The sequence below is a fragment of the Deinococcus humi genome (genome assembly GCF_014201875.1).
GTDB classification, from domain to species: Bacteria; Deinococcota; Deinococci; order Deinococcales; family Deinococcaceae; genus Deinococcus; species Deinococcus humi.
Map to the genome: position 1 here is coordinate 283,788 of NZ_JACHFL010000005.1, position 96,564 is coordinate 380,351.

The 96,564-nt window shown below is 64.8% G+C and carries 69 protein-coding genes; 24 read left to right on the forward strand and 45 right to left on the reverse strand.

Annotated elements, in window-relative coordinates; genetic code table 11:
* Positions 1–436 precede the first annotated feature (436 nt).
* Positions 437–1,141 carry an HD domain-containing protein gene (locus HNQ08_RS12230; protein ID WP_184132205.1) on the forward strand — a complete coding sequence of 235 codons (705 nt, stop codon included), beginning with the start codon at positions 437–439 and terminating at the stop codon, positions 1,139–1,141.
* A gap of 1,039 nt (positions 1,142–2,180) precedes the next feature.
* Here HNQ08_RS12230 and HNQ08_RS12235 read toward each other — a convergent pair.
* On the reverse strand, positions 2,181–3,128 hold the full coding sequence (locus HNQ08_RS12235; protein ID WP_184132208.1) for a GNAT family N-acetyltransferase: 948 nt from the start codon (positions 3,126–3,128) through the stop codon (positions 2,181–2,183).
* 1,201 nt (positions 3,129–4,329) lie between these two features.
* Here HNQ08_RS12235 and HNQ08_RS12240 point away from each other — a divergent pair.
* Together HNQ08_RS12240 and HNQ08_RS12245 are read left to right on the forward strand one after the other, a co-directional pair.
* Complete coding sequence (locus HNQ08_RS12240) at positions 4,330–5,724, forward strand: DEAD/DEAH box helicase family protein (RefSeq protein ID WP_184132211.1); 1,395 nt, start codon at positions 4,330–4,332, stop codon at positions 5,722–5,724.
* Entirely contained in the window at positions 5,711–6,940 is a 1,230-nt protein-coding gene (locus HNQ08_RS12245; protein ID WP_184132214.1) for a DUF790 family protein, read from the forward strand. Before HNQ08_RS12240 ends, HNQ08_RS12245 begins: the two co-directional genes overlap by 14 nt.
* 1,361 nt (positions 6,941–8,301) lie before the next feature.
* On the opposite strand, the gene HNQ08_RS12250 is transcribed toward HNQ08_RS12245, so the two are convergent.
* Genes HNQ08_RS12250 through HNQ08_RS12260 form a run of 3 tightly spaced genes read right to left on the reverse strand, consistent with a single transcriptional unit; the run spans position 8,302 to position 14,613 of the window.
* Positions 8,302–9,240, reverse strand: a complete 939-nt coding sequence (locus tag HNQ08_RS12250) for a hypothetical protein (RefSeq protein WP_184132217.1) — start codon at positions 9,238–9,240, stop codon at positions 8,302–8,304.
* A 59-nt stretch (positions 9,241–9,299) separates the two neighbouring features.
* Entirely contained in the window at positions 9,300–12,545 is a 3,246-nt protein-coding gene (locus tag HNQ08_RS12255) for an ATP-binding protein (RefSeq protein ID WP_184132220.1), read from the reverse strand.
* Positions 12,546–12,585: 40 nt separating this feature from the next.
* The gene (locus tag HNQ08_RS12260) at positions 12,586–14,613 is read right to left on the reverse strand and encodes a BTAD domain-containing putative transcriptional regulator (protein ID WP_184132222.1); all 2,028 of its coding nucleotides are present in this window, start codon (positions 14,611–14,613) and stop codon (positions 12,586–12,588) included.
* Positions 14,614–14,746: 133 nt separating this feature from the next.
* Between HNQ08_RS12260 and HNQ08_RS12265 the strand changes: the two genes are divergently transcribed.
* From HNQ08_RS12265 to HNQ08_RS12285, 5 genes are all read left to right on the forward strand, one after another.
* A complete protein-coding gene (locus HNQ08_RS12265) occupies positions 14,747–14,941 on the forward strand; it encodes a hypothetical protein (protein WP_184132227.1) in 195 nt (64 codons plus the stop codon).
* A gap of 117 nt (positions 14,942–15,058) precedes the next feature.
* Positions 15,059–17,581, forward strand: a complete 2,523-nt coding sequence (locus HNQ08_RS12270) for an Ig-like domain-containing protein (RefSeq protein WP_184132230.1) — start codon at positions 15,059–15,061, stop codon at positions 17,579–17,581.
* Positions 17,582–17,784: 203 nt separating this feature from the next.
* Positions 17,785–19,041, forward strand: coding sequence for a YbfB/YjiJ family MFS transporter (locus HNQ08_RS12275; protein ID WP_184132233.1), 1,257 nt, complete (start codon positions 17,785–17,787; stop codon positions 19,039–19,041).
* 697 nt (positions 19,042–19,738) lie between these two features.
* A complete protein-coding gene (locus HNQ08_RS12280; protein ID WP_184132236.1) occupies positions 19,739–20,101 on the forward strand; it encodes a PadR family transcriptional regulator in 363 nt (120 codons plus the stop codon).
* Complete coding sequence (locus HNQ08_RS12285) at positions 20,098–21,204, forward strand: permease prefix domain 1-containing protein (protein ID WP_184132239.1); 1,107 nt, start codon at positions 20,098–20,100, stop codon at positions 21,202–21,204. Before HNQ08_RS12280 ends, HNQ08_RS12285 begins: the two co-directional genes overlap by 4 nt.
* A gap of 202 nt (positions 21,205–21,406) precedes the next feature.
* Here the strand turns inward: HNQ08_RS12285 and HNQ08_RS12290 are convergent, their stop codons facing one another.
* Positions 21,407–22,606, reverse strand: a complete 1,200-nt coding sequence (locus HNQ08_RS12290) for a sigma-70 family RNA polymerase sigma factor (RefSeq protein ID WP_184132242.1) — start codon at positions 22,604–22,606, stop codon at positions 21,407–21,409.
* Positions 22,607–23,693: 1,087 nt separating this feature from the next.
* Positions 23,694–24,074, reverse strand: a complete 381-nt coding sequence (locus HNQ08_RS12295; protein WP_184132245.1) for a RidA family protein — start codon at positions 24,072–24,074, stop codon at positions 23,694–23,696.
* A gap of 329 nt (positions 24,075–24,403) precedes the next feature.
* Between HNQ08_RS12295 and HNQ08_RS12300 the strand changes: the two genes are divergently transcribed.
* The gene (locus tag HNQ08_RS12300; protein WP_221284147.1) at positions 24,404–24,778 is read left to right on the forward strand and encodes an SET domain-containing protein-lysine N-methyltransferase; all 375 of its coding nucleotides are present in this window, start codon (positions 24,404–24,406) and stop codon (positions 24,776–24,778) included.
* A 623-nt stretch (positions 24,779–25,401) separates the two neighbouring features.
* On the forward strand, positions 25,402–25,752 hold the full coding sequence (locus HNQ08_RS12305; RefSeq protein WP_184132248.1) for a hypothetical protein: 351 nt from the start codon (positions 25,402–25,404) through the stop codon (positions 25,750–25,752).
* Positions 25,753–25,952: 200 nt separating this feature from the next.
* Here the strand turns inward: HNQ08_RS12305 and HNQ08_RS12310 are convergent, their stop codons facing one another.
* The 6 genes from HNQ08_RS12310 to HNQ08_RS12335 all read right to left on the reverse strand — a co-directional run bounded on the left by HNQ08_RS12310 (position 25,953) and on the right by HNQ08_RS12335 (position 31,772).
* Positions 25,953–26,195, reverse strand: coding sequence for a hypothetical protein (locus HNQ08_RS12310; protein WP_184132251.1), 243 nt, complete (start codon positions 26,193–26,195; stop codon positions 25,953–25,955).
* Between the two features lies 1 nt (position 26,196).
* Complete coding sequence (locus HNQ08_RS12315) at positions 26,197–27,063, reverse strand: phytanoyl-CoA dioxygenase family protein (protein WP_184132254.1); 867 nt, start codon at positions 27,061–27,063, stop codon at positions 26,197–26,199.
* Between the two features lie 54 nt (positions 27,064–27,117).
* A complete protein-coding gene (locus tag HNQ08_RS12320) occupies positions 27,118–28,107 on the reverse strand; it encodes an ABC transporter permease (RefSeq protein WP_184132257.1) in 990 nt (329 codons plus the stop codon).
* 61 nt (positions 28,108–28,168) lie between these two features.
* The gene (locus HNQ08_RS12325; RefSeq protein WP_184132260.1) at positions 28,169–29,161 is read right to left on the reverse strand and encodes an ABC transporter permease; all 993 of its coding nucleotides are present in this window, start codon (positions 29,159–29,161) and stop codon (positions 28,169–28,171) included.
* Entirely contained in the window at positions 29,158–30,711 is a 1,554-nt protein-coding gene (locus tag HNQ08_RS12330; RefSeq protein ID WP_184132263.1) for a sugar ABC transporter ATP-binding protein, read from the reverse strand. The genes HNQ08_RS12325 and HNQ08_RS12330 overlap by 4 nt, the downstream gene beginning before the upstream one ends.
* Before the next feature lie 83 nt (positions 30,712–30,794).
* Positions 30,795–31,772 (reverse strand): ABC transporter substrate-binding protein, encoded by a 978-nt coding sequence (locus HNQ08_RS12335; RefSeq protein WP_184132266.1) that lies wholly within the window; start codon positions 31,770–31,772, stop codon positions 30,795–30,797.
* 496 nt (positions 31,773–32,268) lie between these two features.
* Here HNQ08_RS12335 and HNQ08_RS12340 point away from each other — a divergent pair, with 496 nt between their 5' ends.
* Entirely contained in the window at positions 32,269–35,421 is a 3,153-nt protein-coding gene (locus HNQ08_RS12340) for a GAF domain-containing protein (RefSeq protein ID WP_184132269.1), read from the forward strand.
* Positions 35,422–35,885: 464 nt separating this feature from the next.
* On the opposite strand, the gene HNQ08_RS12345 is transcribed toward HNQ08_RS12340, so the two are convergent.
* A complete protein-coding gene (locus tag HNQ08_RS12345; RefSeq protein WP_184132272.1) occupies positions 35,886–36,050 on the reverse strand; it encodes a hypothetical protein in 165 nt (54 codons plus the stop codon).
* 17 nt (positions 36,051–36,067) lie between these two features.
* On the reverse strand, positions 36,068–37,528 hold the full coding sequence (locus HNQ08_RS12350; protein ID WP_184132275.1) for a mercuric reductase: 1,461 nt from the start codon (positions 37,526–37,528) through the stop codon (positions 36,068–36,070).
* Between the two features lie 862 nt (positions 37,529–38,390).
* Between HNQ08_RS12350 and HNQ08_RS12355 the strand changes: the two genes are divergently transcribed.
* The 3 genes from HNQ08_RS12355 to HNQ08_RS12365 all read left to right on the forward strand — a co-directional run bounded on the left by HNQ08_RS12355 (position 38,391) and on the right by HNQ08_RS12365 (position 42,126).
* Positions 38,391–40,358 carry an APC family permease gene (locus HNQ08_RS12355; RefSeq protein ID WP_184132278.1) on the forward strand — a complete coding sequence of 656 codons (1,968 nt, stop codon included), beginning with the start codon at positions 38,391–38,393 and terminating at the stop codon, positions 40,356–40,358.
* A 179-nt stretch (positions 40,359–40,537) separates the two neighbouring features.
* Positions 40,538–40,846, forward strand: a complete 309-nt coding sequence (locus HNQ08_RS12360) for a hypothetical protein (RefSeq protein ID WP_184132281.1) — start codon at positions 40,538–40,540, stop codon at positions 40,844–40,846.
* A 473-nt stretch (positions 40,847–41,319) separates the two neighbouring features.
* Positions 41,320–42,126, forward strand: coding sequence for a MerR family transcriptional regulator (locus tag HNQ08_RS12365; protein ID WP_184132284.1), 807 nt, complete (start codon positions 41,320–41,322; stop codon positions 42,124–42,126).
* Between the two features lie 334 nt (positions 42,127–42,460).
* Here HNQ08_RS12365 and queF read toward each other — a convergent pair whose 3' ends face one another.
* Together queF and HNQ08_RS12375 are read right to left on the reverse strand one after the other, a co-directional pair.
* Positions 42,461–42,931, reverse strand: coding sequence for a preQ(1) synthase (queF, locus tag HNQ08_RS12370; RefSeq protein ID WP_184132287.1), 471 nt, complete (start codon positions 42,929–42,931; stop codon positions 42,461–42,463).
* A 175-nt stretch (positions 42,932–43,106) separates the two neighbouring features.
* Positions 43,107–43,715 carry a queuosine precursor transporter gene (locus tag HNQ08_RS12375; protein WP_184132289.1) on the reverse strand — a complete coding sequence of 203 codons (609 nt, stop codon included), beginning with the start codon at positions 43,713–43,715 and terminating at the stop codon, positions 43,107–43,109.
* Positions 43,716–44,387: 672 nt separating this feature from the next.
* On the opposite strand from HNQ08_RS12375, the gene HNQ08_RS12380 reads away from it, so the two are divergent.
* On the forward strand, positions 44,388–45,107 hold the full coding sequence (locus HNQ08_RS12380; RefSeq protein WP_184132292.1) for an MBL fold metallo-hydrolase: 720 nt from the start codon (positions 44,388–44,390) through the stop codon (positions 45,105–45,107).
* Positions 45,108–45,214: 107 nt separating this feature from the next.
* Here the strand turns inward: HNQ08_RS12380 and HNQ08_RS12385 are convergent, their stop codons facing one another.
* The 10 genes from HNQ08_RS12385 to coxB all read right to left on the reverse strand — a co-directional run bounded on the left by HNQ08_RS12385 (position 45,215) and on the right by coxB (position 56,848).
* A complete protein-coding gene (locus HNQ08_RS12385; protein WP_184132295.1) occupies positions 45,215–45,850 on the reverse strand; it encodes a hypothetical protein in 636 nt (211 codons plus the stop codon).
* Positions 45,847–47,871, reverse strand: coding sequence for an outer membrane protein assembly factor BamB family protein (locus HNQ08_RS12390; RefSeq protein ID WP_184132298.1), 2,025 nt, complete (start codon positions 47,869–47,871; stop codon positions 45,847–45,849). Before HNQ08_RS12390 ends, HNQ08_RS12385 begins: the two co-directional genes overlap by 4 nt.
* Positions 47,872–47,947: 76 nt before the next feature.
* Complete coding sequence (locus HNQ08_RS12395; RefSeq protein WP_184132301.1) at positions 47,948–48,508, reverse strand: cupredoxin domain-containing protein; 561 nt, start codon at positions 48,506–48,508, stop codon at positions 47,948–47,950.
* Positions 48,505–50,355, reverse strand: coding sequence for a GMC family oxidoreductase (locus HNQ08_RS12400; protein WP_184132304.1), 1,851 nt, complete (start codon positions 50,353–50,355; stop codon positions 48,505–48,507). Before HNQ08_RS12400 ends, HNQ08_RS12395 begins: the two co-directional genes overlap by 4 nt.
* Positions 50,356–50,414: 59 nt before the next feature.
* On the reverse strand, positions 50,415–51,344 hold the full coding sequence (locus HNQ08_RS12405) for a gluconate 2-dehydrogenase subunit 3 family protein (RefSeq protein ID WP_184132306.1): 930 nt from the start codon (positions 51,342–51,344) through the stop codon (positions 50,415–50,417).
* A gap of 36 nt (positions 51,345–51,380) precedes the next feature.
* Positions 51,381–52,097, reverse strand: a complete 717-nt coding sequence (locus HNQ08_RS12410) for a c-type cytochrome (RefSeq protein ID WP_221284148.1) — start codon at positions 52,095–52,097, stop codon at positions 51,381–51,383.
* The gene (locus tag HNQ08_RS12415; protein ID WP_184132310.1) at positions 52,094–53,026 is read right to left on the reverse strand and encodes a cytochrome c oxidase assembly protein; all 933 of its coding nucleotides are present in this window, start codon (positions 53,024–53,026) and stop codon (positions 52,094–52,096) included. The genes HNQ08_RS12410 and HNQ08_RS12415 overlap by 4 nt, the downstream gene beginning before the upstream one ends.
* Positions 53,027–53,030: 4 nt before the next feature.
* Complete coding sequence (locus HNQ08_RS12420; RefSeq protein WP_184132313.1) at positions 53,031–53,396, reverse strand: hypothetical protein; 366 nt, start codon at positions 53,394–53,396, stop codon at positions 53,031–53,033.
* A gap of 1 nt (position 53,397) precedes the next feature.
* On the reverse strand, positions 53,398–55,857 hold the full coding sequence (ctaD, locus tag HNQ08_RS12425) for a cytochrome c oxidase subunit I (protein WP_184132316.1): 2,460 nt from the start codon (positions 55,855–55,857) through the stop codon (positions 53,398–53,400).
* 58 nt (positions 55,858–55,915) lie between these two features.
* Entirely contained in the window at positions 55,916–56,848 is a 933-nt protein-coding gene (coxB, locus tag HNQ08_RS12430) for a cytochrome c oxidase subunit II (RefSeq protein WP_184132318.1), read from the reverse strand.
* A gap of 371 nt (positions 56,849–57,219) precedes the next feature.
* On the opposite strand from coxB, the gene HNQ08_RS12435 reads away from it, so the two are divergent.
* The 3 genes from HNQ08_RS12435 to HNQ08_RS12445 all read left to right on the forward strand — a co-directional run bounded on the left by HNQ08_RS12435 (position 57,220) and on the right by HNQ08_RS12445 (position 61,185).
* Positions 57,220–58,179: a GNAT family N-acetyltransferase gene (locus tag HNQ08_RS12435; RefSeq protein ID WP_184132321.1), complete on the forward strand. Its 960-nt coding sequence runs from the start codon at positions 57,220–57,222 to the stop codon at positions 58,177–58,179.
* Positions 58,180–58,971: 792 nt separating this feature from the next.
* Positions 58,972–60,225 carry a lipopolysaccharide biosynthesis protein gene (locus tag HNQ08_RS12440; protein WP_184132324.1) on the forward strand — a complete coding sequence of 418 codons (1,254 nt, stop codon included), beginning with the start codon at positions 58,972–58,974 and terminating at the stop codon, positions 60,223–60,225.
* A 66-nt stretch (positions 60,226–60,291) separates the two neighbouring features.
* Positions 60,292–61,185, forward strand: a complete 894-nt coding sequence (locus tag HNQ08_RS12445; protein WP_184132327.1) for a glycosyltransferase family 2 protein — start codon at positions 60,292–60,294, stop codon at positions 61,183–61,185.
* Between the two features lie 354 nt (positions 61,186–61,539).
* On the opposite strand, the gene HNQ08_RS12450 is transcribed toward HNQ08_RS12445, so the two are convergent.
* The 11 genes from HNQ08_RS12450 to HNQ08_RS12500 all read right to left on the reverse strand — a co-directional run bounded on the left by HNQ08_RS12450 (position 61,540) and on the right by HNQ08_RS12500 (position 78,827).
* Positions 61,540–62,706 (reverse strand): glycosyltransferase family 4 protein, encoded by a 1,167-nt coding sequence (locus HNQ08_RS12450; protein ID WP_221284149.1) that lies wholly within the window; start codon positions 62,704–62,706, stop codon positions 61,540–61,542.
* A 1,599-nt stretch (positions 62,707–64,305) separates the two neighbouring features.
* Positions 64,306–64,578 carry a DUF4242 domain-containing protein gene (locus HNQ08_RS12455; RefSeq protein WP_184132330.1) on the reverse strand — a complete coding sequence of 91 codons (273 nt, stop codon included), beginning with the start codon at positions 64,576–64,578 and terminating at the stop codon, positions 64,306–64,308.
* An 83-nt stretch (positions 64,579–64,661) separates the two neighbouring features.
* The gene (locus HNQ08_RS12460) at positions 64,662–67,277 is read right to left on the reverse strand and encodes an ATP-binding protein (protein WP_184132333.1); all 2,616 of its coding nucleotides are present in this window, start codon (positions 67,275–67,277) and stop codon (positions 64,662–64,664) included.
* 41 nt (positions 67,278–67,318) lie between these two features.
* A complete protein-coding gene (locus tag HNQ08_RS12465) occupies positions 67,319–67,762 on the reverse strand; it encodes a GreA/GreB family elongation factor (protein WP_229789894.1) in 444 nt (147 codons plus the stop codon).
* A 179-nt stretch (positions 67,763–67,941) separates the two neighbouring features.
* Positions 67,942–69,174, reverse strand: a complete 1,233-nt coding sequence (locus tag HNQ08_RS12470; protein ID WP_184132340.1) for an MFS transporter — start codon at positions 69,172–69,174, stop codon at positions 67,942–67,944.
* Between the two features lie 106 nt (positions 69,175–69,280).
* Positions 69,281–69,628 (reverse strand): DUF705 domain-containing protein, encoded by a 348-nt coding sequence (locus tag HNQ08_RS12475; RefSeq protein ID WP_184132343.1) that lies wholly within the window; start codon positions 69,626–69,628, stop codon positions 69,281–69,283.
* Between the two features lie 236 nt (positions 69,629–69,864).
* Positions 69,865–70,893: a homocysteine S-methyltransferase family protein gene (locus HNQ08_RS12480; protein ID WP_229789887.1), complete on the reverse strand. Its 1,029-nt coding sequence runs from the start codon at positions 70,891–70,893 to the stop codon at positions 69,865–69,867.
* A gap of 306 nt (positions 70,894–71,199) precedes the next feature.
* Positions 71,200–72,060 (reverse strand): SDR family NAD(P)-dependent oxidoreductase, encoded by an 861-nt coding sequence (locus HNQ08_RS12485; protein WP_184132346.1) that lies wholly within the window; start codon positions 72,058–72,060, stop codon positions 71,200–71,202.
* Between the two features lie 192 nt (positions 72,061–72,252).
* Positions 72,253–74,316 carry an ATP-binding protein gene (locus HNQ08_RS12490; protein ID WP_184132349.1) on the reverse strand — a complete coding sequence of 688 codons (2,064 nt, stop codon included), beginning with the start codon at positions 74,314–74,316 and terminating at the stop codon, positions 72,253–72,255.
* 35 nt (positions 74,317–74,351) lie between these two features.
* On the reverse strand, positions 74,352–77,756 hold the full coding sequence (locus tag HNQ08_RS12495; protein WP_184132352.1) for an ATP-binding protein: 3,405 nt from the start codon (positions 77,754–77,756) through the stop codon (positions 74,352–74,354).
* 72 nt (positions 77,757–77,828) lie between these two features.
* Positions 77,829–78,827 carry a DUF4352 domain-containing protein gene (locus HNQ08_RS12500; protein ID WP_184132355.1) on the reverse strand — a complete coding sequence of 333 codons (999 nt, stop codon included), beginning with the start codon at positions 78,825–78,827 and terminating at the stop codon, positions 77,829–77,831.
* 521 nt (positions 78,828–79,348) lie between these two features.
* Between HNQ08_RS12500 and HNQ08_RS12505 the strand changes: the two genes are divergently transcribed.
* Positions 79,349–79,609 (forward strand): hypothetical protein, encoded by a 261-nt coding sequence (locus tag HNQ08_RS12505; RefSeq protein WP_184132358.1) that lies wholly within the window; start codon positions 79,349–79,351, stop codon positions 79,607–79,609.
* Between the two features lie 240 nt (positions 79,610–79,849).
* Here HNQ08_RS12505 and HNQ08_RS12510 read toward each other — a convergent pair whose 3' ends face one another.
* The 3 genes from HNQ08_RS12510 to HNQ08_RS12520 form a co-directional block, all read right to left on the reverse strand.
* Complete coding sequence (locus HNQ08_RS12510; protein WP_184132361.1) at positions 79,850–80,854, reverse strand: WD40 repeat domain-containing protein; 1,005 nt, start codon at positions 80,852–80,854, stop codon at positions 79,850–79,852.
* A gap of 43 nt (positions 80,855–80,897) precedes the next feature.
* On the reverse strand, positions 80,898–81,989 hold the full coding sequence (locus HNQ08_RS12515) for a TolB family protein (RefSeq protein WP_184132363.1): 1,092 nt from the start codon (positions 81,987–81,989) through the stop codon (positions 80,898–80,900).
* A gap of 65 nt (positions 81,990–82,054) precedes the next feature.
* On the reverse strand, positions 82,055–83,137 hold the full coding sequence (locus tag HNQ08_RS12520; RefSeq protein ID WP_184132366.1) for a hypothetical protein: 1,083 nt from the start codon (positions 83,135–83,137) through the stop codon (positions 82,055–82,057).
* A gap of 193 nt (positions 83,138–83,330) precedes the next feature.
* On the opposite strand from HNQ08_RS12520, the gene HNQ08_RS12525 reads away from it, so the two are divergent.
* Complete coding sequence (locus tag HNQ08_RS12525) at positions 83,331–83,528, forward strand: hypothetical protein (protein WP_184132369.1); 198 nt, start codon at positions 83,331–83,333, stop codon at positions 83,526–83,528.
* Positions 83,529–83,771: 243 nt separating this feature from the next.
* Here HNQ08_RS12525 and HNQ08_RS12530 read toward each other — a convergent pair whose 3' ends face one another.
* Complete coding sequence (locus HNQ08_RS12530; protein ID WP_184132372.1) at positions 83,772–84,716, reverse strand: hypothetical protein; 945 nt, start codon at positions 84,714–84,716, stop codon at positions 83,772–83,774.
* A 271-nt stretch (positions 84,717–84,987) separates the two neighbouring features.
* Here HNQ08_RS12530 and HNQ08_RS12535 point away from each other — a divergent pair, with 271 nt between their 5' ends.
* A complete protein-coding gene (locus tag HNQ08_RS12535; protein ID WP_184132375.1) occupies positions 84,988–86,409 on the forward strand; it encodes a hypothetical protein in 1,422 nt (473 codons plus the stop codon).
* A 114-nt stretch (positions 86,410–86,523) separates the two neighbouring features.
* Here the strand turns inward: HNQ08_RS12535 and HNQ08_RS27905 are convergent, their stop codons facing one another.
* The 4 genes from HNQ08_RS27905 to HNQ08_RS12550 form a co-directional block, all read right to left on the reverse strand.
* Positions 86,524–86,646: a hypothetical protein gene (locus HNQ08_RS27905; RefSeq protein WP_268240003.1), complete on the reverse strand. Its 123-nt coding sequence runs from the start codon at positions 86,644–86,646 to the stop codon at positions 86,524–86,526.
* A 334-nt stretch (positions 86,647–86,980) separates the two neighbouring features.
* On the reverse strand, positions 86,981–87,361 hold the full coding sequence (locus tag HNQ08_RS12540) for a response regulator (protein WP_184132378.1): 381 nt from the start codon (positions 87,359–87,361) through the stop codon (positions 86,981–86,983).
* Complete coding sequence (locus HNQ08_RS12545) at positions 87,358–89,649, reverse strand: ATP-binding protein (RefSeq protein ID WP_184132381.1); 2,292 nt, start codon at positions 89,647–89,649, stop codon at positions 87,358–87,360. The genes HNQ08_RS12540 and HNQ08_RS12545 overlap by 4 nt, the downstream gene beginning before the upstream one ends.
* A 296-nt stretch (positions 89,650–89,945) precedes the next feature.
* A complete protein-coding gene (locus HNQ08_RS12550) occupies positions 89,946–90,743 on the reverse strand; it encodes a DeoR/GlpR family DNA-binding transcription regulator (RefSeq protein ID WP_184132384.1) in 798 nt (265 codons plus the stop codon).
* Between the two features lie 305 nt (positions 90,744–91,048).
* Here HNQ08_RS12550 and ptsP point away from each other — a divergent pair, with 305 nt between their 5' ends.
* From ptsP to HNQ08_RS12565, 3 genes are all read left to right on the forward strand, one after another.
* A complete protein-coding gene (gene ptsP, locus HNQ08_RS12555) occupies positions 91,049–93,544 on the forward strand; it encodes a phosphoenolpyruvate--protein phosphotransferase (RefSeq protein WP_184132386.1) in 2,496 nt (831 codons plus the stop codon).
* Positions 93,541–94,512: a 1-phosphofructokinase gene (gene pfkB / locus HNQ08_RS12560; RefSeq protein ID WP_184132389.1), complete on the forward strand. Its 972-nt coding sequence runs from the start codon at positions 93,541–93,543 to the stop codon at positions 94,510–94,512. The genes ptsP and pfkB overlap by 4 nt, the downstream gene beginning before the upstream one ends.
* 64 nt (positions 94,513–94,576) lie before the next feature.
* Positions 94,577–96,370: a PTS fructose-like transporter subunit IIB gene (locus HNQ08_RS12565; protein WP_184132392.1), complete on the forward strand. Its 1,794-nt coding sequence runs from the start codon at positions 94,577–94,579 to the stop codon at positions 96,368–96,370.
* Positions 96,371–96,564 lie beyond the last annotated feature (194 nt).

Below are 96,564 nucleotides of genomic sequence, written 5' to 3' on the forward strand. Positions count from 1 at the left end.
CGACATCAGAGCAGGTTGCCGGGAGCCACACATACGCTGGAATTAAGCTGTCCGTCCCCTCTCAAGTGCAAAGCAGAGAATGAATGTTGAGATCAACTGTAGCACTTTCGCCATTTATCATTCTCCCTTTCCTTCCCCGCTGGGCGATGGCAGCGGGAAGATGCCTATGCCTCGCGGGTGCCCGATCTGGGCCGGCTTCGTCAGCGGCTGAAGACGGTCAAGGGGGTCTGGAGAAGCCCTTGAAGATAGAGTTACGGACATCTTGGGCCCTCGAAGGCCAGGGGTTCGAATTCTTCGATCACACCAAAAATCTCGTCCAGAGGGGATTTTTCTTTATAGTCGTGATGCACAAAGAGCCGCGTGCCCTGTTCGTGCCTTACAGGTCAGGAAGTCCACGGTGCAGGGTTTACTCCAATCACCCACCTCAGGAGTCGACATGAGTGAACACAGACAGGCCATTCCCCTCACCAACCGCTTCGCGGAAGCCATGACCGTCGCACACCGCTGGCACGCGGGTCACTTCCGCAAAGGGACTCCCACCCCCTACATCTCCCATCTGCTCGGCGTGGCCTCCATTGCCCTCGAGTACGGAGCCAACGAGGATGAAGCCATTGCCGCCCTCCTGCACGATGCGTTGGAGGATGGGCCGGAGAATACGGGCATTGACGCGACAGAGCTGCGTAAGGACATCGTGCGCCAGTTCGGGGCGAACGTGGCCAGGCTGGTCGATGGTGCGACGGACGCCACTCCTCAGGCAGGTGAGCCCAAGGCGCCGTGGGCCGAGCGGAAGACAGCCTACCTGGGCAAGCTCCTCCAGGAGAAGAACGCCTCCTCCCTCCTGATCAGTGCGTCGGACAAGGTGCATAACGCCCAGACCATCCTCAACGCGATCAAGCCATTGAGCGGTGCAGAACGGGTCGAGTTCTTCAAACGGTTCAATCAGGGCCTGGAGGGCACGCTGCAGTACTACCGCTTCCTGGTGGATGCGTATCGCCGTGCGCCAGGAGCCCAGGGGCGAGTCCAGCTTCAGGCCCTGTTTGACCTGTTGGACGGTACGGTCACGGCGATTGAGGAGGCGTGCGGGACGACAGCAGAAGACGTCCGCCGTCATCCCATGCTGCGGGGTGTCCTTCCAGCCTAGTGCAGACCGGAACGATATTCTCGTCAACTTGAGGTTGTCGGGCTGACTGCAGATAGGGTATAGGCCAGATCCGGGCAGGCCGGGCACTTTCGATCAGGCGCAGCTCCCCGTACATGGCCAGCGCGATTCTGGAGAAGGCTTCAGGATGCCCTTCTCCCAGGTCGGGTTCCGGGCTCATCAAGTCCGCCACCAATCAGCAAGGGGTGGTTACACAAACCCGTCCTCAGCTCCCTTCCATAGCGACGGGGTTGTACAGGTGAAATTTGCCGCACCAGTCAGGTTAGCGCTGACTGGTGCGGCAAATTTCGTTTTCGCAGCCCTTTTGCTGGACATGATTCCCTGCGGTCAGATCTACCAGGGGGAGCCTATGCCTGGCGCGTGGTGGAGATCACGTTGAACACCAGGCGAATTCGTTCGCTAGACGGGTTCCTCTAGGAAAGCGCTCGGGCTTTCGCCTTCCCCGATTTTTACGGTGCAGCCTCAGCGCCTGAATTGGCTGCCTGATGGACCTCGACGAAAACGATGTACCAGGAAGCTTCGTGCTCAGCCCAGACGAGGTGGCACATCTGCCCCTTTCTGACTTTGAGGTGCACCTTTTCTGTGAAGCCGGAATCGGTCAGGACCATCGTCCAACCTGATCTGACGCCGGAGGGTAGGACGGAGGCCATCTTGGCTTGGGGCGGACAGTCCTGACATGTGCTTCACATCTGGAAGATCGGCGAGGATGATTCCTTCGGCTGCCCGCATCCCAGCAATGGTGGGCGGACATCGTACAGATCATGCAACCTCACAGCAGGTGGGGATTCGGGGGCACCGGGTGCTGTCGCCCGCATCCAGCTCCGCTCTCCCATCGTTGCAGGGGCGCCAGAAGGCGGCAACCTCACCTGTTCACAGATGGGGACCACAACCGCCTGTCGCGGGTCACGCTCGACGGGCACATCTCCGAATGAATCGCGTTCGGCTGCATCATGCCCACGGGACTGCCGATAATGGATCACCCCCTTTTCAGGCCTGAGGCCGGGCGGCCGAAAATCGCTCCCTACAGTCTTTGCACCAGCGTCCGGCGCAACTTCACCACACCCGGCTGAAGTTGATAGCCCAGGCGCCGGTTCAGGGTGATGATTGGCGTATTCGATGCGTCATTGCCCGTTCGGACCTCCTGTGCGCCCCAGGCCCTGGCCTTTTGCAGACTCCACGCCTTCAGTGCCAGCGCGACACCCCGTCCCTGATAGGCTGGGTCCACCGCCGTGAACTCGTGCTGGAGGCGACGCCCCTCCTCATATGAACCCAGACCGACCAGACCAATCCAGCGATCTCCGTGCGCGGCGATCAGCTGAGCCTTCGGACTGAACCATTCGGCGTCGATAATCTCGCGCTCGTATTCCTCAAATGAGGGGAATTCCTCCCCATTTCCTGGGAGCAAGGGGGCCAGGCGGCGATTGAGTTCGTACAGCTTGTACCGCATTTCAGCCGTCTCCGGGGTTTCCTCAAATGTAAACAGCGAAATGCCGCGCTGCTGGGCCCTGGCCACGAGTTGCTCAAGAAGGGCCTGATCGGCGTCGCCCACGTTCATCGTCATCGTCACGAAGCGCTGCACTTCCTCGAAGCCATGGTGTACAGCGAACTGCTCATGCTCAGGAAACGCCCCGTTCACCCAGGTGGTCAGGGACGTCGCGCCTCCTTCCTCGGCCCGGGTCACCATCCACCGCACCAGCTCAGAGCCAACCCCTCTACCCCGCGAGGAGAGGTCAACGAAGACTTCACCCTGAAACCACCCCTCCGGATGCCAGGCTGAACGGGCCAGATAACCGTACCCCAGCAGGGCGCCGCCTTCCTCGGCGATGACGCGGTGCAAGACCTCCTGGCCGGCGGCGTCCTCCAGCTGTGTCGCAGCACGGTCCACGCTCGGCTCTGTCCCACTGCTGTCGTGCAGGGCATGGATGGCGACGAGATCACCTGTGGTGAACGCTCGAGTATTGAAATTCATAGAACTCCCAATCGGCTGAACAGCCGAGAACCCACGTGCTGAACCTTTTAAGCAGCAGAACAACCACCCGGACCGCAGATTGGTCCAGGTAATACCTGTTGGCTGGGTCAGTAGAACACGAGGAAATGCATCATGGTTTTTCCAGCCTATGGGTAGGAGGCATGCTCATCATCGGTCAAATGGCGTAGCAGTTTTTCTGGTTGTGTTGCCTCCTTCAGTGAACTGGTCTCCCCTGCCACGTCGTGACCTGCCTCAGGCCCTCCGGCAACCGTTTCTCAATCAGCATTGTCCAGCACGCACTCTGGCTCCCCCACCAGTTTCCTGTCAGATCCCGAGAAGTGCAGGCATTGTTCCCAACGCGGCAGCGAAGTCGGCCCTGTGACGCCAAGTGGGTAGAGGCCCAACTTCAGCCTGCTCTTCGCGTAAGGACAACGTCAGCGGGAACAGGGGCGGGGGTCCCGCTGGCCCCTGGATGAGATCTGGACGTGCAGTGGTCGCGCGCTGATTCGTGCCTTACGGGAATGACACAGGCTGTTGCCCTGAGATTGTGTCATTTATGGGGCCAGCTAACCGCCTGACAATGAGAGTGGTCGGAAAACGAAGTGCCAGCCGACTTCAAAAGTGGTTGAGTCTTGGTGAGAGCGCGCTTCCGCTACCTTCGTCGCTCAGGGTCAGGCCCCCAGGGTGGCAGGCGCTCGCGAAAACCGCCTGTTTACGGCTCGGCGCGTGATAGACCGCCCGCAAAATCAGTTTGAGATAGCTCAGCGCCCGCTGCCAGTGGGGATCGACGACACGTCAATCCCCACGCTCCACCACCTCAAAGCCCTCAGACACGAGTAACAGAGTTGCCACCGTCGGCACCAGGATCAGGCCCTCTAGACTGGGGCGTCGCGCAGCCAGGAACCTTCCAATCCAGATAGACCATAGTTCTCGTCCAGGAAGCCTTCCTTAATCTGGCAGCGTTCACCTTACTCGGCAAACATCTGCACGCTTGTCACCACCCGTGCTGTCGACCGCGCACGCCGAGGACGGCAGCGTCCACGACTCTTTGCCCCTGTACTCGCCGTACCTGACCGGCTGCCCATCGCTGTACGGCAGCCAGAGTCCAATCGCAGACTGGACCGAGACGGCGACGAGCGATTCTGTGAGTAATTGGCGCCCAGAGCAGCATGAGGACCACTCCCCACACCTAACATGGGGCATGACGTCACCACTGCGCCTCGATCGGGGCACCCTGGTCATGTCCGCAGCGCCGCCGTGTGTGGCTGATCTGTTTACCTGGGATGCCCGCAGCCAGAATTACCGGGCCAGGGGCCAGGACTACCGGGAAATCGTGCAGCGGCTGAGGGCAGCGAACCTAATCTTCAAAGACGAGGCGGCTGCCTTTCAAAAACTGGAGCTGGGTTTTGCCCGCGAGATCAGTCCCTATGCCCACCAGATAAGCACCCTGAAAGCCTGGAAAGCCGCGGGGCGACGGGGTGTGGCTGAACTTCCCACGGGTTCAGGGAAAACGCTCGTGGCCCAGCTCGCCCTGAGAGACACCCCCCGAAGTGCCCTGATCTGCGTGCCGACATTGGATCTCTTGCAGCAATGGTACTCGGGCCTTCTTGCAGCTTTCCCCGACGCGAACGTCGGCCTACTGGGGGGCGGCAGTCACGACGACACGCCGATTCTGGTCAGTACTTACGATTCCGCCGCCATCCACGCCGAGGATCTTGCTGGCAAATACGCCCTGCTGATCTGCGACGAATGCCATCACCTTCCTTCCGATTTTACCCGCGTAATTGCAGAGATGAGTCTGGCCCCGTATCGCCTGGGACTCAGCGCCACCCTGAAGCGCAGCGATGGCCGCGAACGTGACCTGGAAACCCTGCTGGGCCCGGTCGTGTACTCGTGTTCACCGGAAGACCTTGCCGGCGCCACGCTGGCCGACTACCGCGAGGTGGTGATCAAGGTCAAACTCAGCCATGGGGAACAGGCCCGTTACGATGACCTCATCCGGCAACGCAACGACTTCCTGCGCCTGAACAGTATTCGGCTAGGTTCTTTGGAGGGCTGGAAAAAATTTATCATGAGCAGCGGCTCGCCCCAGGGACGGGCGGCCATGCTGGCCCACCGGGAGGCCAAATCTCTGGCTTACGGCACAGAAGGCAAACTGCGTGTCTTGGAAGAGATCCTGGTCAACCATCCTGACGAGCGGACTCTGATCTTCACGGACGACAACGCCACGGTGTATCGGATCAGCCGTGAATTCCTGATTCCCAGCATCACACACCAGACCCCCACCAAAGAGCGGCATAGCGTGTTGGAGCGGTTCCGCGATGGGACGTACCGCATCCTGGTCACTAGCCGGGTGTTGAACGAGGGCGTCGATGTGCCGGAAGCATCGGTGGGCGTGATGCTCTCCGGCACGGCCACCGAGCGCGAGTACATCCAGCGCCTCGGACGAATCCTGCGGCAAGCAAAGGGCAAGAAGGCCACGCTGTACGAGGTGATCACGGAAGGCACCTCCGAAGAACGCGTCAGCCAGCAGAGAAAGGGGCAATGGCAACCACAGGCGGCCCCGTCCTGGGAGAGCATCAATGCTTCCGACTGAATTGTTGATGTTCACGGTGAAAGCTGGCCTGGCGAATCCCAGGCGGCTCAAACCCACCACCAACAACCTGATCCTGGCCGAAACGCTGATTGAGGTCTTCCAAGCCTACGTCGGCAAAAGGCGCTCAGAACTGAACGAGGAGTTGCGGGATATGGAGGCGGGCCGCTCCGACTATCGCGTGGTGCGCGGTCTAGCCCACCTTTTAAGCCAGCGGGGGGAATTCAAAGCCGGGGGCGGGCTGGCCCCAGCGGCAGTGCGCGAGAAGGTCTTTGCGCTGGCCCAGGACGGGCCACCCAGCCGTCACCGGACGCAGGCCATCCTGGAACAGACTGCCAGAGCGCTGTCCACCGAGTCATCGCTCAACGCACACGACGTAGCCGCCGCACTGTATGCCGATCTGCCAGACCAACAGACCCTGATCATGTTTGAGCCCCTGGAACCGCTGGAGCTCATTCAGCGCTGGGATCTGGCCCAGGCCCAGGGGATGCTGTACCGCGCCTATCAGCTCGTGATCACCGCCCGGCGCAATGAACCCGCCCGCTACAAGCAGCTGCTGAAGTACCTGAAGCTTTTCGGCCTGATGGTCACCGTGGAGGGGGACGCCACATATGGTTTTACCCTGACCCTGGATGGTCCCACCTCGCTTTTCTCCAGCAACACGCGCTACGGCCTGGCGATGGCGAAATTCCTCCCCGCCCTGCTTCATGTCACGAAGTGGGACCTGAGCGCGGCGTTAAAGCCCAGACGCGATCTGGCCTGGGTAGACCCTAAGGACGACGAGTGGTCCTTCCAGCTCACCAGTGAGGACGGCTACGTTAGCCACTACAAGGCTCCTGAAGAACACGACAGCGCGCTGGAGTCAGGCTTTGCCGAGCGCTTCGCCAAACTGGACACACCCTGGATTCTGGAACGCGAGGTGGATCTTGTCCCCGTGCCGGGAGGCGTTATCCTACCCGATTTCCGACTAGTGCAGGGCGAACGGAGCGTGCTCGTCGAAATCGTGGGGTACTGGCGCCCCGAGTACCTGAGGAAAAAATTTGCCCTGCTCAAAAAATCAGGGCGTACTGACCTGATCGTGTGCGTCTCCGAGCGATTAAACCTCGATCAGGCAGGAGTGGACCCCAGCGAGTTTGGGGACCGATTGGTGTGGTTCAAGGGCGTGTTGAATCCGAAAGAGGTGCTGACCATCGCGGATCGGATCGCCGTCAGCACCTAACTCCCAGATCGCGTTTTCGCGTCAATCCAGATTAAAAAAGGCCATCTTGATCAGTGGGGGCAGCATCCGGATCATCTCGACCGTTAGATCCTGCCCAGTCGTCCAGCAGCATCGGAGATTCAGCTCGCAGGAATGCTGCGGCCACGAGGACCACGTCAGCGCCATAGCTCGCCCTGACGCAAACTCCCAGGGTTGCTCAGAGCTATGGATCCATTTCGGGGCCCGCGGGCACCCTAAGGATCAGCAGGGGGCAAGATTTAGAGATGTAGCAATCCCGTCGCGAGACTTTGTCCTTAATATGGATAAGGGTATACGGTTGCCCTGTAGTTGCCACTGTGATCTTCACCAGCGACAAGACTATGAAACTGTAGAAGAAGATTCCGGAACTGCGCTCCACTAATGAACTGCCTGTACGCGTCAGCGCTGGTCATGACCATTATTGGCGCAGTGGAAGTTGTGAACGTCGTGTCGCAATCACCCAGCCCAGCCGATTGTGGAAGCCAGTGAGAGCGAAAGCCAGTGTCCAGCGGGCGTTTTACGATGCACATGACGAAAGACAAGACACGGCCTTTGAAATCTTCCTCGAACGAACATAACTGCCAGATGAGCTAGCGCAGCTAAGTACTCTCCAGGAGGCATGGTTCCAGTTCGTATCCCATCAGAACTACTGGTACTTCCAAGGCTGGGAAGAGACGGAACGTCCGCTGATCGAGGCGGGCAGGGTCATCCCCGTGAGTCTTACCGGCGCCTTGGACATCCAGATTCAGGCGTAGCCCCACTCCTTTGTGCGGGGAGGTTAACCGCGCATCTGCCTATGGGGCGACTCAGCGAGTACTCAATTTTTCACCACTCCAGCCGTTCCCTCGGAACAGTGGGCCGTCCAAATAGGTTGCGAAAGGAATCGGGCTGAATCAGCGTTATATCTGTGGGTGCGGGTTCTGTGACGCGCGCCCCAGAGGTTTGCCAGCTGACAGCGCTCGTTGTGGGATGACTGGTGATCAAGTCAGCCAGCCGCTCCAGACTCGCCGGTACGTTCCTGACCATGGAAGAGCCCGCAGCACTTTGGCAGGGCCAGCAGGGCGGCTCGCAATGTGGAGTCGGTCAACTACTCGGCGAGGGCCTTCAACGCGCCGAGCGCCTGCCCGCGCAGCGCTTCACCCTTCTCCCCAAATCCAGCCGCCACGAGCGCGCACCACATCACACGAAAAAAGGAAGCCCCTTGCGCACGCCCTGAGCAGGCTCGAACAGTCTGGTCGCGTCGTGTACGGCACCTTCCATCTCACCCAGGGCGAGGAGCGCCTCATTCCGCCCCGTCAGTATGAAAATCTAGTCTGTGGTCGCGTGGGCACCCCTGGGCTCCGTTATCGCCGCTCAAGGGTCACGGTGCCCGTCGCCATGGGCTGTTCCTCCACAAAGGCCTGGAACCGTCCGGTGTAGCGGTCTCCATCAAAGCGGCCTTCTGCACGCAATTCAGCGGTCGTGTCGTCCGGGAGATTCAGCGTGATGGTCAGTTGCCCTGCTCCCGTGTTCCCGTGCGCCGTGCCGATGTAGCGTTCGTCGGGCGAGTACACCATGCCGGCGATGCCGTTGCGGGCGTCGTCAAGAGTCAGCACCACATCGAGCGGCGCGCCGCCCTGCGTGACAAAGCGTCCCGTCCAGGTGCCAGCCGCTCCAACCCGTGCAGGAACTGGTGGGCGGGACGGCTGCGCAGCGGGAGCCGGAGAAGGAGCAGGGACGGCGGGCGCCGGGGTGTTGGCGTGGGCGAGCTCAGCGGTGGTGGCGCGGCGATAGTCCTGTGCCGCGTCCCGGGTGCTCAGGCTAAGGGTCTTGCTGGACGCCTTCCACAGGTACGGCTGGGGCTTGAGATTCTTATCGGTGTACGGAAGGCCGTTGAAGCGGATGCAGCCGCTGTTCACACCATTCGGGGTGGCACCGTTGACCCCCTGGGAAGTAGAGGGCTTGAGCGTGAGGGTGCCGCCTGCCACGGTGAAGGTGCCCGCCTCCCAGTGCACGCTGATCTGCTCGCAGGAGATCATGCGGGCGCCGAAGTACCCCACGGTGGCACTGCGGTCCAGCCGGGTGAGTTCGTAGGTGCCGTCCGTTCGCAGATTGAGGCGCCGGGCGGTGCTGGCGGCCTGCCTGAACCCGTCCGAACCCCGGCTGTAGGTGGAGCGGGGGTACACGGTCCCGGCATACCACTCGCCGGCCAGACTGGACGGCACGGTGGAGGCTGCGGCAGCGGTGGGAATAAGGAGGCCCAGGGCCAGGACGACGGACATGGTGCAGGCAGAGGCGTTCATGCGCGGCACTGTAGTCGGCGCAGGGTGATGGCTGGATGACCGGCCAGCCGGGCGCCCCGTCAAGCCCCGTCCGGGCGTTGGGAGAAGGCGGCGCGCCGCTGGAGCGCCGCCGCACGCGCCTGGGGTGCCCCTGGATCGTTCTGGCGCTCCAGGACATCCGCGTAAACCACCAGAACCTGGCCAGGCGACACCAGCAGGGAGAAGGCCTTGCATAGCCCCAGCGCTGCCTCAGCATCGCCCCGGGCCTGCGCCAGCTCCCCGAGTGTCAGATGAGCCCGCGCACGGTGCGTGAGCGCGGCGCGGCGCAGGCCCTGAAACCCATGCCGGACGGCGAGGTCCAGGGCCTGATTGGCGGCGACGATCGCCTCCCTGGCGGGCAGGAAGGCGGCGTCCAGCACCCGCGCGCCGGCGGTGACCAGGGGCAGGTTCAGATGCTGGGCGTGCCGGGCCAGGGCCCGCAGATACCCCTGCACGTCGTCCCCGCGGGCAGCATGAACCACCACGCGCGCGGCGAGCAGAACGTGCCGCTTGTTCTCCGGCACGTTCTCGTGCGCAAGGGCGGCCTCCAGCGCCTCGGCCGCCTCGGCTGGGGCGCCCATGGTGGCGCTGAGCAGGGCGAGGTCCGCGTGAAGCACACCCCCCCACCCGGCGGTCGCAGCGCCGCCCAGCGCGAGACCCTCTCGCACCGCCTGGCCAGCCAGTGCGTCTTCCTCCTGGGCGAAGGCGGCGCAGAACCGTTCGTGGGCGTTGATGAGTTTCAGGTTGTCGGCTCCGTCCACCCCGCGGAGCAGGTCATGCGCTTCAGCGGCTGCGCGCGCGGCCCCCACGGCATCGCCCAGCGCGAAAAGCAGCGGCGCACGCTTGTTGAGCACCGAAGCCGCCCCGATCCGGTCGCCGGACCCCGCGTGCAGGGCGGCGGCCCGGTCGTAGTGTTCTGCAGCCTGTTCGGGGTCACGGACAACCCAGGCGAGCCCCAGGCCCTCATGCGCGGTGGCCTCTACGGTGGGATCGGCCAGCACGCTGCCCAGGTGACGCAACGCGTCCAGGGGCGCCAGGGCCGCGTCAGTCTCGCCGCGCAGCAGCAGCGCGCCGGCCAGCGCCTCCTGGAAGGTGGCCGCGAGCCGGGTGTCGGGCGCGGTCTCCAGGCTCGCCAGACCTTCGCGGGCAACCCTTTCCAGGCCCTCCACATCGCTGTTCTCCACCAGGGACTGCAGCCGGGCCGCCTGCGCCCGGGCCCGCTGGTGCGGTGAGGCGGCCAGCCGGATGAGGTGGGCGGTCACTTCCTGCGCGTGCCCGTCCAATGTCAGGTCCCGCAGGGTCTCGGCCACCTGTGCCCACGCCTCAAAGGCTCCTGCGGCGTCGCCCATCTCTTCGAGCAGGGCCGCGGCCCGTTCGCCCCACACGGCCGCCGCCCGGAACTGCCACGTGGCCCGGGCCGCCGAGGCGGCCCGCAGGTACAGGGCCGCGGCCTGATGGCGGTCACCTCCCTGTGCCCAGTGGTGCGCCACCTCGGCCTCGGGTGCGCCGTGGCGGGCGAGCACCCGTGCCGCGCTGCGGTGCAGGAGGCCGCGCACTGCCCCTGGCATGCCCCCAGCCACAGTCTCACGCAGGAGGTCATACACGAACCGCTCGCCCTGCAGGATCTGGGCTGCTTCCAGTTCCTCCCAGGCGCCGGCGATGTCCAGCAGGGGCAGGCCCAGAACCTCGGCGGCGAGGTCCGGGCGCACGTCACCGCCCAGAACCGCGGCGCCCCGCGCGGCCTGCAGGGCGGTGAGCGAGAGCCGGGCGAGGCGCTGCCCCAGCAGGTCCGCCAGCGCGCCAGGTGGGCGCAGCGGGCTTTCGGAGTCAGCGGGCTGTCCGGTCTCGATGAGATGTCTCACCGTCTCCAGCAGCAGGTACGGGTGACCGCCAGTGAGCTGGTAGAGCGCCGCGGCACGCGGGTTCAGTTGCGGGACATCGAGGGAGACCAGCAGGGTCTGCGCAGCGTCCGGTGGGAGCGGCCCCAGGTGCACGACCTCAATGGCACGCGTGCTGGCCGGGCCGCCCAGTGCCCGGCCCTGTTCCACCGGCGGTGTGGCCCACACCAGCCGGAGCGCGGCCGCGGGCGATCCCCAGCCCAGTGCCGTCCACACCGCCGGCCACGCCTCAGCGCTCAGCGGATCGAGGAACTGCACGTTGTCCACGGCGAGCAGCGTCAGGCCCTGGGCGGCGGCCAGACGCAGAACGGAAGCCTGGGCCTGATAGAAGCGCGCCTGCTCCTCCTCGCCCTGCGGGGGTGGGAGAGCCTCACCCAGCTCCGGCAGCAGCCGCGCCAGTTCACGCCGCGCCCAGTTAGGCAGACTGACACCCATCCGCGCCAGCAACTCGCGCAACAGCCGCGAGTGGGCGGCGTAGGGGGTGCGGGTGTCGTCCGGGCGCACCTCGAACAACCATGCGCCCGGGGTGGCGAGCACGATCTCCTGCAGAAGCCGGGATTTGCCTAGACCCTGCTCCCCCTGAAGTTCCACGGCCCGCCCCGTGTCCAGGGCCGCGTGGACGCGCTCCCACTCGCGCTCCCGTCCCACCAGCCTGGGGGGCCGCAGCACGCTCAGGGGCACGCTGGGCGGGCGAAGCAGGGGGGTGTCCAGAGTGCCCTGCTCAACGGCCCGCATCAGGGCCCGGGTTTCCTGGGCTGGCCCCGAACCGAGTTCGTCGCGCAGCACGTCCACGCAGCGGTGGTAGGCCGTCAGGGCTGCCGAACGGTGCCCCTGCCGGGCGTGCAGGGTGATGAGTTGCCGCCACGTCACCTCGTCGAGGGGGTCGAGGGCAAGCAGGTGCTCGGTGAACTGCACAGCCTCCGTGAGGTTGCCTGTCGCCTCGGCCTGTGCCGCGCGCCGACCTGCCTCCTGCCGCTGGGCCTCGGCCAGACGCTCTCGCCAGGCCAGCACCCAGTCCTCCAGTTCCGGCAGGTCGCTGTAATCGAAGTTTCCTAGGAATTCGGCCGGCGCGGCGGGCCACGGCTCCTGACCGTCCAGCGCGCGACGGGCGTCGGCCTCGATCTGCGGTGCCAGCCTGAGGTCACTTCCCACGATCACCAGGGGACCGCCAGGCGGGTGGTTCAGGCGGCGCAGCAGGTGCACCAGGTTGTTGCGTGCCGTCTGTGCGTTGTCGTAGAGCAGCGCGGCCAGCGCCGCACGTGGCCCTGGCCCCTCCAGCGCAAGCCTGGCGAGCAGCGCGGCGCCGCGGCGCTCCAGGACCAGCGGCGCCGTGCCGGGGCGATGGAGCGTCGCTCCCGCTCCACCCAGGAGGTTCAGGCGGACGGACATACCGCCTGAACCGGCTCAAGAGCTCGGCACGGCCTCCACATCAGGGCGTGACCCCCATCAGGGCCGCCCGTGCCCGGCGCATCTCTGAGATCCCCTGCGGGTCACTCAGGGCTGCGTAAGCCAGTTCGGCCGCCGCATACCACTCGTCCGCCTCGACGGGGCGCCGGGTGCCCTGGGCCTCCTCGGCGGCGCGCCGGAGCCACGGCGCGGCGCGGCCGGGCTCCTTGCCCCTCTGCCAGTGCCCCGCCACCCGCGCGGGTGGGATGTGGCGGCCCTCCAGCGCCCGCGCGGCGCTCCGGTGCATCATGGCGCGCACCGCGTCCGGGATGCCCGAGAGCACCGCCTCATACACCAAGTCGTGCGTGAAGCGGTTCCCTGCGAGAACCTGCGCGGCCTCCAGTTCTTCCCAGGCTGCCGCCACCGTCATGAGCGGGGCGCCCAGCACCTCAGCCACCAGTTCCGGACCGAAATCACTCTGCAGCACACTGGCGGCCCGCGCCACATGCAGGGCACCCGGCGACAACCGCCCCAGGCGACCGGTGATGGTCGCGCCGACGGTCTGCGGCAGCAGCTGTTCGGGGAGCGCCTCCGCCAGACTGCCCGTCTGCACGAGGTGCTTGAGGGTTTCGAGCACGTACAGGGGATTGCCGCCTGTCGCGCGTGTCAGGTCGTCGAGGTGCGCCGCGGCGCCCGGCAGATCGAGTGACCGGACCAGGGCATGCACGTCCACTTCAGGCAGCGGCTGCAGCTCGATGTGGATGGCCTCACCCTGACGGACGACACTCTGGACCATGTGCAGGAGTTCAGGGGGCACTTCCCCCGTCCGGAAGGTGGCGATCAGCCGGGGGGGCCGCCCGGCACTGCGGTGGGTCTGGTCCGGCCTGAAGATGACGGCCCCCAGCTCGAAACTGGCCCGGTCGTAGTACTGCGTGTCGTCGTCCAGGGTGCACGCCACCCGCTGGGCCTCGTGCCCGAGCATGCGGGCAACGGCCGTCACGAACCGCTGCCAGTCCTCCTCCACGCGCATCGGTTCCGGCGGCCCTTCGCTGGTCAGGAATTCAGGCAGGATGCGCGAGAGTTCGCGCTTTTCCCACGGTTCCGGCGTCAGGTCCGGGTAGGCGGCGAGGATGCGCCGCACGTTGCGCGCTGCGGCGCCGTAGGGCAGCGCAGCGTCTCCGGGGCGCGTCTCCTGGTGCGCGTACACCCCGCAGCTGGCCGCGAATTCCTGCGCCAGTCGGGTCTTCCCCACGCCGGGCAGGCCGCTGATCAGAATGTTCTGCCCACGTGCCCAGGCCTCCTCCATCGTGGCCCATTCGCGCTCGCGCCCGATCAGGACAGGCGGGCGAAGGGTAGCGGCCGGCATGATCACCGGCGGGGGAAGGGGCAGGTCTGGCCCCGGACTGCCCCGCCGCAGCTCCTCGGCCAGCTGCTGCGTTGCCGCCAGGGGTTCGGCGCCCAGCTGCGTGGCGAGCGCCTCCCGGCACGCCTCGTACGCCGCGAGCGCGCCAGTGCGGTCGCCCGCAAGATACAGCAGGCGCATCTGGCGGTTCCACAGCTCCTCTGCCAGTGGATCGAGGCGCAGGGCTTCGCCCAGTACGGCCGCCGCCTCACGAGGGCGCCCGCCGGCCGCCAGCTGGTCCGCCTGTCCGCTCAGGTGCCGCCGCCTCTCGTCGGTCAGCCGGGTGCGCAGGGTCAGCAGCCAGGTCTCGAATTCAGGCAGGTCGGCAAACTGGAAGGCCCCCAGCAGCGCCCCGGGAGCCTGGGGGTCCTCGGCCACGCTGACTTTCACGTCCGCCTGGAGGGCCAGCACGGTGTCCCCCGCCACCAGCGCCGCGCCTGCCACCCGCTTCAGGCGGCGCAACAGTTGCACGAGGTTGTTCCGCGCGGTCCCCTCCCCCGCTTCGGGGTACAGGAGACCCGAGAGGCGTGACCGCGACACGGCGCCCTCAGACGCCAGGTACAGGAGCAGAGCGGCGGTTCGGCGCTCCAGGATGATCGGGGCCGAGCCCGTTTCCACGAGGCGAGCGTCCTCCCGGATCGTCACTGTCCAGCGCGTCGCGTTCTCCACGATAAAGACAGTTTAACAACAAGCAAGTCCGCCTGACCTCTCCGTTCGGCACGGCTTTCCTGGTCACGCGGCCATCACACAGCCCGGCCTGACGTGGCCCGGTGGGCTTCGCCCGCGCAAAAGAGGAGGATTCATGACTGAGCGGCCGTCTCCACACCGCGCCCAGCAAGGCCAATCGCACGTCTATGTGCTGCGTTTCCGGAAGGAGGGGGAACACCCTGAGGTCTGGCATGCCTCCGTCCATGACGGCGTCAACCACACGCGCCGGTACTTTGACACCTTTGACGCCCTGATCGAACACCTGTTCGCCGTGATGGCCAGTCAGTAGCGCCTGTCACCGCCGACCTGTTCTCCTGCGGTCATCCAGCCATCACCGTGGGGTTCTTACAGTCACCGCACATCAAAGCGCCCGCCAGGCTCAGCCCAGGCGCCCATGGAGGATGTCATGCCCCGGAAGCTCATCTACCCTGCCCTCGCCCTGATCTCTCTTGCGCTCGCCAGTTGCGGCGCCCCTCAGACACCGCCCCCAGCAGCCGAGGCACCTGAGACCTCCATGGAAGCGGCTGCCCGCGTCACCGTCGCCCGCATTGAGGTCACGCCTGCCTCCGCCCTGCTGACCGGTGCCGGGCAGACCACCACCCTGAAAGCCACCCTGTACGACGCCCAGAACCGTGTGGTCACTGGCACAGTCAAATGGGTGTCCTCCAACCCGTCCGCTGTAGAAATCAGCACCAAGGGCGTGGCGAAGGCACGCGTGCCGGTCGGCTCGAGCCAGATCACCGCCGAAGTGAACGGCGTGCGGTCCAGACCAGTCCTGGTGACGGTCGCCCGGCTGAACGCCAGCACCGTGGTCGTCACCGATGCCCAGATTGCCTCCGGAGCGACAGTGCTGACGCCCGGCCCCGGCGGATCGCCGGTCGGCGCGCAGTTTCAGGTCACGCTGAGCGGCGTGACCCCGAAGGCCGGACAGGTGCTGCTCTCGAGCGGCCTGTCGCCGGTCAGCGGGCGTGTCCTGTCCAGCGTCCCCAGCGGCCATCAGACCGTCGTGACGCTCGAAACCGTGCCGCTCGGCGCGTTGTACCAGGACCTGAATGTCTCCCAGCGCACCCAGCTCAGCGCCAGCGACCTCGTGCCGCTCACGGGCACGCAGGCTCCGGAACGGGTGGAGCGCCACGCCGATGGCAGCATGACGCTCAGTTACCGCCTGCCAGAAGGCGGGCCCGTCCGCGCGGGACGCCTGAGCACACAGACGCTGCCCGGTGACGCGACCCTGCCCGGCCCCTTCGCCACAACGACGTTCAGGGTTGGGCTGTTCGAGTGCACCACCACCCTGGACGTGCTGTACTCCGGGGATCTCCTGAATCTGAAAATCGAGTCGAAGCTGGATGTGGACGTTGCTGCGAGCATCGAGGGCGGCCACCTGAAATGGCTCGACATGAGGGCTGCCGGAGACATCTCTGGCACCATCACCGGCGGCCTTGACCTCGATCTGGGCGCGCAGGGCGACCTGAAGTGCAAAGCCGTGTTCGCCCGGCTGCCTGTCCCCGTCACCGGACCGCTCGCGTCCTTCATCGCGCCCACCGTCCCCATCGGGCTGGGCTTTGCGCTGGAGGGCAAACTCAAGCTCGGCAAGGTGCAGTTTGCCCTGGAGGGCAAGGTGGGCGCGAAGATCAATACCGGCTTTGCGTACAGCGACCTGACCGGGGAGGTGACCTCCACTGGCGACGTGAACGTGTCCAGCACGCTTACCCCCAAGGTGAAGATGCCCAGCGTGTCAGAGGACTTCCGAATGGAGAGCGGGCTGGCCGTCCAGGTGGTGTCGGGTCTGGATGTCACCGCCTTTCCCTGGCTTGGTGCGTCGGCCCCGACCTTCGAGGCGCTCGAAGTGACCTTCGGCCCGAAGGTGGAGAGCAGCTTCGCGCCCGCCTCGACACAGGCGAAAGTCAACGATTATTCGTCGAGCTACGCCCTGAAGTACGCGGGCGGCGTGGGGCCGGGAGCAAGCCTGCAGAACATGTTTGGGCTGCTGAGCACCCGGGGTCAGACCAAACTGTTTAATTTCGCCCAACTGGTGGACTTCACTGTGACCCGTTCGCCCAACGGCAGCATCACTGGCGAGACGGGGCTCCGGGTGGGTCAGGAGGGCACCATCCGCGTGGGGCTCAACGCCACCAACGTGAATTTCCTGCCCAACGTCTACAACGTCTCCGAGGTGCACCTCTACCGTGACCGGAACGGTGTGCTGGAGTTCGTCCGCAAACAGACGGCGGTGGAGGGACAGACGCTCTTCGACTTCCCCTGGACGCCTGCCCCCGCCGACGTGAATCAGACCGCCGTCTTCCGCGCCTTCGTCATCAGCCGCATGACGCCGTTCCCACTGGAGCTGGACGACGACGCCAAACTCTCGGTCGTGGTCAGCCCGGACGCGAGTGACCCCGCTCCAACTCCGCCTCCTTCAACGCCCCCTGGTGACGGCAGCGGTCGCTGGGTGGGCTCGACCCTCACCCAGTGGAGCGGGAATGAAGCTTCCGGCGCGTCGGGCGGCACGGTCAGCTCCACCCACGTGGCCGACGGTGAGGCGACCTGCACGCTGGGAGAGGTGGGCACCGACGGCCAGCAGAGCGCCTCGTGGAGCTACAGGGTGGACGAGCGCAAAGAGGTCGTCGACACGAACAACTACCTGCATGTGACCACCCGGACCGCTCAGCTGTCCCGCACCGGTCTCCTTGAAGACAGCGCGCACCCGGACGACTACATCCTGACCGTTACGAAGATCTACCATCTCTCCAACGGTGTGTTGTACAGCCTGAAAACGGAGACTCAACCTGTGAGCGCCAGATCGGCCTGTACCCTGTACGAGGTGGACGATGAAAACACTGATCCTCTGGTCATCCAGGGCCACCGCATCACCCACGAGCCCAACCCCAACTGGACGCAGCTGTATCAGGTGGACGCGACGTTGAAATGACGAACTGTTCCAGCGGGAGTGCCTGGTGATGGTCAGGCACTCCCGCTGGCTTTTTGGATCCCGCAACGGATGCCCTGCAAAAAGCGCGAGCCGTTCCCATCCCCCAATCCCCTGCCGGTGGTCTGTCATGACGCCGCTGTCGCAATCCCCGGGGTCATGGACCCAGGCAGTCTCGTAGACGATGAGAGGGCTATGCTGGCCGGGTGACTCCCCTGACTCAATCCAGGTACGCCGAGCCGGCGGAGTATGACGTGACCCCAGCTTCAAACCAACGCTTTCACCTTTCCCCGCAGGCTCCGCTCCTGATCGCCGCTGGACTGGCCACTGGCCCCGTGGTGGCGCTGGGCTTTGGACGCTTCGCCTACGCGCTGCTGCTGCCCCCCATGCAAACCGCCCTGAACTGGAGCTACGTCCAGGCCGGAGCGATGAATACCGCCAACGGGCTGGGCTACCTGCTCGGAGCCGTCCTGGCCCCCGTCCTGATGCGGTGGTCCGGGGTGCGTGCCGCCTTCATGGTGTCGCTCCTCGGTATTGCCCTGACGCTGGCCCTGACAGCGCTCAGCGGCGAACTGCGCTGGCTGGCCGCGATGAGGTTCCTCACTGGTTTGGGCGGGGCCGTGACCTTCACTTCGGGCGGCCTCCTGGTGGCCCAGGTGGCGTCCGCCGCGCCGCCCCAGCGGGCAGGAGCAGTCCTGAGCCTGTTCTACGCCGGAGCAGGGCTGGGGATCTTGCTGACCGGGCTGGGGCTGCCGCCCCTTCTGGCCCACCTCGGTGCGGACGGATGGCGAGCCGGCTGGCTTGGCCTGGGGCTGGTGTCGTTTCTGGGGTTGGGCGTGGCCTGGACCGCCGCCCGGCACACAGCCGCCCAGTTGCACGGCAGCGCCGCCATCCGGATGGCCCAACTGTGGCCCCTGCGCAGCTCGCTGATCGCCTACGCCTGTGCGGGGCTCGGTTACGTGGCCTACACCACCTTCTCGATCAGCTACCTGCGCAGTCAGGGAGCCAGCACCCCGCTGATCACACTGTTCTGGGCCCTGCTGGGCCTGGCCGGGGTGCTGGCCCCCCTGGTGTGGAGCCGCCTGCTGTCCAGACGCTGGGGAGGGCGCAGCATGGGGATCCTGATGCTGCTGATGGGCACCGGCGCAGCCCTGCCCGTCCTGTCCACGCTCCCCTGGGTGGCCGCCCTCTCGGCCGTGCTGTTCGGACTGACGGCCCTCTCGGTGGTGGCCTCGACCACCACGCTCGTGCGGCAGAGCCTGCCCGCAGCGGTGTGGGGAGCGGGGGTGGCCACCTATACCGTCACCTTCGCGGCGTTCCAGAGTCTAGGACCGCTACTGACAGGGGCACTGGCCGACACCGGAACGGGGGGCCTGAGGTGGGGTCTGGGCGCATCGGCCGTCCTCCTGATGGTAGGGGCGGGCGTGGCCTTCAGCCAGCGGGTTGTCGGCGACCACGGCTGAGCTCGTCAGCGGGGTTGCGTTGCACTGTCACCACATCTGCGCCTGTAGGACGGTGGCAAACCGCTCTCAAGCGGAAGAAGGGGTCAACGTCGCAGATTCCGGGCGGTCCCCGCTCTCAATCGACCTTTGGGGAACCGGGTCACCCCCCTTAGTGGAAGCTAGGGTGTGACCAACGCCTGTTGGCATCAGGATTGTCTGGCGGTTGATGCATGTTGACCGTGTAGTCTTGCCGGCCCAGGACCTTACCAGCTAAACCCACTGAGAACGGACAGTCACATGTCCCTTAACACCTAACCTCAGCACAGATGGCAATCGGGCAGGTCAAAGTGTCCGGAGGGCCTGGCCATAAGTCGACAGTGGCTGTAAGGGAAGGGTGGGCTAAAGGCCGTTCGAAGTGAAAAGGCATCGAGGCGCAAATCTGGACCAAAGAATGAGCTTGCGTCATGATCTGCCCTAGCTGTTCAACGCCCACCCCATCTCAGGAAGCAAGGTGGCTCCGAGCATGCAGACCAAAGCTGATGGTCCAGTAGCTTCAGATTGACAAGTGTCACCGAGATGTCTTCTTTGTCTAACAAGCACAAGTCAAAGAGACAGGTTTGCTCCGGGCAAAATGGTGGGCGGGCCTTGACATTCCTATCGGTGTCGGCGCAGTGTATAGGAATACGATATAGAGATCCGACATACAGGAGATCCAACCATGCCCAGTTCCGCCCCCACCCCACCTGATGCCAACCTCTTGCGCGGTCACCTTGACCTGATCCTGCTAAGCATCATCCAGGGAACGCCCAAATACGGCCTGGAGATCAGCAAGCTGGCCCAGGACGCCACGAACGGCTACTTTGACCTGAAGGTGGGCAGCCTGTATCCGGCGCTGCACCGACTGGAAAAGGCCGGCTTTGTCCGTAGTGAATTCAAAAGTGGCCCCCGCAGCGGGAATCAGGTCAAGGCGTACACCCTGACCGAGAGTGGTGGGCGTGAGTTGGCCACTCGCCGGGCCGACTTCGAGACCTTCACGCAGCAGCTGAGCAAGCTGTGGACCCTGGCCGGAGGCATAGGATGAACCCCACGGAACGGTATGTCCGGCAGGCCACACGCGGACTGTGGGGCAAGGCACGGCGCGAGTTGAGGATGGAACTCGAGGGCCATATTGCCGAGCGCTGCCAGGAATTCCGGCTCTCGGGCCTGAGTCCACAGGAAGCCGAGCGTCAGACACTGCGGGAACTGGGCGCACCCGTGCAGGTCAGTGGGGGCATGCTGGACGTGTATACCGCCCCGGCGCTGGGGAAGGTGGGCGTGTTGAGCGCGCTGCTGGCCACTGTCCTCTTCTCAGCGCTGCCACAGGGGCTGGCACAGGTACAGAGCATTTACGGGAGCCTCCCGAACACGGGGCCAACGAGTTACCTGGACTTCGGGCAATTGAAAGCTGCCATTGAGAAGGCCGGTGGGAAAGTGAGCGGGTCAGCGGAAAAGGCAACCTTCACCCTGCCGGGCGCAGCTCCTGTAGATGGGATCACCGATGACCAGTGGCCAGGCGTGAGTTTGATTCAGGGCGGCAAGTCGTATTACCGAACGGACGCTCTTTTCTATAGTCTGGCAAACAACGGGCTGGATTTGCGTCTCAGTGGATGGACCAATCCAATCTTGAAAGCGGGCGGCACGAACATTCATCTTGAGACCGATGATTGGCAAGTTATCAACAATATGTACACCAGCGCCCTTGCTTCCGCTGGTCTCGGCTTTGATTTAGAGATGCCCTATGCCCTCATTGAGCGGGACAGCCTAAGGGGTCAGCTCAACTTCGAGGGTGAATTTCAAAAAGATACCGTTTACGCCCTGGTGATCCCCAAACTGGTGAGCTGGACAGGGACAGACGCGAAGGGCAAGCCTGTGGGAGGCTTCCTCAATCTCTTGAACACGGCCAGCCAGGCCCAGGCCGGTAGAGTTCAGTTTCAGGTGCCTGCGGATTTTATAGATTACAAACTGTATTCGAGCTTCAGTGAGTTTCAAAAAGCCCTAGAGCCTTACCAACAACTCATTACAGCCCCTGTGGCCCAGTGGAACGCTCAACACCCCGCGCCCGTGCTGCTCCTCAAGCTCAGCGGACGTTTCGGGCCGGACGCTTACACTGTCGTTTCACCCGCATCGGTCCAGCGTCAGCCCTGAGAGGACTGATCTTCCCAGCGGAACGGGGAGAGCCTGGTTCTCGTCGTCCCACCGTCAGGCTGCATCAACTTGGACGCGCTCCCATTTTCCCTGTCCTGCTGCCCTACCTGCCCCATGCTGGCGCTACCGGCTCCCGCCCTCCAGGTCAAAAGAACAGCCCCCACATGGGAGGGCTGTTTCAGGCCAGGGTTGGCCAGGCACTCTAGTCCAGATAGTCGCGCAAACCGGCGTTCATGCTCTCGGCGTACTTGAGTTTACGCAAAGCTTTGCTTTCAATCTGGCGCACGCGCTCACGTGTGACACTCAGAAGCTGGCCCACTTCTTCCAGCGTATGTTCGCGACCGTCCACGAAACCGTTGCGCAGCTTCAGGACAAGCGCCTCACGTTCACCCAGCGAGCTCAGTGCGCGTTCCAGCGCCTCGCTCAGTAACGTCTGGTTGGCGTTCTGCACGGGCGAGCCAAAGCGCTCGTCTGGAAGGAAATCACCATAGAAGCTGTCGCCCTCTTCCCCAATAGGTGTTTCCAGAGAGATCGGCTCATGCCCCACCTTCTGCGTATCCGTCACCTTCTCGGCGTCCCAACCCGGCCCCATCGCTTCGGCCGTCTCCTCCGCGAGAGGTTCACGCGACAGTTCCATCTCCAGCTGCCTGCTGATGCGGCTGAGCTTATTGATGGTCTCCACCATGTGAACGGGAACGCGGATGGTCCGCGACTTGTCCGCAATGGCGCGCGTCAGGGCCTGACGAATCCACCACGTGGCGTAGGTTGAGAACTTGTAGCCCCGGCGGTATTCGAACTTCTCGACCGCACGAATCAGGCCCTGGTTGCCTTCCTGAATCAGGTCCAGAAGATTCAGTCCACGGTTCGCATATTTCTTGGCAATACTGACCACCAGACGAAGGTTCGCCTCAATTAGGGCTTTCTTGGCCGCTTCGCTGTCCTCGACCAGACGCTGCAGGTGGCGGCGGTGGCGGTCGTCGAGGTCGGGGTCACTCTCCAGTTCATTGCGGGCCGTCTCACCCTCCTCGTACCGACGCGCGAGATCCATTTCTTCCACTGCGCTGAGCAGTTCGATCTGTCCAATCTCGTGCAGGTACTGCCGGAGCGAATCACCCTGGTAGGCGTCCGCGCTGATCTGAATTTCGAGTTCCTCAGCTTCCTTACTGGTGTCCACTGGAGCCTGATCCAGGTCCGCTTCCAGACTCAGGTCATCGTCCAGCACGTTCGGATCAACGGGAGCAGCCAGTTGGTCCAGTGCGGTGAGCTCCGCAGGCTGATCGAGTTCTCCTTCGGTAGCGGGGTCGTGGGCAGCAGACCTGAGAGTTGCCGTCCGGGTCTGCCGGGGGGCGCGTGCGCGCTTGGGGATGGGCGTGGAGGAATTCAGAGTGGATTTTGCTGGCATGGTGGTTATCTCCGTGGTGCCCAGGTGGCGCTGGCCGCCTGAACAGGGCGAGAGGTTGGTGTCAGAGGGAGAAGCTGGAAAGCACACGGGTGGTGCGGCCGTTTTCGGGGGTCAGTTCGGAATCCGGGCGACGTGACCGAGGGCGTCAATCACACTTTTTACGGCTTTCACCAGAACGCTTGCAGCCTGATTGTCTGTGCAGTTTGCGCAGCGCTGTGAAAGTCAACGAGGGCTTAGAGAAATGGGGCGAAGGGTTCGGTCTGCTGGGGTTCTGAAATCTGGATTGGAATGGCTTACCTGGAACAGCTCGCGCTCAGCGCATTCGTGCGGCTGAACACCCTTGATGGGCTGCCCGTTTTGCAAGAACTATTCGCAGCGCGGAGTTCCTGGGCGGCTGTCACCACGACATATTCAGCAGCAGCCATCTCTGGCGGATATTGCATATGGATCATCGGTGGTCCTTTTAAAACCGACTGAAGTGTTGCCCTCAGGCAGGTGAACAGACAGTGTTCTCAAAGAACAGCTGAGTGCCGCTCTGTCTCGTGGTCTTGGTCCGGGGTCTGCCTGTATTTCGCCCAACGGAGGATGTCAACCTGACGGGCCGGAGGTAGCAAGGCCAAAGCGCGATGGAATGGGCAAGGCGGCCAGGAGAGCCGCAACAGTTCTGAGGTCTTCGAAAGCAAAGCGTGCGATCTCGGGGTGCAGTCGCCATAAACCGGAGCAGGCTGGCTGGCCCGTCAGGCCACGATCTACGGTCAATTCCTGCAGAGCCAGGAGGAGAAGGGCGGACATTCGAGCTTGCGAACACGTGCGTCGCAAGAAAAAATCGTTGACTTGTGCAGCGGAGCCGAACCGCGCAAGACTCCAATAATATGCGATTGACACTGCTTATGTCAACGTTTCTGCCGCTGAATTGGTCCATTTCTGAGTAAGACGGGCGTCCAATGACGCATGAACGGTCTCCAGTGGCTTTAGGGACTTCGTGCCGTTTCCGGGCTCTATAAGGGCGGGCGCCTGTGGTGCACTCATATCCTCAAGAGGACAGCACGTTACCTGGGAAACCCTGACCGAGCCAAGTTGAGCGACGTCAGGGCTCCATAACGGCCAGCGCGTCGATCTCGACGAGCAGACCTGGGTTGAGACCCACATACACGGTGCTGCGGGCCGGGTAGGGCGCCTCGAAGAACTGGCGGTACACGGCGTTCATGGCCGCGAAATCCTCCACACGGGTCAGGTAGACACCCACCCGCAGCACGTCACCCATGCTCGCCCCAGCGGCCATGAGGGCGGCACGCACATTTTCCAGCGCCTGGCGCGTCTGCGCTTCCACACCCTCGTGGGGCTGACGGGTTTCCGGGTCAACGCCCACCTGACCCGCCGTGTGGATAAACGGACCAATCCGGACCGCATGCGAGTAGGGTCCGGCGGCGGCCGGAGCACGCTCCGGGGTGAAGCTCTGGCGTGACATGGGGAGGTTGTACCACGCCCTATGCGTTGGGGCAGCCAATTACCACCACACAAAGGGCTCCAGGTGAGGCGACAGTTCGCTGTCCTCCAACAGCGTCGCAAGAGTCCGTCCAGCTGTGGGTTCCAGGATCTGCTTGGGGTTCTCCGCATCATCAGGCGCTGCAAATCCAAGGGGCTTTCCTCAGGCACGGCGAGCACTTCGTCCACATCTTGATGCTCGTCCGGAAAGGTCGGCGCACCTTTGGAGTCGGCGACTTCCTTCGTCAAAGGGCTGAGGGCTGAGCCATCCGGCCGATTCGGCGGGCCATGTCCGGCGTCTACAGTCTCTCCATGCTTTCTCCAAGTCAGCCCACCACAATGTGGTTCGATTACCGCCTTGTCATGCAGCCCTCGCCCATCCATGGCGTCGGCACCTTCGCCACCCTGGACATCACTGCGGGCGAGTTGCTGATCCTCGTGACGGGTGGGCTCGTCTACACGCGCGAGGACCGGGACCTCGGACGGGTCAGACTCGCAGGCGAGCTGTACAACGAAGAGGAGTTGCCGGGCGGCCAGCTCATTGTTACGCCAAAGGTCTTCCACTACTACATCAACCATGCGGACGAGCCGAACATCGTGGACGTGACGCGCCATCCCGCCTCGACTCAGTACGTCGCTCTGCGCGACATTCACGCGGGGGAGGAACTCACTGCCCGTTACCTGTGAGTGAGGGCACGGCACAGCGGGCTGGGCATACGCAACTTAAGGTCCAGAACACCTTCAACGTGCTTCCTCAACGCTGGGTGGACCAGCGGACCTTTGCTTGGCTCGGGAATAACAGACACCTGTCAAAGGACAACTAAGCCTTCCACAAGACCACCAGAATACTGGTGTACCTCGCCATGATTCGCTTGATGCTGCGCCGCCGGCAGCCGCTCAGAAGAAGTTCAAGAGGCGTCTCGCACTCCGTGCTACGGCTGCGTCCACGCGGTGAACACAGGCGTGGATATAGTAAACAGCAATCAGCAGCCGGGTGGCATTAGGAAGCCGTCACTACGCCTAAGGGCCGGGCGGTCCTCGACTAATCCTTCGATGAAGATCAGCATCAGCGCCTTGGGACAGCTCCCGCCGGACTCGCCCGTGAGTTAATCGACCAGCTACGGCGCGGTCCCGCCAATGCGCCCCTCCCTACAGCACCGGTTCCCGAAATTTTGGTGCCAAGTTTGATATTCACAACGTCAAAGACGCACAGGGTCAACGGGCTACGAATAAGTTTCTCGATAGGCTTTTTCAAGAGCGTCTGAACAGTTTGCCACCGTACTTGAATCGAGACGCTGCACGCTGAATCCATGAAACCCCTGACCCCTACCCGCCACGGAATTGTTGATTACTGCGCCTGCGCCTTGATGCTCGGTGCGCCCCGACTGCTCAAGCTCTCTTCAGAAACGCAGGCGGTGTCCGCAGGCCTGGCTGCTTCGTATCTGGGTGTGACGGTGTTCACCGACTTTCCGCCTGCGTTGCGCCGTGTGCTGCCCTTTCCCTTACATGGGAAGATTGAGCTGGGCACGCTTCCGCTCCTGCTGGGCCTGGCGGCCTGGCGGCGAAGTGCAAACGAGCGGCTGTACTTCCTGGGGTTGGCAGGGATGGTGGCAGGGGCCTACGCCCTGACGGACTGGCAGGCCAACCCGGACGAGACCTGATCACGACTTCCGTCCGGATAACTTGGTCTTGAAACCGTGCTAGACGGGGAAATTCTCATGGTGTAATGGTTTGCGAAGCGGGACGATGGATGAAATTGCTGTGGAGTTATAACGCCTTCAGCACCCTTCGGAGTCCTGTTTACCGAGCCTCACTCACCGTCGCATTCTTTTCCCCCGCTCATCGCTCTGGCTAGCCTGGATTAGGCCCGGCCCACGAGTTTCATGCGGAATTCAGTGCCCTCATCCCCCAGAGCTTCGGTGACTGTCACACGGAAGTGAGCGCCGTCGTGCATCTCCAGCAGGCATTCGCTACCGGCGCTCAGGCCCGGAGCCGCCTCGGTCAGGGTGACCCGCAACATGCCGCGCCCACCTTCGAGCGCGGCCAGTTCTCCAGGTACAGCGTGGTCCCCAAAATGGGCCACGATCTGGTTGAACTCGCGCACTTCAGGCGTCGCCCATCATCAGGCCTTCAATGGTGTGGCCCTGGACGATGGGCTCCAGCTCGTCGACCACGCGGCAGATCAGGTGGTTCTTGACCTCCTGTGGCAGCCGCTCGTAGTAGCCACGGGTGAACTGCAGGTCATGGAATTCGTCATGTCCGGCACCGGGCGCGTCGACCCCCAACACCAGCACCGGGCGCGGCTTGTTGCTGACGTTGGCAGTACCGCGGTGAATAGTCAGCGCGCTGCGCACCGAGATGTCGCCCATTTTTGGCAACTTGCGCTGGGCCAGGGCGTGATACCGGGGGAACAGCGAGACTGGGGGAAACATGCCGTGGTCGTATTCGCTGGGATCGTCCCACTGGGTGCCGGGGGCAATCTCGAACGGCCCCATGTCTGCCTCGACATCAACTGTGGTCAGGTTGAAAGCCAGGGAATTGAGGCGGCGGTCCACCAGCGTCTCGTCGCCAGCCCGGAAATCACGGTGCCACGGCTGATCCTTGGCTCCAGGGTTGGGCACATCAAAACCGATCTCGACGATCTTGTAGTTCGGACCAAGCACGCTGGCACACACCGTCTGCACCCAGGGGTGCGTCACGAGGTCATAAAAACCGCTGATGTCCTCGGGGTGAATCTCGACGTAGTGACGGTTGGTGCCGCGCCCGACAGCGCCACCGGGCCGGGCCAGGGCCTGCTGGTACAGCACGGCAAGTTCCTCACCGAGCCGGGCGGCCCACTCGCGGGGGAAGGCTCCTTTGAGCCCGATGATGCCGTCGCCGTACAGCGCCCCCATGATGGTGGGAACGTCGTATTCGGGGGCAGCGTAGGGCGTGGCGTTGATCTGGGGGGGCGTGGGGTTATGCACGGTCATGGGGTCCTCCTGAGGGACGAGGGAAACGTCAGGGGAGATTCGGGCCTCTTTATGCTACCCCTGCCGGTTGCGCGTGAGCCTGTTTTGAAGAATCACCACAATCAGCAAAAAGGCGCCGCGAATCACGGACTGCCAGTACGCACTGAGGCTGATGGTGCCCCGGCCATTTTCAAAGTTAAGGATGTTGAAGATGATGCCCAGCAGCAGCACGCCGACCAGCGTGGACCCGACCGAGCCGCTGCCGCCGGTCAGCAGGGTGCCGCCCACCACCACGGCGGCAATCGCCGTCAGTTCCCAGCCCAGGCCTTCGGTCGGTTGTCCCGCCCCAAACTGCGATGCAAGGATCACGCCAGCCAGGCCGGCCAGCGCCCCAGACAGCACATACACCCACACCAGCGTCCGCCGGACCGGCAACCCCATCAGCTGTGAGGCTTCCTCGTTGCCCCCGATCGCCAGCACATGGCGCCCGAAACGGGTCAGGCGCAAGACCACCATGCCTAGCGCAAAGGCCACAAACAGCACGATGGCAGTGAACGGAAGCCCGCCGAGAGTGCCCTGCCCAAAGGCGGTGAAGCCGTGGTCAAAATCGGCCGAGACCGACTCGTTGTTGGCCAGCATCAGGGCCAGACCGCGTGCGGCGAGCAACATCGCCAGGGTGGCAATGAACGGCAGAATGTTGAGGTAAGCGATGACCAGACCGTTGATCAGGCCCAGCAGTGTGGCGGCCGCGACGGCCCCCAGCAGGGCCGGCCACAGGCCGTAGGGACTGAGCAGCGCCGCCACCACACTGGCGAACGCGGCGACGCTGCCCACGCTGAGGTCGATGCCGCCCGTCATGATCACAAAGGTCATGCCCAGCGCGATCAGTCCGAACATGGAGTTGTAGCCCAGTACGGTAAAGACGTTGTAAGACGTCAGAAAGCCCTCGTAGCGCAGGGCGCCGAATAGGATCAGCAGCGCAAGGGCGACGAGAACGCCGTACTGCTGGAGCAACTGGACGGTGCGAAAGTAGGGGGTCACGCGGGCGGTGGGGGTGGTGGTCACAGGTCAGGGGTCTCCTTGCACAGGACGGGGCTGGACTGGCCCGGCGTCGGCGGATTCGGGGTCAGCGGCGCTGACGCTGGATGTACACGGCGACCAGGATGATCACGGCCTTGACCACCAGCGCCACCGCCTCCGGCACCCCCCGCGCCAGGAGGGTGTAACGGATCAGCTGGATGATCAGCGCGCCCAGCAGCGTACCGACGATGGTCGCGCGGCCACCGGTCAGGGCGGTGCCGCCCACTGCCGCCGCTGCGATGGCGTCCAGCTCCATGTTCAGGCCAACCTGATTGGCGTCCGAGGAAGCGTTGATGGCGATGACGATCAGGCCCGCTACGCCGGCAAGCAGCCCGGAAAGGCCATATACCGCCAGCTTCACCCGGCCCACCGGAACACCGGCCAGCCGCGCGGCGGCCTCGTTTCCACCCACAGCCAGCACCTGCCGGCCGAACACGGTTCGGCGCATGATCCAGGCGAACAGGGCAACCACCAGGACCATCAGAATGACCTGGAAGGGAATGCCCAGCGGCCGGCCCAAGCCGATGTACTGAAACGCGGGCTCGCTGAAGGTCTGCAACTGCCCATTGGTGACAACCTGCGCGATGCCGCGCCCGGCGATAAACAGGACCAGGGTCGCGATAAAGGGCTGCAGGTTGAAGCGGGTCACGAGCATGCCATTGAACAGCCCGAACGCTCCAGCGGCCAGCACTGGCAGCACAAAGGCCAGCGTCAGCCCCAGCCCCGGGCTTCCCAGTGGGGGATGCAGAAAGAGCATGGGCGCCAGAGCCCCACTGATGGCCATAAGGGCGCCCACCGACAGGTCAATGCCGCCGGTGGCCATCACCAGGGTCATGCCCACCGCAACGATGACGATGGTGGCCACCTGCGTGAGATTGACGTTCAGCGTCTGGGCACTGAGAAAGTTGGGCGTAAACAGCGCGTTGAACAGAAACAGGGCCGCCAGGGCCAGCAGCGGCCCCAGCAGTGCGGAGCTCTGCCGCCTGGGTCTGCGACTGCGGGCCATCACCGGGGGGGTGAGGGTCTCGGGCCCGCTCATGCCGGCGCTCCAGGCAGGGCGGCGCTGGGCCCACCAGGAGCGCCGTGGGCCATGGCGTCCATGATGGCGTCCTGGCTCAGCGCCTCGCGGGGCAGTTCGCGGATGCTGCGCCCATCGCGCATTACCACCACCAGGTCCGCCCCTTCGGCCAGTTCCTCCAGCTCACTGCTGATCATCAGGACCCCCAGGCCTTCGCGGGCCAGTTCGCTCAGCAGGGCCTGAATTTCGCCTTTGGCCCCCACATCGATGCCCCGGGTGGGCTCATCCAGAATCAGCAGTTTGGGGTTCATGCACAGCCAGCGCGCCAGCAGCACCTTCTGCTGGTTGCCCCCGGACAGTTCACGAATTTTCTGGTCCGGGCCGGCTGTCTTGATGCCCAGACGCGCGATGAACCGGTCCACAATCTCGGCCTGACGTCGCGAATCCACGATGCCGCCCCTCGACAGAGCGGGCAGCAGGGCCAGCGTCAGGTTCTCGCGCACCGAAAGGTCGGGAATGATGCCCTCGATCTTGCGATCTTCCGAACAGAAACCCAACCCGGCCCGGATGGCGTCGCGCGGCGAGCCGAACTTCACGGGCTGCTGCTCCATGTGGACCTCGCCGCCCAGCAGCGGATCGGCCCCGAAGACCGCCCGCGCCGCCTCCGTCCGCCCTGAGCCCAGCAGGCCGGCGAGGCCGACGATCTCTCCGGCCCGCACCTGAAAGTCGGCCTCCTGAAGCACCGTGCCGGTGTGCAGTCCCCGCGCTTCCAGCAGTGTTTCGCCCGAGGTCGCGCGGCCCCGCACAAAGGCGGTTTCGCCCTCCTGACGCAGCTCGCTGGTGTCCTTGCCCAGCATCCTGGCCACCAGTTGCAGCTTGCTGACCTCGGCCATGGGCTGCTCGGCCACCGTCCGGCCGTCACGCATGATCGTGACGCGGTCACATACTGCGTACAGTTCGTCCAGCCGGTGCGAGACAAACACCACCGAGACGCCTTGCGCCTTGAGCTGCCGGATGACTCCGAACAGCGTTTCGACCTCACGGTCATCCAGGGAGGAGGTCGGCTCGTCCATGATGACCAGCTGGCTTTTGAACGACACGGCGCGGGCGATCGCGACCATCTGCTGCACGGCGACGCTGTGGGACATCAGCGGGCTGGTCACGTCCACGCGGACCTTGAACCGGGCCAAAACTTCCTGCGCCTGCGCGTTCATGCGGCGCCAGTCGAGAAAAGGACCCCAGCCAAGTTCGCGCCCCAGAAAGATGTTCTCGGTGACGCTGCGATAGCCCACCAGATTGACTTCCTGATAGATGGTGCTGATGCCGCCAGCCTGAGCCGCCTGCGGAGAGGCGAACGCCACCTCCTTTCCCCTGAACATGACGCTGCCCGCGTCGCGGCGGTAGGCCCCGGTGAGAAGTTTGATCAGGGTGGATTTTCCAGCGCCGTTCTGGCCGATCAGGGCGTGGACCTCGCCGGGCTCAACGCTCAGGCGGGCGTCCTGCAAGGCAGGGACGCCCGAGAAACTTTTCTGAATGCCCTGCATCAGCAGCAGGGGTTGACGGTGTTCCACGTGCAGCCACCTCGGCGTGGGGTGAAAGCCAGGGCCGGGGAGGGCTCTTGCTGAGCGAGGCCCAAGCCCCCTCCCCGGCGGCGTCAGTACGCGCTGTCGAGCAGCGATTTGGCGTTCGCGCTGGTGAACTCGCGGTCCGGGTTGATGATCTTGGCGGGGATGGTCTTGCCCGCCGCGTAGTCCTTGAGAGTCTCAAAGGCTTTGGGCCCGAACTTGGGATTGCACTCCACGACGTAGTTCACCTTGCCGTCGACCAGCAGCTTCACAATCTCGCGGCCGCCGTCAATGGAGAGCACCATGACGTCCTTGCCGGGTTTCTTGCCGGCTGCCTCCAGCGCAGCGATGGCGCCAATGGCCATTTCGTCGTTGTGGGCATAGACCACGTTGACTGTGGGGTTGGCCTGCAGCAGGGTTTCCATTACCTGCCGGCCCTTGTCCCGGGCAAAGTCACCGGTCTGCGATGCCAGGATCCGCATGTCCGCCTTGCCCTTGATGGCGTCCTCGAAGCCTTTGCGGCGGTCATTGGCCGGCGAGGAGCCGGTGGTGCCCAGCAGCTGGATAATGCGCGCCTCGCCCTTCTTGTTCTTGGCCAGCCAGTTGCCGACGCGCCGGCCTTCCTCGATGAAATCGCTGCCGATAAACGTCACGTAGTCACTGCCGGCCTTGGCCAGCTTCTGGTCCACGTTACGGTCCAACAGAATGACCGGAATGCCGGCCGCGCGTGCTTTCTTGACCGCGGCGGCCAGGGGCTTTTCCTCACGCGGCGCCAGGAAGATGGCGTCGACGCGCTGGGCGATCATGCTGTCGACATCGGACACCTGTTTGGCCGCCGAACCAGCTGCGTCGGTATACACCAGCTGATGCCCCAAGCGCTTTGCCTCATCCTGCATGCTCTTGGTCTGCGCAATGCGCCAGGGGTTGTTGCTCTCGGTCTGGGCAAAGCCCACCTTGTAGACCGTCTTCTGGGCCAGTTTCGGCAGGCTCTGGGCCACGGCGAACACCGTGACGCCCGTCAAGGCGAGGGCCAGGGTCAACGTGATTGCAGGACGGCTTCTGTTCATGACTTCTCCTTTAAACCTCGTCCGGGGACAAGCTTGGGAAATGACGACCAACCGCAGCGCGGACTGTGCCTGCATGAGAAGAACATCAAGCAATTCTTTGGGATTTGTGTTTCGCACATTAGGCGACTGGGCCCTGGGGCTTGTCAAGAGTGTGGCAAGGCGCTGCATTTGTTGGTTAAACAAGCATGCTTTTGGCACGGTCAACTTCTCAAAGCGCTGCAGGCAGCTGGGATCTGGCGATGGGCAGAAACGGGGGTGCCCTGTGCAGGCTGAACAACCCGTACAGACGTGGCTGTGCAGGGAAACAGATGGGTCAAGGTTCTACGATGCCCGTGAACTGGATGGCCGTTCTGGCTGGACTTTGCGCCAGTCCGAGGAAACGAACGAAATGGGTCGATGCCTCTCTGGGCTGACCATTTCTGCTTCCTGCCATGCCCTACACTGAGAGTCTCTTGCCGGACTCTGACTGTTCTTACCCTCCCAGCCGCGCTGGCCTATGACCTCTTCCGATGACCGACTTCCCGCAGCTCTGGAACGGCTGCTGGGTGTCAGCGACGACGCGGTGTTTGCGTTGGATGCGCAGGGCCTCTTTAATTTTGCCAACGACAGTGCCGGTGCCATGGTTGGTCTTCAGGGTGCTGCCCTGCTGGGCCGGTCTCTGGAAAAAGATTTTGGGTACGCCTTCAGCTCCCGCTGGCTGACCGAGAGCTGCCGGGCTCTTGCCGAAGACTGTCCGGTGGAGTACGACGCCTTCAATCCTTCGCTCGGAGGGTGGGTCCGCGTTCGGGTCGTGCCGGGCAATGGAGGGCTGGCGGTGCAGATCCGGGACATCAGCGCGCAGCGGCGGGCGGTGGCCCTTCAGGGGGTCACGGCAGCGCTGGCGCAGGCCGACACGCCCGATCAGGTCACCGAGGTCATGCTTCAGCATGTCGTGTCGGCGGCCGGGGCGTATATGTGTGTCCTGGTCAGACCCTCCGCGGATCAGGCGCACCTGGAACTGCACGGTGAGGTGGGCTACTCGGCCGAATTGCGCGAGCGTTTTGCCCGGTTCCCCCTCGATCTGGGGATTCCGCCCTGTGACGCAGCGCGCACCGGACAGCCCGTCTATGTGGCCGGCGCGGTGTTTGACCGCCAGTATCCGGGGGCGGTGGCCGTGCGTGCGGAGCAGACCCGCAGCCTGGCTTCCCTACCCCTGACGGTCGATGGCCAGCTGTGGGGAGTTCTGGCGCTGAGTTTTACTGAGGTGCGGCGCTTCCACGCCGAGGAGCGGGAGTTCCTTCAGGCCATGGTGCAGCAGTGCGCCCAGGCGCTGAGCCGGACGAGCGCAGAAGTCCGGTTGCAGGAACAGGCCGACACCCTGGGGCTCCTGAACCGGGTGGTGCAGACCGTTTCGGCCGAACTGGACCTGAGCCGCATGGTTCAGGGCGTGACCGACGCCGGCGTGGAACTCACCGGTGCGCAGTTCGGAGCCTTTTTCTACAACGTCGTCAATGCGCAGCAGGAAAGCTACACGCTCTACACCATCTCCGGCGTTCCGCGCGAGGCCTTCTCCTCGTTTCCCATGCCGCGCAACACCCAGGTGTTCAGCCCGACCTTCAACGCCGAGGGGGTGGTGCGCGCTCACGACATCACTCAGGACCCACGGTACGGGCACAACGACCCCCACAGGGGCATGCCGGCAGGCCATCTGCCCGTGAGAAGTTATCTGGCGGTGCCCGTCGTGTCGCGTTCCGGCGAGGTGCTCGGCGGGCTGTTCTTCGGGCATCCTGAACCAGGGGTCTTTACGGAACGCGCCGAGCAGCTCATCGTCGGGCTGGCGGCGCAGGCTGCGGTGGCCATGGACAATGCCCGGCTGTACCAGCAGCTGCAGGACAGCCACGCGCTGCTGGAGCGTCGGGTAGAGGAGCGCACCCGCGAACTGGGAGAGCAGGCTGCGGCCCATGAGGCGTTTGTCCGTTTCACAGAGGCGGCAGGCACGAGCACGGACGTGCACACCCTGGCCCGGGAGGCCCTGCTGGTCTTCCGCAGCTTCTTTGCGGAGTGCAGCGCGGCCTATTACGAGCGGGACGGCGACATCTGGCGGGCGCAGGTCTGGACGGAAGACATTGCTCCGGCAGTGGTGCAGAGCATCACGGCTGGAATTTCAGCCGACGCGCCGACCTTCAGCGACGCGGTGCGGACCCAGGCGCCGGTGTTTGTCGATGCCTGGAATCCGGAGCGTGAACAGGTGGCGGCCACCGACGAGTACGGCACCGTCGCACTTTTTCCCATGCTGGTGGGTGACCAGATCGCTGGCCTGATGGCCGTGGGCCTTAAGGGAACGCAGCAGTGGTCAGAGCACGGCAAGGCCATCATCCGTTCGATCGGGCGCAGCCTCAATCTGTCTCTGGAACGCGCCTACGTGTCCTTGCAGCTCAGCGAGCAGCGTGACGCTCTTCAGGCCCGGACCCAGGCGCTGGAAGCCTTTGAAGGCCTCACCCGCAACCTCACCCTGGAAGCTGACCCGTACACCCTGATTGTCCGGGCACAGGAAATCGTGCTGTCCCTGCTGCCGGAAGGGTACTCGCTGTACTGGGAGCGGGAGGGCAACAGCTGGCAGGTCAAAACCCAGATCGGCGACCTGCGCAACGATGAATTACAACGACAGGTGGACGGCGGACTGCCCTATGAGTCCACCCGCACGGTGCGTATTCCCTTTGAGACCGGCGAGCCGCTCTATCAGGATGAGTACGACAAGGGCCATGACAACCTGGAGCGCACTGTGGGCCATATCAGTGCCACAGCTTCGTTGCCCGTGACGGTGGGCGGGAAGGTGCAGGGCGTGATCGTCGTGGGGCTGTTCGGCACCCGGCCCTGGACCGCCACGGACCGCGCCCTGCTGGCCACCGTGATGCGCAGCGTGGGCCTGACGCTGGAAGGTGCCGAAAAAGCCCGGGCCCTGCAGGAGCGTACCCGCGAGTTGGAGCGCAGCAATGCCGAGCTGGAACGCTTTGCCTATGTGGCCAGCCATGACCTGCAGGAGCCGCTGCGGACCATTGCCAGCTTTGCCGAGCTGATCAATCGCCGTTACGGAGACAGCCTGGACGACAAGGGTCGCCGGTACCTGGAATTCGTGACGCTGGGCGCCCAGCGGATGAAAGTCCTGATCGACGACCTGCTGGTGTTCTCGCGCCTGAACGTGATCCGGGAGGAACCGGCACGGCTGGCGCTGGGCCAGGCCCTCCAGGACGCGCTGGACAGCCTGCACGGCGCCCTAGAGGACAGCGGCGCGCAGGTGATCTGGGGCGAGCTTCCGGCGGTCCTGGGCGTGCGGTCGGAACTGGCACAGCTGTTCCAAAATCTGCTGGGCAACGCCATGAAGTTCTCTCGTCCTGGCCTCGCCCCGCAGGTGCGCATCACGGCCCAGCGGGAAGACGGGTGCTGGCATCTCCAGGTCAGTGACAACGGCATCGGCTTCGAGCCGCAGTACGCCGAGCGGATCTTTCAGATCTTCCAGCGCCTGCACGGACGCGACGAGTACCAGGGCACCGGGATGGGCCTGGCCATCGTGCAGAAGATTATGGAACATCATGGCGGGCGTGTCTGGGCCGAGGGGCAGCCGGGACAGGGCAGCACCTTTCATTTCACGCTCAGGGCCGCCGAGGAATAGGAAGAAGCGTCCTCTGAAGACGGCAGGCGTGGCCCAGAAGCCGCTTCAACCTCTGGGTGTATCAGGAGACTCTTGGACTTTGACCTCAGGTCCTGAACGACGGCGTGTCGTGAGCTTCCGGCGGGCTGATTTAGAATGTCTGGGGACGAAACGCTGAGACCGGAGGCCCACGGCTTCAGCGGTGAGACTTGAGGTTGCTGCACGAGCGCGTCCCTGAGGGCTCGGAGCCTGAGACTCAAGGACGGCCAAGGCATCTTCACTCAGCTCACTGCCTGGGCAGAGGTAGAAGCCGGGGTCTTCCCGGCCACGGCAGCGAGCGACGGGGCATCCCAGCAGAATAGACGCATAAAACCCGTCCAAGCCTTTGCAGGCATGAACCGCCAGGGCCTGAAAGCCGTGCCTCCCACCAAAGCGAAGGATGATGAGTAGGCCTTTCTCGAGACCTGTTCAAGGAAGGCCAGCTCTTACTCCAGAACCATGCGTACGTCTTCGACCCGCCGAAAGAGACCATAGGCCACAAGGCCTGCCAAGCCGAGCGCGAGGGCCATAGGGTACACACTGTCCAGCCGCACCTCCACCAGCGCCACGGCGAAGGCCAGGCCTGCCGTCAACGCAGTGAGCCACGTCATGACAGCCCAGCTCCTGTTTATCCTGTCCCTGGGCGTTCGTCAGCGGCGGACTTGGGCGTGTGCAGGACGGGCGTTCCCATGAACAGATTATTGAGTGATTCGGTCCAGGTGGGATGCGAGAACACTCCGTCCCGCAGGTCGCTCGCGGTCAGATTCCCTTGCATGGCGACCTGAAGGACGCTGAGGGTTTCACCTCCCTCGGCCCCCAGGACCGTGGCGCCAAGAATCTGGTCTGTCTCGTCGTCCACGACGGCTTTCATCAGTCCGCTCGTCTCCCCCGTCTCGATGGCACGTGCCACCTTTGACATGGGCAGGGTGTACACCCGCACCCGCAGCCCCTGCTCGCGCGCCTGCATCTCATCCAGGCCGACGCGGGCGAGTTGCGGGTCCGTGAACACCGTGTAGGGGATCAGCCGGTTGTGCCACGAGCGCCGCTGCCCGTGCAGGAGAGCGTCGCGTACGATCCGAAAGTCATCGTAGGCGACGTGGGTGAAGGCCGGGCCACCCTTGACGTCTCCCAAGGCGTATACCCCCTCGACATTGGTGCGCAGATCGTCGTCCACCCGCACGTGTCCGCGCTCGTCCACGTCGACGCCCGCCACGTCCAGCCCCAGATCGTCCGTGTTCGGGGTACGGCCCGTGGCCACGAGGAGGTGCGATCCGGACAGGATCTGCTCGCCCTGTGGATCACGCACGAGGACATCGACTCCCGAATCCGAGCGGCGTGTCCACACGACTTCGCGCCCGCACAGGACAGCCACGCCCTCATCACACAGCACGTCCGTGAGCGCTGCCGCCACATCCGGGTCCTCGTGGCTCGCGAGCCGCTCGCCCCGCTCGATAACCGTCACCCGGCTTCCGAAACGGGCGAAGGCCTGGCCGAACTCCAGTCCGATGTACCCGCCGCCGAGAATCAACAGATGTTCGGGAAGTTCCCGGAGCGCAAGCAGCCCCGTCGAATCCACGGCACCCACATCGCGTAATCCGGGAAGGTTCGGCCAGGTGGGGCGGGCACCCGTGTTGATGAAGACCAGCGGCGCCTCGAAGGCCCGCCGGCTCCCATCTGGCAGCGTCGCCTGCACGGTGTGAGGGCCGATAAACCGGGCACGGCCCATCACCAGCTCAACCCCCGCCTGTTCCAAACCGTCCCGGCTGCCTGAGCGGAACTGCTCGACTACGCTATCCTTGCGTGCCTGGACAGCCGCAAAATCGACCTGAACCTGACCGTCCTGAACGCCGTATTCGTCGCTGCGGCGGGCGAGGTGAGCGACACGCGCGCTGGCGATCATGGTTTTGGTGGGGGTGCAGCCCTCGTTCACGCAGGTACCACCCACGTGCTCGGCCTCGATCAGGACGACCTGACGCCCACTGTCTGTCAGTGCCTGGGCAAGTGGGACACCTGCCTGTCCAGCACCGATGATGACGGCATCACAGCGATCAGGGGCAGGACGTTCCGTATCTGGCTTGTTTTGCGACATAGATTCCTCCAACAGCCCTCATCAGACACCATCGCTAGTGTGAGTGATGTCACGCAGCCAACAGAGGGGCAATGTTGTCGCCGCTCAGACAAAGGACAGGTGTTTCCTGGATGATCCCGTGAAGGCCAATGTCGCGAACACGATATAGCCGCTTTTTCACCACTGGCAAGTCCGGAGCGGCCCGCTGGCCGCCTGTGCCCGGTCCCGAGAAGACTGCCGTCCGGTCTGGCCTTCCCGCTCGCGTGCACAGGTGAAGGGAGGGGGCCATCAACCTGACTGAGAAGACGCTCGCCAAACTTGCGCCCTAGGGCCTTACGCTTGTGGATTTCTGGGCCTCCTAGTGTCGCCCTGTCAGACAGTAGCCCCGGTTATTGACGATCAGGCGCAACACCTCCGGGTTCAGCTACGTGCTGCCCATGATCTGGGCCAGGAAGTGGACTCGTACTGGCGCAGGTCGTGGGCAGTGCGCATCACAACTCGCACGCCCAAGCACCCGCCCCGAATCTCAGCTGCGGTCTGAATGCCGGGCAGGCCAATGTCGACCACGGTCACATCCTGGCCTTGCACACCAAGCACAGATCGGCAGCCCCTGATTGCATTGTCTCCCCATCAGTTCTCCTGACTAGAGGTTCGAATCTCACTCGAGTTCAACTCACGCGGGAACGTCCGTTCTCACGGCGCATCAGCTGCATAGCGTTGCGTTCAACACTCCGGACACAAGTTAGTTTCCCTTCTTGCGTCAGTCTCCCTCACGTGCCCAGAATCTCCGGTTGCCTGCTCAGGTGATCAGGGAAGAGGAGCCTGACATTGTGCTTCCCGGCTGACCTGACGGCTCCTGAGACGGAGCATACTGCCCGCAGAAATGACGCCGCCCGATTCTGTCCCGGCCCCTTCCATCGCGCCCTCCCCTATCAAGCGCTGGCTCCTGGAAGGCAGCAGTCCAGAGCCGGATCAACCGGGCTATTACGAGGGCGAACACAGCGTGCAGACCAAACACCAGACCCACCCCTGGTGGAAGGTGATGTGCCTGACCGGGGTCGATTACTTTTCTACCCTTGGCTATCAACCTGGCATTGCAGCGCTGGCTGCGGGGGTACTGTCGCCGCTGGCAACGCTGGTACTGGTGCTGGTCACGCTGTTCGGGGCCTTGCCGATGTACCGCCGGGTGGCACAGGAAAGTCCGCATGGCGACGGCTCAATCAGCATGCTCGAACGGCTGCTGGGCTTCTGGCCGGGCAAATTTCTGGTGCTCGCCCTGATCGGCTTCGTGGCGACGGGATTCGTCATCACCATCACGCTTTCAGCCGCCGACGCCGCCGCTCACCTGACTGAGAATCCCCTGCTCAGGCCGATGATCGGCGGCACGCAGGTACCTGTGACCCTCCTGCTGATCACCCTGCTGGGGGCGGTGTTTCTGAGAGGCTTCAATGAAGCGATCGGCATTGCCGTGGGCATCGTGATCGTGTATCTGGGCCTCAGCGCCGTTGTGGTGGTTGACGGCCTGCGGCTGGTGGCCAGTGAACCTCAGATCATCCCCGATTGGTGGGCCATGGTTCAGCAGAGTTACGCCTCGCCGCTGGCGATCATCGGCGCCTCACTGCTGGTGTTTCCCAGACTGGCGCTGGGATTGTCAGGCTTCGAGACGGGCGTGGTGGTCATGCCGCTGATCAAGGGCGATGCAGGCGACACCGAGGCCGCTCCGGCAGGCCGCATCCGCAACGGCCAGAACCTGCTGACCACCGCCGCGCTGATCATGAGCGTGTTTCTGTTGACCAGCAGCTTGGTCACCACCCTTCTGATCCCCACCGCTGCCTTCCAGGCTGGTGGCGCGGCCAACGGGCGGGCGCTGGCGTATCTGGCCCACCAGCGGCTCGGCGAGACGTTCGGCACGCTGTACGACGTCAGCACCATCGCCATTCTGTGGTTTGCGGGCGCTTCTGCCATGGCGGGGCTGCTGAACATCGTGCCTCGTTACCTGCCGCGCTACGGCATGGCCCCTGACTGGATGCGCGCCAACCGCCCACTGGTGCTGGTTTTCGTGACGGTGGCTTTTGTGGTCACGCTGGCCTTCAAAGCCAACGTGGACGCTCAGGCAGGCGCATACGCGACAGGGGTGCTGGCCTTGATGACCTCGGCAGCGGTGGCCGTTACTTTGTCGTCGGTTCGGCGCAGGCAACGCACGCAGAGCTGGGCGTTCGGCCTCATCAGCCTGATTTTTATCTACACCATCTCGGTGACGGTGATCGGCAATCCAGGCGGGCTGCTGATTGCGCTGCTGTTTATCGCCGCGGTGCTGGTGGTCAGCTTTGCCTCACGGGTGCAGCGTTCCTTCGAACTGCGGGTCAGCCGCGTGGTCCTAGACGACTCAGCAGTGCAGCTCCTCAAGAGCTTCCCGATTCGCCCACTGCGCCTGGTGGCCCACCGCCCCGGATGCTACACGCTAGCGGAATACTGCAAACAGGAACTCCGTGCCCGGCAGATGGCCCATCTCCCCGACGACGTGCCCTTCCTCTTCCTAGAAGCCGAGGTGGACGATGCCTCGGACTTCAGCGACGTGGTGGAGGTCAGCAGCGTGAGGGTGGGCCCGTACGGTGTCCTGAAGGCCAGGGGCTCCAGCGTGCCCAACACTATTGCTGCAGTGATGCTGCATCTGCGGGGGAAGGGTGCGCCGCCGCAGGTGTACATGCGCTGGAGTGAGGATACGCCGCTTCACCTGGCCCTCAAGTTCCTGGTGGAAGGCCAGGGCGACGTCCCGCCCCTGACCCACGAAATCCTGCGCCGGGCCGAACCGAACCGGGATCGCCGCCCGATTGTGCATGTGGGGGGCTAGCAGGGCAACAGCGGCAGAACTGGACCGCTGTAGAGGTAGGAGCCTCCTGATGGCCAACTGAATGGACCCAGGCCTCCATCTGTCGAAGTATCAGGGCTGCCGACGATGATCCGCCCGGCTCTTACGTGCGGAAGAAGCATCAAAACTGCGTGACGGCTCAAACGCGGCACACTGGAACCATGGACATCACCAACCGCTTACTGGTCACCATTCCCGCCGCCGCCACACCTGAGGAGCGTTTGAACCATCTCCGACAGGCCATTTTCGCCGCGTTGGAGGACGGCACGCTCACGGTGGCTGAGTTGCAGGCGTTGCGGGAAGCACGGGTGGCGTTGGGCATCAGCGCCCTCCAGGCGCGGACGTTGCGGGCGGAGGTCTATCACGCAGCACTTTTGCGGGCGCAGGAGGATGACCGGCTCTCGTCCGAGGAACTGGAGACGTTGAATCAGATTCTGCTTTTCTTCAACACCCTCAGGGATGAGCGCTGAGCTCAGATCGCATTCCCGCACCAGCGTTTCCAGGGAGACGTGGTCAACGGCTGCAGTAGGGGTGAGTCGACTAAAGGCAACACAAGCATGCGACTGTCCTTACGTGTCTTGCCTATGCCTTACTGGCCAGAGCTCTCAAGGCTGTTGGAGGAGAACAACCGACGCGACAGTGAAGCAGAAATGCTGTTGAACCCATACCTTAGGTCATGTCGGGCACGAATTGGCAGCAGATCATCGGCATGACCCAACTCTCAGCACCCGACACTTCGGTCCAGCTCCAGCCCACGGGCTCGCTGAGCAGCATCTACGCTGTCCTCCCCTGACGTTGTTCCAGACGCCATCGGCTGTCCCGCAATAGAGGGTCCAGACACGACGCTGCATTGCCCGCCTGGATAATCCTGGTGAGCAGCTGCCGTCTGGTACCCAGTACGAGCTTGACCTTCCTGTGGCTGGAACGCTTAGCGTGGCTGAATATGCGAGGTCGCCTGATCATTTCCCGATTTGCCGTCCTGACCGGTCTGTCCCCAAAGACACTGAGGTACTACGACGAGATCGGCCTGCTGTGTCCCGCAGCCGTCGACGACGTCAACAGCTACCGCTATTACAGCGTCGCGCAGATTGAGCTGGCCGTCCGCATCCGCCGTTGGCGCGAGCTGGGACTGCCGCTGCACGAGATCCGGGACATGATCGACCACCCCGCCCATGCGCAGGAGGTGCTTGTCCGGCACGAGAAACGGCTGAGCGCTGAGATTGAAGATCGTCAGCACTCTCTGCTGACCCTGCGCACCTACCTCCTGGAGGAGCCTATGAACTACCGCACCGAACAGCTTCAGGCCCGACAGACCCTGAGCATCCGCACGCGTCTTCAGCCTCCACATTACGAGGTGATCCCCGAAGCCTTGCGCGAGTTGATGATGTACGCAAAGGCCCAGGGATATCAGATTGAGAGACCGAGCTTCTTCATGCACGACAACGACGACACCGGCGAGGGGAGTTTGGTAGAGGTCTGTCTGCCTGTTGAGGGGGCCGTCAAAGGCGACGGACGCATTGAAGTGAGGACGTTCAAGGGGGGCAACGCCTTCATCGGGCGGTTCGTTGGTCCCTACGATAAAACAGGGGCGGCATACTCGGCGGTGGTCGAGGAAGCCCTGCGACGTGAACTCAGAATCACGGGGGTGACGGCCGAATTCTACGTCAAGAGCGTCCCTGACACCCCAAACCCTGAGGCGTACGAGACAGACATTGTCTTCTTTCTGGAAGAACTGAGGGGAGAGCGGTAACGGCGTGAAGGTGTCCCAGGCAAGGGTTAGCGGGTCAGGAGCGCTACATTCCTGGCGATGGATGGCAGCAGTACCACCTCAACACTTTGTCGCTAGAACCAACGAAGTGTTGAGGTGGGCCCAGTCAAGACCGCTCCTGATGGATGGCTTTCCTGATGAAAGTCTTGAAGTCGGGCATCAGGAGATGCCGCCTCACAGGGACATTGCGCCACAGTCTTTCGGGGTTCAGTTCCCTGCGGAGCCATGGAGTGTGGCGGTGGAGTCACCCATTGGATGCGTCGCTGCGGATCAAAGCATGCATGGAGCCGCAACCCAATTTCAGGCTTTCAGAGATTCAGGACTTGCCCTGATCTGGTGCCTTGTACTGCACGGTACACACCGTCTTGATGCCGCCGCGCATCCCGTAATCGCAGCGGATCTCCATACTGAGGGGGTCAAGGAGTTTCACCAGATCGGCCAGAACACGGCGGGTGGCGTGCTCGTGGTAGATCCCTACGAAACGGTAACTGGTCAGGTAGTACTTGAGGCTTTTAAGTTCCACGCAAACATCACGTGGCTGATAGCGAATCTCCAGCGTACCGAAATCCGGCAGGCCGCTCCACGGACACACCGGACTGAACTCGTCGGTAGTGATCTCGATCTGCATGGGTTCGCCGGGATAATGGACCGGATCGTCGAGGCGCACATGCTCGAACGTGCCTAGCACGTCCGTGTCGATGGCGTCCAGGCCCTGCACGTCATAGCGGCGGTCAAAACCTGGTTGCTGGGGCGCGCTCACGGCGGCCCGTTCTTCTGTCTTCGTCATGGTTTCTCCTGAAGCGGACGCCACCAGTGGCGTCCGGGATGACAGCACAGGTCATCCATGGTGGAGTGGGTTGCCCTCACCCCGGTGTCGGGGAAGGGTCACCTCACCCGGATAGTATCGGGGGCCATCGAGGGCAGCACAAGGATCTCGGTGTCGATTGATCGGATAAGGATGTTCAGGCGGGAACAGGGTCTGGCGCGACTTGTGTGCGGACCCAGCGCACCAGCGGAATCAACAACAGGCTGATCAGCATCTTGATTGCGATCTGCCCCAGCATCAGGTTCAGCAGGGGCGCGCCTGTTCCCGCAAAGGCAATCGTGATGAACACGACCGTATCCAGGGTGGTGCTCACGGCGTTCGAGGCGATCACCTGTGTGGCGACGCCACGCGCTTTCAGGCGTTCGAAAATAAGAGCGTCGAGGGCAGTGCTGATCAGATAGGCCACAAGACTGGCCGCCACAACCCTGAGCGTGGAGCCGAACACCACCTGATACGCACTGTCCTGAAAGAAGTCCGGTTTGGGCAGGGCGTTGACCAGCACGCCGTACCCGGCCAGCAGGGCATTCGCGAACAGGCCGCCCCACAGGGCCGCCTTGGCGACCGTCCAGCCGCCCGCCGCGTGAATGGCGTCACGGAGCGTGAAGGTCAGGGAATACAGGAAAATCGCGCCGGGGAAGATCAACGCGCCGATCTGGACCAGACGGCCTGCGGTGACGTTACTGACAAGTTCGGCACCGATGTAGACGGCGACGAGAATCACCAGGAGGGTATTGCGTGAGGTCATATGATCCTTGAGCGGGGCAGACGGCAAGGCGCGTCTCAGCCCGGAGGGGTCTGGCCCCCGTCAAACGCCATCTCGGACGTTTGGCCCAGTGGCAGGGCATCCAGAGCCATGGATGATCCTGCGCTGTGGCGGGGAACCTGGCTGGAGAGGGACTGGGTGGTGAACTTTACTTCAACGTGTCACGAGGCGACTGGGGCGCGCTGCTGGAACGTAGCGGCCTCGCCAATCGCGGCCCCTGGATGTCGGCGGGGCGAGGATCGCCTCCAGCCGGACAGGGGGGATGTCCGATTCCTGCCGTAGTACTGGTTCATAGGTCTCCTTGACGCATGTGCGGCCTTACATGCGAAAGATGGGGCGCGTTCTGCGCCCACGGGAGTTTTGCATACCTGTCGCGCCCATAGGCAGGGCCTTTTGGCCGCGGTCTCCAGAACCATGGAGCGGGTGGCTCCCAGGCTGCGCTATCGACAGGACGGGGTGGGGATGATCAAGAACCCATCTGCAAGAATGCGAATGCAATCCCCCGAAATCTGTGGGGGCGACATTCGCAGATTTCTTCGACTGGGAGCGCTGTGCCCTGCCCACTCGCCACTGGTTTTCCCGCGTTCACACTTGCACGATCCGCTCTCTTGCTCTGTTGTCCGCCTGGCCGCACACGAACGACAGGAGGAACGAATGAATGAATCTCCTTTCAATCCGCTTGCCGATGACGTGTTCGCGCTGGCCGTCTGGGATGAGGGCTGGGGTTCGTACAACAACTGCTACCTGCTGGTCCGTGGTGACCGGGTGCTCCTGATCGACACCGGCAAAGCGGAACACTTTCCGCACCTGCAGGCCGCGCTGGCCACCCTCGGGAAAACCGCTGCCGACGTGACGGCCCTGATCGCAACCCACGGCCACCCGGACCACATCGGCAGTGCCCACAGGTTCACCAACGCCCGCAAGTACATTCACCCAAACGACGTGCCGATGCTGACCGCTGAAGCCCGCGAGTTGTTCACGGACAGCTTGCCCGATCACGGTGACGTCCAGGGACTGACCTGCTGGCTGTGGGGGGATCACACACCCGGATCGTGCGTTCTATACGACGGCGTCTCCCACGTCACCTTTGCGGGCGATCCCATCTGTTTCTTCGGCCAGGCTCTACCGCAAGGCGAGCTCGTGGAGAGGGCGCCAGCTCTCCGGGAAACCCTGACGGCGCTGATCGCTCAGGGGGAGCTGTGGCGCGACCCCCGCGTTCAGCCCGAGCGCTTTCAGCGCGGCGTGGCGTATCTCAGTGGCCTCGACACGTCACACTTCGCGACGGGGCATGGGGTTGTCCTCCACGGCGACTTGAAAGGGTTCTTCTCCAATCTGATCGAGGCCAGCAACACCCACACCCAGGGGGAGTCCTGAGCGGTTCCGCAACGGTTAATGGTGCCGCACTCAGCCGCACGCCCGAGGGAGCCGCTCTCCGGCCCTCTGAGATCCCGAGGGCCGGACGATGCGTCTTTGTTCCACCCTCACTGGACCTTGCCCAAATTCACGGGCAGATCAAACGCCTTGCCGGTGGCGTCCGTGAACCTCAACAGACCCTGCGCGGTTGTGGTCTCACCCAGCGACGAGAGATCAAAGGTGGCGCTCAGCGCGTCCGTCCAGCGGAACACCACCTGCCCGCCCCCGTCTTTGTAGTTGTTCAGCGATGCTCCGGAGCGCGTGATCCCGGTGGGTGTCAGCGTCCGGCCCCCCAGGATCAGGTGCATCGGGCCAAGGTCCTTCAGAAAGTCCTGATCTTTTGCTCCGCCGTCCTGGCTGTGGGCGTACACGATCACTGCCAGATGCCCCGCCGCCAGGCCCGCCTGCTGCCGCACTGCCTCGGCTGTCAGTGGCTTGCCCTGAATCGTCAGAAAGTAGCTGCCCCAGCGCGTGCGCTCAAGCGGGGTGGCGAGTTGTACGGCCTCCACAGAGCCCTCGTCCGGCGTCAGGGTGTAGGCATCGGCCACGCTGTACAGCAGATAGTCCTTGACCGGATAACCGTTGTGCTTCCGAGCCAGCGCCTGCCCCTCGCTGATGGCCTGCTGCCGCTGCACCTCTGATGGCGTGGCCGTGAAGGCCAGGGCCGGGCCGCACAGCATGAGGAGAACCGCAAGGCTCCTCACTGCCCCCCCTGTGGCAATGCGTAGACCGTCACGTTTTCCCGGCCCTCGGTGTTCCAGATGGTGCGCGAGGTGTTGCCGCTGGCGACGGCCACGTACTGCCGCCCGCCCAGACGGTAGGTGATGACGCCGCCGGCCACCGCACCGCCGGTATCGTCCTTGTACAGTTCCTTGCCGTCTGCAGCGTTCAGCACCAGGAAGTTGCCATTCTGATCGCCCGTGAAGACCACCCCGCCCGCCGTGGGCGTGATGGCGGCCACCAGCGGAGAGCCCGCCTCACGCTTCCACTTGATGTCGCCTGTCGCGGCGTCGATGGCGTGGGTCCAGCCGTTCGCCCTGGCCTTGTCGTCAAACTCGCCGAAGCCGTTGACGGTGCCGGTGAACACGTTGCCCGCGTTGTAGCGCACCGGCCCGATTTTGAGGGTGGCGCACCAGTCCACCGAGTTCACGAACAGGGTGCCAGTCTTGGGATCAAACGCCGGGCTGTTCCACTCCACTCCGCCCAGCGTACCGGGACAGAAGCGGGTGCCCTCGGTGGTCAGCGGGGCGTCGGTGTTGGCAATGGTCGTGACGGGGACCTTGTTCAGGCGGTCGTGGGTGACCCGGTCGTACAGGTACAGGTGGCCGCCCTTGTTGGCGACGGCCATGAATTTCCGGCCACCAGTGTCGTAGACCACTGGCGGCGCAGCGGTGTCGTAATCGTGAAAATCGTTCTCGATCTGCTGGGCGTACCACGCCAGTTTGCCAGTCCGGGCACTCAGGACCACCACACTGTCGGTGTACAGGTTCTTGCCGGGGCGGTAATCGCCCGCAAAATCCGGCGCGGGGTTGCCCACCGGCACGTACAGCAGCCCCGAGGACGGATCGAGGGTGTAACTGGTCCACATGCTGCCGCCCCCGTGCGCGGCGGTGCTGGCCTTGTCCCAGGTCTCCGCCCCGGCCTGATCCCCGGTGGGAATTACGTCGAAGGTCCAGACCAGCTGGCCGCTGTCGGCCTTGAAGGCGTAGACGTGTCCGTTGGCGCCCCAGTCGGCCCCGGCCTCGCCAGTAAACACCAGGCCGTTCCAGGCAATCGGGGCGCTGCTCAAAAAATAGCCCTGGGTGCTGTCGGCCACCCACACGTCCCACAGCACGTTGCCGTTGTTCTTGTCCAGGGCCAGCAGGTGACCGTCCGTGGTCCCCCGGAACAGCTTGCCGTCATACGCGGCCACCCCCCGGTTCACCGGCTGCGGCTCGGCGGTCCTGGGCGTGTACGTGGAACTCCATTCCTTGTTGCAGTTGGCGGCGTTGACCGCATAGGTGCTGTGGGCGTTGGTGAAATACAGGAAGCCGTTCAGTTCCAGGATGCCCGGCTGAAATGAGCCCTGTTGTCCGGTGCTGAACGAGCAGATTTTCTGAAGCCTGGCGGCGTTGCCTGTATTGATCTGACTCAGTCCAGAGTAGCGCTGGCCCCGGTAGTCCTTGTTGTACATCAGCCAGTCGTCGCTGCTGGCCGCCTCCAGCAGCGTGGCCTGTGTCGGCACCCTGCTGATGACCCGCCCGTTGCCCTGAGGCGGCGCGGGCAATTGCGAGGGCACTTTCACCTGCTGGCCGCTGCCCTTGGGAATGTTGGTCTTTAGGCCATTGCTGTCCAGCGCCTTCTCCCCTGCCCCGAAGCCGTTCTGGGACAGGATGTAGGCGGTCACGTCCAGATATTGCTGCTTGGACAGTTTGCCGGCCTGTCCCAGCGGCATGTTCTGGGAGATATAGCTGTGCAGCCTGCTGATCGGCTGGCCGCCCCACTTGCCCAGGAAACCGCCGCCCTTGAGGGCTGGCCCGGAGCCGCCGCCCAGATTCTGACCGTGACAGCCCTGGCAGTTGGAGGCGTAGACCTTGCCTCCACTCTTGGCCTGTGACTCCGAGAACGGCAGCTTGGTTTGAGATGAGTCAGACGCGGAATTGGACGATTCGGCAGCGGCCAGGGCCAGCGTCAGGGCGGTCAGGCCACCCAGAACGAGCGTGGCGGTAACGGGTGGGAACTTCATGATCAACCTCCTGTTGGGGCGAGAAGATGGGCCGGTCTGGAACGGGAGTTGGGCTGCTTGCTCAAATCGGGCACCGTCAATCGTCTCCGCCCGGCGGCGCGGCGGGCGTGCGGATCGGGGCACTGTCGGCGGGGGCGCTGGCCTCCCCGGAGACCACGGTGATCACGCCCGCCGCCACCTGCCGGGGGTTGTCGTTGGTGTAGCGGGTCTGCTGGCCCTGCTGGTTGCCGTAGCGGTCCGACTGCGTGGATGGGTTGCCGGCGAAGCCCGCCGCGTAGGGACTTTCGAAGACGTACGCCCCCGGCTCGGTGAAGGCGTGCGTCCAGCTCTCACCGGGGTAGAGCGTGCCCGAACGCCACGGCGCGGCGTTGGCAGGCTGCGCGGTGTCCGGCGTCAGGTTCGGGGCGCCGGGGGGGCGGCTCTGGCGGGTCACGACATCACCGGCGTGGTAGTACACCTCGCGCGGCTGGACGCCGGCGTTGTGGAAGGTCACGCTGGCACCCGGCGCGATCCGCAGGGTGGCCGGGGCAAATAGACCGGTGTCGGTCAGGTCGATGGCGTAAGCGTTGCGCTCGCGGTAGCCCGCCGAGCAGCCGCTCAGCAGCGCCCCCAGCAGCAGCACGGCAGTTCCCCTCATGTCAGCAGCTCCCCGGGACGCCTGAAGTAACGGTCACGAATGGCGTCGGCGCTGCGGTAGGTCAGCGCCAGCAGGGTGCCGGTGGGATTGGCGCCTGGATTCTGCGGGTACAGCGCCGCGCCGGTCACGAAGACGTTGGGGGCGTCCCACACCTGCCCGTACGAGTTGGTCACGGAGTTGCTCGGATCGCTGCCCATGATCGCGCCGCCAGTGCAGTGGGTGCTCTGGTACTGGTGGACGTTGTATCCCCCCAGTTCGCTGGTGGTCTTGAGCCGCGTCGGCTTCATGCGGCGGGCGATCTGGTCGGTCTTGGTCGCCAGAAACCGATACATGTTCTTCTCGTTGTCGTAGAAGTCGTAGGTCAGCCGCAGCACCGGATCGCCAAAGACGTCCTTGTAAACAGGGTCCAAGTCCAGGAAGTTGTGGGTGTACGCCTGGATCTCGCCCTGCACGCTCACGCCGACCACGCCGTCCCAGTTGCGCCTCAGGTTGTTCTTCCAGCTCTGGCCCCACTCCTTGCCGCGTCCGGCCAGGCTGCCCACATCGGCGGTGGTGGGAATCTGCCCGTCCTCCGGGGGGCCGCTGTTGCCCCCCTTGTCCTGTGGCAGCGGCGGCATGGACAGCACCGAGGTCAGCGGATCGCGCTGCCCCGCCCCGGCATAGATGGATGCCCCCCCGATGAAATTCACGTTCGAATGGTCGAAGTTATCGGCATTGAAGTCGTAGATCAGGCTCAGGGTGACGCCGTTGGCGGCGAACTGGTTGAAGCGCCGGCCCTCGAAGACCGTGGTGGTGGGTGTTTGCAACAGCTGGTAGGTGTAGTTCTTGCCAACCATGCCCCGGTTGTTGCCCACGCCGTTCTTGTGGGTGGCGCTTTTCGAGAGCAGCAGCAGGCGCACGTTGGTCAGGGTGTAGCCGCTGACCACCACCACGTCGGCGGGCTGCACGTGTTCCTGGCCGGTCAGCAGGTCCACGTAGGTCAGTCCGGTGGCCAGCCCGTCCGGGCCGATGTTGATGCGCCGCACCTTGCAGTACGTCCGCACCTCGTAATTGCCGGTCTGCAGCGCTGCTGGAATGTGGCTGGTTACGGCACTGGTCTTGGCGTCCACCTCGCAGCCGTAGCGGGTGCAGTAGCCGCAGTAGATACAGCCGGAACGGACCCGGCCCGACACGTCGCGGTACGCCTGCGACAGGATTCCGGCGGGCTGCGGAAACGGCGTGTAGCCCAGGCTGCGCGCGGCGTCCTGAAAAATCTGTCCGTGGATGGTCAACGGGTGCGGCGGCAGCGGGTAGGGACGTGAGCGGGGGGCCTCGAAGGGATTGCCGCCCGGCAGAATCTGTCCGCCCAGGTTTCCTGCCGCCCCGGCCACGCCCAGGTCGTAGTCCACCGCGTCGTAGTACGGCTCCAGCTCGTCGTAGCTGAGCGGCCAGTCCTGGATGGTCATGTCGGCGGGAATCTTGTTCTTGCCGTAGCGCGCGATGTTGTGGCTGCGGTGCTGGAAGTCGGCAGGTAAAAAGCGCCAGAACTGCGCGGTCCAGTGGACGCTGGCGCCGCCGATGCCGCGCCCCGGATGAAACGAGCCGTACTGCCGGATGGGCAGCGAGGGTGCGTTCCGGTTGGGCCTCCACGACCAGGTTTCCTGGCTGATGTCGTACATCAGCGCCTTGCGGACCTCGTGGCGCAGGGGGTCGTGGTTGTGGGCGAAGTCGGGATTGGTCCATCTGGCCTCGCCGAATTCCAGCGCCACCACACTATGCCCCGCCGCTCCCAGCTTCCAGCCCATGATCGAGGAGGTCCATCCCGCCCCCACCGTCACCACGTCTACTTTCTTATGAACTTTCGGCATCTGAACCTCTCACGTCTGACGTCGCTCGCCTGGAAGAAACCTGAACCTGCTGCCTTGCTTCAACGCCTGTGCTGCATGTCCTCCCCGGTCACGGGCAACACCACCTCATCGCTGGAGCGCTGGCCCGGATTGAAGGTGTGCAGCGCCACGAAGGCCTGCGGCTTGCGGCGCAGGCCCTCACCCTCGGTCTGAAACTGGGCGGGCGTGTAGGCCCGCTGTGCGCCGGGGTGGCCGATCAGTTTCCAGCCCACCAGCCCGCGGTTGCCGCCGTACTGCGGATCGCTGAACATGCCCTCGGCGGTGTGGCGGCGCAGATTATGGAAAAAGCTCTCGGCGCTGAGGTTGCGGTCAAACCTCCCGGCCTTCCCGTCGGCCATGTCGCCGATCAGGGCGTCCTGCTGCCCCTCGCTGAGGTCCTTGAAGTCCTTGCCGAAGCGCGACTCCGAAAGACGGTCCAGACCCGCCACGCCGATGCGGTAGACCTCGCGCGGCGTGAGGACGTTCTGGTAGCCGTAACGGTAGATCTGATCGGCGGCCACCCACACCACGCCGCTCCGCTCGGCGGGCCTGGCTCCCTGGTACGTCTGGGCAAAGGGAGCCTGACGGAAGGTGGGCTCGTTAAAGCCCTCCTGATACGCCAGCATGTGGTCGATGTAGTACACCACGCCGGCTTCCCGCGCGCCCGGATCCTCCTGATCGCCGGGAAAGATACGGGCGGTGGCGGCCTCCACCGTCTCGGCCTCGTGCGGCGTGAAGACCTGAAAGGAGGTCGGGACCTGATCGGGCGGAAAGGGTGTGGGCGTGTCGCGGGCCGGCAGCGGGCTGGCCGGGTTTTCCGGCCCCACACGGCCCGGCAGCGGGCGCGCCGCTTGTGCCGGATGGGGGCGACAGGCGCTCAGGATCAGCGCGAGGGCCCCTGCGGCCTTCAAGAAGCCGCGCCGACTGCCGGTGGTGGCGTCCTGGGGATGTTCGGGATCGTGGTTGGTCATAGGGCTCCTCGTGAAACTGGACCTTGCGGGCACAGGTCAGGGCAGGGTCTGGAGATAAGCCGCGAGATCGCGGGCGTCCTGTGCGGTCACGCCCAGGTTGGGCATACCGGTCCGGGGGTCCACGTTCTGGGGCACCCGGATCCAGATCAGCAGGTTTTCTGGCGTGTTGGGCAGTACCCCGGCGATCAGCGCGTGGTCGTACAGGTGCGCCAGATTCGGCCCGACCCGGCCCGACGCACCGCTGACGCCGGGAATGACATGGCACGACACGCAGCCGTAGGAGTGAAACAGCGCTGGCGCGCGGGACGGGTCCGCCCCGGCCAGCGCGGTCAGGGTCGAGGGACCGTCCGCCGCAATCCCGAGCTGGGTCTGGCCGCGCGGATCAGGGGTGACCGGAATGCGGTTGTAGGCCGCCGAGAGCAGGATGACGCCCAGCGCCACGGCCAGCAGTCCGCTCCCGGCCCAGATCCAGTTCTGCCGCCCGCGCAGGTGCGCCTTGCCCGGTTCAGAATCAGCCAGATCACTGTCTTCGGAGGCCTCCGCAGCGCGAGGAGAAGCTGGCGCAGCCTTAACAATGGTGATGTGGGGAGGCGAGGTGGGCGGGACGGTAAAAACAGGCGGCGCGGTTTCGGTCACAGCCGCGGTTTCCGGCCGCGAGGCCGGTGGGGGGCTCTGGTGAGGCGACCCGGCCCGGCCCCTGCGCCACCACATCAGCGCAAAGACGGCGGTCAGCAGCCAGGGAACGACATTCATGGTTGACCTCCCTGCGGTGTGGGGCGGGGGGCAGCGTCACGCCCACGCTGAAAGCGCTCCTCCTCGCGCCACCACTGCACGAAGAAGACGGCGGCCAGGGTCACGTACACCACGCCGCTGGGCACCCACATGATCAATCCGGCCAGTTGCTGATCGGTCAGCGGATCATGTCCCCTGGCCAGCGCCCCGGCGGCGTACTGCGGATACAGCGGCGTGCGGGCAAAGGTGATCAGGGCGCCCAGCAGGCTGCCCTGAAGGGCCGTGACAAACAGGTACACCACCGAGGCTCCCCGGCCCAGCCGCCGCCGCCCCTGCGGCTGCAGCACCGCCCACCAGAAAGCAGCGCTCGTGGCCAGAAAGCAGAAGTGTTCCAGCGCGTGCAGCCGCTCGTCGGCCACCGCCGCCTCGTAGAGCCGGGGCACATGCCACAGCCAGAAAACGGCGGTGGCGACGATCCAGACCGTGACCGGGTGGGTCAGGGCCAGGCCCGCCGCCCGCAGGCCGCCCCGCGCATTCCAGCCGTGCGCCACCGCCCGTCGCCACACCAGTGGAAAGGCCCAGCCCAGCACGAACAGCGGGCTGCCCAGCACCAGCAGCGGCGCCGAAACCATGATCAGCATCAGATGCTGGAGCATGTGCCACGCGAAGGAGGCGTCGGCCAGGGGGTCCAGCGCCATCAGGGCCACAGTCAGCACTGCAAGTCCTATGGCAAAGGAGGCGGCGTGGCCCACCGACACGCCGTGGCCAAGGCCCGCCCGCCCCCACAGCCGCCACAGGCCCAGCGCGTACAGGCCGCCGAACAGGGCCAGATCGAGGGGAAGCCACAGGACTGCGCCGCCCCCGTGTTCAGCCCCACCGTGGGCCAGGGCCAGACCGCCGAGCAGGGTCAGCAGAGAGAAGATTTTGGGCCGCTGCCTTGAGAACCTCATGCTGTCACCTCAGCCGACACGCGGGAATAAAAAAGCCGACGACAGCCGTCATCAGGGTCAGCAGCACGAACACGCCCGCATGCCACGCCCCGAAGCGGCCCAGGAAGTGGGTCACGTGTTCCACGACGCCCCCCGGCTGGCCCTGCAGATTCTTGAGACGCAGCGACACGCCCAGCGAGGACAGCGACACCAGCACCGCTGCCGCGTTCAGCAGGTACAGCGGCCAGGGGTTGCCGCCGCAGGCCAGCGGTGTAAAGGCCAGCCCCAAGTTGAGTTGCATGAACCACACCAGCGGCGCGGCCAGCAGCCCGTACCACACGGTGGGGCGCGACACCTGCCCCAGCTTGCCGATCAGGTCAGAGTGGGTCATCCTAATGCCTCCCCAGGAACGGCGACAGGTAGATGGCGGGCAAGATCAGGATCACCCACACCGCGTCCACGAAGTGCCAGTACAGACTGACCGTGTGCACGGTGGTATGGCGCTCGGGCGTGAAATAGCCGCGCGCCATCCAGACCAGCACCGCGATCAGCAGCAGCAGCCCGACGATCACGTGCAGCCCGTGCAGACCCAGCAGCGTAAACCACAGTGAGGCGTAGGCATGGTCGGTGGGCGCGAACTCGGCGTGCGTGAATTCGTAGATCTGCAGCCCCAGGAAGGCCGCGCCCAGCAGGACGGTGGCCAGCGCGCCGAGCATCGCCCGGCCCCGGTGGCCCTTGCGCAGCCCCCGTCCCGCAAAAACCACCGTGACCGAACTGAGCAGCAGCAGCGCGGTGTTGATCAGCGGCAGGGTCAGTTCGGGCAGCCTGACGCCGTTCGGTGGCCACACGCTGGCATTGACCTGCAGGTAGTACCACGAGGCCACCAGCGCGCCGAACAGCGCCGTCTCGGTCAGCACCAGCAGGATCAGCCCCCAGCGCGGCAGGGCGTGTGGATCGCTACGCCGCTGCCCGGCGCCGTGTTCCACCCGTTCCAGGCTGGGCCGCATCCACAGGAACAGGGCAGAAATCACGCCCAGCCCACCCAGCACCATCAGCCAGCCCTGCATGAGCAGCGCGCCGGTAAAAACCACCGCAATGCTCAGGGCCAGCCCCAGCGGCTCCAGCGAGTGGCCGGGCAGCGGCACCGGATCCTCCGGGTTGGCGGTCAACAGATCGGTGGACAGGGTCTGGTGGTCCCAGGCGCTCGTCGGGTCCTGGGCGTCCCACAGCCCCACGCCCAGCCGCTCGGCGTCCCAGATGGGATAGGCCCCGCGCACCAGCGGCAGGGTGCGGAAGTTGTAGGGCGGGGGCGGCGACGATGTGGCCCACTCCAGCGTTCCCGCCCCCCAGGGATTGTTCCCGGCGCGCTCGCCAGACCTGAGGCTCAGGAAAAAGTTGACGATGAACAGCAAGACGCCCAGGCCCAGCACAAAGGCCCCAATGGTTTCCACCAGGTTGAAGCTGCCCCAGCCCAGCCCGTCCTGATAGGTGTAGATGCGCCGGGGCATGCCCAGCAATCCCTGAAGATGCATGGGGAAGAAGGTGACGTTGAAGGAGAGGAAGATGATCCAGAAATTCCAGCGTCCCAGGCCCTCGCCCAGTATTCGCCCGGTGATCTTGGGCAGCCAGTAGTACAGCGCGGCGAACAGCGGAAAGACCATGCCACCGATCAGCACGTAGTGGAAGTGCGCCACCACGAAGTAGCTGTCGGTGACCTGCCGGTCAAAGGCGATCAGGGGGAACATCACCCCGGTCAGCCCACCGATCAGAAAAACGATCAGCGCGCCCACCGCAAACAGCAGCGGCGTCTTGACGTTGACCCGTCCGGTGATCAGGGTGGACACCCACGCGAACATCTGCAACCCCGCCGGAACACCAATGACAAAGGAGGCGGCGCTGAAAAATGAGGTTGCCAGTGGTGACAGGCCCACCGCGAACATGTGGTGGACCCACACGCCGAAGCCGATGATGCCGGTCGCCACCGACGCCATCGCCACCAGCACGAAAGCCACCACGGGACGGCGCGAAAAGGCCGCGATGACCTCGCTGATCAGACCGAAAGCGGGCAGCGCGATGATGTACACGTCAGGATGACCAAACAACCAGAACAGGTGCTGCCACAACAGCGGCTGGCCGCCGTAGGCCGGATCGAAGAAATGCCAGCCCAGTTGCCGCTCCAGCGCCAGCAGCAGGTTGGCCGCGTTCAGAATCGGCAGCGCGAAGATCGCCGTGAATGACGTGACCAGGATGGTCCAGCAGAACAGCGGGATGCGCGAGACGCTCATGCCCGGCGCACGCAGCTTGAAGATGGTCACGATGAAGTTGGCCGCTCCCACCGTGGTGGCGATGCCCAAAAACAGCAGCGAGAGCGTCCAGAAGTCCAGCCCCGGCCCCGGCGAATACTCACGGGTGCTGAGCGGCGCGTACGAGAACCAGCCCGCGTCGGGCGGACGGCCTACCAGAAAGCTGGCGTACAGGAACAGGCCACCAAGTAAAAAGATCCAGTAGCTCAGCGCATTAGCACGCGGATAGGCCATGTCGCGCGCGCCGATCAGCAGTGGCACAAAGTAATTTCCAAGCCCGAAGAGGATCGGTGTGGCGAACAGAAAGATCATGGTGGTGCCGTGCATGGTCAGGGTCTGGTTGTAGGCCTCGGCACTCAGGACATGCAGTTCGGGCGCGGCCAGTTGCAGCCGCATAAGCAGGGCTTCCAGACCGCCGATCAGAAAGAACAGAAAGGCCGTGAAGATGTAGCGCACGCCCACGACCTTGTGGTCTACCGTGCCGAACCACGCCGAGATCCCCTCGGGAGCCTCCCAGCGCGCGCTGAGCCGTCCACTTGCTTGTGCCATATCAACCTCTGGGGCGAAGAGTCGGGAGAGGAAAAGTGAGCGGGCGATGGAAGGGCGGCTAGCGCAGCGTTTCCAGATACGCCACCAGCGATTCCAGTTCGCCCGACGACAGGTACATCGGCGGCATCTTGTTGCCCGGCTTGACCGCCTGGGCGTTGACAATCCAGCCCGACAGGTTGCCCCGGTTGTTGACCAACGTTCCCGCTCCCAGCGCCATGCGCGAGGCGATGTGTGTCAGGTCTGGCCCCAGCCGGCTGCTGGCGGTGGTGCCGCGAACGGCGTGGCAGTACACGCAGGCCGAGCCCTGGAAGAGCTGTTGACCCTCGAAGGCAGCGGTATTGGCCGTGGGGTTGGGCGCAGGCTGCCTTTGCCGGGCGGTCCACGCGGCGTAGTCCTGCGCCGAGTCCACCACCACCAAGAACGCCATGTGCGCGTGCTGCGTGCCGCACAGTTCGGCACACTGGCCCCGGTAGATCCCCACGTGGTCCGCCGTGAAGGTGAGCGTGTTGGTCTGGCCCGGAATCAGGTCGTACTTGGGCGAGAGTTGCGGCACCCAGAACGAGTGGATCACGTCCGCCGAGGTCAGCTTGAGCTCCACACGCTGCCCCACCGGCACATGGATCTCGTTGGCGGTGGTGAACCCCGCGCCCGGGTAGAACATCTCCCACCACCACTGGTGGCCGATCACCTCAACGGTCACGGCGGGCCGCTCGGCTTCAGCGGCCACCGTGCGCTCGCTGTAGACATTGACGCCCATGACGGTGCTGAGCACCACCGCGGGCACGATGCCGCCCGCGATCAGCACAAAAGTAAACCACTTGCGTTCCTGGGCCTGGGGCAACTGGTCATGCAGGGCTCCGCCGCGTCTGCGCCGCAGCAGCGCGAACCCGATCAGCGCCAGCACCACCACGAAAACAAGGCCCGCGACACCGAACAGCAGCCAGCTCCACTCCGCTACCCGCGCGGCCTCGGGGCCCTGCACGTCGAACATAGACGGGGTAGGCAATGCGCTCAGCCGGGGTAAAGGAGGCCCGCTCCCGGAGGGGGACGCCGCCAGCGCAGGAGTTAACAGCGCCAGACCAAGAAAGAGAGGGACCATCCAGGCAGGCCGTGAACACACCGTACGCGTCATCTTACCCCCCGCTATTGTCGTGAAGCGATATAAAGAATTTACTGGGAGGGCAGGACGATGTCAATTGTGAATCTGGCTATTCTTAGACAGGCCAGCACAGGACGGGCGAGCCTTCAAGGCAGATGAAATCGGTCAGTCCGCTCATCAGGCACTGAGAACAGAGGCGTCCGGTCTAAGACCATCATTTGAGGCGACAGCTTCGGATCGAGCTGTGGGAGGAAAACACCGCGATGCCTGCTTATTCCCTGCGTCTCGCACCGTCGCTTTACCGGGTCTTCAGCGCTTTCCGGTGCGAGTTGAGCCGCTTCAACTACGAGAACCAGCAGCACATCAAGGCGCTGGGCCTCACTCCCCAGCAGTTTTCCCTGCTGCTTGTGCTCGGCGCCGCGGGCGGGGAAGGACTGAGCGTCGGGGAAGCCGCAGAGCGGTTGCATATTGCCCACAACAGCGTCGTGGAGCTGTCACAGCGCGCCGAGGCGGCGGGTTTGCTGACGCGCATCTCGCAGGGCGGGCGCCGCCAGGGAACCCTGTTGTTGTTGACGCAGCACGGCGCAGACCGGCTTGACGAGATTACCGCCAGACTGATCACCGAGCTGGCTGAGGAACGCGAAAGACTCATCGAAACCCTCTCGCGCTGGAACATGGTGCTGGCCGCCAGAGGTCTGACCCCACCCACCGCCGCGCCCCAGGCAGAACTGCGGCAGATGGGTCAGCATGAGAAATCGCTGATCTGGAAGCTGCTCCAGTTGTACCTCGATGAGCTCAGCCTGTCCCGTGGCAGCGTTCCTGGCGAGGACGGCGAATACGACTATCCCACCTTTGACCACTACTGGGAAAAGCAGGGCTACGCCGTTTACCTGCTCCAGGTCGAGCAACGTCCGGCAGGCTTCGCCCTGGTCCGACAGCTACAGGACCTCCCAGCGTGGCATGCCCTGGACGAGTTCTGCGTACTGCGGGCTTACCGGGGTCAGGGCCTGGGCGCGTTTCTGGCAGGTGAGGTGTTGCATGCCCGTCCGGGCCGCTGGTCGGTGGCACACCTGCGGCAGAACCGGTATGCCTGCCATTTCTGGGACCAGGTGTTGCCCCGTCATGCGGCCCAGCCCCCCACATACCGGGAAGATCCGGCGCTTCCAGGCCTCTGGCACTTCGAGTTCGAGACGAAGGCGGAGGCGGCGCTTAGCGCTGACTGAAGGGGAGCTTCAGGGCCGGTGAGGGCGCCGCGTGCTGGTCCGACTGTTCGCTGAGCAGTTCTTACTAGACGCATTGGGATGACTAAACGTGAGTGAACCTTATCAATACAGCGGTTTTGTGTCTTCGTTTTATACCTGAGCAGAGTGCAATCTGCTTCAGAGCTGGTAGAGGGACTCGGCCCAGGATCTACCCCCTTCCTTTATCCGCAAGTTTTTCTACCTTCCCAACCAGGCAGGTCAAGGCTGCCGTCGCCGTGATTTCTACGTTGGTGGGTTGGGAACTTGCTTGAGTCGGTGACAGGAGATCGCGCAACGAGAATACGTGCGGTTCGTGTTCCTCCGCGTAGATATAGGTAAGGTTGCAGCAAGTTGCTGGCCTTCAAAATACGGGTTCTTGAACGTCCGACAAAGACTCTCTACACTGAACGCGTGACGGCCCAGACCCCTATCGCCACCATCCCTGCCGTCGTCTGCCACCGGACCCCCACCGCTAAGCAGGGAGTATCTGGTCTGGGTCAAGGACACCACACGAGCGCACGTGGCTTGAACCTTGCCCCCCTCGCCCAGCGGCTGGGGTGCCTGGAGAATCTGACCCACGAGGCTCAGGTCAAAACAGCGAAATCTGGTGGTGAGGCTTGAGCCGTTGCCAGAGAACGCCTTGAGGCAGCGCAGGCTGGAGCTCAAGGTTGGGCGTCGTTTGATGAACCGGATACCCCACATTGGTCAGGAAGACATCTTGACCCCCCATAACATTTGCCGCGCCCCGACCTGGTCGCCCACCTGCCGTAAACCATGACCGAAGCAACCCTCAAGAAAAACAGCCTGTGGATGATGGGCGGGCAGGCGCTGCGGGCAGGTGTACAACTTCTGTATTTCGTGCTGATCGCCCGCGCCCTGGGAAGCGCGCAATACGGGAGCTTCGTGGCGGTGACCGCCCTGGTCGCCATCGTCGCGCCTTTTGCCAGCTGGGGCAGCGGCAATCTGCTGATCAAACATACGGTCCGTGACCGCCGGGCTTTTTCTACCTATTGGGGGGCGGCGGTGGCGACGACGCTCACCACATCACTGGCTCTGACGCTGGTGGTGGTGGCCGTGGCGCAGCTGGCCTTGCCGCCCGGTCTGCCACTGGCCCTGCTGGTGCTGGTGGCCCTGTCTGACCTGCTTTTTGCCCGACTGATCGATGTTGCTGGCCAGGCTTTCCAGGCGTTTCAGCGGCTGGACAGGACGGCGGCACTTCAGCTGCTTCCCGCGTTGGTGAGGCTGGCGGCGGCAGCTCTGCTGTTCGTCCTGCCGGTGTCGAAGACTGCCCTGGTCTGGTCCTCCCTGTTTGTGGTCAGTACCGCCATTAGTGCCGCCTGCGCCCTGGTCTGGGTTCGCCGTGACCTGGGTTGGGGGCCCCTGTCTATGCGTCCGGTGGTTCGCGAAGCCCGCGAGGGCGGCGCCTTCGCCCTGAGTCTCAGTGCTCAGAGTATCTATAACGACATCGACAAGATCATGCTCGCCCGTCTGGTCAGCACCGAAGCAGCGGGTATTTATGCGGCGGCCTACCGCATTGTCGATACTGCCTTCACGCCCGTCCGCTCGGTCCTTTACGCTGCCTATGCCCGGTTCTTCCAGCGCGGTCAGGCGGGGTTGAGCGGTAGCACCGCCTTCGCCCTCCAATTGTTGCCGTGGACTGGTGGATACAGCCTGCTGGTCGCTGGCGCGTTGTGGTTGGCCGCCCCCATTCTCCCTCTCCTGTTTGGGTCTGATTTTGCCGCCACCTCTGAGGTGTTGCGCTGGCTCTCGCCACTGGTGCTTCTCAAGACCCTGCATTACTTTGCCGCCGACGCCTTGACGGGGGCGGGGTATCAGGGCACGCGTAGCGTGGTTCAGGTGGCTGTGGCTGTACTGAACGGTCTTCTCAACCTGTGGTTGCTGCCCCGCTACGGGTGGTTGGGAGCGGTGTGGGCAAGTCTGGCAAGTGATTTGCTGCTAGCCCTGGTTCTTTGGGGCATAGTGGGCTTTAAAGCGAGAAAAAGCCCTCATCCAAAGCAAAATATTTGAAATTGAATGTTCAAGCCTTTGCTACGGTTTCAAGTATTTAATAATTTCTAGTTTGGAGAGATCAAAATGGAATCAGTTGCGATATGTATCTGCACATATAAACGCTATGAATCTTTAAGAACCTTACTTGAGAATCTTACTTTGATTGTCAAGCCTGATTCTTATAAAGTAAGTATAATTGTTGTCGACAACGATCCGTCTGGGTCTGCTTCCGGCATCCAGGCTGATTTTGAAGAGGTGAAATACTTTCTTGAAACTAATAAGGGCGTCTCTTCTGCAAGAAATAGATCTATCGAGGAATCAGGGAAGCTGGGTGCTGATATCATTGCATTTCTGGATGATGATGAAGTTCCTTCCAAAAACTGGCTGATAGATATGCTGGATGCGCTAAATAATTATAGCGCCGATATTGTAGCTGGTCCGGTTATTGCAGAGCTTCCTGACGATTTGAAGGCATTCTCACCATTTATGGCTCGCAAGCGGCACCCGACGGGCACACCAATTAAATATTGGGGCGCGGGAAATGTACTCCTGCGCGCCAAAGTATTTCACCAAGTGGGTCTCTTTTCACAAGATTATTCTGAAACAGGCGGTGAAGATACACAGTTCTCGGCGCGGTGCAGTAAACAAGGCTTACATATGGTGTGGTCAGACACGGCCACTGTCGTTGAACCTACGGATGCTACACGAGCCAATCCAAAATGGCTGAATGACCGAGCTTACGCCAACGGGCGAATCATTGCCCGCGTAGAACGCGAGTTGAATATCGGTGATGTCAGGAGGCGGGCAGTAATCGCGCTTCTGCGTCTGCTGGCGGGAGTCTTGGCATGGCCGATCTCGTTGATAGTGGATCGCATTTTTAGAACACGTTTCTCCCTTCTTTGTTCCATGTCCATGAGAAAAGGCCTGGGCATGACAGAAGAAATATTTAAGGGATCTAAGCGCATCTCCAGTGCTTAGATCTTCACTCAAAGGGCGGTCATATAAGCCAAAATGAGGACACAAACACACTTAGCTATGCCCAGAAAGTTTTGACCCGTGACCCATGACCTCTGTAAGAGCTGAGAAGAGGCAGGGCGATTACTCAATCGTTCGCCTTGCTTCTGAGCAGAGGCTACGTCAGTCAATTCCAACTCTGGAGTGTGGTCAATTTAATGCTAATTGCGGCCATATCTGCTTCTTATATCCTGAATATTCGCTGGTCTGTGGTGGCGGGCGATATATGAACACTAAAGACAATGAGATATGAAGGATACATGACTATAGCTTCTATTCTTCCTTTACTTGGATAAATGTACATCTAGTCTGCCACTTTTATAGCTTTTTTTTCTGTCTCTGGAGTGCATATTCATATATACTCATTAAGAGCTCTTGATTTCGCTCAGGTGTATATAAATTCAAATAGGCTTGACGACAGTTCTCACGAAGTTTTGACGAATGCCCTGGAGAAGCTGTCAAAGTCTCAATCTTCTTTATCAGATCTGTGGAATCACCGGCGTTGAACAACTCACCAGTCCGGCCGGGTGTAACCAGCTCGGTGAGGCCGCCCATCCTCGCTGCCACGACAGGCGTCCCCTTCGCGAATGCCTCGATGACAACCCGGCCAAACGGCTCATGCCACTCGGAAGGCACAACCAGAACACTGGCGTCTCCCATCAATTCGTAGGTCTCTGCTAAGGAACGTGGCCCTAAATACTGAATTCCAGCATTACGGCCTGCCGCACGTTCAATCTCAGGTCCAAGAGGCCCATCGCCTACAATCTTGAGAGGAAGTCTTAACTGCCCTGAGTCCCAGGCTTTGAGAAGGGTACGAAGACCTTTTTCATCGGTCAATCGCCCAACGTATAAGGCATATTCTCCCCTCCCCTCTCCTACACCGGGATCAGGGGCAACAACGTTCGGTTTGACGACAATCTGCGTGTCCCCAATACCCGCCTCGACATATTTCTGTTTCACAAATTCGGAAGTGGCGACAAAAAGATCCACCCGTCGCCGGTACGTTCCTATGAGTTTGTGGGCCGAGACCATCCCTGCGACGACTGCTGAGCCTGCCATACTGCCTCGGTAACAGTGATGCACAATACCAGCCGTGGGAGCAAAGCGCCCGACGCACAATTCGCAGACGCTTCCATTACGGTATAGCAAACCATTGACACAAGTCATTCTGTAGTTTCGGAGAGCCTGAATGACAATAGCACCTGCGCTCTGAGCAGCATAGTAGGCAGCAGGAGAAATCAAGGGAAATGTATTCTGAAAATGCACCACTTCAATATGATTATCTTTAATTATTTTGGTGATATTTCGAAAAGAATATGGATTCCAAATGGTATAGGCTGCCGTCCGAGCTATGCCAAGCTTTTGTACCTCACTGCTATGGACTGCGTAGCGAGTGACATCATGTCCAAATGCGCTGAGTAACCCTGATTCAGCCAAAAAACTCTGATCTTCACCCCCGGGTTGCTGATAATAATTGTGAACCATCAAAATACGCAGAGTTCTATCACCTCACGATCCCCAATCTTTACAAGAGACACTGTAAAGCTTATTTTCCTATTATCAGCCTGCTCTTTGAGTGGCGTGAGAGAGTGAGAGAGCAGAGGTCAGTTGGACAAGTAAGCTCCTACGATTTGAGGGTACCCCATTTACCTGGTGAGAAGTCAAAGGTGGCGCCAAAGGGTGGAAGGCTCATGTAGCGCTGTGTTGAGTAGAACATCGAAAGCGTTAAGGCCGCGCCTGGGAAGCATTTTAGCGGTGCCGTACAGGAGATATTTTGACGGGTAACGCTGCTTGACCGCCTTTGTCAGGCGACACGCTACCAATGCCAGCAGGATCATGGTCATGCGGGTACACGCCTGAGCGGGGGCGGTGAAATGGGTACGATCCCAAATCTGCTTTCCGATTTGGGAGTTTGCCGGAATATCTCCGGCAGGGCAGCGCATAGCGTTGCAAGGCTTTACCTGCAGGCCCGGGATAGACCAGGATGAGCCTCCAAGCGGAAACGTTCTTGCACGACAGAACGCGCAGGGTTACAGAGCATATGTGGGAAGCTTATGGCGGACGCGCCACCAGCCCGACCTCAACTGTCTATATATGACATTTCCGTCTCCAACCTAGTGGTTAGACAAACGGTAGAAGCCCGTGGCAACTGCAAGACGAGACCTATTTCTCTGCGTTGCTGCTGGAAGCGGCCCCTCAAGTCTACCTACTTCAGGTTCTATCTCTGGAAGCGGCGATCATCACACCGTAGTGTTGGCAGTCACCAGCGAGGAAACGCAGAACTACGCCCATCCCCTTGGGATCGGGAGCATCATCCTTCAACCTCTCAAAGCGTCTCATTGATGCGTACGCACTACGAGAGGGCACTAGCGCTGTCACACGGCAGAGGTGCGAAATGGACAGCACGCAGAGAGATGTCACGGGAAGCATCGCTGGAAGTCTGCAGTCAGAAAATCAAACGTTGAAATCCTGACGGCCACAATAAGAAGACCCCCTCTAAAGGGGCTGTTTCATTCAGAAACGTGGCCGAACAGGGGGCGTCCCTTGTTCGTGTCTGTCGAACGCGGTCTGCTCAACGTGCGTCTGCAAGTTAACCCAGGGTGAGGGGTCGCGCCTGACGCAGCAGCGTGCTCCACCGAGGGAGGTGACCGCACCAGTCTAGTAAACCTCGTCGCCACTTGATGGAGTGACTGATCATCCCACCCATCCGAGAGGCAGAAGACCGCGTCCCCAGACCCACGAACGCCAACTGCGTGCCGGAACTCTCCCTGGCATGGACTCCGCCGTCCGCGAGACGTATGCCCTCCAGGCGCCTCCTGCCCCCGGAGAATCGCCAGACGACTCAGCTCTCAAGCTCTCCCCGCGTGACCTTGAATTCCTTGGCTTGCTGGCCGAATGGTGCAGCAACCGCCAGATTGCCTGGGAGAGAATGCAATAGCCCGCAACATCGAGAACGTGTTCAACACACTGGGCGCTCACTCGTGCACCTCGGCGGTCGCGCCAGCCAGTCACAAGGAAATGCCCGAGTGGCAGGCACGGGTTTCGTCATACGGGGCAGGCGCTCAGCGCGTCTGCCCCGCACCCTTACCTGTAGAAGTAGGGATCGAGAACCGACACCCTGTGGATCTGATCGACAGGGAGCCCATTTCGCTCGGCTGCCTGACGGATGGCCTCAGGCGTCGGACCATCGTAGATGCAGAAGGTCTTTTGCTTGTCCTCGCTCACATACGAGTGGACCCAGGTCACCCCCAGGTCAGCGTTGCGGTCCACGACGTTGAGACAAGCGGTCGCCCCCTCAGCGTTGATGGGGATCTCAAGTCCATCGGCAAACGTGCGTTCAACCATATAACGTGGCATTTCATCCTCCTGCAGGACCCTGGAAGTGCTCCTGCTAAGAAGATTGTCCGCCTGAGGGTCTCAGCGCACATCGGGAAAATTCCCTATGCTGAGCGGTCCGGCTCCCCATAGGGAATCAGGCCCATCCGTGTGCCCTCACGGACCGCTTCAGTACGGTTACGCACACTGAGTTTCGAGAGCAGTGAGGAGACGTGGTGCCCGGCAGTTTTTGTCGACACCCCCAGCTCTCTGGCAATTTCCGCATCACGGAGTCCCCGCTGGAGCAGTTGCAACACCTGCACCTCCCGGGGGGTCACGCGGGCCGGATGGTCGCTCGCAGAGGACCGGGGGGCCAGGGACAGTCCCTTGACCCCCAGTTGCCGCAGTTGCTGGACCGCCTGTGTAGCTGCCGGACGCGCGCCGAGCTGCTTGAAGAGGGCAAGCGCCTGTTTCAGGTCGGGTTCGGCCTGACTTTCGGCATAGGCTCTGGCTGCCTCATACGGGCAGTTCAACCGTTCCCACTCCAGCGCCGCGTCGTGCCAGCGGCCGGTGATCTGAAGCTCGTAGGGCAGGGCCATTCTGGGGACGTCTGAACTCGCGTGTCCGGCTTTCCAGCGCCAGTACGCCAGCTCCCCCACAAACCAGGGATGGTGGTGGTGGCAGGCCAGACCATAGGCGGCCTGCGCTTCCTCATGTACCCGGTCGAGGTCGCCGGCCAGCCAGGCGGCCTCTGCCCGCGCAGCGCGGACGGGCGCCAGCCGCTGGAGGGTCCCCGTCTGGCTGGCCATGGCCAGGGCCTCATCCAGCACATCCCAGACTTCAGGATCCCCCCGCCGGGTCCGCACCCGGCCCAGCGCCACGAGAGCCATGATTCTGCTGGTTGCCGCAGTCGCCGGACGCCGGGTCACGGATAGCGCCACCTCCGTCGCCTCGCGCCAGCGCCCCTGATACAGATAGGAGAGGGCCTGCCAGGCCAGCATGTACAACCGGTGGCCGTCCAGATCGTGTTCCTGACAGTACCGCAGCCCGTCCCCGAAATATTGATCGGCCCGGGCAAACTGGTACAGCTCGCCAGCCACGGAGCTCAGCATCCGGTACGCGAGCGCCACGTGGTCGTCGAGCTGCGCGTCCCGGGCCAGCGCCAGACTTCGGTCCAGCAGCGCCCGCCCCGCCTCGTCCTGTTCGAGGAGCATTGCTGTGCCCACCGTGTTCAGGGCAAGCACCAGCAGGGGGCGGTCCTGGTGCTGCTCGGCAAGCTCGATGGCCTGCTGGCCCCAATGGACGGCTTGCTGGTTGTCGCGGTTCAACATCCGCAGGTGCGCCTGACAGGCGTAGGCGAAAGCCAGGGGCGGTCCGGGCGGCAACTCGCCCAGGATAGCCAGGGAGCGGCGGCTGGCGTCCTCCGCCTCCGCGTTGCGGCCCATGCCCACCAGGAAACGGGCAAGGCGGGCCAGCGTCGCGCCCTCCCGGTCCCGCTGTCCGGTCTCCTGCCAGAGCTGAAGCGCCGCCTCACTCGCCCGCAGGGCTTCGGCCAGCTGGTCAGTGATGAAGCACTGTTCGGCGTACTCCTCCAGCATGCTGGCATGCTCCTCGGGAGCCAGCCCCCCGGCATGGCGGAGGACCCGGGCGAACTGGGCACACGCCTCGCGGTGCGCTCTCAGCGCCATCGCCTCCCTGGCTGCCCGCAACGCATACCGAAGCACGGCGGCGGAATCGTTGGCGGCCTCCGCGTGATCCGCGAGTCTGGCGACGTCGCCGGGCAGGGCAACCATAAGCACCCCCAGAATCTCTCGGTGCAGTGCCAGGCGCTGTGGGGGCGCGGTGCTGCTCAGGATGGCCTGCCTCGCCAGTTCATGTCGGAAGGCCAGCCGGTCATCGTGCGCCTGAAGGACGCCCATGCTCAGGCACTCGTCGACGGCTTCCACGCTGGACGGAACAAGCGCTTCGAGCAGCCACGGCTCAATGCGGGTGCCAATCGCGGCCGCGGCTTCCAGGGCTGCCCGGGCCGGTGGAGACAGTCTGGCCGCGCGTGCCAGAACGGCATCAAGAATGGTGGGGGGAATGTTCTCCACCCCGCTGGCAATCACCTCCGTGATGTAGAAGGGATTGCCCTCTGTCTTGAGGTAGAGCAGGGTGGGATCCATGTGATTGGCTTGGGCGAGTTCCTGGACGGCCACCTGAGACAGGGGCGCCAGCGTGAGCCGCCGGGCCGCCTGGGACGTTGCGAGGTCACCAATGACGGTCCGCAGGGGGTGTCTGGGCCCCACCTCATCGTCGCGGTACGAGGCGATCAGCAGCGTCCGGCTGTGGTCGAGGCGTCTGCCCAGGAATCTCAGGAGGTCAAGGGTCGCGTCGTCCGCCCAGTGAACGTCCTCGAAGATGACGATGTGCCCCCTGTGGCGGTCGTTCGTCAGGACCGAGAGGAAGGCCCTGAAGACCTGTTCGCGCTGACCGCTGTCCAGCAGCCGCTCGAATTCGCCGCCCAACAGGCTGGCGATGTCGAGGAGCGGTCCAAGGGGCCGCGGTGTGGAGAGAGGATCGCAGGCACCCAGGAGGACCCCATTTGGGCGGGCCAGGCGACGGACGAACTCCTGCAGAAACACAGTCTTGCCCACCCCGGCCTCGCCGGCCAGGAGGATCAGGCGGCCCCTCCCAGCCGCGGCGTCTCCGGACCACGCCAACAGCTGGTCCAGGGGGACGGCCCGTTCGAGCAGCGTCATAGTAGGAAGAGTCTAAAACCCGGCGCGGAGGAGCTCCCCGATCAGTCCGGATTCTCCTCGATCTGGGTGACCTGGTAGCGCACCTCCCCCTGCTTCAGGCTCACGGCAAAGGTGTCGCCGACCCGGCAGCCTTCCAGCTTGGAACCGACCGGACTGTCCGAACTGATCTGCACCATGCTCCCCAGGGACCCAGCCGCCTCCGCTGTGCTGACCAGCTGGACCCGCCGTGTTTTGCCCGAGCCGAGTTCGGTCAGCAGGACCAGGTCACCAAGACGGACAACGTCGTGTACTCCGCCCACAGGCTCGATCAGCTGTGCGCTGGCGATGAGGTATTGCAGTTCCTCGACACGCTCCTCAATCGCGGCGAGCTGCTGTTGAGCCTCGACGAGGCCCAGGCTCTCAGCCTCGTTGGACTCCATCTGATCGCGCACGTAGTCTCGCGCTTCATCGAGGCGAACCAGCTCACGCTGGAGGTTCTGTTTCAAACGCTCGAGGCCACCAGCCGTCATTTGCGGGGTTGCAGGCATGTCTGAGACTGAGAATAGCGTGTCGCCTTGCTGCCGTGGCACGACGCGCAGCAACCATGTGCCCCAGCAGTCCTCCTGTCCCCCTCAGCGTCAGGGGCGACCGTGCCCCCTGAGTGTCCTGATGCCCTCTGTGCGGGTTAGCCACGGCCTCCTGCGATTTGAGTGGCCTCGGGCAGACGGGCGAGTCGGCGCATGGCCACCGCTCCCAGGAGTGGCCCCACGCTCAGCACCATAAAGGCGAGGGCCCAGCCCCACCTGCTGACCAGCAGAGGGACGAGCGCAATGCTTCCGACAGTCAGGGTAAAGCCCAATGCCAGTTGCATGGTCAGGGCCGTGCCCACGTAGGGAGGGTCAGCAATCTCGCTCACGATGGTGGAGAACTGGGCGGAATCGGCAATGATCCAGAACCCCCACAGCACACTCAGGCCCAGCACCACTGGGGGAGCGGCGTTCAGCAGCACGGCGAGGCCCAGAGCCAGTGCGCAGCCGCCCGACAGGAACATGGCCAGCGCTGTAAGGCGGGTCCGGCCCCAGCGGTCGCCCAGCACGCCACCGACGTAACAGCCCAGTGCGCCCACACCGACCACCGCAAAGGTGGCATAGGCCGCTCCCTGTCCCGGGGCAGGCAGGTTGCGCTCCGCGAGCAGGCGGGAGAAGAACACCGCGAACCACGCCCACATGGCGTACAGCTCCCACATGTGCCCCAGATACCCCAGGGTGGTCAGCCCCATGGCGCGCCCGGTCAGGATGCGCCACGCCTGCGCGGGCCGGAAAACTGCGGGCGGGTACTGATGCGGACCGTTCCTGACCCGCATCGCCATGAAGCCGGCCAGCGCCGCGAGCAGACTGGTCACCGCAATCACAGCCTGCCAGTTCGCCCCGCCCAGACCGTTGACCAGATGGGGCAGCGCGGCCGCCAGGGTGAGCGCGCCGACCATGATGCCCAGCGCCACGCCGCGCCCAGTGCGGAACCAGGTGGCCATGGCCTTGAGCGCAGGGGGGTAGACCAGCGCCATGGCCGCTCCGGTCAAAGCGCGTAGGGCAATGGCTGCGGCCGGACCTTGTGCGAGAAGCAGCCCCAGATTGGCCCCGGCGGCCAGCAGGGCCCCGGCCAGAATCAGGTACCGGGGAGAAACCCGGTCCGCAAGGTTGAGGACCGCACTGAGCACGGCGCCCAGGACGAAACCCAGCTGAACGGCCAGCGTCAGCCAGGCAGCGTCGGTCTCACTGAGCGTCCAGAGAGCCCGCAGTTGTGGAAGGACAGCCGCTGCCGAAAACCACGGTGCCATGGCGAAAACGACAGCGCCCGCCAGCCAGGAGAGGGCCGTCCAGCGGGCGGGCGCGGCACGGTGGGAACCTGCACTCGACATGCCACGCAGCATAGTGAACCGGGGGCGTCAGCTGCGGAGAACGACACGATGGAATCACCCTGATTTCACGTCCACAGGCCGGAGAGGGCCGGTGCGCCGGTCAGGATTACGGGGTTTGCCCCAGCCCTGCCCGGTAGTCGTCGACGGTCTGACCATCCGCGGAGTTCGGGTGCACCTGAAGCAGCCGCCGCCAGGTCTGGACCGCCTGATCGTCGAGCATCACCATGGGTTTGGGCAGGAAGGCCAGAAAGACGTCTTCCAGCCCAACTTCCCCTGCACTTTCCCGAGCGTAGGCGGCCCCGCCGGAAGACCAGCAATACAGGTGAGCCCCCTGCTCGTACAGCGTCCGCACATGACGGATGACCGCAGGTATGGGGATGCGGGCGCGGCCGTGGTTACGAATCAGGGTCTCGTCCACATCGACATACACGATGAGGGGCGTCCGGGTGCTCATGCGGCCAGTCTACGTGGGAACCGGGGTCGCGTCTGGCTTCCAGCCCATCCGGGCTGCAGAGCCCAGCACCAGCGTGGGATAGACCGGAAAAATCACGCTCTGTACGGCGGCGGGTTCCACACGGCCTCGCCGCCACTCTGCAGGTCCTAGGCTCTTCTTTTCGCCCACCGGGCCAGTCGAGAAAGGAAGGGATCAGTCTCTGATCCTCCGGTTCGATGCCGTGAATCTGCCTCAGATCAAGCGAAGCCCGGGACACCCCTGCATGCTTCGGCGACTGCCGTGACATGGCGCAGGTCTGTGCCACAGCAACCACCGAGCACCGTGATCTGCGGCTGTCTTTCGAGAACCTTGCGGTAGAGCTGTCCGAGTTCGGCCGGATCGCCTTCATCGAGCTCCGTCATGGCGTCCAGTTCCTGGTGGCTGCAGCGCGAAGCATTCGCCCGCAGACCACGAATACGCTGTGTCCAGGCCGCGGATTCGCTCAGGACTGCGGCAAAGTGATCAGGATGGGCACAGTTGATCATGAAGTAGGCCGGATATCCGCCGGTCGTCTCATCGACAGCCGCCACTGCGTCCATCAGGGAGTCACCCGTCGGCAGCCGTCCATCCGTCTCCACCGTGAACGAGACCGCCACTGGCAGCCCTACCTCCGCTGCTGCCAGAGCGACACCAGTTGCCTCGTTGATGTTGGTCATGGTCAGGGCAGAAAGCATGTCAACCCCAGCCGAGGCGAGGACAAGTGCCTGATGCCCGTGATAATCGGCCGCCTCGGACACACCCATGATCCGGCCGGGATCATAGCCGTCGCCGCGAGGGCCGACGCAGCCGCTGACCACGATCTCAGAGGTGTCGGTGGCAAACTCGGTTCTCAAGCGGCGCAGCAACTCGACGGCAGCCCTATTGAGCTGGTCGAGTTCAGACTGCTGGAGCCCAAGTGGCTCAGCCCAATCGGGACTCGCACGCCAGGTGGCGCTCTCGAGGATGAATCCGGTCCCGAGACTGCGGGCAAGCTCCAGATAGGGGCGGTAGTACGTCTCGAGCGCGGCCCGGCCTTCCGCAGTTCCGAGCAGCGTAACGGCCGCGAACCATGGGAGATCAATCCCGCGGTTGAAGAGGAGGTCGGTCTCCAGGCCGCCGTCGGTCAGGACACGGCGCGTGAGCTGTGGGAGCGGTCCTTTCAACTTGTCCTCCATCCTGTCAGACGGGTCCTGGGCAGCGAGGTGCAGCGAGAGATCCAGCTTAACAGAGGGCTGTGGCCCTGTCATCAGCATCGCCTGGGCCCTGAACCTTGCAAAGCGGGCCGCACCCGAATGGAATTTGAAAAGTTCCCAGGCAGCGCGCTGCTGCCGAGTTCACGGGTGATGCGGCCAGGGAGCCGGGGCGGTCACCGAGCAGATGATGGGGTGGAGCCTCTCCAGAGCCAGGCCGTCAGGGGAGGCGCTTGCCTGTCACCTTCGGCCTTGACTCCTGAAGAACCGCTGCCAGACCAACGGGGCCGGGATGTCGTCAGGAAAGCCTCGCTCGTCCTGTCCGGGGCGCTCCGATTGCCGCCGGGTCTGTCATCCGCCACGTCAGCCCAGTGAGTCTGCGCGCAGTGATCTCGGCTGCTTCCCATCAATGTCGCTGAAGCCATATTCGAGGGCGAGTTCAGCGGCCACAACGACCTGGCCCGTCCTGGTAAATACGTTGGCGTCGCTTGCAAGGGCAGCGACCGCCCGGCCGATGAACTGGGGCGACTCGGAGTTTGACAGGTCGAACGCACCCTCGGGGGCAAGCATGATGCCCTCCGTTCGCACCAGACCCGGGTACAGGCTGACGCTCGTGACCCCGTGCGGACGCAGGTGATTGGCCATGGCGAGGGCCATACGGTCGGTGGCATTCTTCGCCAGAAAATACGGAATGCTTTCCGTGTCCTTGTGGCCCTCCGCCGCAAAGAATGAGATGCTCACGACAAGGCCGCGCGCGCCAATGAGAAGCGGGGCGGCGAGCTGACTGGTGACGTAATGGGCCCGGACGCCCGCGGCAAACATGTCATCCCAGATGGACGTCGGCTGTTCCCAGAACGGTGCGTCCCATTTCTCACCGCGCTCGTCCCAGATGTGCAGTCCCTCGTAGCCACCCCAGACGTTGTTCACCAGGACATCAAGCTGTCCGCGCTCCTCCCGGATTCGCTCGATCACGGTCCGAGTCTGGGCGTCGTCAGTGTGGTCGCACTGCACGGCAATACCTTCGCCACCCAGCTCGGTCACCTGCTGCGCGGTGTCCTCCAGGCTGCCCGCCAGGAAGGGCATGTGCCTGGAGCGGCCCGACAGCGTGCGGCCCGTGACATAGACGGTCGCGCCCGCCTCGCCGAGCCCAAGGGCAATGCCCCGCCCAATCCCGCGCGACGCGCCCGTAACGAGAGCGACCTTGCCCCGGAGCAGTGATGTCATAGGTCAGCATACCGGGGAAAGGGCGCGAGTGATCGGGAGGTTGCGCGTTTACCGCCAACGAAAAATGGGCCTGCATGGGGTGAAAGGACACCAACTGGCCCGCAGATCAAGAAGCTGGATTGCCGACGCCCATGGCGTCAGGCTCAGCTCCAAGTTGGTGCCCTCAGGAAGAGAGGGATAACAGCGCGAGGTTCAGTTCGGCTCTGCCGATGTGCCCGGAGAGCATGCGGCGAGGGCCGCCAGTGAGCGGAGGGCCTGTGCCGCGCCGTTGGTGTCGCCATCCGCCTCGAAGGCCTGCCGCGCGGCCTGATAGTGCGCGCGGGCCTGCTCAAGGTGCAGCGTCGCCTCGGCGGCCTCCCCCGCTTTCAGGAGCCAGGGCGCGGCCCGCCCGGGTTTGCCGCCCTCCTGCCAATGTCGGGCGATGCGCGCAGCAGGCCCTCCCTGTGACGCCAGAAGTTGAGCCGCCGCCCGGTGCAGGACCCCCGAGACCGGATTGGGAATGCCTGCGAGGACGGTCTCCAGGATGAGGCTGTGCGAGAAGCGCTCGCCCGTCATGATCTGCGCTTCTTCCAGTTCCTCCCACGCGGAGGCCACGTCGAGGAGCGATACCCCCAGCATCTGGGCCACCATCTCGGGCGTGAAGTCGCTGTGCAGGACCGCCGCCGCGCGGGCCGCCTGCTGAGCGGACGGCGTCAGGCGTGCCAGACGACGCGCGATCAGAGAGGTGACGCCGCCCCCGGTGTCGGGCAGCTGCTCGCTGTCTTGCAAAGCGCCCGTCTCGAACAGGTGCCTGAGCAGTTCCAGCAGGAGCTGTGGGTTGCCGCCCGTCACCCGCGCGAGATCACCGGCGAGGGCAACGCCCTGCGGCAGGTTGAGGTCCTCAAGCAGGTGCTCGATGGCAGGCTGGTCCAGCGGCGCGAGGTGAATGGGCACCACAGCGCCCGCATCGTACATGCCCCCCAGCAGGCCCGCCGAGGCGGCGGACAATTCGCCGGGACGGTGGCAGAAGAGGGTGCGGACGTTCACCCTGGCGTCCCCCCAGAAGCGAGAGCCGACGTACGCTCCGGCCTCGACGCTCGCATCGTCCATGAATTGCGCGTCGTCCGTAGCGACGATCACTGGACCGCGCTCGGCGATCAGACGGATAACCTCCACCTTGGCGTCGTAGAAGCGGCGCTTGTCGGCCTCCGAGATCATGGGGGGCGGAGCTTGCCCCAGTTCGGGAAGCATCCTGGCCAGTTCAGAGCGCACCCACCCGGGCAGGGCCAGATCCGGGTAGGTGCCCAGCGCTGCCCGGTAATTGCGGGCATGGGTGGCGTAGGGCAGCTGGGCGTCGCCTGGCTGCGCCTGAAAGTAGAGCAGCTGATGCGTCGTCCGGGACCGCAGAAAGTCCAGGGCGAGGCGCGTCTTGCCGCTGCCCGCTTCACCGACGAGCATGATCCCCTGGCCGGCGGCCCATGCCTCCTCCATCCGTGCCCAGGCCTCCTCACGGCCCACCAGCGTCGGGGGGCGCAGCACGGCCAGCGGAATGCGGCCGGAGCGCGCCACGGGTTGGACGGCCCCCAGGGTGCCCCGGTCGATGTCGCGCGCGAGGTGCCTGGTGGCTGCCTCTGGTTCCGCGCCCAGTTCGCGCATCAGGACGTCCTGACAGCGGTGGTACGTCTGCAGGGCGGCGGGCCGGTCGCCGTTGAGGTAATGCAGCCGGATCACGCTGCGCCACACGTCCTCTGCGGTCGGGTCGAGATCGAGCAGGGTCAGGCCAAGTGAAATGGCCTCAGCCCACGCGCCCTGTTCCTCCAGCCGCTGCAGTTCGGCGCGGCTGACGTTCATGAGGACGGCGCCGAGCTCCTCCCGCTGCGCTTCCAGCCAGTCCATCAGGTCCGGGCAGCCGTCCAGCTCTACCCCGTCGAGGAGGACCGCGCGCCCCGCCCCATGCCTGCCTTCTTCCAGCAGCGTCCACGCGTCCACCGTCAACGCCGGGGCGAGGGCCGCCACTTCTCCCGGCAGGACAAGATCGGCCCCGCTGGCCTTCTTCAGCCGACGCAGGTGATGCACGAGGTTATTACGGCTGGCACTCGCCGGCGCGTCGGGCCACAGCAACCTTACCAGAGTGGCCCGCGACGTCGGCCCCTCCAGCGCCAGGTAGGCAAGCAGAGCCGCCGTCCTGCGTTCGCACGGAATGACCCGGCCATCCGCCGCGACGACCGCAGGTGGGCCGAGCAGACGCAGCTGCCAGCCGGTGAGCGTTTCGGGCATGTGCCCAGTATAGCCGCCGGCCCAGAAGAGACGTGTCACACGGCAGGCAGGGCGCCCGGCGCATCACCCGCCAGAACCCCAGGAGCCGCCGGGAAGGGCAGGGCGAGGCCGGTCCTCTCCGCCGCTTCCAGCACGGCGCGGTGCGTGGCGTGCTGGTGCAGGAATGCTGGGCGCAAATGCTCCGGCACATGCTCCGGCAGCATGGCCGCGAGCCAGCCCAGCGCCTGACGCAGCGGCACGTCGGCGTCCGGGCACCCCAGCGCCGTCAGCACCTCGTGATGGACCAGCCAGGGCCGCGCGTGGTCCTCACGGGGGGGATGCCCGGCGAGGCGCTCCACGGCGAGCGTACTGTCGGCCAGGGCCTCGCTGGGGCATCCCAGGCGCAGCAGCGCTTCCGCCCGCGCCGCGAGGGCGTCCGTGAGGAGCGCCGCGTGCCCCCCGCTCTCAGCGAAGCGGCGCGCCTCCTCCACGAGGGGCAGGGCGCCCCCACCTTCCAGCTCGGCCCGCGCCAGCAGGAGGCGCCCCTGCGAGTACGACAGCGCCGTGCCCGCCAGTGCATCCTGTGCCCGCTCGAAAGCGGCGCGCGCTTCCGCTTGATGTCCCCGCCGGACGCACACCAGACCGCGCAGGAGCCACGGCACCCCCTGGCCCACGTCGCGCCCATCAGGCGCGGCCAGGGCCACTTCTGCCGCGCGCTCGCAGCCGTCCAGGTCTCCAAGGGCCCAGGACAGCTCTGCCAGAGCGCGTTGCACCAGTCCTGCCGCCTCCCCCAGCTCGTGGCCCAGCGCTTCGGCCTGTCGCAGCCAGTGCAGGGCGCGGGCGTACTGCCGGGCGTGCAGGTAGAGGGTGCCGAGCCGCAGCGTGTTCCAGTACCGCAACGAGGACGAGGACACCGCACTCGCCTCGTCCAGCTCGGCGCGCAGGGCCACCGCACGCTCCCAGTGCCCGAGCCCCTCCTCGGCGAGCGCGAGCGCGTGGGCCAGCCGGGCGGCGTGGTAGCGGTCTCCCGCTGCCCCATAGGCCGTCAGCGCGCACTCCAGCCGTCCGCGGGCCGCCCCATACTGTCCCAGAGACAGCAGCACGTCGCCCATGGCCGCGTCCAGGGCGGCGACATCGCGGGAATCGCCCAGCGGGGCATGCGCCGCCTCGACCTGCGGCATCAGGTCCTGCGCTTCCCGCCCCCTGCCCTGCCGCGCGCGGGCGAGGAGCAGTTCGCGCAGCAGCGCCGCCCGGAGCGCAGGAGTCCCCCCCTCGCCGAGCAGGGCCAGCCCACGCTCCGCCGCCGCTTCCGCCTCCTGCCCACGGTCCTGATGCTGACTGAGGAGCCAGGTGGCCTGGGCCAGGTGCGCCCGGGCCTGCTGCTCCGGGGTGCGCGCGTCGCCCAGCAGACGCGTGACGAGCGGTTCGAGTTGGCCCGGCAATTCATGGCGCCACGCGCCGTCGAGGGCGGCGGCCCGGGCATCAAAGGCGGCCTCCAGTTCGCCGAGGTCCTCGAAGAGGCGCGCGGCCTGCCCACAGAAGTCCAGGGCCTCCACCGGGCGCGCCGCCGCGAAAGCCTCTCGCGCCGCCCGCACCAGCAGCGGCGCGGCTTGGTCAGGGTGCCCGCCCTCCTGCCAATGGCGGGCCAGCCGGGCCGGCGCTCCACCGTGCCGTTCCAGGGCACGCGCAGCCCCACGGTGCAGGAGCCGGCGCACGGTGGCCGACGCCCCCGCCCGCACCGCCTCCAGGATCAGGTCGTGCTCGAAGCGATCCCCGCGCAGCAGGTGAGCGTCCTCCAGTTCCTGCCAGGCGTCCATCACCTCTAGCAGAGGCGCGCCGAGCACGTCTGCCACCAGCTCCGGCGAGAAATCCTGCTCCAGGATTCCCGCCGCCCGCGCCACCTGCAGGCTGGTCTTAGAGACGCGTTCCAGGCGCTGGGCCACCAGGTGCTCCACCTTCTGGGGCACAGTGAGCGACGCTTCTGCCCCGTCCAGAGACCCGTTGCGGTCCAAGTCGCGCAGGGTTTCAAGGACCAGCAGGGGGTTGCCGCCGGTGCGCCGCAGCAGCTGCGGTGCGCGCCGATCCGGGTCGGGCACCCCCAGCTGGCCCAGCAGGGTGCCCAGGTCAGCTTCGCCCAGCGCCCCGACCTCCACCCAGACCGCGTGCCCGGCGCGCACCATGCCCTCGTGCACCTCGCGCATGGCGGGTGGCAACTGGTCGCGGCGGTGCACCGCGATGCAGTGCGGGATACCGCCGCTGCGCCCCAGCGGGAAGACGGCCTCGACGAGCGTGAAGCCCGCCTCCAGGGTCGCGTCGTCCACGTACTGGAAGTCGTCGAAGACGCACACGTCCACGCCGCGCAGGCCCTGGACCCATGTCAGCTCAATGGCGTCGTTCAGCCGTGCGTCCGCCTCGCGCCGGGCCTCACCGGGCGGGGCGAGTTCGGGCAGCAGCCAGCTCAGCGAATGACGCGCCCATTCCGGCAGGGTCACCGTGCCGCGTGCCAGGATGCGCCGGAGATTGCGCACCGTCGTGGAGAACGGCACCAGGCGGTCACCGGGCCTTCCCTCCAGGGCAAGCACCTCGCCCTTGCTGGCCGCGAAGTCGTGGGCCAGCCGGGACTTGCCCGCACCCGGATCGCCCGAGACGACGATGAGTTGGCCTGAACGCCACCCCTCCTCCATCTGGGCCCACTCGCGCTGCCGTCCCACCAGGGCCGGGCGGGCGAGCGCGGGCGGTGTGGGCGGGGCGGGGGACGCCGGTGCCGGACGGCCACGGGCGATCAGTTCTGCCAGCTCCCGGGTTTCCGCGAGCGGCTCGGTGCGCAGGGTGTCGTGGAGCACCCGGGTGCACGCATGGTAGGCGGCCAGGGCCGCGTCACGCTCGCCCAGCAGGTAGTGCAGGCGCATAAGCTGACGGTGCGCTTCCTCGGAGACGGGGGACAGAGCCAGCCACTGCCGCGTGGCGGTGAGGGCCGCCGCAAAGTCTCCTTCTCGCTCCTGCCGTCCTGCCTGCGCTGCCAGTCGGCGCACCCGCAACGCAGCAAGCCGCTCGCGCTGCACCGTGAGCCAGTCGGCCAGGTCCGGGGTGTCCTCTACCTCCACTCCCGCTAGAAACTCCCCGTCCGGCACCGGCAGTTCCGGGTCCCCGGACGCCAGCAGGCGCTGCACATCCACCCGCAGCTCGCTGCTCAGGGCGAGCGGGTCCTGTCCCACGACGAGGGTCTCTCCGTGGGCACCCGTCATGCGGCGCAACAGTTGCACAAGGTTGTTGCGGGCGGCGGCCTCCAGTCGGTCGGGCCACAGCGTCCCCGCGAGGCGTGTGCGCGGGGTGGGTCCTTCCACTGCCAGATACGCCATCAGGAGGAGGGCGCGGCCCGCGCACGGCAGCCGCCGCCCGTCGGGCGTGACCAGCCGCGCTTCGCCGATTACCGAGAGCTCCCATGCAGGTGAGAGGGTCATGACCCCCTCAGGGTAACGTCCTGCTTGGCGGCAGGAGAAGTGATCTGCGGGGAGCTCAGAGGCCGCCTGACTCTACTTGCTGTCCTTCACGTCGAAGACAAAGGTGCGGCCGGACTCGTCGGTGAGCAGCACGCTGTCCCCGGCGACGTTCGAGGGCAGCTCGAAGAAGAAGCGCACCCGCGCCTCCTCCCCTTTCGGCAACGCTCCGCCCGCCTTCTCGTCCCGGCTGGCCTTGAGCATCGTCTGGTTGTACTCCACCCGCTCGCCGTCCGCGTCCTTGAGGGTCGGTTTGAGGTCGGACCACGAGAAGGTGGTGTCGCGCCCCAGGTTGTTCTTCAGCGTGAAGGTGGCCGTCAGGTAACGTTTGCCCGCCCCCGGGGCCTGCCCGCCCAGGGTCTCGGTCGTGAACTTCGCGTCGTCCAGCCGCACGTCGTACCACTTCAACGTCACGAACTTGCCCTTCGCGGCGGGAACCTGGGCCAGGGCCGTGGTGCCCGACTGGTCTGCGAAGGGGGCGGGCAAGCCCCTGGCCTGTGTGCGCAGGTCGTAGCGCAGCACCGGGGTGCCGCTCTCACGCTGCACGATCAGCTTGGGCACCGGCCCGGCGGCGGGCACCACGATGGCCGTCATCACGTCCACCTTCTGCGCGGGTTTGAGGTTGATCTCCAGTTTATCGGTGGTGCCCTCACGGGCGACGGCCTGGATGAACTCGTGGTTGCGGTCCTGCGCGTCAACCGCCGTGAACTTCAGGTCGGCCCAGTAGTACCGTGCGGCGCCCTTCTGGGGGTTCTGCACGGTGTAGTGCAGGATGAGCAGCTTCTCGTCGGCCTTGGGATAGTAGACCTCGCCGCCGATGACGACGCGGCCGGCGCTGTACTCGGCACTGCGCAGCGTGAAGTTGAGGGGGCTGCCCTTGCCGAGGGTGAAGGTCTGTCCCACCCGGGCATTCTGGCCGTCGAGTTGCTGGGTGCCCTGGACCACCGGCTGGGCCGGGCGGGTGGAGGTGTTGGCGGCGTGGGCGACGGGGATCAGGGCGAGGGTGAGGGCGGTCAACAGAATCTGAATTCGCATGGTTTGTCTCCTGTACGGCGCTCTGGCCGGGGTGAGCAGAACGTACAGAGGGGGGCGTGACACGGAAATGTTGTCCCCACGTCACCCTCCAGGGGACGGCCATGGAGCGAGGGTCACGCCAGCGACGAACCCACGCGCGCAGGCGGCCCACAGCCCCTGGGCTGCGCAACATCCCCATATCACGGTGCGGTTCCTATGCTGGGGTGCAGGCTCCACCGGGAGGAACCACATGAACACCGATAGGAACGACGTACGGGCAAGAGAACGGGTGACCTCCGTCACAGGCGAGAACAGCGTCCTCATTGCGCTCCCGCGCCGGGAACGGACGCCGCCCCGTCGGCGGGTTCACCGCTAGACCCGGCGGCGCTGTGATGGGGGCAAACGTCCACCCGAACATCAAGTAGGTCTCCCGGTGCCGCCGGGCGTGGACACGCTGCCCGCCTGATGCGTGGCATCGCCCCGCCAGCAGTACTCGCATTCCCACAAGCACACAGGTTTAACGAACAGGAGGCACGATTAAAATGGAATGGACGTTGCTCGTCGGCTCGGCTGGATTCGTCGCCCTGGTCCTGACGGGTTCGTGGCTGTCCGACTGGGGCCGGCGGCACGCCCGGCGCGGCCCCCTGTGGTCGCTCCTACGGGTGTTCGTCGCCCTGCGGTGGCTGCTCGACGCCCTGCCGGGTGACCGCAGTCAGGTCGAGCTTCCCGCAGGGGACGCCGGGCCGACGCGTCTGGCGGGACCACGGGCCAGGAAGCGGCGGCGCTCCCGACGGCGCCCCTGAGTGCATGAGCGGCAGCACCGCTTCTGCTGCAAGTTGCCTCCCCCGGTGCAACGAATCAGACAGGGCAAGGGAAAGGCCGGCAAGAACCTCAATTCGCCGGGCTCCTGCACCTATGCACATCGGCCCCATCTTCGGGCGCTTTCGGAACAAAGTTGAGGACCACGGGACCATGCCCGTCATCACCCACCCCAGCAGGCCCAGCACCCTACGGCGCTGGGCCGATGACGCGGGTAAGGGGCTTTAAGGGCGCCCACCCGTTCCCACCAGTTTGGCGGGTAGGGCAAGGGGCCGAACCTGCACGTCGCTGGAAGTGGCCCCCTGCCCGTTGCCGATCTGCTCTGCGAGGAGGTCGCCCCAGGGTGCCCAGGCCACCCGCTGCCCTCGGCCGAATGCCGATCCGTTTGGCAGGCGGGCCCGTATCTGTCCCGTCCGGAGGTCCACCACAGCCAGTCCCCGCTCGCTGTGCCCGCTCACTGCCAGCAGATCGCCCGCCGCATTCAGGGCCAGATCGCGCCCGTTGTCCACGTCCAGCCGGGTCAGGCCGCGTTTGCCCACGCGCCCCAGCCACACCTCGCCGTCCGTGGTCAGTGCCGCGTACGTTCCGCCGTCCGGAGTAAGAACGGCAGCGCCCACCGCCCGGCCGTTGCTGTTGCCGGACACCCGCTCGGTCGCCAGTGCGGCGCCGGTCGCGGTGTCCCACACCCGTACGGTGCCGTCCCTGGCGGCGCTGAGCAGCCGGCCTCCCGCGAGGCCCAAGGCGCTGACCGGAGCCGCGTGCCCCACGAAGGAGCGCAGGCGCCGCCCGGTGTGCAGGTCCCAGAGCTGGGCGTAGCCGGGTGAGCGGCCCACAGCCATGTGGTGGCCTGCCGCATCAAAGGCGACCGAGTGGATGGCAGGCGAACCCGCAGGATCCGGAGGAAACGGCCAGGGCTGCCCGTCGGCCAAGCGCCACAGAGAAACCCCCGAGCCGTGCTGGAGGGCAAGCACCGCGCCGTCCGGGCTGAGGGTGGGCGGGTACCCGCCCCGGGCCGCACCCTCCAGCCTCACCGAGCGGCGCACCTCACCGCTGCGCGCGTCCAGCCACACCACCTCGGGCAACAACTCGTACCCCTCCCTCCGCTGAACCACCAGGGCGGCGCCCTGAAAGCCCAGCAGGGCGGCGTTCGGCTGCACGAAGGGCGGCCCAGGGGCGGCCAGGACGGGGATCAGCGACAGCGCGAGCAGAAGCAGTCTGGGCAGCGGCATGGGCAGAGGCTATCCGGGCGGCCATGGTACCCGGATGTCATGCTCACGGCACGCGGAATTCCGCCGGTCCCCAGACCATGCCGCTCATGGACCGTCCGTGCAGGGCCAGGATTCTGCGTGCTCCCTGCCCGTCGTCCACGAAGACGGTATCGTCCACGACGTACGCGACCTGCCCGCCATTGGGCGAGACGGCGATGTCGTAGGCGAGATCGAGAAAATCCTGGAACACGGGGCCGCCGTACACGGCGGGGCCGCAGGTCCAGGTGTGCAGGCGCCGGCCAGAGCGCATCAGCGCGCAGTCGGTGTGGTCCCGCCCCTCGGCCGGCCACCAGACCTGAACGCTGAGCCGCTCCGGCGCGCGCACGGCCACCAGGCGCTCGAACGTGCCAGGCCGCCGCAGGACGTGCCCGCGCCCCGTGAGGCTGTAGAAGGCCTCCTCATTGAAAAAGGACCCGAAGAACACCGAGGAGCCGAGGTGGGTGAGATGACTCACCAGTGCTTCGTCGCCCAAGCGCCGCACCACGCGGCCCGAGGCGTCGAGCACATACGTGGACGCCACGGCCGTGGAGCTGCTCGCGGCGCCCAGCACGACCAGACCCGCCGGGCTCCACAGCAGGCCGATGGGCCCGGGAGTGCCGGACAGGTCTGGAACAGCCGTCAGGATCACCCGGGTGGCACCGCCCGGGAAGGCGTACCGGGCGAGGATCACTGTTTCCGGGGGACGCTTCCCATCCTGTGCGCGCTGGATCCGCTGGGTCCAGGCGAGCGAGGTTCCATCGGGTGACCACGCGGGCGTCGAACGCATCACACCCTGGCCTGTCGAGATGGCAGCTGGTTGGCTGGTGAGCCGGGTGGCCTTCCAGGTAGTCAGGTCCAGGACCCAGATGTTCGTGGCCTCTCCGGTCACGCGAGAGGTGTCGAGGCTGCCCTCGGCCACCGAGGCGTAGGCGATCTTGCGGCCATCCGGGGACAGCACTGGCGGGCCGTTCCCGCCCCAGTGGGTGCGCTGCTGCCAGCCCTGCGCTCCCGTCCACGTCCAGAAATCATCCGCGATGTTCACGACGAGCGGGGCGGAGGCCGCCTGGGCCACCGACAGCAGCAGGAAGGCGAGGAACAGAATGCGGCGCATCACCATAGGTTCAGGATGACGGCGGGAGGGTGGTTCGGCGATGTCAGCCTGGGTGTGGGGTGGGCCTGCATTCAGCGTACCGCCCTGTGCCGCAGGAGGAACGTCGTCTCCTCGTGGAACGCGACCCCATCCTTCGTCGTGACGGTTCGCCTGTACTCCTTGCGGAGGTTGCCCTGTGCGTCCAGTTTGAAGTCCGTGATGGCGAGGCCCTTCACCTCCACATCGGGGATCAGCTCGTAAAAGGTGATCGTCTCGTCCTCATGCAACTCGTCGAAGTCCCACTGGCTGTGCCACACTTCATCCGGGTCAACGGTAGGGCACCGCACCTCCATCTGCACCTCCAGGTGGGGCTCGATGATCATCAGCACCGGATCGACGGCGCCGGTTCCGTCCAGCGGAGCGAGCAGATCATCCTGCACGCGCGTCTCGAGCTGGACATCCACGATGCCCAGTGGATGCGTCTCGTAGCCGAGCACGCTGTACGGACACGTCTGGTAGGACCCCTCGACGTGCTCCAGCTGCTGGGTGGGCACGATCTGGGCAGGTCTGGGGCGGGGGGTGGCCGAATAGAGCTTCACGGGCGCGGTGGCGCGCACCCGGTCTGCCATCCCGTCGTCCCGCCGAATGTACGACGTGAACTCCAACTCGTACGTGCCGCAGTTCTCGGTCTTTTTCTTCATGCTCTTGATGCTGCCCGCGAAGTAGGGCGCCAGACGCGGGTTCTTCTCCACCCACCGGATCCAGTACAGCATACCCGTCAGCGCGGAGCCGTCCGCGCCCAGACACCTCTGGTAGCCCCGGTTCACAGAACTTTCCACCCCCCTGGCGATCAGGGACCAGCCCTCGTTGATCTGCGCCGTGAAGTTGCCGTTCAAGCCCGCGCGCTCGACCTCGGCGCGCCATCTGGTGAAGCGGGTCTGGGCGTCGTTGAGCGCGACGTCGCCCGACGACGCCTTCTGCAGCGGCGGGCGAACACTCGCGGCGTACTCGTCGCCAAGGGACTGGGCGGGTCCCTTGACCAGTGGGGCGAGCAGGTCACTCATGTTGTTCGGCGGGGTCAATGCGCTTTGTGCTGGGGGTGTGGTTGCCAGAGCGCTGGGGCCGAGGGCGAGCGTCAGCAGGGCGAGGGTCGAGCGTAGGGCGGGTCGGTTCATATTAGGCCTCCTGGCGTGTTGCCCGGCACCTTAGGCGGGGCGGCGTGACAGGGGGATGTCGGGGCCTGGGGCGTGGCAGGGGAGCATCGCGCCCTGATCCGGCCTGCCATCATCCTGAAGTCACGCTCCTCCTCCTACTCTGAGGGCGCCGCGCCCGCCCACAATGTCCGGGCGACGCGGAAAGGAGGAGCCCATGAATCACGAACCCCCTGCGCACATCCCCGGTGTTCCCGATGGACGCGTGTACGTGCTGCGCATCTGGGAGGAACGCTCGACGGGGTCGGTCGGCTGGCGCGCCTCGGTGCGGGAAAGCACGCACGGCGAGCGGTCCTACTTCGCCAGCATCGACGAGTGCCTGGAGTACCTGTACACCGAATTCCTCCGGCGGTGACCTCCAAGAAAGCCACCTGAGAGAAGGGGCTCCGCCGCCTGCGCGCGACGGTCGTGCCCCTCCCCTTTTGTGCTGCATTCAGGAACGCCAGCTTAAGCGAGCTGCGACTTCACGGGCTCGCCCGACAGGGTGCTGTCCCCCCAGCGCCGTCCATTCAGGTTCGTGATCTTCCACGATGAATTTTGCTTCAGGCCAAAAAGCTGGCCGCGTGAGGTGATGCTCACGCGGCCACCAGCAAGCGGTTTACTGGCTTCTATAAAAGAACAGACCCTCCTGCTTGCCGTTCTCGACGAGCACCATGGAGGAGCGGCCGTCACGCACACCCACACCCCAGCGGTACTCGTCGGGCTTGGGGTACCACGTCTTCTCGTAGCTTCTGGAGGGGTTGCAGGTGTCCTCGAACTTCTGGTGCGCGTTCGTTGCCGTGAACACCGCGCGGTCGCCCTGCACGGCCACCGTGCCCGTGTGGTACTTGAAGAAGTTGATGGTGCAGCCGTACATCCTCGACTCGATGTAGGAACTGTAGATGAAGGTGCCGTCCGAGTGGATCTCGTACCACAGGCCCTGTCCGCCGGCCGGGCTCCACGTGCCGTTCGCCGGATTGTAGTACCCGCCGCCGCTGGATCCCAGGGTGCTCCAGTTCCCCACCAGTTCTGCCGGGACAGCGGTGCGGGGAGCGTCCGCAGGTGGCCCGGCGTTGCCCGGCTCGTCGAAGGCCATCATGCTGATGTTCACTTTGGCGTTGGGTGGCCGCACCCGCCCCATGGTTTTCTGGTCGGGGCTGTATACCCCGAACGCGTCCTCCGCGCCGAAGTGGTTCCTGGGCTCGTTGTCCTTCCAGGCGATCACGCTGTACTCGCCGTCAGGCAGGTCCGGCGTCGCGAAGGTGGCCTGCGCGCCGGAGGTCTCGACTTCAATGGCGCCCACCCCGTCCCAGTCACAGTCGTTGTTCACCACCGGGCAGATGAGCAGGTAGGTGCCCTGCACGTTGCCGTTTTTGGGGGCGGTGAGGGTGCCGCTGATCGTCCGTCCTCCGGGCTGAGGCTGGGGCTGACCACCTGAGTTGTCGGGGGGCGTGCCTCCGCTGGAGGGAGGGGAAGGGGGAGTCGGGGTGGGAGTAGGGCCGCCACAGGCGGTCAGGAGGCTGAGGCTGAGGAGGAACGCGCTGGCAAGGATTCTTTTTTTCATGGCTTCTCCTGTGGCGGCCCCGGAGCGCCGCCGTTCGATGTGCACACTCACGGTAGGAAGCCTGGCCTGATACGAGGATGTTGCGGCGCGGTCTGGAAGCGGCAGGCCCTCAAGGCCGCCCAGCTCTCGGGGCAACACGGCGCCCAGGACTTTGCTGACCATTCGATATGGGCGCACCTTTCCCGGTCCACTCCACTGGACTGGAAGGACCATTCGGCAACGATGGGCGGGCAACATGCTCGTATCACGGCGCGCCCCGTAGCGTGCGCCCATGACCCCGAGTTCTTTTCGGCCTACCCTCCAGAACCGACCTGCTCGGCCTCCCGCTGGGACAGTGACCATCCCTGCCCGGCGCCGCCGACCCTTCGCCCGTCCGATCGCCGTGCTGGCCGCCGTGCTCGCCGCAAGTGCGGGCGCAGCGCCGCTGAAGGGCTCGGTCCACGTGCCGGGAAAGCATGATGTGCGCGGCACCTGGGTCATCGTGTGCGACCTCGACGCGCAGGGCGGCTGCATGGAGGGAACGCAGCAGTCGCAGCAGATCACCCGCCAGGACGGCAGCTCGGCATGGTTCACCTTCGAGGACGCTCCAGTCAGCCCGCGCGGCGTCGTGGCGTGGAAGGACGTGAACGGCAGCGGGACGCTCGACCGGGGAGACCTGTACGGCGCGTACTCCATTGATGGCCTGACGCCTGCGGAGGTGAGCGCACCGTATGAGGGAGCGGTCGTCTGGATGCGTGAACAGGACGGCGTGGCTGACCCCTTTCTGGGCGGCGCGGCGAGTCCGGCCTCCAATGCCAAAGCCAGGGCCGCCGCACTGGTCGGTGATCTGGGAACTCAGCCGCGCGGCGGCGGCTCGATGACGGGCACGGTGATCGTGCCGCTGGGCCACGACGTGCGCGGAGTTGTCGTGCTGGCGTGCCGCTTCGGGACGGACGACTGTTACGTGGCCACCCAGGTGAAACTCAGTGGCCGTCACGCCCGCTGGCGCCTCGACGGCCTCGCCGACGAGGGGCATCAACTCGTGGCGTGGGCCGATCTGAACGGCAACGGAGAAGTGGACGGCCCTGACCTGATGGGCACCTACCTCAACTCTGCCCGCGACAACTTCGCCCTTGTGCGCCCCGGCGCTGGGAACATCACCCTCTCTCTGGCGCCGAGCAGCGACCTCGCCACGCAGAACAAGCCGAGCCCCCGGCGTGGTCCCGCCCCGAACAGCATCTTCAAGACCACATCCCTTGCAAAGATCGCAGGACGCTGGACGACCCAGAATCGGGTCAGCCGTCTCACCCAGGGCTTCACGACGGGCACGGTGTTCGGCGGCGCAACCGTACAAGCGGGGTGGGACTGGACGCCCACGCAGGTCAGGCAGGACGTGGATCTGTTGATCCGTCCGGACGGAACGTTCCGGTCCGTCACCTTCACGCAGGACTTTCAGAGCGAGAACTGCGCGACGCTGACCACCGTCGAGCGGGTGGGAAAAGTGGGCCTGTCGGGCGCGAAGCTGAGCTTCCAGGTGACGCGCGGCGCCTTCCGGGAGATCGACACCTGCCAACCGAGCTTCAACCGCTGGGGCCCTCTGCCGGAAGCGAAAGAAACGCAGCTGGTCGGCCTGCAAAAGGGACCGGGAGGCGCGCCCGAGCTGGTGATCCGGGCGGGTGGCTCGCAGAACGATCTGTACTTCCGCAAGGAGTGACGCTCTTCCGTTCGGCTGGACCCAGCCCTGACCTGTCGGAGAGAGCCGTGACCTGCAGCGTCCTGCCGAACCTCTGCTCAAACGTGGTCAAGGTTGACCACCCGCAGTTCCGCTTCACAGGCGTCCGTCCACGAAAGCACTCCTGGCGTCGTTGCCCATCCCTTCGGGCACGAGGGTGTCCTTGTCGCGCAGATCGTTCATCAGCGCCGCTCCTGTTCTTGAAGATGCAGGCGCCATACGCTCCCGGCAGCCCGTAGCTGGCAGAGGCGTTGGACAGGTCCATCAGGGAGCCAAACCTGCCGTTGCCGATGTTCCTCGGGGCCGCCAAGAAAAAGCCGTCCCAGGTGGGTGCGGCCGGCACCAGTTTCTTGTTGGAGATCAGCGCCAGGGCCTCGGCGAACATGGACAGACCAAACACCTTGCCCTGACACGTCATGGCGCTCACCGCCGTCCTGTCCAGATTCGACCTGGAGACCACGCAACGGGCGGCGCAACCGCGTTCAAGAATGCCTGAGTCTCACGAGAGGGAAAGGGAGCCAGGAAGCATCTGACCCCTCATCACCGCGTCACCCTACTTCAAGACCTGACCAGAGCCGGATGATGCCATGATCTGGCGAAGATCCTCGGCCGCGTTCAGTCCCTTGACGACATAGCCCCTGGCGCCCAAGTGCCTCGCCCGTGTGGCCAGCTCGCCGTCTGCCAGCCCGCTCAGGACCACCACGGCAGCTTCCTGCGCCAGAGTGAGTGCGCGGGCAAGCAGTTCCAGGCCCAGGCCGTCTGGCAGGTCCAGATCCAGCAGCAGCACGTCAAAACATCCCCCAGGCCAGCGCTGGCCCGCTTCCGCAAAGGTCGTCACGTGTTCTACCGTCCAGTCCATGCCAGCCAGCTCCAGCACTTCCCACAGCAGCTGTGCGTCGGCCTCGTGATCCTCGATGAGGAGGGCCCGGGTCATGACCCCTCCGCAGGCAGACTGACCTGGAAGGTGGTGCCGTGTCCAGGCGTGCTCTCCAGCCACACCCGGCCCCCATGACGTTCCACGATCTTGCGCGCGATGGCCAGGCCCATTCCGCTGCCCTCGTAGGTCTCGCGGGTATGCAGCCGCTGGAAGATGGTAAAGATGCGCTCGAAGTAGTCCGGAGCGATCCCAATGCCGTTGTCCGCGATCCGCACGGTGACGTATGAGCCGTGCTCCTGCGCTACGATCTGCACGTCCGGCGCCCGCTCGGGGTGGTGGAATTTGAGGGCGTTGCCTATCAGGTTCTGAAAGAGCTGGCGCAGCTGGGTGGCGTCACCCGGCACCGTGGGCAGTGGCCCGACGACAACCCGCGCGCCCGTCTGGTCTACCTGGGCCTGCAGGTCCTGCAGAACCTGCTCCATCAGTACCCTGAGATCCACCGGTCTGTGCTGCATCGGCGCGGAGCCCACCCGCGAGAAGGCCAGCAGATCCTGTAACAGCGTGCCCATCCGCGCAGTCGCGTCCCCGATGAACTGGATATAGCTATCGGCCCGCTCATCAAGCTGTCCGCCGTAGCGCCGCGACAGGAGCTGCGAGAAGCTGGTGATGGTCCGGAGCGGCTCTTGCAGGTCATGCGAGGCCACGTAGGCGAACTGCGCGAGTTCCGCGTTGCTGCGCTCCAATTCCTCGGTGCGCCGCGCCAGGGCGAAGACGCTCTGGGCACGCTCCAGCGTCAGGCCCAGGCTGTGGACTGCCGTGACCAGCAAGGCCTTGTCGGCCGCATCCCAGCGCCGCTCGTTGAACAACGGCACATTGAAAATGCCGATCACCCGGCCCCCCACCATCACGGGCAGACAGGCTGCCGCGCGCAGGTGGCCCGCCACTTCCGGATCGATGTCGGTGTCCGGCGCATAGGCCTCGATGAAGTACGGTTCCAGGGTCTGGGTACAGTGATCCAGGGTGGGCGTCCGGCCCACCGGGAAGCCGGCGTCGATGGCCTGCTGGAGGGCCGGGTTGCCCACGTCGCCCACCTGCACCTGAGCGCGCCATCTCCCCTCCACGTTCTCGAAGTAGGCGGCGTAGCCGGGCGGCAGCAGCGAGAGCACCAGATGCTGCGTGCGCTGCACTAGGGTCAGGTGATCGCCGCCTCCGACCAGATCGCCCGAGAGCCGTGCGACCCCCTCCAGCGCCTGCGTGCGGGCCAGCAATTCGGCGTTCTGAGCGGCGAGCCGCCGGGCGGTCTCGGTCCGCTCCAGGGCCAGCCCCAGACTGCGGCCCACGGCACGGAAGACCGCCTGATGATGGGGGGACCAGTGTGGCTGGTCCTTGACGCCCAGCGCAAACATCGCCTGGAGGGTGCCTTCCATGCTGAGCGGATAAACCGCCACGCTCTGATACGCCTCTGTCTGCGCGAACTGCTCGACCTCAGGATTCCAGCCTTCGACGAAGACCGGTTCGCCCGTCCGCATGGCCTCTGCGAAAAGTGGGGTGTCCAGCGGCATCCCGGCCTGAATGGCGCCCAGCAAACCCGGATTGGCCTCCAGATCATCGGTGTGGACCTTGGCCCGCCACCGGCCACTCTCCAGCGCGTAGTAGACGCTGGTGCAGCCGGGAAAGAGCACGCCCAACATATCCACGACCCGCCCGGACAGCACCAGCACGTCCGTCTCGGTGTCGGCCAGTTCGGAGAACTGAACGAAGGCCTCAAGCTCGGCGGCGCGGCCCTGCGCCTGCCGTTCCAGGGTCCTGGAGAGCTGCGTGCGCTCCAGCGCCAGGGCACACTGCCCGGCCAGGGTTCGCAGGAAGTACTCCTCGTCCGGGGTGAATTCATGGGGCGCTTCAAAGTCCAGCACGATCACGCCCAGCGGACGACCCCCTTCCACCATCGGCAGGACCGCGTTGGCGACGGCGGCCACACCGCCTGTCCGGGCTTCGAGGTCCGGGTACGCGGCGACCAGCTCGCCGGCCTTGCGAAAGAACAGCGGAGTATTCGAGCGCAACGCATCTGGACTGGGCCTGTGACCTTCTAGGTCGCCGTCCTGCCAGATGCTGGCGGTGTCCTGACCCTTGCGAGCCGTGACGTGAAGCCGCCCTCCCTGAACAATCAAGACCGTGCCGGAGATGGCGTTCAGGGCCGTCAGCCCATCGTTGAGAATAATATCGAAGACCTCGTTCGGCTGACGGACCGCCGCCAGGGCCTGCGTCACGCGCAGAAGGTGTGCGAGCAGGTACACGGCGTCCGGCGCTCCCAGCTGGGGCGAGTTCAGTAGGGAGAGGTCCATCATGGCTACCGGGCAGTGTAGGCGCTCAGGTGCGGAGCTTGTGTGGGCGTGAGGCTCCAGACAGGCGGAGTAATGGGGAGGGGTGGCACTCTCCTTTAGGAACAGCCGGATGAACGTCATCAGACGTGTGTCTGTTCCGGTCACCGCGTCAGGCCATGCTGATGCTCGCCAGACTGCGCCTGCGCACCTTGAGCTGAACGTTCAGGCATCTCAGTGCTCAGGTGAGCAGGTCTATCCCTCCCCGCGTCACGTCTGGCCTGAACACCGCGCTCTCAATCCAGGCGCGGCAGGACCGCCCCCTAACCCACCGCTCTTTCCAGCCGTGCTGGGCTGTCGGCCTCAATCACCTGCGCGCCCACGGCCCCAAAAGCAAGTTTTGCTTCCGCCGGGGCGCAGTCGGTGATCCAGGCACTCACGTCAGCCAGCGCCGCGAAGGTGGCGAATCCGGCGTGACCCCACTTGCTGTGGTCCGCGATCAACAGGCTCCGCTGCGCGCGGCGCATGATCGCCGCCTTCTGCTGGGCCTCGACCAGGTTACTGTTGGTCAGGCCGCGTCCGGGGTCAATGCTGGTGCAGCCCACCAGAAAAATGTCGTAGGAGTAACGCTCCACGGTAGCCAATGCGTCCGGGCCAGTCACGCTGTAGGTCGATCCATAGATCTCTCCGCCCACCACGTACAGCGCACACTCTCCATTGAGTTCATACGCGACGTCAATGGCGTGTGTGACCACCCGCAGCGTGCGGGTCAGGGCAGGCGTCCGGCGCAGCGCCTGGGCGACCTGCAAGGCTGTTGTTCCAGCGTCCAGATATACAGTCTGCCCTGGCTGAAGGAGTGCCGGCACCCGTTGCGCCAGGCGAGCTTTGCCTCCCTGCTCGGCCTGCTGGCGGTCGCTGTAGCGCTGATCCTGGCTCGCCAGCGCCGCGCCGCCATGTACCTTGCGAATCAGGCCGCGTTGCGCCAGCACATCAAGGTCTCGCCGCGCCGTCGCGCCGCTGATGCCCAGGTGCTCCGTCAGCGCTACCGTCCGCACCGTCCCCTGACGGGCCAACAGGTCAAGAATCCGGGTCAGGCGTTCCTCGGCGAGCGGGGCGGTCATCTGCATGAAGGATAGCCCATAGGACAAAATTGCTCAAATATCGTCAGGGCTTAATCTGATTGCCGTAAGCATGAGCAGCCTTAGGAGAGATCGTCCCTCAGGAGGCCCGCATCCATTCTTAGCCCTCCCATAAGCCGAATCTGGTGCTCCCATCTTTACCATTCCGGGCGGAGCGACAGCTCTTCATTCCAGGGACTTGCAATTTTTCCTCCTCTCACTTATGATCCGAATTGATCAAAAGTAATCATAGTTTACCAAAAGGAATCATCAAGCGGCTCAACCGTGAAGCCGCACAGGGGGCAGACATGGTTGATCTTCCGCAGAATCTGATCCGGCTCGGCGTCCAGGCGGGCAGCAAGGCCGACGCCATCTCACAGGTGGCCGCGCTGCTGATAGAGGCGGGGAACGTCGCGCCGAACTATCTCAGCGGCATGCTCGCCCGCGAGGAGCAAGCCAACACCTACCTGGGCAGCGGCATCGCCATCCCGCACGGCACGCCCGAGACCCGGAATCTGATCCGAAAGACCGGGATCGCGGTGCTGCAGGTTCCCGGCGGCGTCCAGTGGGGCGAGGGTGGGGAGACCGTGCGCCTGGTGGTGGGCATCGCTGCCGCCAGCGACGAGCATCTGGACATCCTGCGCCGGTTGACCCGCGTGCTGAGCAATGACGAACTGGTGGAGAAGCTCTCCACCACCACCGACCCTGCCGACCTACAGGAAGCGCTGACCGGGGAACGGCCCGCTGCCGCCCCGAGCCCTGCGGCGCCGGAGCTCCCCTTCACGGCGCAGGTCACGCTGCCCAATCCCCTGGGAATGCACGCGCGGCCGGCGACGGGGCTGGCGAATCTAGTGCGCTCGCGTGGGGGACGGGTGCGGCTGACCCGCGACTCGGGCGAGAGCGCCGACGCCACCCGGCTGATGGAGGTGCTGTCTCTGGGCCTCACGCGCGGCACTGCCCTGACCGTGAGCGCGGAGAGCCGCGAGACCCTGGCCGCCGTGACCGACGCCATCCGCGCGGGCCTGGGCGACGATCTGAGTGCAGCACCCGCCCAGACGGCGCCTGTCCGCCGCGAACCCGACTGGGCGCCGCAGCATGTCGGCGCAACCGTGGAGGGCGTGGCCGCCGCCGATGGTCTGGTGGTGGGCGTGACCCGGCAGCACGCCCCAAGACCGTTGGACGTACGCGATGAACCCAGCGATCCCGCGCAGGACGCCGCCCGGCTGGACACGGCCTTGGCGGCCGCACACGCCGAACTGAAGGTTCTGGTTGACGACGTTGGCACGAAGTTTGGCGCGGACAAGGCCGCGATCTTCCTCGCCCATCAGGAGCTCCTCTCGGACGAGGGCACCGTACAGGACACCGTAAGCCGCATTCTGGACGGACACGGCGCGGCCTGGGCATATCAGGCGGCCACCGGAGAGCGCATCGCCAAGCTCCAGAAACTCGATGACCCCACCCTGGCAGCCCGTGCCGCCGATCTGGGCGACGTGCAGCGGCGGGTGCTCCGGCAGTTGCTGGGGATCCGCGAGGCAGACGTGCAGGCCAGCGGCCCAGTTATTCTGCTGGCCACCGACCTCACGCCCAGCGACACCGCGCGGCTGGGGCCGGACACGCTGCTGGGTTTTGTGACCGCGCAGGGCGGGCCGACCAGCCACACCGCAATCATCGCGCGGGGCCTGGGGCTGCCCGCAGTGGTGGCCGCCGGGCCGGGCGTGCTGGAGGTTCCTGACGGCACCCCGGCCATTCTGGACGGCGCGGCGGGACGGCTGTACCTGAATCCTTCGGAGGCCGATGTGCACTCCGCCCGTGAACGTCAGGGCGCGCTGCAACAGGAGCGGGAGGCCGCCCGCGCCGCGCGCTTCGAACCGGGAGCCACCCGTGACGGCGCACGGGTGGAGGTGGCCGCCAACATCAACCGCGCCGCCGACGCCCTCGCGGCGCTGGAGGCCGGGGCCGAGGGCGTGGGGCTGATGCGCACCGAGTTCCTGTTTCTGGAGCGCGACAGCGTGCCGAGCGAGGACGAACAGGAACAGGAATACCGCGCGATGGCGCTGGCGCTGGAAGGGCGCCCCCTGATCATCCGCACGCTGGATATCGGCGGTGACAAGGAGGTGCCGTACCTGGGACTGGCCCGCGAGGACAACTCCTTCCTGGGGCTGCGCGGCATCCGGCTGTGCTTTGAGCGCCCGGACCTCTTCCTGCCGCAACTGCGGGCGGTGGCGCGGGTGGCAAAGGATCACCCGAACGTCCACCTGATGTTCCCGATGATCTCCACCCTGGAAGACTTCCGCCGCGCCCGCGCCATCTTCGACGGGGTGCGCCGCGAACTGGATGTTCCCAGCGTGCCGCTGGGCGTGATGATCGAAGTGCCGTCGGCGGCCCTGATCGCCGAGGCCCTGGCCACAGAGGTGGATTTCTTCAGCGTGGGGACCAACGACCTGACCCAGTACACCCTGGCGATGGATCGCCTGCACCCGCAACTGGCCCGCCAGACCGACGCGATGCACCCCGCCGTGCTGCAACTGATCGCGCTGACCGTGCAGGCGGCCGAGCGCCACGGCAAATGGGTGGGCGTCTGCGGCGGCGCGGCGGGCGATGAGGTGGGCGCCCTGATGCTCGCGGGCCTGGGCGTCCGGGAACTGTCGGTCAGCACGCCGCAGATCGCGGGCGTGAAGGCGGCGCTGCGGGGGCGCACCCTGGCCGAACTCCAGGCACTGGCCCGCGAAGCCCTGACCCAGCCCACAGCCGAGTCCGTCCGTGCCCTGGTGCGGCCCCCGGAGCGGGAAGGGGCGAGAGCATGAGCGCCGCTTCCTTACATGTCGTGACGCTGACCCTCAATCCCGCCCTCGACCTGACGGTTCACGCCGACGGCTGGCGGCAGGGCGAGGTCAACAGTGGGCAGGGCTTTCAACTGGACGCCGGCGGCAAGGGCGTGAACGTGGCCGCCTTCCTGGCCGACTGGGGCCTGAGCGTCACCGCGACTGGGTTGCTGGGCGACGAGAATCCTGAGGCATTTGAGGGACTGTTCCGGGCCAAAAGCGTGCACGACGCCTTCGTCCGCGTTCCTGGATCCACCCGCGTGGGCATCAAGCTGGTGGACGGCGCGGCGCAGGAGACCACCGACATCAACCTGCCAGGGCTGGCGGCCATCCCACAGGCACTGGCCGAGCTGGACACGCGCCTGAGCGCGTTGACGGCGGACCACACCGTCTTCGTGCTGGCAGGCAGCCTGCCGCCAGGCGTGGACGCGGGCTTCTACGCCCGGCTGACCGCGAAGCTGCGTGGGGCAGGCTGTTTCGTGGCCCTGGACACCAGCGGCCCGGCGCTGACCGCGGCCCTGGCGGCAGATGTCCTGCCCGATCTGGTCAAGCCGAACATCCACGAATTGGAGGCCGCACTGGGCCGTTCGCTCCACGGCGAGGCGGAGGTGCTGGCGGCGGCGCGGGAGCTGTTGCGGCGTGGGGCCAGTCTGGTGGCCGTGTCGCAGGGCGAACAGGGAGCGCTGCTGGTAAGCAGCCACGAGGCGGTACGCGCCCGTCCCCCCCATGTGAACGTCAAAAGCACCGTCGGCGCGGGCGACGCCATGGTGGCGGGCCTGATTTCAGCCCACGCCGACCGCTTGGGGCTGACCGACGCTGCCCGTCGTGCCACAGCTTTCAGCGTGGGCGCCATCACCCGGCTGGGCGCCCACCTGCCCCCCCACGCCGAACTGGAGAAGTTCGTGACGCAGGTGGCCGTTGAAGCCGTGGAAGGGGTGGAAACGGCGTGACCTTCAACCCTCTGCAAGCAGGACATCGACATCTAACCTCTTCCCTCTCCCAGGAGGCTTCCCCATGGCAAAGCTAGTCGCTGTTACCGCCTGTCCGACAGGTATCGCCCACACCTTCATGGCCGCCGAAGCGTTACGGCGTGCAGCGCAGGCTGCCGGACACGAGTTGCGCGCCGAAACACAGGGCAGCATCGGGGCACAGGACGCCCTGACCCCCGCCGAGATCGCGGCGGCGGACGCGGTGATCCTGGCCGCCGACATGAACGTGGATGAAGCGCGGTTTGCCGGAAAGCGCGTCGTGCGGGCCAGCACGGGCGAGGCCATCCGTGACCCGGCGGGCCTGATCGCGCAGGCCACCCAGGGCGCAGCCAGCGCCGGGCCAGCTTCAAGCTCAGTCACTCCCGCTCCGGCCAGCAAGCCCACCAAGATCGTCGGCATCACCTCCTGCCCCACCGGAATCGCGCATACCTTCATGGCCGCCGAGGGGCTGGAAAACGGCGCGAAGGCGCTGGGTTACGCGGTGAAAATTGAGACGCAGGGCAGCGTGGGGGCGGGCAACCCGCTCACGCCGCAGGACATTGCCGAGGCCGACGTGGTGATCATCGCGGCGGACACCAACGTGGATCTGTCCCGCTTTCAGGGCAAGCGGGTCTACCAGACCGGCACCAAACCGGCCATCTCGGGCGGGCAGGCACTGGTGCAGCGGGCGCTCACCGAGGCGACCCCCCACGGCACCGCAGGGGGCGGCGACTTTGTCGCGCAGGCCAGCGCCGCCAAGGCCGCCAAGAACGCGGGCGTCCCCAGCGCCTACAAACACCTGATGACCGGCGTGTCGCACATGCTGCCCTTCGTGGTGGCGGGGGGCCTGCTGATCGCACTGTCCTTCGCTTTCGGAGGCATCAACCCGCCGCCCGGCAGCTTTGGCGCGGCCCTGAGCCAGATCGGCGGCGGCACCGGGGCCTTTGGCCTGTTCGTGCCAGTGCTGGCCGGGTTCATCGCCTTTTCTATCGCGGACCGGCCCGGCCTCGCGCCGGGCATGATCGGCGGGCTGCTGGCCCTGGGCGGCGGCAGCGGCTTCCTGGGCGGCCTGCTCGCGGGTTTCCTGGCCGGGTACGTGACCCGGTGGCTCAACCGGGGGATCCGGCTGCCGCGCACGCTCGAGGGCCTCAAGCCCACCCTGATTCTGCCGCTGCTGGGCACGGCCATTACCGGACTGGCGATGGTCTACGTGGTGGGCCGTCCGGTGGCCGCCGCGCTGACGGCCGCCACTGCGTGGCTGCAAGGACTGGGAGACGCGTCTGCGGGTCTGCTGGGCGCGGTTCTGGGCCTGATGATGGCCTTTGACATGGGTGGGCCAATCAACAAGGCTGCGTATACCTTCTCGGTGGGGCTGCTGGGGTCCAATGTCTACGGCCCTATCGCCGCCGCGATGGCCGCTGGCATGACGCCGCCGCTGGCACTTTTCTTCGCCACCCTCTTCTTCAAGAACCGTTTCACCCGTGACGAGCACGAGGCGGGCAAGGCCGCCGGGGTGCTGGGTCTGGCCTTTATCACCGAGGGCGCGATTCCCTTTGCGGCGCGTGACCCGCTGCGCGTGATTCCCTCGCTGATGATCGGCTCAGCGGTGGCAGGCGCAATCAGCATGGCCGCCGGGTGCCTGCTGCGTGCCCCGCACGGCGGCGTCTTCGTGCTGTTCATCCCGAACGCCGTGGTCAACCTGCCCATGTACGTCGTGGCGATCGTGGTGGGGACGGTGGTCAGCACAGTGCTGCTGGGCGTCCTGAAAAAGCCGGTGCTGGAAACGCCCGCCATCGCAAGTACGGAAGTGACGGGCGCGGCAAACGTGGCGGCGGACTGAGGGAGGTGTGGGGACGTAACGGATGGAAGTTAAAGAAGAGGCGGCCCAGCAGATCTGGGCCGCCTCTTCTGGCAGGCAGAACTGCACGAGATCAAAGTAGGCTGGCGTGAACCCCCCAGCCCACTGGATCAGTTGCGAGGCATGCGGAGTTCGAGGTACATGTTGGGCCGGATCGCCTGGTAGTCGCGCGTGAA

Coding starts and splice junctions, on each gene's coding strand:
- HNQ08_RS12230 (WP_184132205.1), top strand. CDS start 437: ATGAGTGAACACAGACAGGCCATTCCCCTCACCAACCGCTTCGCGGAA.
- HNQ08_RS12235 (WP_184132208.1), bottom strand. CDS start 3,128: ATGAATTTCAATACTCGAGCGTTCACCACAGGTGATCTCGTCGCCATC.
- HNQ08_RS12240 (WP_184132211.1), top strand. CDS start 4,330: ATGACGTCACCACTGCGCCTCGATCGGGGCACCCTGGTCATGTCCGCA.
- HNQ08_RS12245 (WP_184132214.1), top strand. CDS start 5,711: ATGCTTCCGACTGAATTGTTGATGTTCACGGTGAAAGCTGGCCTGGCG.
- HNQ08_RS12250 (WP_184132217.1), bottom strand. CDS start 9,240: ATGAACGCCTCTGCCTGCACCATGTCCGTCGTCCTGGCCCTGGGCCTC.
- HNQ08_RS12255 (WP_184132220.1), bottom strand. CDS start 12,545: ATGTCCGTCCGCCTGAACCTCCTGGGTGGAGCGGGAGCGACGCTCCAT.
- HNQ08_RS12265 (WP_184132227.1), top strand. CDS start 14,747: ATGACTGAGCGGCCGTCTCCACACCGCGCCCAGCAAGGCCAATCGCAC.
- HNQ08_RS12270 (WP_184132230.1), top strand. CDS start 15,059: ATGCCCCGGAAGCTCATCTACCCTGCCCTCGCCCTGATCTCTCTTGCG.
- HNQ08_RS12280 (WP_184132236.1), top strand. CDS start 19,739: ATGCCCAGTTCCGCCCCCACCCCACCTGATGCCAACCTCTTGCGCGGT.
- HNQ08_RS12285 (WP_184132239.1), top strand. CDS start 20,098: ATGAACCCCACGGAACGGTATGTCCGGCAGGCCACACGCGGACTGTGG.
- HNQ08_RS12290 (WP_184132242.1), bottom strand. CDS start 22,606: ATGCCAGCAAAATCCACTCTGAATTCCTCCACGCCCATCCCCAAGCGC.
- HNQ08_RS12295 (WP_184132245.1), bottom strand. CDS start 24,074: ATGTCACGCCAGAGCTTCACCCCGGAGCGTGCTCCGGCCGCCGCCGGA.
- HNQ08_RS12300 (WP_221284147.1), top strand. CDS start 24,404: ATGCTTTCTCCAAGTCAGCCCACCACAATGTGGTTCGATTACCGCCTT.
- HNQ08_RS12305 (WP_184132248.1), top strand. CDS start 25,402: ATGAAACCCCTGACCCCTACCCGCCACGGAATTGTTGATTACTGCGCC.
- HNQ08_RS12315 (WP_184132254.1), bottom strand. CDS start 27,063: ATGACCGTGCATAACCCCACGCCCCCCCAGATCAACGCCACGCCCTAC.
- HNQ08_RS12325 (WP_184132260.1), bottom strand. CDS start 29,161: ATGAGCGGGCCCGAGACCCTCACCCCCCCGGTGATGGCCCGCAGTCGC.
- HNQ08_RS12335 (WP_184132266.1), bottom strand. CDS start 31,772: ATGAACAGAAGCCGTCCTGCAATCACGTTGACCCTGGCCCTCGCCTTG.
- HNQ08_RS12340 (WP_184132269.1), top strand. CDS start 32,269: ATGACCTCTTCCGATGACCGACTTCCCGCAGCTCTGGAACGGCTGCTG.
- HNQ08_RS12345 (WP_184132272.1), bottom strand. CDS start 36,050: ATGACGTGGCTCACTGCGTTGACGGCAGGCCTGGCCTTCGCCGTGGCG.
- HNQ08_RS12350 (WP_184132275.1), bottom strand. CDS start 37,528: ATGTCGCAAAACAAGCCAGATACGGAACGTCCTGCCCCTGATCGCTGT.
- HNQ08_RS12355 (WP_184132278.1), top strand. CDS start 38,391: ATGACGCCGCCCGATTCTGTCCCGGCCCCTTCCATCGCGCCCTCCCCT.
- HNQ08_RS12360 (WP_184132281.1), top strand. CDS start 40,538: ATGGACATCACCAACCGCTTACTGGTCACCATTCCCGCCGCCGCCACA.
- HNQ08_RS12365 (WP_184132284.1), top strand. CDS start 41,320: ATGCGAGGTCGCCTGATCATTTCCCGATTTGCCGTCCTGACCGGTCTG.
- queF (WP_184132287.1), bottom strand. CDS start 42,931: ATGACGAAGACAGAAGAACGGGCCGCCGTGAGCGCGCCCCAGCAACCA.
- HNQ08_RS12375 (WP_184132289.1), bottom strand. CDS start 43,715: ATGACCTCACGCAATACCCTCCTGGTGATTCTCGTCGCCGTCTACATC.
- HNQ08_RS12380 (WP_184132292.1), top strand. CDS start 44,388: ATGAATGAATCTCCTTTCAATCCGCTTGCCGATGACGTGTTCGCGCTG.
- HNQ08_RS12390 (WP_184132298.1), bottom strand. CDS start 47,871: ATGAAGTTCCCACCCGTTACCGCCACGCTCGTTCTGGGTGGCCTGACC.
- HNQ08_RS12395 (WP_184132301.1), bottom strand. CDS start 48,508: ATGAGGGGAACTGCCGTGCTGCTGCTGGGGGCGCTGCTGAGCGGCTGC.
- HNQ08_RS12400 (WP_184132304.1), bottom strand. CDS start 50,355: ATGCCGAAAGTTCATAAGAAAGTAGACGTGGTGACGGTGGGGGCGGGA.
- HNQ08_RS12405 (WP_184132306.1), bottom strand. CDS start 51,344: ATGACCAACCACGATCCCGAACATCCCCAGGACGCCACCACCGGCAGT.
- HNQ08_RS12410 (WP_221284148.1), bottom strand. CDS start 52,097: ATGAATGTCGTTCCCTGGCTGCTGACCGCCGTCTTTGCGCTGATGTGG.
- HNQ08_RS12415 (WP_184132310.1), bottom strand. CDS start 53,026: ATGAGGTTCTCAAGGCAGCGGCCCAAAATCTTCTCTCTGCTGACCCTG.
- HNQ08_RS12420 (WP_184132313.1), bottom strand. CDS start 53,396: ATGACCCACTCTGACCTGATCGGCAAGCTGGGGCAGGTGTCGCGCCCC.
- ctaD (WP_184132316.1), bottom strand. CDS start 55,857: ATGGCACAAGCAAGTGGACGGCTCAGCGCGCGCTGGGAGGCTCCCGAG.
- coxB (WP_184132318.1), bottom strand. CDS start 56,848: ATGTTCGACGTGCAGGGCCCCGAGGCCGCGCGGGTAGCGGAGTGGAGC.
- HNQ08_RS12435 (WP_184132321.1), top strand. CDS start 57,220: ATGCCTGCTTATTCCCTGCGTCTCGCACCGTCGCTTTACCGGGTCTTC.
- HNQ08_RS12440 (WP_184132324.1), top strand. CDS start 58,972: ATGACCGAAGCAACCCTCAAGAAAAACAGCCTGTGGATGATGGGCGGG.
- HNQ08_RS12445 (WP_184132327.1), top strand. CDS start 60,292: ATGGAATCAGTTGCGATATGTATCTGCACATATAAACGCTATGAATCT.
- HNQ08_RS12450 (WP_221284149.1), bottom strand. CDS start 62,706: ATGGTTCACAATTATTATCAGCAACCCGGGGGTGAAGATCAGAGTTTT.
- HNQ08_RS12455 (WP_184132330.1), bottom strand. CDS start 64,578: ATGCCACGTTATATGGTTGAACGCACGTTTGCCGATGGACTTGAGATC.
- HNQ08_RS12460 (WP_184132333.1), bottom strand. CDS start 67,277: ATGACGCTGCTCGAACGGGCCGTCCCCCTGGACCAGCTGTTGGCGTGG.
- HNQ08_RS12470 (WP_184132340.1), bottom strand. CDS start 69,174: ATGTCGAGTGCAGGTTCCCACCGTGCCGCGCCCGCCCGCTGGACGGCC.
- HNQ08_RS12475 (WP_184132343.1), bottom strand. CDS start 69,628: ATGAGCACCCGGACGCCCCTCATCGTGTATGTCGATGTGGACGAGACC.
- HNQ08_RS12480 (WP_229789887.1), bottom strand. CDS start 70,893: ATGACAGGGCCACAGCCCTCTGTTAAGCTGGATCTCTCGCTGCACCTC.
- HNQ08_RS12485 (WP_184132346.1), bottom strand. CDS start 72,060: ATGACATCACTGCTCCGGGGCAAGGTCGCTCTCGTTACGGGCGCGTCG.
- HNQ08_RS12490 (WP_184132349.1), bottom strand. CDS start 74,316: ATGCCCGAAACGCTCACCGGCTGGCAGCTGCGTCTGCTCGGCCCACCT.
- HNQ08_RS12495 (WP_184132352.1), bottom strand. CDS start 77,756: ATGACCCTCTCACCTGCATGGGAGCTCTCGGTAATCGGCGAAGCGCGG.
- HNQ08_RS12500 (WP_184132355.1), bottom strand. CDS start 78,827: ATGCGAATTCAGATTCTGTTGACCGCCCTCACCCTCGCCCTGATCCCC.
- HNQ08_RS12505 (WP_184132358.1), top strand. CDS start 79,349: ATGGAATGGACGTTGCTCGTCGGCTCGGCTGGATTCGTCGCCCTGGTC.
- HNQ08_RS12510 (WP_184132361.1), bottom strand. CDS start 80,854: ATGCCGCTGCCCAGACTGCTTCTGCTCGCGCTGTCGCTGATCCCCGTC.
- HNQ08_RS12515 (WP_184132363.1), bottom strand. CDS start 81,989: ATGGTGATGCGCCGCATTCTGTTCCTCGCCTTCCTGCTGCTGTCGGTG.
- HNQ08_RS12520 (WP_184132366.1), bottom strand. CDS start 83,137: ATGAACCGACCCGCCCTACGCTCGACCCTCGCCCTGCTGACGCTCGCC.
- HNQ08_RS12525 (WP_184132369.1), top strand. CDS start 83,331: ATGAATCACGAACCCCCTGCGCACATCCCCGGTGTTCCCGATGGACGC.
- HNQ08_RS12530 (WP_184132372.1), bottom strand. CDS start 84,716: ATGAAAAAAAGAATCCTTGCCAGCGCGTTCCTCCTCAGCCTCAGCCTC.
- HNQ08_RS12535 (WP_184132375.1), top strand. CDS start 84,988: ATGACCCCGAGTTCTTTTCGGCCTACCCTCCAGAACCGACCTGCTCGG.
- HNQ08_RS27905 (WP_268240003.1), bottom strand. CDS start 86,646: ATGGCGCCTGCATCTTCAAGAACAGGAGCGGCGCTGATGAACGATCTG.
- HNQ08_RS12540 (WP_184132378.1), bottom strand. CDS start 87,361: ATGACCCGGGCCCTCCTCATCGAGGATCACGAGGCCGACGCACAGCTG.
- HNQ08_RS12545 (WP_184132381.1), bottom strand. CDS start 89,649: ATGATGGACCTCTCCCTACTGAACTCGCCCCAGCTGGGAGCGCCGGAC.
- HNQ08_RS12550 (WP_184132384.1), bottom strand. CDS start 90,743: ATGACCGCCCCGCTCGCCGAGGAACGCCTGACCCGGATTCTTGACCTG.
- ptsP (WP_184132386.1), top strand. CDS start 91,049: ATGGTTGATCTTCCGCAGAATCTGATCCGGCTCGGCGTCCAGGCGGGC.
- pfkB (WP_184132389.1), top strand. CDS start 93,541: ATGAGCGCCGCTTCCTTACATGTCGTGACGCTGACCCTCAATCCCGCC.
- HNQ08_RS12565 (WP_184132392.1), top strand. CDS start 94,577: ATGGCAAAGCTAGTCGCTGTTACCGCCTGTCCGACAGGTATCGCCCAC.